At 65.5% G+C, this 115,343-nt stretch carries 93 protein-coding genes and 1 pseudogene (2 of these 94 cut by a window edge); 57 read left to right on the top strand and 37 right to left on the bottom strand.

Annotated elements, in window-relative coordinates:
- Positions 1–333, bottom strand: the 5' portion of a protein-coding gene (gene smpB / locus AC3XQU_RS04610) for an SsrA-binding protein SmpB (protein WP_489872966.1). It extends 117 nt beyond the left edge of the window; only the first 333 of its 450 coding nucleotides appear in the window; it begins with the start codon at positions 331–333; its stop codon lies off the left edge, out of view.
- Between the two features lie 117 nt (positions 334–450).
- On the opposite strand from smpB, the gene AC3XQU_RS04605 reads away from it, so the two are divergent.
- On the top strand, positions 451–882 hold the full coding sequence (locus AC3XQU_RS04605) for a type II toxin-antitoxin system RatA family toxin (protein WP_489872965.1): 432 nt from the start codon (positions 451–453) through the stop codon (positions 880–882).
- Complete coding sequence (locus AC3XQU_RS04600; RefSeq protein WP_489872964.1) at positions 875–1,210, top strand: RnfH family protein; 336 nt, start codon at positions 875–877, stop codon at positions 1,208–1,210. The genes AC3XQU_RS04605 and AC3XQU_RS04600 overlap by 8 nt, the downstream gene beginning before the upstream one ends.
- Here AC3XQU_RS04600 and AC3XQU_RS04595 read toward each other — a convergent pair.
- Positions 1,207–1,746 carry a DUF4124 domain-containing protein gene (locus AC3XQU_RS04595; RefSeq protein WP_489872963.1) on the bottom strand — a complete coding sequence of 180 codons (540 nt, stop codon included), beginning with the start codon at positions 1,744–1,746 and terminating at the stop codon, positions 1,207–1,209. The genes AC3XQU_RS04600 and AC3XQU_RS04595 overlap by 4 nt on opposite strands.
- 149 nt (positions 1,747–1,895) lie before the next feature.
- Here AC3XQU_RS04595 and guaB point away from each other — a divergent pair, with 149 nt between their 5' ends.
- Positions 1,896–3,356, top strand: a complete 1,461-nt coding sequence (gene guaB / locus AC3XQU_RS04590; RefSeq protein ID WP_489872962.1) for an IMP dehydrogenase — start codon at positions 1,896–1,898, stop codon at positions 3,354–3,356.
- A gap of 87 nt (positions 3,357–3,443) precedes the next feature.
- Positions 3,444–5,054, top strand: a complete 1,611-nt coding sequence (guaA, locus tag AC3XQU_RS04585) for a glutamine-hydrolyzing GMP synthase (RefSeq protein WP_489872961.1) — start codon at positions 3,444–3,446, stop codon at positions 5,052–5,054.
- Positions 5,055–5,307: 253 nt separating this feature from the next.
- On the opposite strand, the gene AC3XQU_RS04580 is transcribed toward guaA, so the two are convergent.
- Genes AC3XQU_RS04580 through AC3XQU_RS04570 form a run of 3 tightly spaced genes read right to left on the bottom strand, consistent with a single transcriptional unit; the run spans position 5,308 to position 7,929 of the window.
- The gene (locus AC3XQU_RS04580; RefSeq protein WP_489872960.1) at positions 5,308–5,883 is read right to left on the bottom strand and encodes a TadE family protein; all 576 of its coding nucleotides are present in this window, start codon (positions 5,881–5,883) and stop codon (positions 5,308–5,310) included.
- 19 nt (positions 5,884–5,902) lie between these two features.
- Positions 5,903–6,382 (bottom strand): TadE/TadG family type IV pilus assembly protein, encoded by a 480-nt coding sequence (locus tag AC3XQU_RS04575; RefSeq protein ID WP_489872959.1) that lies wholly within the window; start codon positions 6,380–6,382, stop codon positions 5,903–5,905.
- Entirely contained in the window at positions 6,379–7,929 is a 1,551-nt protein-coding gene (locus AC3XQU_RS04570) for a TadE/TadG family type IV pilus assembly protein (RefSeq protein ID WP_489872958.1), read from the bottom strand. Before AC3XQU_RS04570 ends, AC3XQU_RS04575 begins: the two co-directional genes overlap by 4 nt.
- Before the next feature lie 519 nt (positions 7,930–8,448).
- Between AC3XQU_RS04570 and AC3XQU_RS04565 the strand changes: the two genes are divergently transcribed.
- Both AC3XQU_RS04565 and AC3XQU_RS04560 read left to right on the top strand, forming a co-directional pair.
- Entirely contained in the window at positions 8,449–10,029 is a 1,581-nt protein-coding gene (locus tag AC3XQU_RS04565) for an isocitrate lyase (protein WP_489872957.1), read from the top strand.
- A gap of 64 nt (positions 10,030–10,093) precedes the next feature.
- Positions 10,094–10,759: a 3-hydroxyacyl-CoA dehydrogenase NAD-binding domain-containing protein gene (locus tag AC3XQU_RS04560; protein ID WP_489872956.1), complete on the top strand. Its 666-nt coding sequence runs from the start codon at positions 10,094–10,096 to the stop codon at positions 10,757–10,759.
- 25 nt (positions 10,760–10,784) lie between these two features.
- Here AC3XQU_RS04560 and AC3XQU_RS04555 read toward each other — a convergent pair whose 3' ends face one another.
- On the bottom strand, positions 10,785–11,507 hold the full coding sequence (locus tag AC3XQU_RS04555; RefSeq protein WP_489872955.1) for a 3-keto-disaccharide hydrolase: 723 nt from the start codon (positions 11,505–11,507) through the stop codon (positions 10,785–10,787).
- A 179-nt stretch (positions 11,508–11,686) separates the two neighbouring features.
- Between AC3XQU_RS04555 and AC3XQU_RS04550 the strand changes: the two genes are divergently transcribed.
- The 22 genes from AC3XQU_RS04550 (at position 11,687) to AC3XQU_RS04445 (ending at position 44,107) form a co-directional block, all read left to right on the top strand.
- Positions 11,687–13,012, top strand: a complete 1,326-nt coding sequence (locus AC3XQU_RS04550) for a VWA domain-containing protein (RefSeq protein WP_489872954.1) — start codon at positions 11,687–11,689, stop codon at positions 13,010–13,012.
- A 177-nt stretch (positions 13,013–13,189) separates the two neighbouring features.
- Positions 13,190–15,388 (top strand): OsmC domain/YcaO domain-containing protein, encoded by a 2,199-nt coding sequence (locus tag AC3XQU_RS04545; RefSeq protein ID WP_489872953.1) that lies wholly within the window; start codon positions 13,190–13,192, stop codon positions 15,386–15,388.
- A gap of 361 nt (positions 15,389–15,749) precedes the next feature.
- The gene (locus tag AC3XQU_RS04540; RefSeq protein ID WP_489872952.1) at positions 15,750–16,313 is read left to right on the top strand and encodes a Pvc16 family protein; all 564 of its coding nucleotides are present in this window, start codon (positions 15,750–15,752) and stop codon (positions 16,311–16,313) included.
- Position 16,314: 1 nt separating this feature from the next.
- Complete coding sequence (locus tag AC3XQU_RS04535) at positions 16,315–17,172, top strand: hypothetical protein (protein ID WP_489872951.1); 858 nt, start codon at positions 16,315–16,317, stop codon at positions 17,170–17,172.
- Positions 17,173–17,190: 18 nt separating this feature from the next.
- The gene (locus AC3XQU_RS04530; RefSeq protein WP_489872950.1) at positions 17,191–18,948 is read left to right on the top strand and encodes a phage tail sheath family protein; all 1,758 of its coding nucleotides are present in this window, start codon (positions 17,191–17,193) and stop codon (positions 18,946–18,948) included.
- A gap of 74 nt (positions 18,949–19,022) precedes the next feature.
- On the top strand, positions 19,023–19,481 hold the full coding sequence (locus AC3XQU_RS04525) for a phage tail protein (protein WP_489872949.1): 459 nt from the start codon (positions 19,023–19,025) through the stop codon (positions 19,479–19,481).
- Positions 19,481–19,981: a phage tail protein gene (locus AC3XQU_RS04520; RefSeq protein WP_489872948.1), complete on the top strand. Its 501-nt coding sequence runs from the start codon at positions 19,481–19,483 to the stop codon at positions 19,979–19,981. Before AC3XQU_RS04525 ends, AC3XQU_RS04520 begins: the two co-directional genes overlap by 1 nt.
- Positions 19,982–19,985: 4 nt before the next feature.
- Positions 19,986–20,153: a DUF5908 family protein gene (locus AC3XQU_RS04515; protein WP_489872947.1), complete on the top strand. Its 168-nt coding sequence runs from the start codon at positions 19,986–19,988 to the stop codon at positions 20,151–20,153.
- Complete coding sequence (locus AC3XQU_RS04510) at positions 20,153–20,824, top strand: CIS tube protein (protein WP_489872946.1); 672 nt, start codon at positions 20,153–20,155, stop codon at positions 20,822–20,824. The genes AC3XQU_RS04515 and AC3XQU_RS04510 overlap by 1 nt, the downstream gene beginning before the upstream one ends.
- Positions 20,825–20,826: 2 nt before the next feature.
- Positions 20,827–22,614 carry a type VI secretion system tip protein VgrG gene (vgrG, locus tag AC3XQU_RS04505; protein ID WP_489872945.1) on the top strand — a complete coding sequence of 596 codons (1,788 nt, stop codon included), beginning with the start codon at positions 20,827–20,829 and terminating at the stop codon, positions 22,612–22,614.
- A gap of 18 nt (positions 22,615–22,632) precedes the next feature.
- Positions 22,633–22,932: a PAAR domain-containing protein gene (locus tag AC3XQU_RS04500; RefSeq protein WP_489873201.1), complete on the top strand. Its 300-nt coding sequence runs from the start codon at positions 22,633–22,635 to the stop codon at positions 22,930–22,932.
- 4 nt (positions 22,933–22,936) lie between these two features.
- Positions 22,937–23,368: a GPW/gp25 family protein gene (locus AC3XQU_RS04495; protein WP_489872944.1), complete on the top strand. Its 432-nt coding sequence runs from the start codon at positions 22,937–22,939 to the stop codon at positions 23,366–23,368.
- On the top strand, positions 23,365–25,164 hold the full coding sequence (locus AC3XQU_RS04490; RefSeq protein WP_489872943.1) for a hypothetical protein: 1,800 nt from the start codon (positions 23,365–23,367) through the stop codon (positions 25,162–25,164). The genes AC3XQU_RS04495 and AC3XQU_RS04490 overlap by 4 nt, the downstream gene beginning before the upstream one ends.
- Positions 25,165–25,209: 45 nt before the next feature.
- Positions 25,210–26,997 (top strand): hypothetical protein, encoded by a 1,788-nt coding sequence (locus AC3XQU_RS04485; protein WP_489872942.1) that lies wholly within the window; start codon positions 25,210–25,212, stop codon positions 26,995–26,997.
- Positions 26,987–27,823 carry a hypothetical protein gene (locus tag AC3XQU_RS04480; protein ID WP_489872941.1) on the top strand — a complete coding sequence of 279 codons (837 nt, stop codon included), beginning with the start codon at positions 26,987–26,989 and terminating at the stop codon, positions 27,821–27,823. Before AC3XQU_RS04485 ends, AC3XQU_RS04480 begins: the two co-directional genes overlap by 11 nt.
- An 18-nt stretch (positions 27,824–27,841) precedes the next feature.
- Positions 27,842–30,235 carry a hypothetical protein gene (locus AC3XQU_RS04475; RefSeq protein WP_489872940.1) on the top strand — a complete coding sequence of 798 codons (2,394 nt, stop codon included), beginning with the start codon at positions 27,842–27,844 and terminating at the stop codon, positions 30,233–30,235.
- Positions 30,232–34,869: a contractile injection system tape measure protein gene (locus AC3XQU_RS04470; RefSeq protein WP_489872939.1), complete on the top strand. Its 4,638-nt coding sequence runs from the start codon at positions 30,232–30,234 to the stop codon at positions 34,867–34,869. The genes AC3XQU_RS04475 and AC3XQU_RS04470 overlap by 4 nt, the downstream gene beginning before the upstream one ends.
- Positions 34,870–34,891: 22 nt before the next feature.
- Positions 34,892–36,253, top strand: a complete 1,362-nt coding sequence (locus AC3XQU_RS04465; protein ID WP_489872938.1) for an ATP-binding protein — start codon at positions 34,892–34,894, stop codon at positions 36,251–36,253.
- Position 36,254: 1 nt separating this feature from the next.
- Positions 36,255–38,825 (top strand): hypothetical protein, encoded by a 2,571-nt coding sequence (locus AC3XQU_RS04460; protein ID WP_489872937.1) that lies wholly within the window; start codon positions 36,255–36,257, stop codon positions 38,823–38,825.
- 35 nt (positions 38,826–38,860) lie between these two features.
- Positions 38,861–40,387, top strand: coding sequence for an eCIS core domain-containing protein (locus AC3XQU_RS04455; protein WP_489872936.1), 1,527 nt, complete (start codon positions 38,861–38,863; stop codon positions 40,385–40,387).
- Positions 40,388–40,467: 80 nt separating this feature from the next.
- On the top strand, positions 40,468–42,234 hold the full coding sequence (locus tag AC3XQU_RS04450) for an eCIS core domain-containing protein (protein ID WP_489872935.1): 1,767 nt from the start codon (positions 40,468–40,470) through the stop codon (positions 42,232–42,234).
- A gap of 553 nt (positions 42,235–42,787) precedes the next feature.
- Positions 42,788–44,107: a sigma-54-dependent transcriptional regulator gene (locus tag AC3XQU_RS04445; protein ID WP_489872934.1), complete on the top strand. Its 1,320-nt coding sequence runs from the start codon at positions 42,788–42,790 to the stop codon at positions 44,105–44,107.
- A 7-nt stretch (positions 44,108–44,114) separates the two neighbouring features.
- On the opposite strand, the gene AC3XQU_RS04440 is transcribed toward AC3XQU_RS04445, so the two are convergent.
- Both AC3XQU_RS04440 and AC3XQU_RS04435 read right to left on the bottom strand, forming a co-directional pair.
- Complete coding sequence (locus tag AC3XQU_RS04440; RefSeq protein WP_489872933.1) at positions 44,115–44,477, bottom strand: hypothetical protein; 363 nt, start codon at positions 44,475–44,477, stop codon at positions 44,115–44,117.
- A 55-nt stretch (positions 44,478–44,532) separates the two neighbouring features.
- Entirely contained in the window at positions 44,533–46,695 is a 2,163-nt protein-coding gene (locus AC3XQU_RS04435) for a protein kinase domain-containing protein (RefSeq protein ID WP_489872932.1), read from the bottom strand.
- Between the two features lie 114 nt (positions 46,696–46,809).
- Between AC3XQU_RS04435 and AC3XQU_RS04430 the strand changes: the two genes are divergently transcribed.
- A complete protein-coding gene (locus AC3XQU_RS04430) occupies positions 46,810–47,349 on the top strand; it encodes a hypothetical protein (protein WP_489872931.1) in 540 nt (179 codons plus the stop codon).
- Positions 47,350–47,511: 162 nt separating this feature from the next.
- Entirely contained in the window at positions 47,512–49,800 is a 2,289-nt protein-coding gene (locus tag AC3XQU_RS04425) for a DUF4214 domain-containing protein (protein ID WP_489872930.1), read from the top strand.
- A 42-nt stretch (positions 49,801–49,842) separates the two neighbouring features.
- Here the strand turns inward: AC3XQU_RS04425 and AC3XQU_RS04420 are convergent, their stop codons facing one another.
- Positions 49,843–50,289, bottom strand: a complete 447-nt coding sequence (locus tag AC3XQU_RS04420; RefSeq protein WP_489872929.1) for an FKBP-type peptidyl-prolyl cis-trans isomerase — start codon at positions 50,287–50,289, stop codon at positions 49,843–49,845.
- A gap of 186 nt (positions 50,290–50,475) precedes the next feature.
- On the opposite strand from AC3XQU_RS04420, the gene AC3XQU_RS04415 reads away from it, so the two are divergent.
- The 3 genes from AC3XQU_RS04415 to AC3XQU_RS04405 all read left to right on the top strand — a co-directional run bounded on the left by AC3XQU_RS04415 (position 50,476) and on the right by AC3XQU_RS04405 (position 54,239).
- Complete coding sequence (locus AC3XQU_RS04415) at positions 50,476–51,792, top strand: MFS transporter (protein ID WP_489872928.1); 1,317 nt, start codon at positions 50,476–50,478, stop codon at positions 51,790–51,792.
- 93 nt (positions 51,793–51,885) lie between these two features.
- Positions 51,886–53,505, top strand: a complete 1,620-nt coding sequence (locus AC3XQU_RS04410) for a phytoene desaturase family protein (RefSeq protein WP_489872927.1) — start codon at positions 51,886–51,888, stop codon at positions 53,503–53,505.
- Positions 53,506–53,636: 131 nt separating this feature from the next.
- Positions 53,637–54,239 carry a hypothetical protein gene (locus AC3XQU_RS04405; RefSeq protein ID WP_489872926.1) on the top strand — a complete coding sequence of 201 codons (603 nt, stop codon included), beginning with the start codon at positions 53,637–53,639 and terminating at the stop codon, positions 54,237–54,239.
- Positions 54,240–54,269: 30 nt separating this feature from the next.
- Here AC3XQU_RS04405 and AC3XQU_RS04400 read toward each other — a convergent pair whose 3' ends face one another.
- The 3 genes from AC3XQU_RS04400 to AC3XQU_RS04390 all read right to left on the bottom strand — a co-directional run bounded on the left by AC3XQU_RS04400 (position 54,270) and on the right by AC3XQU_RS04390 (position 58,076).
- Complete coding sequence (locus tag AC3XQU_RS04400; protein WP_489872925.1) at positions 54,270–54,827, bottom strand: PEP-CTERM sorting domain-containing protein; 558 nt, start codon at positions 54,825–54,827, stop codon at positions 54,270–54,272.
- Positions 54,828–54,853: 26 nt separating this feature from the next.
- On the bottom strand, positions 54,854–57,196 hold the full coding sequence (locus tag AC3XQU_RS04395) for a family 43 glycosylhydrolase (protein ID WP_489872924.1): 2,343 nt from the start codon (positions 57,194–57,196) through the stop codon (positions 54,854–54,856).
- Between the two features lie 193 nt (positions 57,197–57,389).
- Positions 57,390–58,076, bottom strand: coding sequence for a trimeric intracellular cation channel family protein (locus AC3XQU_RS04390; protein ID WP_489872923.1), 687 nt, complete (start codon positions 58,074–58,076; stop codon positions 57,390–57,392).
- Between the two features lie 152 nt (positions 58,077–58,228).
- On the opposite strand from AC3XQU_RS04390, the gene AC3XQU_RS04385 reads away from it, so the two are divergent.
- On the top strand, positions 58,229–59,578 hold the full coding sequence (locus AC3XQU_RS04385; protein ID WP_489872922.1) for an MBL fold metallo-hydrolase: 1,350 nt from the start codon (positions 58,229–58,231) through the stop codon (positions 59,576–59,578).
- Positions 59,579–59,588: 10 nt separating this feature from the next.
- Here the strand turns inward: AC3XQU_RS04385 and AC3XQU_RS04380 are convergent, their stop codons facing one another.
- Positions 59,589–60,335, bottom strand: a complete 747-nt coding sequence (locus tag AC3XQU_RS04380; RefSeq protein WP_489872921.1) for a hypothetical protein — start codon at positions 60,333–60,335, stop codon at positions 59,589–59,591.
- Positions 60,336–60,451: 116 nt separating this feature from the next.
- On the opposite strand from AC3XQU_RS04380, the gene AC3XQU_RS04375 reads away from it, so the two are divergent.
- Positions 60,452–60,811, top strand: coding sequence for a DUF2784 domain-containing protein (locus AC3XQU_RS04375; RefSeq protein WP_489872920.1), 360 nt, complete (start codon positions 60,452–60,454; stop codon positions 60,809–60,811).
- Positions 60,812–60,858: 47 nt separating this feature from the next.
- Here AC3XQU_RS04375 and zwf read toward each other — a convergent pair whose 3' ends face one another.
- From zwf to AC3XQU_RS04355, 4 genes are all read right to left on the bottom strand, one after another.
- On the bottom strand, positions 60,859–62,325 hold the full coding sequence (zwf, locus tag AC3XQU_RS04370) for a glucose-6-phosphate dehydrogenase (protein ID WP_489872919.1): 1,467 nt from the start codon (positions 62,323–62,325) through the stop codon (positions 60,859–60,861).
- A 461-nt stretch (positions 62,326–62,786) separates the two neighbouring features.
- Entirely contained in the window at positions 62,787–63,380 is a 594-nt protein-coding gene (locus AC3XQU_RS04365; protein WP_489872918.1) for an SAM-dependent methyltransferase, read from the bottom strand.
- A 17-nt stretch (positions 63,381–63,397) separates the two neighbouring features.
- Positions 63,398–64,795: an APC family permease gene (locus AC3XQU_RS04360; RefSeq protein ID WP_489872917.1), complete on the bottom strand. Its 1,398-nt coding sequence runs from the start codon at positions 64,793–64,795 to the stop codon at positions 63,398–63,400.
- Between the two features lie 370 nt (positions 64,796–65,165).
- Positions 65,166–66,059 (bottom strand): alpha/beta fold hydrolase, encoded by an 894-nt coding sequence (locus tag AC3XQU_RS04355; RefSeq protein WP_489872916.1) that lies wholly within the window; start codon positions 66,057–66,059, stop codon positions 65,166–65,168.
- Positions 66,060–66,264: 205 nt separating this feature from the next.
- Between AC3XQU_RS04355 and AC3XQU_RS04350 the strand changes: the two genes are divergently transcribed.
- Positions 66,265–68,763: a TonB-dependent receptor plug domain-containing protein gene (locus tag AC3XQU_RS04350; RefSeq protein ID WP_489872915.1), complete on the top strand. Its 2,499-nt coding sequence runs from the start codon at positions 66,265–66,267 to the stop codon at positions 68,761–68,763.
- A 15-nt stretch (positions 68,764–68,778) separates the two neighbouring features.
- On the opposite strand, the gene AC3XQU_RS04345 is transcribed toward AC3XQU_RS04350, so the two are convergent.
- From AC3XQU_RS04345 to AC3XQU_RS04330, 4 genes are read right to left on the bottom strand one after another with little or no spacing between them, the layout of a single operon-like run.
- Positions 68,779–70,791 carry an LTA synthase family protein gene (locus AC3XQU_RS04345; RefSeq protein ID WP_489872914.1) on the bottom strand — a complete coding sequence of 671 codons (2,013 nt, stop codon included), beginning with the start codon at positions 70,789–70,791 and terminating at the stop codon, positions 68,779–68,781.
- Positions 70,792–70,837: 46 nt separating this feature from the next.
- Complete coding sequence (locus AC3XQU_RS04340; protein ID WP_489872913.1) at positions 70,838–71,650, bottom strand: hypothetical protein; 813 nt, start codon at positions 71,648–71,650, stop codon at positions 70,838–70,840.
- Between the two features lie 28 nt (positions 71,651–71,678).
- On the bottom strand, positions 71,679–72,365 hold the full coding sequence (locus AC3XQU_RS04335; protein WP_489872912.1) for a hypothetical protein: 687 nt from the start codon (positions 72,363–72,365) through the stop codon (positions 71,679–71,681).
- Positions 72,365–73,471 (bottom strand): exo-alpha-sialidase, encoded by a 1,107-nt coding sequence (locus tag AC3XQU_RS04330; protein WP_489872911.1) that lies wholly within the window; start codon positions 73,469–73,471, stop codon positions 72,365–72,367. Before AC3XQU_RS04330 ends, AC3XQU_RS04335 begins: the two co-directional genes overlap by 1 nt.
- Before the next feature lie 384 nt (positions 73,472–73,855).
- On the opposite strand from AC3XQU_RS04330, the gene AC3XQU_RS04325 reads away from it, so the two are divergent.
- Positions 73,856–74,962 (top strand): sensor histidine kinase, encoded by a 1,107-nt coding sequence (locus AC3XQU_RS04325; protein WP_489872910.1) that lies wholly within the window; start codon positions 73,856–73,858, stop codon positions 74,960–74,962.
- The gene (locus tag AC3XQU_RS04320) at positions 74,959–75,756 is read left to right on the top strand and encodes a LytR/AlgR family response regulator transcription factor (RefSeq protein WP_489872909.1); all 798 of its coding nucleotides are present in this window, start codon (positions 74,959–74,961) and stop codon (positions 75,754–75,756) included. Before AC3XQU_RS04325 ends, AC3XQU_RS04320 begins: the two co-directional genes overlap by 4 nt.
- A gap of 12 nt (positions 75,757–75,768) precedes the next feature.
- Here AC3XQU_RS04320 and AC3XQU_RS04315 read toward each other — a convergent pair whose 3' ends face one another.
- Complete coding sequence (locus AC3XQU_RS04315; RefSeq protein WP_489872908.1) at positions 75,769–76,332, bottom strand: hypothetical protein; 564 nt, start codon at positions 76,330–76,332, stop codon at positions 75,769–75,771.
- A gap of 179 nt (positions 76,333–76,511) precedes the next feature.
- Between AC3XQU_RS04315 and AC3XQU_RS04310 the strand changes: the two genes are divergently transcribed.
- Positions 76,512–77,312, top strand: coding sequence for a ferritin-like domain-containing protein (locus AC3XQU_RS04310; protein WP_489872907.1), 801 nt, complete (start codon positions 76,512–76,514; stop codon positions 77,310–77,312).
- A gap of 13 nt (positions 77,313–77,325) precedes the next feature.
- A complete protein-coding gene (locus AC3XQU_RS04305; protein ID WP_489872906.1) occupies positions 77,326–79,725 on the top strand; it encodes a DNA polymerase II in 2,400 nt (799 codons plus the stop codon).
- A gap of 65 nt (positions 79,726–79,790) precedes the next feature.
- Here AC3XQU_RS04305 and AC3XQU_RS04300 read toward each other — a convergent pair whose 3' ends face one another.
- From AC3XQU_RS04300 to AC3XQU_RS04240, 13 genes are all read right to left on the bottom strand, one after another.
- Complete coding sequence (locus tag AC3XQU_RS04300; protein ID WP_489872905.1) at positions 79,791–81,293, bottom strand: tripartite tricarboxylate transporter permease; 1,503 nt, start codon at positions 81,291–81,293, stop codon at positions 79,791–79,793.
- Positions 81,294–81,297: 4 nt separating this feature from the next.
- On the bottom strand, positions 81,298–81,762 hold the full coding sequence (locus tag AC3XQU_RS04295; RefSeq protein ID WP_489872904.1) for a tripartite tricarboxylate transporter TctB family protein: 465 nt from the start codon (positions 81,760–81,762) through the stop codon (positions 81,298–81,300).
- Between the two features lie 90 nt (positions 81,763–81,852).
- Positions 81,853–82,827: a tripartite tricarboxylate transporter substrate binding protein BugD gene (locus tag AC3XQU_RS04290; RefSeq protein ID WP_489872903.1), complete on the bottom strand. Its 975-nt coding sequence runs from the start codon at positions 82,825–82,827 to the stop codon at positions 81,853–81,855.
- A 424-nt stretch (positions 82,828–83,251) separates the two neighbouring features.
- A complete protein-coding gene (locus tag AC3XQU_RS04285; RefSeq protein WP_489872902.1) occupies positions 83,252–85,564 on the bottom strand; it encodes a xanthine dehydrogenase family protein molybdopterin-binding subunit in 2,313 nt (770 codons plus the stop codon).
- The gene (locus AC3XQU_RS04280) at positions 85,561–86,565 is read right to left on the bottom strand and encodes an FAD binding domain-containing protein (protein WP_489872901.1); all 1,005 of its coding nucleotides are present in this window, start codon (positions 86,563–86,565) and stop codon (positions 85,561–85,563) included. Before AC3XQU_RS04280 ends, AC3XQU_RS04285 begins: the two co-directional genes overlap by 4 nt.
- Entirely contained in the window at positions 86,562–87,095 is a 534-nt protein-coding gene (locus tag AC3XQU_RS04275; protein ID WP_489872900.1) for a (2Fe-2S)-binding protein, read from the bottom strand. The genes AC3XQU_RS04280 and AC3XQU_RS04275 overlap by 4 nt, the downstream gene beginning before the upstream one ends.
- Before the next feature lie 90 nt (positions 87,096–87,185).
- Positions 87,186–87,962, bottom strand: coding sequence for a DUF2145 domain-containing protein (locus AC3XQU_RS04270; RefSeq protein WP_489872899.1), 777 nt, complete (start codon positions 87,960–87,962; stop codon positions 87,186–87,188).
- Positions 87,962–88,357 (bottom strand): hypothetical protein, encoded by a 396-nt coding sequence (locus AC3XQU_RS04265; RefSeq protein ID WP_489872898.1) that lies wholly within the window; start codon positions 88,355–88,357, stop codon positions 87,962–87,964. Before AC3XQU_RS04265 ends, AC3XQU_RS04270 begins: the two co-directional genes overlap by 1 nt.
- A 120-nt stretch (positions 88,358–88,477) precedes the next feature.
- A complete protein-coding gene (locus tag AC3XQU_RS04260) occupies positions 88,478–89,665 on the bottom strand; it encodes a GGDEF domain-containing protein (protein WP_489872897.1) in 1,188 nt (395 codons plus the stop codon).
- A gap of 234 nt (positions 89,666–89,899) precedes the next feature.
- A complete protein-coding gene (gene purU / locus AC3XQU_RS04255) occupies positions 89,900–90,796 on the bottom strand; it encodes a formyltetrahydrofolate deformylase (protein WP_489872896.1) in 897 nt (298 codons plus the stop codon).
- A 132-nt stretch (positions 90,797–90,928) separates the two neighbouring features.
- On the bottom strand, positions 90,929–91,423 hold the full coding sequence (locus tag AC3XQU_RS04250) for a GNAT family N-acetyltransferase (RefSeq protein ID WP_489872895.1): 495 nt from the start codon (positions 91,421–91,423) through the stop codon (positions 90,929–90,931).
- Positions 91,424–91,432: 9 nt separating this feature from the next.
- On the bottom strand, positions 91,433–92,179 hold the full coding sequence (locus AC3XQU_RS04245; protein WP_489872894.1) for a LytR/AlgR family response regulator transcription factor: 747 nt from the start codon (positions 92,177–92,179) through the stop codon (positions 91,433–91,435).
- Positions 92,176–93,402 (bottom strand): sensor histidine kinase, encoded by a 1,227-nt coding sequence (locus AC3XQU_RS04240; RefSeq protein ID WP_489872893.1) that lies wholly within the window; start codon positions 93,400–93,402, stop codon positions 92,176–92,178. The genes AC3XQU_RS04245 and AC3XQU_RS04240 overlap by 4 nt, the downstream gene beginning before the upstream one ends.
- Before the next feature lie 154 nt (positions 93,403–93,556).
- On the opposite strand from AC3XQU_RS04240, the gene AC3XQU_RS04235 reads away from it, so the two are divergent.
- Positions 93,557–94,099, top strand: a complete 543-nt coding sequence (locus AC3XQU_RS04235) for a GNAT family N-acetyltransferase (RefSeq protein WP_489872892.1) — start codon at positions 93,557–93,559, stop codon at positions 94,097–94,099.
- Here AC3XQU_RS04235 and AC3XQU_RS04230 read toward each other — a convergent pair.
- Positions 94,065–94,529 carry a hypothetical protein gene (locus tag AC3XQU_RS04230; protein WP_489872891.1) on the bottom strand — a complete coding sequence of 155 codons (465 nt, stop codon included), beginning with the start codon at positions 94,527–94,529 and terminating at the stop codon, positions 94,065–94,067. The genes AC3XQU_RS04235 and AC3XQU_RS04230 overlap by 35 nt on opposite strands.
- A 237-nt stretch (positions 94,530–94,766) precedes the next feature.
- Here AC3XQU_RS04230 and AC3XQU_RS04225 point away from each other — a divergent pair, with 237 nt between their 5' ends.
- Both AC3XQU_RS04225 and AC3XQU_RS04220 read left to right on the top strand, forming a co-directional pair.
- Positions 94,767–95,384, top strand: coding sequence for a PEP-CTERM sorting domain-containing protein (locus AC3XQU_RS04225; protein ID WP_489872890.1), 618 nt, complete (start codon positions 94,767–94,769; stop codon positions 95,382–95,384).
- A gap of 570 nt (positions 95,385–95,954) precedes the next feature.
- Positions 95,955–96,602, top strand: coding sequence for a LuxR C-terminal-related transcriptional regulator (locus AC3XQU_RS04220; RefSeq protein WP_489872889.1), 648 nt, complete (start codon positions 95,955–95,957; stop codon positions 96,600–96,602).
- 22 nt (positions 96,603–96,624) lie between these two features.
- On the opposite strand, the gene AC3XQU_RS04215 is transcribed toward AC3XQU_RS04220, so the two are convergent.
- Entirely contained in the window at positions 96,625–97,272 is a 648-nt protein-coding gene (locus AC3XQU_RS04215) for a response regulator (protein ID WP_489872888.1), read from the bottom strand.
- A gap of 455 nt (positions 97,273–97,727) precedes the next feature.
- Here AC3XQU_RS04215 and AC3XQU_RS04210 point away from each other — a divergent pair, with 455 nt between their 5' ends.
- From AC3XQU_RS04210 to AC3XQU_RS04145, 14 genes and pseudogenes are all read left to right on the top strand, one after another.
- Entirely contained in the window at positions 97,728–98,717 is a 990-nt protein-coding gene (locus AC3XQU_RS04210; protein WP_489872887.1) for a LysR family transcriptional regulator, read from the top strand.
- 59 nt (positions 98,718–98,776) lie between these two features.
- Positions 98,777–100,222 (top strand): Wzz/FepE/Etk N-terminal domain-containing protein, encoded by a 1,446-nt coding sequence (locus AC3XQU_RS04205; protein ID WP_489872886.1) that lies wholly within the window; start codon positions 98,777–98,779, stop codon positions 100,220–100,222.
- A 340-nt stretch (positions 100,223–100,562) separates the two neighbouring features.
- The gene (locus AC3XQU_RS04200; RefSeq protein WP_489872885.1) at positions 100,563–101,816 is read left to right on the top strand and encodes an MraY family glycosyltransferase; all 1,254 of its coding nucleotides are present in this window, start codon (positions 100,563–100,565) and stop codon (positions 101,814–101,816) included.
- 38 nt (positions 101,817–101,854) lie between these two features.
- Positions 101,855–102,859, top strand: a pseudogene (locus AC3XQU_RS04195) (SDR family oxidoreductase); the annotation flags it as partial.
- Between the two features lie 190 nt (positions 102,860–103,049).
- Positions 103,050–104,375, top strand: a complete 1,326-nt coding sequence (gene murJ / locus AC3XQU_RS04190; protein ID WP_489872884.1) for a murein biosynthesis integral membrane protein MurJ — start codon at positions 103,050–103,052, stop codon at positions 104,373–104,375.
- A gap of 27 nt (positions 104,376–104,402) precedes the next feature.
- Positions 104,403–105,575 carry a glycosyltransferase family 4 protein gene (locus AC3XQU_RS04185; RefSeq protein WP_489872883.1) on the top strand — a complete coding sequence of 391 codons (1,173 nt, stop codon included), beginning with the start codon at positions 104,403–104,405 and terminating at the stop codon, positions 105,573–105,575.
- Complete coding sequence (locus AC3XQU_RS04180) at positions 105,572–106,990, top strand: O-antigen ligase family protein (protein ID WP_489872882.1); 1,419 nt, start codon at positions 105,572–105,574, stop codon at positions 106,988–106,990. Before AC3XQU_RS04185 ends, AC3XQU_RS04180 begins: the two co-directional genes overlap by 4 nt.
- On the top strand, positions 106,987–108,057 hold the full coding sequence (locus tag AC3XQU_RS04175; RefSeq protein ID WP_489872881.1) for a polysaccharide deacetylase family protein: 1,071 nt from the start codon (positions 106,987–106,989) through the stop codon (positions 108,055–108,057). The genes AC3XQU_RS04180 and AC3XQU_RS04175 overlap by 4 nt, the downstream gene beginning before the upstream one ends.
- The gene (locus AC3XQU_RS04170; RefSeq protein WP_489872880.1) at positions 108,054–109,202 is read left to right on the top strand and encodes a glycosyltransferase family 4 protein; all 1,149 of its coding nucleotides are present in this window, start codon (positions 108,054–108,056) and stop codon (positions 109,200–109,202) included. Before AC3XQU_RS04175 ends, AC3XQU_RS04170 begins: the two co-directional genes overlap by 4 nt.
- A complete protein-coding gene (gene asnB, locus AC3XQU_RS04165; RefSeq protein WP_489872879.1) occupies positions 109,190–111,238 on the top strand; it encodes an asparagine synthase (glutamine-hydrolyzing) in 2,049 nt (682 codons plus the stop codon). The genes AC3XQU_RS04170 and asnB overlap by 13 nt, the downstream gene beginning before the upstream one ends.
- Positions 111,239–111,247: 9 nt before the next feature.
- Positions 111,248–112,405, top strand: a complete 1,158-nt coding sequence (locus tag AC3XQU_RS04160) for a glycosyltransferase family 4 protein (protein ID WP_489872878.1) — start codon at positions 111,248–111,250, stop codon at positions 112,403–112,405.
- A gap of 33 nt (positions 112,406–112,438) precedes the next feature.
- Complete coding sequence (locus AC3XQU_RS04155) at positions 112,439–114,082, top strand: GNAT family N-acetyltransferase (RefSeq protein WP_489872877.1); 1,644 nt, start codon at positions 112,439–112,441, stop codon at positions 114,080–114,082.
- Between the two features lie 2 nt (positions 114,083–114,084).
- Positions 114,085–115,161: a GNAT family N-acetyltransferase gene (locus AC3XQU_RS04150; RefSeq protein WP_489872876.1), complete on the top strand. Its 1,077-nt coding sequence runs from the start codon at positions 114,085–114,087 to the stop codon at positions 115,159–115,161.
- A 46-nt stretch (positions 115,162–115,207) separates the two neighbouring features.
- A protein-coding gene (locus AC3XQU_RS04145; protein WP_489872875.1) for a hypothetical protein crosses the window boundary here: on the top strand, positions 115,208–115,343 show its start. The gene runs 1,097 nt beyond the window's last position; the window shows 136 of its 1,233 coding nt (coding positions 1–136); its start codon is at positions 115,208–115,210; its stop codon lies beyond the right edge, outside the window.

The following is a 115,343-nucleotide window of genomic DNA, read 5'->3' as shown; positions in this document are numbered from 1 at the left end:
GCGGCCGCCCTTGAAGTGCAGGTTCAGCGGCACCAGGGTGTAGCCGGCGCGCTCGACCTTGCCGACCAGCTTGTCGAGCTCGTTTCGGTGCAGCAGCAGCTTGCGGGTGCGCAGGGCTTCCGGGTGGCTGAAGCTCGAAGCGCTGGTCAGGGCGCTGATGTGGGCGCCGAACAGGAACAGCTCGTCGCCGCGCACGACCACATAGGCTTCCTTGATCTGGACCTTGCCCTCGCGGATGGCCTTGATTTCCCACCCTTCCAGCACGATGCCGGCCTCGTACCGGTCCTCGATGAAGTAGTCGAAAAATGCTTTTTTATTGTCAACGATGCTCATGAAATAACGAAAATCCGCGTCTCGGTTAAACTACTGCTGTGGCGCTGGAGTGCACACCCCGTGAACACTGCATGCCCAAAATACAACTTGTCCAACATCATAACAAACGGTTGACCAATGGCAGTAGTGCACAAATCAGTTTTTCTTGGCTATAGCGCGGAGCAGATGTTCGACCTGGTCGCCAAGGTCGAAGATTATCCGAAATTCCTCCCCTGGTGCGGCGGCGTGAAGCTCATCGAGCGCACCGAAGACAAGCTGGTCGCCAACCTGCAGATCAATTTCCACGGCGTGAAACAAAGCTTTACGACTTCGAACCACAACAACCGCCCGACCCAGATGAAGATGCACCTGGTCGATGGCCCGTTCAAGATGCTGGAAGGTACCTGGAACTTCAAGGCCTTGCGCGCCGACGCCTGCAAGATCGAGTTCGACATGCATTACGAGTTCTCGAGCATCATCCTGGAACAGATCATCGGCCCCGTGTTCGGCATGATCGCCAATAACATGGTCGACTCCTTCTGCAAGCGCGCCGAGACGATCTATGGATGAGATGTTGCACGTGGTCGTTTGCTACGCCACGGCGCGCGACGAATTCCTGCGTTCCTTGACGGTGGCGCCCGGCACCACGATTGGCCAGGCCATCGAGATGAGCGGCGTGCTGGAAGCCTATCCGGACATTAACCTGGCTACCCAGCCGGTCGGCATCTATGCCAAGAAGCAGACCCTCGACACGGTCTTGCGCGAACGGGACCGCATCGAGATCTACCGGCCCCTGGTGGCCGACCCGAAGGATTCGCGCCGCCGGCGCGCGGCCAAGAAGGATGCCGCCAACGCGCCCCCGGGCGGCGAAGGCGCGGGGCAGGAGTCCCGCCCTTAACGGCAGTCCGCCAAGACCTTGTCCGCACGGGCCGCATTCGCGGCCTTTTCTTCGTCCGTCAGGAAGCCGGGTTCGCCATTGGCTTCGATCTTGCGCACTCGCATGCCGGATTCGGCATACGCCTTGGCCTGGCGCGCGTTCTCGCAGCGCTCGGCAATCTCGCGCTTGCGCTGGGCATCGAGTGCTTCCTTTTTTTCGTCTTCCGCGCGCTGCTTCGCGCGGCCGCGGTAGGCCGCCTCGCGCGCCGCAAGGTTCGGCGTGAGCCGCGCCTTCGATGCGTCCGGAATCGCCACAGGGGCAGGGCCCGCCACGGTGACCACCGGTTGCGGCTCGGGCGCCTCCGCCGTGGGCGCGGCCAGAACGGGCATCGCGTGGCGCGGCGCTTTCAGGATCTTGCTCGGCGGCGTACCGGCCGGCGGCGGGCGATCGGAGAAATGGCGCACGCCGTTCGCGCCGATCCAGGAATACTGGGCGTGGGCAAAGGCGCTGCCCAGGAGCAGGGCGGAAGCGATCAAGAGGCGTGTCAGGCGGGGCATAAAAGTTTTCCTTGAGTAACACATGGATTTCCTCATGCTTCGGCGGCCCTGTCAATCGAGAACGGCTGGGCAAGCCGAATTTTAGGCATGCCTGCGACAGCCCCTGCCAGTTTCTGTATAATTCGCTTTTGCGCCTATAGGAAAATGCTATGCGTCTACTTCAAAAAGCACTCACCTTCGATGATGTGCTGCTCGTCCCCGCCTACTCCAACGTCCTGCCTGCGAACACCTCGCTTCGCACCAAACTGACCCGGAATATTTCGCTGAATATCCCGCTGCTGTCGGCGGCGATGGACACGGTGACCGAGGCGCGCCTGGCGATCGCAATGGCGCAAGAAGGCGGCATCGGCATTATCCACAAGAACCTGCGCCCGGCCGACCAGGCTAGAGAAGTCGCACGCGTCAAGCGCTTCGAAGCCGGCGTGCTGCGCGATCCGATCACGATTCCTCCCACCATGAAGATCCGCGAAGTGCTGGCGCTGTCGCACCAGCACGGCATCAGCGGTTTCCCGGTGGTCGAGGGCAAGCAGGTGGTCGGCATCATCACCAACCGCGACCTGCGTTTCGAGGAAGACCTCGAGGCGGAAGCGCGCGCCAAGATGACCCCGCGCGACAAGCTCGTCTACGTGAAGGACGATGCCGATACCGTCGAAGCCAAGCGCCTGATGAACAAGCACCGCCTCGAGCGCGTGCTGGTCGTGAACGACGAGTTCGAACTGCGCGGCCTGATCACTGTCAAGGACATCCAGAAGTCGCACGAGCACCCGCTGGCGTCAAAAGATTCGCAAGGCAAGCTGCTGGTCGGCGCCGCCGTAGGCGTGGGCCAGCGCGACGAAGAGCGCATCGAACTGCTGGTGGCCGCAGGCGTGGACGTGCTGGTGGTCGATACCGCCCACGGCCATTCCCAGGGCATCCTGGACCGCGTCAAGTGGATCAAGACGCGCTTCCCGCATGTCGACGTCATCGGCGGCAATATCGCCACCGCCGCCGCGGCGCGCGCGCTGGTCGAATACGGCGCCGACGCGGTCAAGGTCGGCATCGGTCCCGGCTCGATCTGCACCACCCGCATCGTCGCCGGCGTGGGCGTGCCGCAGATCACCGCGATCTCGAACGTGGCCAAGGAACTCGAAGGCACGGGCGTGCCCTGCATCGCCGACGGCGGCATCCGCTTCTCGGGCGATATTTCCAAGGCACTCGCAGCGGGCGCGCACACCGTCATGATGGGCAGCATGTTCGCCGGCACCGAAGAAGCGCCGGGCGAAGTCATCCTGTACCAGGGCCGCAGCTACAAGTCCTACCGCGGCATGGGCAGCCTGGGCGCGATGGCCGAAGGCTCGGCCGACCGCTACTTCCAGGAAGCCTCCAGCAAGGCCGACAAGTTCGTACCGGAAGGTATTGAAGGCCGCGTGGCCTACAAGGGCAGCGTGCTGGCGATCATCTTCCAGATGGTCGGCGGCGTGCGCCAGTCGATGGGTTACTGCGGTTGCGCCACCATCGAAGAGCTGCGCGAGAAAGCCGAGTTCGTCGAGATCACCTCGGCGGGCATGCGCGAATCGCACGTGCACGATGTGCAGATCACCAAGGAAGCTCCGAACTACCGTTCCGAGTAAGCAGACAAACGGCGCCGGTGCGCCGTTTTTTGTATCGGGGCTGCGGCTCCGACGACCACCCCGAATTCATCATCACTCTCCGCCTTCATGCACTCTAAAATTCTCATCCTCGATTTCGGTTCCCAGGTTACCCAGCTGATCGCCCGCCGCGTGCGCGACGCCGGCGTGTTCTCCGAAGTCTTCCCCTACGACGTCAGCGACGAGTTCGTCCGCAACTATGGCGCCGCCGGCATCATCCTCTCGGGCAGCCACAACTCGACCCTGGAAGGCGATTCGCCGCGCGCGCCGCAAGCCGTGTTCGAGCTTGGGGTGCCGGTGCTGGGCATCTGCTACGGCATGCAAACCATGGCCGCCCAGCTGGGCGGCAAGGTGGAGAACGGCAAAGTGCGCGAATTCGGCTACGCCGAAGTGCGCGCCCGCGGCCATACGGCCCTGCTCAAGGGCATCAACGACTTCGTCACCGACGAAGGCCACGGCATGCTGCGCGTCTGGATGAGCCACGGCGACAAGGTGCTGGACATGCCGGCAGGCTTCAAGCTGATGGGCTCGACCGACAGCTGCCCGATCGCCGCCATGGCCGACGAAGAGCGCCGCTTCTACGCGCTGCAGTTCCACCCGGAAGTGACCCACACGACGCAAGGCGAAGCCATCATCGGCCGCTTCGTGCACGAGATCTGCGGCTGCAAGTCGGACTGGAACATGCCTGACTATATCGGCGAAGCGGTGCAGAAGATCCGCGAGCAGGTCGGCACGGATGAAGTCATCCTGGGCCTGTCCGGCGGCGTCGATTCGAGCGTGGCCGCAGCCCTGATCCACCGCGCCATCGGCGACCAGCTGACCTGCGTGTTCGTCGACCACGGCTTGCTGCGCAAGGACGAGGGCAAGATGGTGATGGACATGTTCTCGAAGAACCTGGGCGTGAAAGTCATCCGCATCGATGCGGAAGCGCAGTTCATGGGCCACCTGGCCGGCGTCACCGACCCCGAACAGAAGCGCAAGATCATCGGCCGCGAGTTCGTCGAAGTGTTCCAGGTCGAAGCGGGCAAATTGAGCAATGCGCGCTGGCTGGCCCAGGGCACGATCTACCCGGACGTGATCGAGTCGGCCGGTAAAGGCAAGAAAGGCCAGACCATCAAGAGCCACCACAACGTGGGCGGCCTGCCCGAAACCTTAAATCTGAAACTGCTCGAGCCGCTGCGCGAGCTGTTCAAGGACGAAGTGCGCAAGCTCGGCGTCGCGCTGGGCCTGCCGCATGACATGGTGTATCGCCATCCGTTCCCGGGCCCGGGGCTGGGCGTGCGCATCCTCGGCGAAGTCAAGAAGGAGTATGCCGACCTGCTGCGCGAAGCCGATGCGATCTTCATCGAAGAGCTGAGGAATACGCCGTTCGAGCTGCCTGCGGTGGCCGGCATCGATCCGGGCAAGGCGCCGACCAACTGGTACGAGGCGACCAGCCAGGCGTTTGCCGTGTTCCTGCCGGTGAAGTCGGTGGGGGTGATGGGCGATGGGCGCACCTACGAATACGTGGTGGCCCTGCGCGCGGTGCAGACGCTGGACTTCATGACGGCGCAGTGGGCGCACCTGCCGCATTCGCTGCTGGGCAAGGTGTCGAACCGGATCATCAATGAGGTGAGGGGGCTGAACCGGGTCGTGTATGACATTTCGGGGAAGCCGCCGGCGACGATCGAGTGGGAATAATTCGCAGCCCGGCACTTCATTGTGCCGGAGTTGACCAAGCCCCTGATTCAGGGGCTTTTTTCATTGCCGCGGCTGGCAGTGTCGATCCAGCTTGAAGATTTCTTTGCGTTGACTGAACGGCGCCGCTCGTGACACTGACCTGCAAATTCTCGGCCAGCAACACAAGGACTTGCGCAACGGCTTGTTCGTGCCGCGAGGACGGTCGGGATTCGGCCAGGCCGTCTCAGGGGCGAAGTTGATCGCGAGCCCACAATCAACAGCCGCAGGGCGGCGGGGCGGACGGCGGCGTACCAGGAACATATCCCAGCGACTCCGCAGTCGCGATGGTGGTCGCTTTATGGAGCGGCACGCGCAGGTCCAGGAATGGCAACAGCATCCGCGACGTCACGGCAAGGCATTCATCGGCCTCTTCCGGATCGCATACACGGGCCTGGACGAACCGGATACAACGCGATGCACGCGGATTGAGCATGCATAGCTGCCTGTTGGCAGCTGCACTCTCGGGCAATGAGGCAGCAGGGATGACGGACAGGTCAAACCGCAGGTAATCGAGGCGAATGTGTTCGTCGGTGACCGGGGAAGCAAGCAGGAGTTCGCCGGGCGTGGTGCGGAAGATCGCATTGCGTCTGAGTTGCGCAATGCGCGCGGTTTCGCTGGGATAAACGTTCACCCCAGCCGCAGCGGCCCTGCGGGTAACCTCTTGCAACGTATTGAAAACAAATAGCAGGCGTGTCACTTCGATGATCCCGAAGGTCAGGGTAAAAAAGATCATCGCCAGCAGCGCAAACTCGACCGCAGTGGCGCCAATCTGCCGCTTGCGAGGCAACATCAAGCGGCGCCTGGCGAGCTTATTTGCCGACATAGGGCATGGTGTAGCTAGCGGTAATTGGGAGGCCGTACCAGCCGACGTCGACGCTTTCGAACTGGTCGAACATCGAAATCGTGAAGTTGACCCGGACGGTGGAAGGAGTCGTCCCCGGCTGGAGCTCACCGCAGTTCTCCCCATCGCAATAAGTACCTGCCTCACCGATTTCAGAGCCAGGCGCAAGTTCGGCGATTTCTCGCAGGACGATTTCTTTTGCAAGGTCCCCGGCGGCGCGTGCCTGGCTCTGGGTCATCATTTCCGCTGCCGGCACCGTGGACAGGTAGCGCGCGGCGTCCTGTGCTGCTTTCTGCGCGACGCTGTAATGCCAGAACACCCGGGCGAAGAAAAACGGTATCGTCAGAAAGCACAACAGGATCGGCATGATGAGCGCCAGCTCCACCGCCGCCGCACCGGTCTGTCGTCTTGTCGATTTACCCCGCAACCCAAGCGCGATGAGGTTCATGGGAAGAGCTCCACGTGGCCCGACACCCTGGTGGGCGAAAGGAGTCCGGCAAATTCTGCAATCAGGGAGTTGTCGGTGGCTTGTACTGTCATGAAAAACCTTCCAATGGCCAGCACGCTGGCCGAAGCATTCTGGCCGGACGGCGCACTGGGCGAACATTGCAGCAGCGGGATGTTCAAGACCCGCCGGCCAGGAACGGCCATGGGTCGGTTGGCAACGCGCGGAGGCGTGAACAGCCCACTGGAGACGAGCGTGGACTGGTAGGGCACCGCCGGGGCCGCAGGATAATTCGACGCGGTGGGGCCTGATGCGTACAAGGTCGGCCAATCCGTATGGGCGAAAGTCGTGTAGCCGCCGACCGGCTCCGGGCTATCCAAGGGATCCGGGGCCACGACTGCCCTCGAGTAGGCCCACAGGGGACCGTAATCCCCGGGCGAGGAGGGCGCCAAGGGGAGGTCGGCGACCGTTTCGAGCTTGCCGCGGGCCCTGGTCGCAGCAGCAGCGGCGCTACCTCTTGCAGGAGTCATCCACCTCACCGTGTTCATGACGTCGTAGGCAAAGCCCTTGACATTGATATCCGGCGCGGCGCCCCTGGGGGCGCAGGGCGTACCGGTGTAGACGTCGAAACGCGTATTGAGCGCCGCGCGCAGCGCTGCAAGGGGGGCCGAGGACGGCAATTCGGACACACGGACCGTTCCGTCATGTACCCGGTTGGTCCACATCGACCCGCTGCAGACGAACGGTACAACCGCGGCGGCATCCATCGCAGTACTGTTGACGCCTGGTGCGCCGACGGGATTGACCAGGAACCGGAGCGGATCGTGGCCGCCGGGGTTCAGGTTCATCAGGTCGTAACTGACGCCGCGGCGAAATCCGTGCTGGACCAACTCGGACACGGTGGAACCGCCTGGCGTCACGGCCGTGCGCGCCTCGGCCCGTGCCGTCGACATGGCGCAAACGGCGATCGGCACCACGTCCACGGAACTCTTGCCTGCGATGGCACTGTCGCTGATCTGGACATTCGCCAGGTCAGCCGATAGCACCTTGATGAAATACGTTTCTACTGTACCGAGTTCCGCTTCGAGACCGCTGGTGTCCACGCGCGCAAAGAACAGTGGCGCCGCCTGAGCAGTCGAGTTTCCCACCGCCGTGGCGGCGACCCAGGTTCCGCTTCGTGCCGGGGACGTACCGAAGCTGAGCGCGTCGTCGCTCCACGCGAAACTAGTGCCTGCAATGAAGTTGCGATAGCGAAGATTTTCGGCGGCGTCCTTCGCTGCGGCTTTCGCCGCCGTGATGCCTTCGGGAGTGCCGTTGAGTTCGCGCGCCGCAGCCAGGGCGACCGCCTTGGAAATCCCATGCAGATCGACCTTGCGGTTGTAGATCTGCCCCATATCGATGGCAAGGCCGCAGAATCCGATGATCACGACAAGCAAGGGCACGAACATCACCGCAAACGCACCGTGCTGGCGGTGCAGATTGGGCGCTGCAGCGCGTGGGCCATGCCCTGGCGGCAGTTCATGGGAACACTGGTGCGGACGGGATGCCATACCTTGCCTCTTCTTTCTCGCACGGCTCGGCACGCGTGCTTTCCTTAACGAAACAACTCTAGCTGGCATGCCGAAAGATGGATTGACCTTGGCCAGGCCGGAACCTGCCGCCGCTTCGAGGGCTCGACGCCTGGCTGTTGAAGTGTGAGTCAGCCAAATTCTGGCTGCAAGCAATGACGCCAAGGATATTGATGATTATCAGCAGTAGAGGGTCGGCAAGTGCGTACGCGGTGCCGACACACTGGCCGATTTCATCCAGGCGCATGCGTTTTCACATCGTGGAATTTGACTGACGCAGTGCAGCATCTTTTGATCCCACTGCGCAGCATGTCGTTTCACATTGCGCGATAGCGTGGGTAACGTATTGATTATTATCGAAAAATTCTTTTTCCGAGTCTTATATAAGACAGAAGAGTTCAGGGCATTCCCGACGTATGATGTTCCCAAGCGATGTCAGTTAGCCGCGCCCAGAAGCGGCAAACGCAGCAGGTTTCGATTCATCTACCTTGGAGTGTCACCATGTCCCAGTACCAGAACGATATCCAGTCCATCAGCACCCTCAAACAGCAGCAAGGCCAAGGCTGGGATGCCATCAATCCCGAGTCTGCTGCCCGCATGCGCGCGCAAAACCGCTTCCAGACCGGCCTCGACATCGCCCGCTATACCGCCGGCATCATGCGCCGCGACATGGCCAACTACGACGCCGATCCTTCCAAGTACACGCAATCGCTCGGATGCTGGCACGGTTTCATCGGCCAGCAAAAGATGATCTCGATTAAGAAGCACTTCAACAGTACCGACCGCCGCTACCTCTACCTGTCGGGCTGGATGATTGCCGCCCTGCGCTCGGAATTCGGCCCGCTGCCGGACCAGTCGATGCACGAGAAGACCGCCGTGGCCAGCCTGATCCGCGAGCTGTACACCTTCCTGCGCCAGGCCGATGCCCGTGAACTCGGTGGCCTGTTCCGCCAACTCGATGCCGCCGAAGGCCCGGCGCGCGCCGCGATCCAGGACAAGATCGACAACTTCGTCACCCACGTGGTGCCGATCATCGCCGACATCGACGCCGGTTTCGGCAATGCCGAAGCGACCTACCTGATGGCCAAGCAGATGATCGAGGCCGGCGCCTGCTGCATCCAGATCGAAAACCAGGTGTCGGACGAGAAGCAGTGCGGCCACCAGGACGGCAAGGTGACGGTGCCGCACGAAGACTTCCTGGCCAAGATCCGCGCAGTGCGCTACGCCTTCTTGGAGCTGGGCGTGGACGACGGGCTGATTGTGGCGCGCACCGACTCGCTGGGCGCAGGCCTGACCAAGCAGATCGCCTACACCCGCGAGCCGGGCGACCTGGGCGACCAGTACAACAGTTTCCTCGACGCGGAAGAGATCTCGCTCGATGCGATGGCCAATGGCGACGTGGTCATCAAGCAGGGCGGCAAGCTGCTGCGTCCCAAGCGCCTGCCGAGCAACCTGTTCCAGTTCCGCGAAGGCACGGGCGAGGCACGCTGCGTGCTCGACTGCATCACCTCGCTGCAGAACGGCGCCGACCTGCTGTGGATCGAGACCGAAAAGCCGCATATCGCCCAGATCGGCGGCATGGTCAAGGAGATCCGCAAGGTGATCCCGAACGCCAAGCTGGTCTACAACAACAGCCCGTCGTTCAACTGGACCCTGAATTTCCGCCAGCAGGTCTTCGACAGCATGCAGGCCGAGGGCGCCGACATGTCGGCCTATGCCCGCGGGCAGCTCATGAGCGCCGAGTACGACGAGACCGAGCTGGCGCGCCAGGCCGACGAGCGGATTCGCACCTTCCAGGCCGACGCCGCGCGCGAAGCGGGCATCTTCCATCACCTGATCACGCTGCCGACCTACCACACCGCTGCGCTGTCGACCGACAACCTGGCCAAGGAGTATTTCGGGGAGCAGGGCATGCTGGGCTATGTGGCCGGGGTGCAGCGCAAGGAAATCCGCCAGGGCATCGCCTGCGTCAAGCACCAGAACATGTCGGGTTCGGACCTGGGCGACGATCACAAGGAATACTTCAGCGGCGAAGCAGCCTTGAAGGCGTCCGGCAAGCACAACACCATGAACCAGTTCTGACGGCTCGTTCGTCGCGCGGCCCGCAAGTGCGGGCCTGTTTTTCCACTTTTTTGAAGGAAAACGGATGAGCAACTTGCATCACGGGCTGCAACCCGGCTTCGCACCTGCCGCAACCAACCGTACAGCGCCCACGGCCCCGCACGCGATCGGGCGGGTCGGCATCGTCGGCGCCAACGAGACCGGCATGGCCCTCGCATTGAACCTGGCCGATGCCGGCGTTCCGGTCACGGTCTTCGAACTCGAACGCACCTCACTCGACGCGGCGTTCGCCAGGGCGCACGCGGCCTGCGACACTGCGCTCGCGCGCGGCCGGCGCACAGGGCTATTGGCGGGCACCGTCAACTTCCATCACCTCAAGGACTGCGACCTGGTGATCGAATCGGTGTCGACGGACCTTGCCGCCATGGGCGAACTGTTCCGCCGCCTCGACCAGACGGTGAAACAAGGCGCCATGCTGGTCACCTGCTCCGCGCCCTCGAAGGTCGAGCATCTTGCCGCCTGTACGCGGCGCATGGGCGAGGTGCTCGGATTGCATCTGTCGCGGCCTGCGCATGTCGGCGAGACCTGGACGCTCGTCCCCGGCAAGGCAAGCTCAGGGCATTGCCTGGCCACGATGGTGGCGCTGGCCCAGAGCCTGGGCAAGGCATGCGTGGTGTCGGGCAGCTGGAGCGCGGACGTCGATCAAGGCGGCACTACCCGCTCGTGGCGCATCGAACAGGCCCAGGAGTAGGGCACGACTGCGCCAGGGCCCGGCCTCAGAGCGGACGCACCCAGATGTTGCGAAAGCTCACGGCGTCGCCATGGTCCTGCAGCTTGACCGGCGCCGGACCGTGCCTGCGGTAGGACGGTTTGCCCGCGTACACGGTCTCGCCCCGCAGGGCGACATGGTTCTGCACGACGACGCCGTTGTGCAGCGCCGTGATGTACGCGGGCGATAGCAACGCGCCCTCGGCGGAGAAACGCGGCGCGGTCCAGATGACGTCGTAGCGTTGCCATTCGCCTGGCTTGGCACACGCGTTCACCAGGGGGATGTGCTGCTTGTAGATGCTCGCTGCCTGCCCGTTGGCATAGGTGGTGTTGCCGGCGCAATCGAGGATCTGCAGCTCGTAGCCGCTGCCCTGGCCGGTCGAAGCGAGGAACAGGCCGCTGTTGCCTCTGGCCTGGCCGCTACCGGCGAGCGTCGCAGGCACGCGCCATTCGAGGTGGATCTGGTAATCCGTGAACAGGCGCCTGGTCTGGATGTCGCCGCTCCCGCCCCGGACCGTCAACATGCCGCCGCCCACGATCCAGTCGGCCGGTTTGCCGGGCGCGGCGGCGGAAACCCATTCGCGCAGGTCGGCGCCGTCGAACAGCACGATCGCGTCCGACGGGGCGCCAGCTGCTGCGCCGGGCGCGACGAGCCTGGGTTCAGGCGACCATACTTCGGTGTCGGCGGGTTTCGGCCCTGGCTGGTCCTGGGCGGCTGCGGTAGCAACCATCGACAGTCCGGCTATCGCTACCAGCATCGTTCGCATCATCGCTCGCTTTTTCGGTCAACAGCCCAAAAGCATAGCATGCCACCCTTGGCGGACTTGCTCATCGCCGTTTATCATCGCCACAGCTGAGCCAGGGTCGAGCGAAGCCCGGGTTCCCGATGCAAGTCAACTGGAGAAAACAGATGCGACAACTTTCGAGAGGCGAGCGACTTCCCCTCGCAGACTACGCGCCGGCCGGCGTCGTCAACGCCAGCCTGTCGGCCAGCGGACTGGCACTGGACTACGCCTCGTTCGCCGTCGATGCTGACGGCAAGCTGTCCGACGACCGTTACATGACCTTCTTCAACCAGCCGACGACGCCCTGCGGCGGCGTGGAAAGGACTGCACAAGGCAGCGGCAGGGATGGCTTTACCTTCCGCCTGGACCTGCTGCCCGCCTGGGTCCAGCGAGTAGTGATCACCGCCAGCATCGACGGCGGCGGCCTGATGTCGCAGCTGGCGCCCAGCTCGCTGGCGCTGGGCGGACCGGGCGGCGAATTTGCCCGCTTCGATTTTTCAGGCAAGGATTTCGCCAGCGAGCAGGCAGTCATGCTGGGCGAGTTCTATCGCAAGGATGGAGGCTGGCGCTTCATGGCGGTCGGGCAGGGATTCAACGGCGGACTGCCGGCGCTGGTGCAGTATTTCGGCGCCGACGTCGCGCCAGATGCCGCGCCGGCTGCTCCGGCCGCCGCGGCGCAGCCGGCCATCAGCCTGGAAAAGCGCGTCGAAGCCAAGGCGCCGCAGCTGGTCTGCCTGGTGAAGTCGGCCGGCGTCTCGCTGGCCAAGGTCGGGCTGCAGGAGCACCGCGCCAAAGTCTGCCTCGTGCTCGATATTTCCGGCTCGATGGGCAGTCTCTACGGCAAAGGCCTGGTGCAGCGCTTCGCCGAACGCATCCTGGCGCTGGGTTGCCGCTTCGACGACGATGGCGAGATCGATGTCTTCCTGTTCGGTAAAAACGTCCATCAACCCGCGCCGATGGGTTTGTCGAACTGGACGGGTTACGTGGCGCAGGCCATCAAGCGCCATCCGCTGGAGGGCGACACGCGCTACGGCGCCGCCATGGAAGCGGTGCGACGCCACTATTTCCCCGATGGCCGCGGCGGCGAACGCAGTTCGGTGCATGCCGCGCCGCTGCCGGTGTATGTCATGTTCGTCACCGACGGCACCACGTCGGACAAGCCCCTGACCGAGAAGCAGTTGCGCTGGTCCAGCCGCGAGCCGATCTTCTGGCAATTCATGGGGATCGGGAAGGGCAAGAAGTCGAAGAACAAGCGCCTGGCCGACTTTGCCGATTCCGATTTTCCTTTCCTGGAAAAGCTCGATGAACTGGGTGGGCGCCTGGTCGACAACGCGGACTTCTTCTCGGTGGCGAGCCCGGACGAGCATCCGGATGCGGCGCTGTACGACCTCTTGATGACCGAATATCCCGGATGGGTCAGGCAGGCGCGCCGGCTTGGGCTGCTGGTCTAGGATTCAAGCCGGGCGCGCATGTTAAAATACGGGCTGCCGCGATCTGCGTGCAGGCCAATGCCAACGTCCTGTCCAGCCCTGTCCTCACAGGGCTTTATTTTTTTGCACCGACGCTGTTCCCTCATGCATGCGGGATAATCGGCGCACACTTCTCAAGCACCCATTTGGAATTCTATTATGGAAATCAAGGTCAACTTCCTCGACAAGCTGCGCCTGGAAGCCAAGTTCGACGACTTCACCGTGATCGCCGACCAGCCCATCCGCTACAAGGGCGACGGCTCGGCGCCTGGCCCGTTCGACTATTTCCTGGCCTCGTCGGCCCTGTGCGCCGCCTATTTCGTCAAGCTCTACTGCGACACCCGCAGTATCCCGACCGAGAACATCCGCCTGTCGCAGAATAATATCGTCGACCCGGAAAACCGCTACCGGCAGATCTTCAAGATCCAGGTCGAGCTGCCGGCCGACATCTCGGACAAGGACCGCCAGGGCATCCTGCGCTCGATCGACCGCTGCACCGTGAAGAAAGTGGTGCAGGCGGGCCCCGAATTCGTGATCGAGGAAGTGGCGAACCTGGATGCCGACGCGCAGGCGCTGCTGACGCTCCAGCCGGATGCGCATGCCAGCACCTATATCGTCGGCAAGGACCTGCCGCTGGAGCAGACCATCGCCAACATGTCCGGAAAGCTGGCCGACCTGGGGATCAAGATCGAGATCGCGTCCTGGCGCAACATCGTCCCGAACGTATGGTCGCTGCACATCCGCGACGCGCATTCGCCGATGTGCTTTACCAACGGCAAGGGTGCGACCAAGGAAAGCGCCCTGGCCTCGGCCCTGGGCGAATACATCGAACGCCTGAACAACAACCACTTCTATGCCGGCGCCTTCTGGGGCGAAGACATCGCCAAGGCGGACTTCGTTCATTACCCGAACGAACGCTGGTTCAAGCCGGGCAAGAACGACGCCCTCCCGAGCGGCATGCTGGACGAATACAGCCTGGGTATCTACGATCCGGACGGCGAGCTGCGCGGTTCGCACCTGGTCGATACCAACTCCGGCAATGTCGAACGCGGCATCGTGGCGCTGCCTTTCGTGCGCCGGTCCGATGGCGAGACCGTCTATTTCCCGTCCAACCTGGTGGAAAACCTGTACGCCAGCAATGGCATGAGCGCCGGCAATACGCTGGCCGAAGCCCAGGTCCAATGCCTGTCCGAGATTTTCGAGCGGGCGGTCAAGCGCGAGATCATCGAGAGCGAGATGGCCCTGCCGGACGTTCCGCAAGCGGTGCTGGCGAAATACCCGGGCATCGTGGCCGGTATCGCGGCGCTGGAAGAGCAGGGCTTCCCGGTCCTGGTCAAGGACGCTTCGCTGGGCGGCACCTACCCGGTCATGTGCGTGACCCTGATGAATCCCAAAACCGGCGGCGTCTTCGCCTCGTTCGGCGCCCACCCGAGCTTCGAGGTGGCGCTCGAGCGCAGCCTGACCGAACTGCTGCAGGGCCGTAGTTTCGAGGGCCTGAACGATTTGCCGCAGCCGACCTTCGCCAGCCATGCGGTGACCGAGCCGAACAACTTCGTCGAGCATTTCATCGATTCGAGCGGCGTGGTGTCGTGGCGCTTCTTCAGCGCCAAGGCGGACACCGATTTCGTCGAATGGGATTTCACGGCGCAGGGCGGCAAGTCCAATGCCGAAGAAGCCGCGACGCTGCTGGGCATTCTCGAAGAGATGGGCAAGGAAGTCTATACCGCGGTGTACGACCAGCTCGGCTCGGTGGCCTGCCGCATCCTGGTGCCGGGGTATTCCGAGGTCTATCCGGTCGAAGACCTGGTCTGGGACAACACCAACAAGTCGCTGCTGTTCCGTGAAGATATCCTGAACCTGCATCGCCTCGACGACGCGGCTTTGGCGGCGCTGCTCGAACGCCTGGACAACAACGAACTGGACGAGTATTCCGACATCGCGACCCTGATCGGCATCGAGTTCGACGAGAACACCGACTGGGGCCAGCTGACGGTGCTCGAACTCAAGCTCCTGATCCACCTGGCCCTGCAGCAGTTCGAGGAAGCGCATGAACTGGTCGGCGCCTTCCTGCAGTACAACGACAACACGGTCGAGCGCAGGCTGTTCTACCAGGCCCTGAACGTGGTGCTGGAGGTAAGTCTGGATGACGAGCTGGAGCTGGACGATTACGTCGTCAATTTCCGCCGGATGTACGGCAATGCGCGCATAGATGCGGCGCTGGGTTCGGTGGACGGCAGCGTGCGCTTCTTCGGGTTGACGCCGACCAGCATGCAGCTCGAAGGCCTCGACCGTCACCACCGCCTGATCGACAGCTACAAGAAATTGCACAAGGCGCGCGCCAAGGCTGCGGCGAGTTAAGGCCCAGAGAGCCAAGCAGTCGAACAGAGCCCCTGGTTTCAGGGGCTTTTTTTTATCCAAAGCAACGCTGAAAACAAGCCGGAACAGCGCGCGATCGCGATCGGATTCGATCGATTCATTCTCCCCTATTCTAAATAAAAACGTCGATTAATGCGACGTATTTATTATTCATCCGATTATGTAAAACAGTAATTTTACACGTCATTTTACATGTAAAAAAATAGTTCGAATAATATGTTGACGCTTCCGTCTAAAAGTTTCATATTACGTTCCCGAAGCAGGTGGTAACGAAAATAGAAACGATTAATAAAGACCCTTTTTCCTTTAATGGGAACGGTGTCGATTTAAAGCGGCGGCTGCAATGATTGACCTGGCAATAACCCATATTGCATTCGAATTGAACGAGTATCTCCGGCCCTTGGCAATCGACCGCAAGGACATGGCGATCGTGGCCAATCCGGCGGGCGCGGAAGCTGCCGAGAAGCTGACCAATAACATGGTTGCGATGTTCCTGGCTGGCGTCGAGCGCGATACCAATCCGGCCCGCAGCGGCGACAGTCACGCATTGGCACGCACCGCGCCGACCTTCCTCAATCTGTACCTGATGGTAGCGGCCAACTTTACTGGATCAAGTTATCCAGATTCCCTCAAATACCTGTCGCGCGTGATCGCTTTCTTCCAGCAGCGTCCGGTATTCGACCGCAATTCGAGCCCGGCAATGGATGCGGGCATCGAAAAACTGGTATTCGATATGGAGAATCTGGATCGGCGCGAGCTGAATAATATCTGGGGCATGTTTGGCGGCAAGTATATTCCCTCGGTGTTATACCGCGTACGGATGGTCAGCATCGATTCCGATAGCGTCACCGGCCGCCGGCATACCGTTTCGGAACCGAAGGTCGTGGTCTATGCGAAAGGGAATTGACATGCCCTCATCGTACGGATTGCTGTTTCGCCTGTCGTTCGGCCACGCATTCTTTGCCGACGGCGCCCTGCGCGCCTTGCGCATCGTGCCGGTTCCCTCCTGCTTCGAGATGCTGCGCAGGGCAGGCGTGCTCTTGCGCGCCCAGGGCGACGGGGTGGCCGCCTTTGGCGACGCACAGGCAGTCGGGCGCCTGCGCCTGCATATTGCCGAGACCGGCGAGCCGCTGCGGATGGCCTTCCAGGTGTTCTTTACCGACCCGCATTTCTTCGAGTACACCGTGCCCGCCTGGCCAAGAAACACCGTGCTGTTCCTCGATACCGCCCACGCGGTGGCCGATGCTGCCGGCTGCCAGCGCCTGCACGCCGGCCCGTTCGTGCCGGAATCGGCTTTCGTCGGGCGCGACGATGCCAGCCTCGAAGCCATCCTCGGCAAGCGCATCCTGGCGCCGGCGCCGGCCATGGTGGTCCAGGTCGGGGTCTCGACCGGCTTGCTCGATACGGAAAATCCCGCGCAGCGCCATTTCCATGTCCGCTTCGACGCCGCCTCCATCCACTGGAAATACTGCCTGTTCGGAGCCAACGAGGTACAGGCCGGCGTCGTCGACCTGGCGGGCGAGGTGGAATTCGACCATTACGCCGACGTCAACATTGCCGACGACCGGCGCGCCCATGTGTTCCTGTCCAGGCGCGCGATCCCGATGCGGGAAGTGTCGCCCTCGCGTTTCCAGTTGCGCGCCCTGTCGCCGGCCGGGGACAAGGTACTGATCAAAAGAATGCCCAATGCCAGCATGGGCAAGCGTTTCCGTGAAAGCAGGGACGGGAACGAAATTCTGGTCTCGGAAATATTCATCAACCATTAATCCATCGGAGCTGAGAACGTGGCTTACAAAACCCCCGGCGTCTACATCGTCGAAAAAAATGCCTTCCCCAATTCGGTGGTCGAAGTTGCCACTGCCGTTCCCGCCTTTGTCGGCCATACCGAAAAGGCGGATAACCGGGGCAACACGCTGCGCAACAAGCCCTGGCGCATCAGCTCCATGACCGAATTCGTCGAGTATTTCGGCGACGAGCCGGAAACCCGCTTTGCACTCAAGCGCGCGGAAGCGACGCCGGCCTCCGGCGACCAGCCGGCGGTCGACGCCCTGCATGCCGACTTCGCGGTCCCGGCGCCCGGCGCTTCGCCCCCGCGCAAGGAGTATGCGATCGAACGGGCGACAGCCCAGTACTGCCTGTATGCCAGCATGCAGCTGTTCTTCCAGAATGGCGGCGGCCCCTGCTATATCGTGTCGGTCGGCGACTACGCGCAGCCGCTCGATGGCGGCAAGCTCGTGCTCGGCGTCGAACATCTCAAGAAAGAAATGGAGCCCGCGCTGGTGGTCGTGCCGGAGGCGGTGATGCTCGGCAGCGAGGCCGACTGCATCTCGGTGCAGCAAGCCGTGCTCCAGCATTGCGGCGTCGAGATGAAGAACCGGTTTGCCATCCTCGACGTCTATAACGGCTATCTCGAGCGTTCGATGCCCGACCCGATCGACGAGTTCCGCGACCATCTCGGCACCAACAGCCTGAAATTCGCCGCCGCCTATTATCCGTGGCTGGAAACGACGATCGTCAAGGAAAACGAACTCAGCTACAGGAACATCCACGACGACACCCGCTCGCTGCTGCTCGACCTGCTGCGCGCCGACCTGCGCCTGGGCGAGGTGCCGGCCGATCCGATCCCGAAGAAGAACTACGAGGAAAAGAAGCAGGCCCTGGCCCTGATGGACGACAAATGGTATGTGGCCAAGGAGGTCGGTGGCAGGCACGTGCTGCTCGACCCCAAGGAATTCGATGCCGCCCAGGCAGCAGCGGACAAGGCCCCCTACATCAGCTACGACGATGCCAGGACCAGGCTGGGCGAGGCGAGCACCGACGATGCCAGGGCCAAGGCCCTGAGCGCGGAGCAGCTGGCCGACGCGAAGGGAATGGTCGACAAGGCGCGCCTGCAGGTGCACCAGCTGCTGTCCAAGTCCAGCCCCTTGTACAACACCATGCTGCGCACGATGGCGTTCAAGCTCAACCGCCTGCCGCCGAGTGCAGCCATCGCCGGCCTGTACACCAGCGTCGACAACGCACGCGGCGTCTGGAAGGCGCCGGCCAACGTCAGCCTGAACTCGGTGGTCGCGCCGAGCGTGAACATCAGCCACGAAGAGCAGGAAGACCTGAACGTCACCACCGGCGGCAAGTCGATCAACGCGATCCGCTCCTTCATCGGCGCCGGCGTGCTGGTATGGGGTGCCCGCACCCTCGACGGCAACAGCCTGGACTGGCGCTACGTCAACGTGCGCCGCACCATGATCATGATCGAGGAATCGCTGCGCCTGGCGATGGCGGCCTATGTGTTCGAGCCGAACACCGCCAATACCTGGGTCACGGTCAAGGGCATGGCGGACAACTTCCTGACCGGCATCTGGAAACGCGGCGGCCTGGCCGGCGCCAGCGCGGCCGATGCCTTCTCGGTACAGGTGGGCCTGGGCAGCACCATGACGAGCGAAGACATCCTCGAAGGCCGGATGAACGTCAGCATTCTGCTGGCGCTGTCGCGCCCGGCCGAGTTCATCGAGCTCACCTTCCAGCAGCAGATGCAGAAATCCTGACGCAGCGCGGCCGGCGCTGCCATCGGCGGCGCGGCGGCGACACCATCAAGTAACGATAACCGAAGGAGGATGTGATGGCGGAAGACGGAGCAAAACAATCAGCGGCCTTGTGGCCTTTGCCGAAGTTTCACTTCCAGGTGAAATGGGATGCGCAGGTCATGTCGTTCCAGGAAGTGAGCGGACTCGATATCCAGTCCGAGGAAATCAAGTACCGCAGTGGCGACAGCCCGCTGTTCTCGGTGATCAAGATGCCGGGCATGACCAAGTTCGGCAACGTCACCATGAAAAAGGGCATCTTCAAGGGCGACAACAAGTTCTGGGACTGGATCAGCCAGATCAAGATGAACACGGTCAAGCGCCTGCCCATCACGATCAGCCTGCTCGACGAAGAGGGCAAGCCGACCATGGTCTGGACGCTGTCGAATGCCTGGCCGACCAAGGTCAGCGGCACCGACCTGAAGGCCGAGGGCAACGAGGTGGCGATCGAGACCATCGAAATCGCCCACGAAGGCCTGACCGTGGCCAACGCCTGATGATGGAACCGGTCAAGAAGACGGCCGCCGCACACCTGGCCGAGCAGTTCGGCGACGTGTACCCGGCGCCCGCCTTCTACTTCAAGGTCGCGTTTGCGGCCTCGGAGTTGCGCGGCGATTCCTCGTTCCAGGAGGTGTCGGGCCTGGGGTCGGAGCTGGCCTTCGAGGAGTTCCGCGAAGGCGGCGAGAACCGCTACGTGCATCGCCTGCCGACCGGCGTCAAGCACCCGCCTCTGGAACTCAAGCGCGGCATCGACTCGGTCGATTCGCCCTTGGTGCAGTGGTGCCGGGCCACCATGGATGGGGAAGGGCTGGCGCGCATCCGAACGCTGCCGCTGGCCGTGTACCTGATGAACGTCGACAAGGTGCCGATCCGGGCCTGGCAGTTTGCCGACGCCTTCCCGATCAAGTGGGAGTTCGACGCCTTCAATTCGACCAAGAACGAAGTGGCAATCGAAAAAATCGTGCTCAGCTATTCGTATTCAACCAGGATCATTTAGCGCCATGTCCATCGAAATCCGCCAGATGCTGATCAAGTCGCAGGTAGTGCAGCGCGCCGCCGACGGCGAGCCCGCGCGCGAAGCCGCGCCACAGGCACAGGTTCCGCGCGATTGGCGCGCCGAGTGCCGCCGCCTGATCGCCGAAGTGCTCGACGAGCGCAAGGAACGCTGATGTCCGGCGCCAAGCAAAGGCTGAGCATTCGCCAGTTTAATACCCAATCCAACACGGTCGCGTCCAGCCCGGTATTCAAGGCGATGCTCAATCCCGCCAAGTACAGCCGCACGTACAACATGGCCTACACCGACGAGCCGCCGCTGCAGGACGGCACCGTGCCCGAGCGCCGCATCAAGGACGTCGAAGGCGATACCCTGGAATTGGACGAACTCGTGCTGGACGGCACCGGCATCGTCGACGCACCCGCCGGCACGGGCGACGTCGACCGCCAGCTCGCGCTGCTCAGGAGCGTGCTGCACGACCCGGCGGGCGACGGGAATGTGCGTCATGCCGTGGTCGAGATATTGTGGGGCACGATGTCCTTCCAGGGCCGCTTGAGCTCGATGAAGGTGGACTACACGCTGTTCAGTTCATCCGGCACGCCCCTGCGCGCGCGCGTCAAGCTGGCTTTCAAGGCCTACGAAAAGAGCAGCGCCAAGCTGGCCAAGGGATCCGGCGCGCCGCAGACGCGCCAGATCCGCCTGGTCGGCGGCGACAGCCTGCCGCTGCTGTGCTTCAAGGCTTACAACGACCCCGCGCTGTTCCAGGCCGTTGCCCTGTTCAACGGCTTGACCACGATCCGCCGCCTGCATCCGGGCGAAGTCCTGACCTTGCCGAAACGGGGCTGACCATGGCCGTCTCTCCCATCCTCGACAGCGACGGCGATACCCGCGTCAGCATCTACAGCGGCGGACGCGCGATCGACCCGGCCATCGCGGTACTGCACCTGGAGGTGACCCATGCGGTGAACAAGGTGCCCGGCGCGCGCATCGTCGTGGCCGAAGACGACGAAGTGCGGGGGCGCCTGCCGCTGTCGGATTCCGACCTGTTCAAGCCAGGCCAGGAGATCCGCATCGCGGCCGGCTACGGCAGCCGCGAAGCCACGATCTTCGAGGGTGTGGTGGTGTCGCTGGGCATGCGCAGCAGCGCAGGTAGCCCGAGCCTGGTGATCGAATGCCGCGACAAGGCGCTGGCGATGACGCTCGGGCGCAGGTCGGCCAATTACGTCGACGCCAGCGACGGCGAGATCCTGCCCAAGCTGATCGCGGCCTACAGCGGCTTGCGTGCCAGCGTCGAGAGCACCGAGGTGACCCACAAGGAGCTGGTGCAGTACGAGGTAAGCGACTGGGACTTCATGCTGGCGCGCGCCGAGGCCAACGGACTGGTGGTGGTGGTCGAGGCAGGCAAGGTGACGGTTGCGCCGCCAGCGACGGGCGGCGCAGCGCCCTTGCTGCTGACCTTCGGGGTCGACCTGATCGCCTTCGACGCCGACCTCGACGCGCGTACCCAGCTGGGCGTGGTCGACAGCGTGGCCTGGGATCCGGCCACGCAGGAAATCGTCACCCATGCCGAGCGGCCGAAGGCGCTCAACGCCCAGGGCAACCTGGACGGCGCGGCGCTGGCCAAGGTGCTGGACCTGGCCAGTTACCGGATACAGTCGGCGGTGCCGCTCGGCGCCCAGGGCCTGAAGGCCTGGTCGTCGGCGCGCCAGATGCGCGCCGGCCTGGCGCGGGTACGCGGGCGCATGCGCTTCCAGGGCAGTGCGCTGGCCAAGCCCGGCACCCTGGCCAAGCTGGCCGGCGTGGGAAAACGCTTCGAAGGCGATACCTGGCTCAGCGCCGTGACGCATACGCTGTCCGGTGGCGACTGGATCACCGAGGCCGAATTCGGACTGGCACCCGACAGCCTGTCGGAGCGCCACAACCTGGCCGCACCGATGGCCGGCGGCCTCACGGCCGGTGTGTCCGGCCTGCAGATCGGGGTGGTCAAGAAGCTCGACGAAGATCCCAACAAGCAGTTCATGATCCAGGTCGCGGTGCCCGTCATGCAGGCCGAGACCGACGGCGTATGGGCGCGCCTGGCCAGCTGCTACGGCTCCAGCGGCGTGGGCAGCTTCTTCATCCCGGAAATCGGCGACGAAGTGATCCTCGGTTTCCTCAACAACGACCCGTCGCACCCGCTGGTGCTGGGGAGCCTGTACAGCAGCAAGCGCGCGCCGCCCTACCAGCTCGCGGCCGGGAACAACCTGAAGGCGATCGTCACCCGCAGCAAGCTCAAGATCGAGTTCGACGAGGAAAAGAAGGTCGTGACGGTGCTCACCCCGGCCGGCAACAAGGTCGAATTGAGCGACGACGCGAAAACCATCACGCTGCTGGACGAGACCGGGAACAAGCTGACCCTGGCCCCCGGCGGGATCACGCTCGACAGTCCCAAGGACATCGTGCTCTCGGCCAAGGGCAAGCTGAGCATCGATGCGGTCGGCAACGTCGAGATCACCAGCAAGGCCGATCTCAAGGGCACGGCCCTGAACATCAGCAGCCAGGCCAGCATGGGCTTTACGGCCAAGGGCGCCACCAGCGCGGAACTGTCGGCCACCGGCCAGACGACCGTCAAGGGCGCCATGGTCATGATCAACTAGGAAGCACAGGACTTGTCTATGCCACCAGGCGCCCGCATCACCGACCTGCACGTCTGCCCCATGGTCACTCCCGCCTTGCCGCCGATCCCGCACGTGGGCGGTCCGGTCATCGGCCCTGGCGTGCCCACCGTCATGGTGGGCAAGATGGTGGCCGCGGTGGTGGGCGACGCCTGCACCTGCGTCGGGCCGCCCGACACCATCGTCAAGGGCTCGGCTACGGTCATGATCGGCGGCAAGCCGGCGGCGCGCGTGGGCGACACCTGCGCCCACGGCGGCAGCATTGCGCTGGGCTGCCCCACCGTCATGATCGGCGGCTGACGGCATGAGCGCGGACGCCGGCAATTCCTTCCTCGGCAGCGGCTGGGCCTTTCCCCCCCGGTTCCGGCACGACGGCCGGCTGGGCATGGCCAGCGCCGAACAGGACATCCGCGAGAGCCTGCTGATCATCCTGTCGACCAGTCCGGGCGAGCGGGTGATGCATCCGACCTTCGGCTGCGGCCTGCGCGAACTGGTATTCGAGAGCGTCGACGAAAGCCTCAAGACGCGCATCCGCGACCTGGTCGTGCGCGCGGTGGCGCAGTTCGAGCACCGGGTCGAGCTCGAGCTGGTCGCGGTGCACACCGACGCGCTCGACGAGGCGCTGCTCAAGATCGAGCTGGCCTACCGCGTCCGCGCCACCAATACGGCGGCGAACATGGTGTTTCCCTTCTATCTCGCCGATGGGCAGCAGGTTCCGGCCGAGGGCGCGCGATGAGCGGGCGTGGCGGCACGGCCCAGGCCCAGCGCATGCCGGCGGCCCTGGCGCCGCATTACATCGACGTCGACGAATTGAGCCTGTCGCAGTTGCTGGTCATCGCGCTCGACGGCGCGCGCCGGGTCGGCTTCGAAGGGCGGGCGGCCAACGCCAGCTGGGAAGGGTATTTCAGACACGACGAAGTCATGGTGATGGCCGAGATCCTGGCCACCCGCGTGCCGGCCGCCGCGGCCCGCTTCGAAGCAGCACTGGCCCGGCACGGTTCGGGCGCGGCCGGTGCCCCGGCCGCGCAGATGCTGGGCCACTGGGTCGGCCGGCTGCGCCGCTGGTCCGACGTCCTGCTGCGCCATGGCGGCGTGCAGGGCGCCGACCTGGGGTCGGTGCTGGACACCCTGCTGCGCCAGCTCAAGCCCGACCTCGATGCCGTGGACGGCGCCGGCGCCGCGGGAGATGGGCCGCTGCTGCGCATCGCCTTCCACCAGGTAATGAAAGCCCTCGACATGGCGCAGCGGGCGGCCAGCGGGCACCTCCCGGAAGCGCTGCAAAGCGGGCGGCACGATCCCGGCGTGGGCATGCTCATTGCCTTCGCCCAGCTGTACCGGCGCGCACAGGAAAAGCTCAACCGCTTCACCGAACGCCACCTCGATTTCTACTATGACCAGGTGCTGCGGGTGCGGCCGCACGGCGCCGAGCGCGACGCCACCTTCCTGGTGTTCGAGGCCGCGCCGGCCGGGATCGCGATCCCGATCCCGGCCGGCACCCGCTTCCTGGCGCCGTATGACCGCAGCGCCCCGGAACTCGAATACGAGACCGGGCACGACATGGTCGTGACCGACGCCCGGGTGGTGGCGCTGCATACGGTGTACTTCGAGCGCAACCGCCTGAGCAGCCCGGAATCGGGCTTGTACGAGCGGGTCAATGGCCTGGAGCGGCGCTACCCGACCGCCTGCCGGATCAACCCGATCGCCGTGGGCGGCCAGGACGCGCCGCGCAGGGAGGCGGACTGCGTGGCCGCGCCGCTGTTCGGCGCGCCACGCAATGCGACCACGGCGCCGCCGGGCAAGGCGGCGCGGCTCGGCTTTGCGCTGGCCAGCAACGTGCTGCTGATGCGCCATGGCGAGCGCAAGGTCGAGGTCGTCCTGCACCTTGGCCGCGACGCCAGCTGCCCCGACGGCCGGCTGCGCGAGCGGATGGCCAAGGTGCGCGCCGAGGTCGTGGCGGGCATCAAGCGTGCCGATGGCGACGGCCCCGGCGCGCAGGCCGGCAAGTCGATCGAGGACGAGATCACCTACCGGATCCTCAACCGCATGTTCAGGATCGGCATCAGCGGTAGCGCCGGCTGGATCGCGATTCCCGAATACAGCGCGCGCTACGTGCCGGGCGAGGGCGGCGCCACCGATACCCTGGCGCTGAGCTTCCACCTCGGCGCCGAGGCCCCGGCGGTGGTTCCCTACGCACCATCCCTGCATGGCGAACAGTATCCTTGCGACGTGCCGGTGCTGCGCGTCGAACTCAATGCGCTGGCTTACGTTTATCCCTATGGGCTGCTGCGCGGCCTGCCGCTGGTGCGCGCCGACATCGCCGTCGAGGTGAGCGGACACCGGGCACTGGCGCTGCAGAACCAGATCGGACTGCTGTCGGCGGCGTCGCCCTTCCAGCCTTTCGGCCCCCTGCCTGCGGCCGGCGCCTACCTGATCGCGGGCAGCGCCGAAACCGCGTGCAAGGACCTGACCGGCTTCGAGCTGGTGATGGAGTGGGGCGGCCTGCCGCGCACCGTGCACGGCCTGGGCACCTAATACGCGGGCTACGCCGATGCAAGCCGGGGCAACCCGTTTCGCGACGTGCGCGCCAACCTCAGCGTGCTGTCCGACGGCGCCTGGGTGCCGCTCAAGGAGAGCGAACGGCCCATGGTGACCCTGTTCGCCGCCGCCCCCGGGCCAAGCGGCGAGCCGCTGGCGGCGCGCCGGGTGCGCTTCGACCGCCTGCTGCCGCAGGGGCGGCGCGTCAAGCGCGTGGACGATCTGGCGCCCTTCGTCTACACGCCCGGCACGCGTGGCGGCTTCGTCAAGATCACGCTGGCCGGCCCCGACTTCCTGTTCGGCCACCGCGACTACCCCTTCGTCCTGGCCGACGCCCTTGGGCATAACGGCCAGCCGCGCAACCGCGGGCGGCTGCGCGACCTGCCCGAGCCGCCCTATACGCCCCAGCTCGACGCCATCTGGCTCAATTACCGGGCCAAGGCCAGCATCACCGCGGCGCCCGGCGCGGCGGGCGAGGCTTTCCTGCGCCTGTCGCCGCTGGGCTGGGATGCCGCGCGCGCCGGCGGCGAGGGAGGCGACCTGCTGCTGCCGCGCATCGACGACAGCGGCAACCTGTATATCGGCCTGTCGGCCAGCGACCTGCGCGCGCCGCTGACCCTGTTTTTCCACCTGCGCGAAGACGCGCTGCCGATGGTCGAACTGGCCAGCCGCGTGCTGCGCTGGTCCTACCTGGCCGGCAATGTCTGGCGCGCGTTCGCGCCGCATGCCGTGCGCGCCGATTCGACCCACTCCTTCCTGCGCGCGGGCATCGTGACCCTCACGCTGCCGCCCGACATCAGCAGCGACAACACCGACCTGGCGCCGGGGCTGTACTGGCTGCGGGTCTCGTGCGACGTCGACCTCGACCAATTTTGCTCGCTGTATGGGGTCAGCACCCACGCTGCGCAGGTGGTGCGCGACCTCGACGCGGTCGAGGCGCCGCTGGCGCCGGCCTCGATCCCGGCCGGAACCATCACCCGCGCGCGCCAGGTGATCCCCGGGCTGGGGCGGGTGACCCAGGTGAGTCCTTCGTATGGCGGGCGCCTGGCCGAGAGCCGCCACGAGCTGCGCCGGCGTACCGCGGAACGCCTGCGCCACAAAGGCCAGGCCATCACGCCGGAAGACTACGAACGGCTGGTGCTCCAGCAGTTCCCCGAGATCGACCGGGTCAAGTGCTTTGCGAACCTGTCGGTCGCGCGCCGGCCCAAGGGCGATTGCTGCCCTGGGCATGTACTGGTCGTCGGCCTGCCTGCCTGCCGTTCCGATGGCCACCTGAGCGATTTCCCGCGCCTGAACGGCTACCTGGTGGGAAAGGTCAGCGAGTTCCTCAAGGCGCGCATGTCGCCTGCGGTCACGCTCGAAGTGGTCAATCCGGTCTACCAGCACATCCAGGTGCGCTGCACGGTGGTGGTGCGTGTCGGCGCCGACCCGGGCTGGTATGTCAACGAGCTCGATTCCCTGATCTCGGACTTCATTTCGCCCTGGAGCCGGTTCGGCAATACCAGCCATTTCGGCTGGAGCATCCGGCGCCACGACATCGAGTCCTTCATCCTGGCCCAGGACGGCGTGCTGTCGGTCAGCGGTTTCTCGATGCTCAGCGTGAGCGGACGCGACCTCGACCTGTTTTCGCTGAAGGACACGGCCGCGCCAGGATCGACCGGCGAGCCGGTGATCGAGCCGGCCTATCCCTGGAGTATCGCCGTGCCCAGCAGGCGCCACCACATCACGATCCAGCATGCCGGCGCCCTGGCGAGCGCGACACCGGCCGGCATCGGGCAGTTGGAGATCGGCAGCACATTCATTATTGGAGCCAGACGCGATGAAAAATAGACCCCGGACCGAGCTCAAGGCGCGGTTTGCCGAAGGCAGCAGGCCGTCCATGAGCGATTTCGACGTGCTGATCGACTCGACCATGAACATCAACGACGACGGCATCGAACACAGTCCCACGCGCGGCCTGTGCCTGACCCAGACGCAGGGCAAGGAGCGCCGCCTGCTCAGCTTTTCCCGGCAGGGTGCGGACCAGGCCTGGACAATGGGGCTGGACGAGAGCGGACGCACGATGGCGTTCGAGGTGGCGTCCCCCTACGGCGCCGATCACCTGCCCGCCGCCGCGGTCAGGGAAAATGCCGTGCTGACGCTGATGGCGCCCGCCGCCGACGATGCCGCGCCCGGTGCGGCAGCAAGCGAGGTACAGGACGCCCCGGCACGCGTCGGCGTCAATAACCGCAAGCCGGACTACGAGCTCGACGTGCGCGGCACGGTGGCGTCGAGCGCCCGGCGCGGCGTGGAAGGCGCGCCGGTCCTGGCCGATGGCGACTGGCACACGATCCGGGCGGGACTCGACGGCTGCATCGCCCTGGAAGTGGTGGCCGGCACCGGCAGGGAGGGCAGCGGCAAGTACGCGCTGATGCACGCTTTCGCGCTGAAGGTATTCGACGGCAAGGGCGACATCAGCTACCACCGCACCCATTACGGCGCGCGCCGCCATCGCCTCGAACTGCGCTGGCTCGAGCAGGCGGGCGGCCACGGCTTCGACCTGCAAATCAAGGTCCACTGCCATTACGGCGCCGGTGTGGTGATCCGCTACCACATCACCGAGCTGTGGGACGATCCCTTCATGGCCAGGTGCAATCCGGCCGTGGACAAGCGCTGAGCGGCAAGGTAGCCCCTTATGGCCGAACACGATTTCCCGCCAGTGTCCACCAGCCCCATCGGCCTGGACTTCGCCGCCCTCAAGGCCGAAGGCATCGACGCCCTGCAGGGCCTGTGCAGCGCCGTATGGACCGACTACAACCTGCACGATCCGGGCGTCACGGTGCTCGAGCAGCTGGTGTACGGGCTGACCGACCTTGCCTACCGTACCGAGTTCGAGGTCGCCGACTACCTCACCGGTCCCGATGGCAGGATCGACTACGAGGCGCTGGCCCTGTACGCACCCCGGGAGGCGTTCCACGGCCAGGCGCTCACCGTCAACGACTACCGCCGCTTGCTGTACGACGCGATTTCTTCGGTGAGCGAGATCTGGGTGCGCCCGCTCGGCAATGGGCAGCTGGCGATCGATGTCGCTCTTGCGGCCGAGTTCCAGACGCCGAATGGACGCGCCGACGCGGCGCGGCGGGTCAGGAACCACTACGCCAGGCACCGCAACCTCTGCGAAGACCTGCGCGAGGTCACCGTCCTCGAACCGAGCCCCTGGTACCTGGAGGGCGATATCGAATTGCGCGGCGAGCGGGCGCCGGCCGACATCCTGGCCCAGATCCTGTTCGACTGCCGCCAGCACATATCGGCCGGCATGACGGTGCACCGGCTGCGCGACGTGGTGGCACAGGGCATGCCGCCCGAGGTCGTCTACGCGGGACCGCCGACCGCGAACGGCTTTGTCACGATCGGCGCCGACCCGCCCCAGGAATGCATCGTCACGATCAGCGAACTGGTTGGCGTGATCGGCCGCATCGAGGGCGTCGCCCGGGTGCGCAGGCTGGCGTTTCGCGGCATCGACGGGCCCAGCCTGGAAAAAATCAGCTGCGACACCCGGGACGGGCGCTACCCCTGCCTGCCTTTCCCCGAGAACGAAGCGTGCGGCTTCCTGCGGCTGCATGCCGAACACGGCGCGGGCCATGGCGCGGGCGCCGCATCGGCGCGGATGCGCAACCAGTCCTTCCATGAAGATGCCAGGCACGCGCTCAAGAAACTGAGCTTCCACCGCAATGCGTTTCGTTCGGCGCCGGACGACGGCCCCGCCTTTCCCTTGCCGGCGGGCCGTCACCGCCCGCTGGCCGACTACTATTCGGTGCAGCACGATTTTCCGGCGGTGTACGGCATCGGCGAGTACGGCGTGCCGCACTCGGCGGGACCCGAGCGCATGGCCCAGGCCCGCCAATTGAAAGGCTACCTGTTCCCGTTCGAGCAGCTGATGGCGAACTTCCTGGAAAACCTGCAGCAGCTCCCGACCCTGTTCTCGGCGCGCGACGAGGGCGGCGCCAGCTATTTCGAGCAAACGCTGTCGAACCGCCAGATTCCCGGCATCGAGGAGCTGCTGTTCGAGCAGGAACACACCGGACCCGGCGCTCTGCAGGACCAGGACGATTGGTACGGCCGCAAGGGCCGCGTGCTCGACTACCTGCTGGCCATGCATGGCGACGCCTTCCCGCAGGACAGGCTGCGCCGCTTCGACCAGTACCACGCGCACGATACCGAACGCTGGCTGCTGGGCGCCAAGGCGCAACTGGTGCGCAGCCTCGTCGCACTGAGCGCGCGCCGCGGCGCAGCGGCCAACGTCCATGCCGGGGGCGACGGCGAGGATGGCATATCGGTGCTCGAGCAGCGCGTGGCCATCCTGCTGGGACTCGATGCCGGCCAGGCGCCGGCCCGTTCCGGCATGCCGTGGAGCGGCGCCGCGCACGAGATGGTGGGGGCGCAGGCGCGCCCACGCGCGCCCGAATGGGAAGGCGTCGCTGCGCAAGCGCCCTTGCACAGCCTGGACGCGGGCCTGGCGCCGCCGCCGGACGCATTCACGCCGGCCTTCTTCCGGGCCGGCGTAGTGCTGGACAACTACGCGATCGAACCGGGCGAACATGAGGTCGGGCTGTATTGCGGCAGCGGCGAAGCCTGGAGCCTGGTTGGCCGTTATCCTGACCGGCCAGCGGCGATCCGGGGCGCGCATGCCTGCGCCGCCGCGCTGGCGCGCGCCAACGAAGCATGCGAACGCTTGCGCATCGTCGAGCACGTCCTGCTCTGGCCGAGCGGGGCGGTGCCGCTCGAAGCGGATTTCTATGACTCACGCATGAGTGTCGTGCTTCCCAACTGGACGGCGCGCTGCGTCGACGGCGACTTCCGCCGCTTTGTGCAGGACACCGTGCGCCAGCATTGCCCGGCCCACGTGCACCCGGTCTTCCTGTGGCTGTCGCCAAGGCGCATGGCAAGCTTCGACACCCTAAGGCAAGACTGGAGCGGCGCGCTGCGCGCCCTGCACAACGGCCGTGCCGACCCGGCGCTGCAGCAAGCGTACAACCGCGCCGCCAGAGCCCTGGGCGCCTTCCTGGGCAAGCAGGGGCGGGGGCGATGAACCGCCACCTGATCGAGGAACTGGTGTTCGACATTGCGGTCGACGGGGCCAGCATGGCCATGCAGGAGGAAGCGTACTTGCGCCGTCTCTTGAGTTCGACCCTGCTGCCGGTGGTCGAGGACGTGTTCGATGCTCTCGACAGCGGCGACGCGGTGCTGGTATTGCCTTCGCTGGAAATCGACCTGGGGGCGATCGTGCAGGGCGACTATGAAGACACCGCCGCCACGCGCCTGCGCGCCGCGCTCGACGACGCCCTGCAGCGGGCGCTCGCCGAGGCGCGCCAGGCGGGCGGGCCGCAGGTGCCCGCAGGCGCCGCCGCCAGCGAGGGCGCGGCGCGCATCGTCAGCCGCCAGGACGCGGAATTGTCGCAGCTGGCATGCTTTATCGAGACCGGCACCATGCCCAGGCACGCCGATGCCGGGCAGGGGCGCCTGCATGAAGCGCTGCTGGCGCGCCTGCTGGCGCGCGGCGGCCCGGCCCTGCCTGCGATGCTGGTGCAGGCACTGGAAAACCCGTGCGGCGCACGCCGCCTGGCCACCCAATTCCCGGAGCGCCAGCTGCTGGCCGTTCTGCGCCTGCTGGCCGGCCCCGCGGCGCCCACCTTCGAAGCCATGCTGGTTCAGTTGAAACAGGCTTGGCCCGGCGCGGATGTGAAACAGGCTGCGTGGATACAGGTGCTGGCCGCATGCAGCGGCGCAGACATGGCGGATGCGCAGGCAAGCTGCGCCCGTATCCGCGCCGAGCCGGCGCCGGCGCGAGTTGACGTGAACATCGATATTGCCGTGCTGGCGCATTTTCTCGATACCGGGGCGCTTCAGGGGGCGCGCGCCGAAGGGGACCTGCCGGCGCACCAGGCCGTGCTCGCGCGCGTGATGAGGGCCGGCGCCGAAGCGGCTCGCCCCGTGCTGGCGCGCGCGTTGCGCGATCCGCTCGGGGCGCGCCGGCTGATCGAACAGTTCCCCGAGCATCAGCTGATGGCGCTTGTGCGCAGCCTGGCCGGCGCGCACGCCCGCCACTTCGAAGCCCTGCTGGCGCAAGTCGCCCCGGCGGGCAGCCTCGTGCACCGGACCGACGCCATCGCGCAGGTGTGGTTGCGGGTACTTGCGGCGTGCATCGAGCAAGCTGGCACCGGTGCGGAGGCGGCATGTGCAGGCATCCGCGCCGCGCTGGTCAAACCCGCCCCCACATCCGGGGTGCGCGCGGACGCCGAGCTGCTGGCGCATTTCCTCGACACGGGCGTGCTTGCGCCTGCATCGAAGGACGCGCAACAGCCTGCGCACCACGCGGTATTCCAGCGCTTGCTCGCGGGCGGCAGCAATGCGCTACGGGCGGTGGTGGCAGGGGCACTGGTCGAGGCGCACCGCGCGCGACGGCTGTTGGCGCAATTTCCGGAGCACCAGCTGCTGGCGCTGCTGCGCCGCCTGGCAGGCACCGATGCCATCCATTTCGAAGCGGTGCTATCACAGGCAAGGCAGCAGCAGGGCTCGTTCGAGGCAGCTGTGCCGGAACAGGCCTGGCTGCAGGTGCTTGGCGCCTGCACCGGGCCGGGCGCGATCGACATCCCGGCAGCATGCGCACGCATTCGTGCAGAGCTCGGGCTTGCCGACGGCGCGGCGCATGCGCCTTCGCTACCGGACCTGGAGGCGCTGGCGCTCTGGCTCGACGCCGGCGTGCCGCCGCCCGCGTCCGCCGGCAGTGGCCGCCCCGCCCACGAAGCGGTGCTCGGTCGCGTGCTGCGGGACGAGAGCGCCGGCATGTGCGCCCGCCTGGCACGCATGCTTGCCTCGCCGCCGGCGGCATGGCGGTTCGTCGAATCGTTCCCGGAAGCCCTGCTGCGCGCGGCCGTACGGCGCCTGGCGGGGGCGTGCGCGGCGCCTTTCGAATCCCTGCTGGACGAAGCAGGGCAGTGGGCGGCAGATCGAACCGGGAACGTGGCGCCCGCGATCCGGGCGCAGGTGCTTGCCGCCTGCGGTGGCGTTGTCGATCTTGCCTGGGCGGAAGCGGCGTGCGCCCATATCCGGGCAGCCCATGCAGCACCGCACGTCCAGCCACGGGCCGAGCCGGACATTGCCGCCATCGCGCAGTATCTGGTGAGCGGCGAGCTGCCTCCTGGTGCCGGCGGCCCGGCAAGCAGGCACGCGTACAAGACGCTGCTCACCCGATTGCTGGCGAGCCGCTCCGAGTCTTTGTGGCCCGTGTTGTCCGCGGCATTGGCCGACCCGTCCAGTGCCGTCCGATTGGTCGAGCAGTTCCCCGAGCCTGCGCTGGTGGATTTGCTGCGGCGCACCGCGCCGGCCCAGGCTGCGCAGTTCGAGGCATTGCTGGTGCAAGCCGGGCACGCTGTAAGCCAGGAGAGCATGGCGGCATTGTGGCGCCAGGTCTTGGCCGCATGCTGCGCCCGGCCGCTGTCCGCCGCCGGCATCGATGCAGCGGTGGCGGCGATCCGGGCAGCGCTGGAGAAGGCCTCACCTTTTGCAGCCGGCACCGACAAGCGCCACCGGCAAGGGCTGCGTCAGGAAGTGCAAGAGCCGGCCGGCGTCCCTGGCCGCCCGGCGCTTGCGCCCGCGTCAAGCGCGGCGCCCGGCCCTGCGCTGCAAACGGCAGTGGAGCCGCCGGTTCGTCACGCCCCGAACGATGGACAGGAAACGTCTTCCCATGGCACGCGCCTGGCGATGTTGCAGCAGTTCCTGGAAAACGGCCATCTGCCGCATGCCGCTGCCGTCGAAGAAGGGTCGCAAGCACACGAAACGCTGCTCGATCATCTGCTCGAGCACGCGGATGCGGACTTGTTCCGCAGCGTCGCACACGCACTGGCACATCCAGCCAGCGCAGCCAGGCTGCTGACGCAGTTCCCGCGACGCCAGCTCGCCGCCCTGGGCGCGCAGGCCGCGCCGGGCTACGCCCCCGCACTCGAACGCCTGTTGCAGCGCCTGGCCGCGGCGCCGGCAGGCGAAACACCGCGCGAGGCCACGACGCGCAGGCGCCACGTGCTCGCCGCCTGCGCAGCCCGCCCGCCGGTGCAGGCCTGGCCGGGAAGGGTGTACGCCGCCATCGCACTGGAACTGCACGGCCCGGCCGCTTCACCATCGGGCATCGCGTATGCGCATTGCACTGGGGCTGCTTGTACGCAAACACAGCTGCCATGGCGCGCGCATCCGGACGAGCGCGAGGCCAGCCGCGCGCTGCTACGCCTCGCCGGCCTGCTCGGTGCATTCCGCCCCTTGTTTGATGGAAGCGTGGACCTGACGCCGGCGCCCACGGCCTTCCCTTCCGGCCACGGGCTTGTCCTGCGCGAGCGCGCAGACATGGCGCGTCGCCTGCACGGGGCCTGCCATGCGCTCGAAGCCGTCGTGGCGGGCGGCGCGGACAGCCCTGCCCAGCTGCGCTCGTCGATCGAGGCGCGGATCGCCGCCAATCCCGCCATCCCGGCACAGCGGCGCGCAGCCTTGCTGGACGCGATCGACGCCGGACTGGACGAAGCGGCCGAGCCGCGCCGTTTCCTGGGTGGCGTGCTGGAAGCGCTCGCCACAGGCGCGCCGCTCGACCTCGACGCGCTGCTCGCCGCCGGCCCGGCGTCCGACACTCCGGCGCAGATGCTGGCAAGCGCCCTGGCTGCAGCCGACGCCGGCGCCGCCCGCGTGCATTGGCAGGCGCTGCTCGATTCCCATGGCCCTCAGCTCGCCGCCGGCTTGCGCCATTACGCACGGAGGCCGGCGCTGCGGCGCGCCCTGGCAGAGGCTTTGCCGACCGCGTTTCTCATCGACCTCGCCGGCCTGCTCGACGCCGGGGCGCCATCGATCCTGCGCGATGTGCTCACGCCCACGCGGGCCCTGCAGGATGCCGTCGGCCATGGCGCCGCGTGGACCGGCTGGACGGCCCGCTGCCGCCAGCATGCGCTGGCCACGCTGGCCGGCGGAGAGGCAGGAGCGAGCGGGATGGAGCCGGCTGCTTTCCTGCGCGCCGTGCTGCCCCCGCCGGAGGGCGGGCGGCATGCCGCAGCGATGGCTGCGCTGCCGGCGCGCTTCGCGGGCGCGCATCCGGTGGCCCGCCTGGCGGCGCCACGTGCAGCCGCGCTCCGTCGCCATCACGCGTCGGAGCCTTTGCCCGCAGTTGCGGACGCCGTCGACTTGCTGGTGGTGGGCAACGCCGGCATGGTGCTGGCTGCGCCCTACCTGCCGCGCCTGTTCGCAGCGCTCGATCTGACGGTGGACGGCAGGTTCGTCGACGAGGGGGCGGCCGAGCGCGCCGTCCACCTGCTGCAGTACATGGTCACCGGCGAGTCGGAAACGCCTGAATACCACCTGGTGCTGAACAAGATCCTGTGCGGTCTGCCCACGGCGACGCCGGTGTGCGCCGGCATCGACGTCACCCAGGCGGAGCGGGAATGCGTCGAAGGACTGGTCCAGGCCATGGTGGCGCATGCCAAGTCTTTCGGCAGCTGTTCGGTGGGCGCCATGCGCCAGACCTTCCTGGCGCGCCAGGCCGACCTGCAGCTGCTTGAGGATGCATGGCAGTTACGGGTCCATCCCGGCGCCTTCGACATGCTGCTCGACCGCCTGCCCTGGGGCTATTCCATCGTCAAATTCAACTGGATGGCGCGGCCGGTCCATGTGACCTGGCGCCCGGCATCATGAAGACCGAGAAAGGAAGGACCCGATGAACCAGCTCCGTACCCCGATGCATGCCAGCGCGGACAATGCGCGCGCGCTCGAACGCGAAATTGCCTGGTTTTCCCAGCTGCTGGACGCGCGCTTCACGCATTATTTCGGACAGCCCGCTACGTCCTTCGCGCCGCCGCCGGCGCCTAGCCTGGACGCCGACGGCTCCTGGTACGCCGGCGTGGTGCAGGAGCACGCCATGAACGACGACGAGCGGATCGTGCTGATGCTGGCCTTGATGCCGCACCTGCGGCCCCAGGCCCTGGACCTGATGTTCACGCAGAACCAGGTGCAGGCCAAGCGCTTCACCGAATTCGGCGGCTGGAAGGGCAAGACCCATGAAGGCTTCCTGCCTACCTGCGAAACGGCGCTCTTCATCCTGGCCGGTGACGACCTGGCGCGCCGGATCCAGGTGAGCGCGATCTTCGATGACACGCATTTCTTCGCAAGCGCCAGGCTGCTGCGCCTGGAGCACGGCGGCGAAGGCGAGCCCGCGTTCAGCGCGCGCCTGGGCGTGGCTCCCGACTGCCTGCAGCGCATCCTGAGGGGCTGTTCCGACCAGCCGGACTACGGCGCGGCGTTCCCGGCCAAGCGCATCACCACCAAACTGGGCTGGAGCGACCTGGTGGTGTCGCCCGAAGTGCGCAGCGAAATCGACCATATCGGCCTGTGGCTGTCCCGCGCCGGCACGCTGCTGCAGGAGTGGGGACTGGACAAGGCCGTCAAGCCGGGCTACCGCTGCCTGTTCTACGGGCCGCCCGGCACCGGCAAGACGCTCACTGCCACCCTGATGGGCGCGGCCGGCAATGCCGACGTCTACCGCGTCGACCTGTCGATGGTGATCTCGAAATACATCGGCGAGACCGAGAAGAACCTGGCCAACCTGTTCGACCAGGCCCGGGACAAGAACTGGATCCTGTTCTTCGACGAGGCCGACGCCCTGTTCGGCAAGCGCACCCAGGGCAGCAGCGCGAACGACCGCCACGCCAACCAGGAAATCTCCTACCTGCTGCAGCGGGTCGAGGATTTTCCGGGCGTGGTGATCCTGGCGAGCAACCTGCGCGGCAACATCGACGAAGCCTTCGCCCGCCGCTTCCAGAGCGCCATCCATTTCGCCATGCCCGACGCCGACCAGCGCGCCACCCTTTGGCGGCGCGTGTTCCAGGATCCCGCACGGGTGGGAAGCGACGTGTGCTTCGAGGCGCTGGCCGAGCGCTACGAACTATCCGGCGGGGCGATTGCCAACGCGGCGCGCTACGCGGCCGTGCAGGCGGCGCGCGCAGGCCGGAACGCGGTCTGCCAGCACGACCTGTTGAGCGGCATTACCAAAGAATTGATTAAAGAAGGGCGTACGCACTGACATGATGACCACCGCATACCTGATTCGCATCCCGGCCTTGCTCGGCGCCTGCCTGTTGGCGGCAGCCGCCCTCGGCGCATCGCCGCCCGCGGCACCGGAGGCAATGGTCGTTGCCACCGGGCCTGGCTGCGGGGGAGGGAAATATGAAGGCCGGGTCAGGCAGATCCAGGAGGACCTGGGCAGGATCTACGCGCATGATCCAGTCTTCAGGCGCGGAGCCGGTGGGGGCGCCAAGCGGCTACAGGACGGCATATTCGGGGAAGTTACCAGCAAGTGGCTCGCCAAGTTCTGCGAAGAGCACCCGTTCAAGGTGCGCGCGCGCAGTGTCGATGCCGATGTGGCCGCGGAGTTGTCGCGTTATCGCGCCAGCCTTGACCTCGCGGCGCCAGCTGCCGAGGCTGATTTGGAGACGCCGCTGGAAGCGAGCTACCGCTACGATCCGGAGGCATTGCGCAAGCCCAAGAACGTCGACCTGATCGTGGCGCGCCTGCGCACGCTGCTCGATCACTATGTGGGCAAGGAAGAATTCGATGCGGCGGTGCGCCGGGCGCTCAAAGGTTTGAACCCCGACACCGTGACCCTCGACCGGATTGCCGGCTTCTCCGCGGTCGATGGCTTCATGCTGCCGGAACGGAAACTGGCCCAGCTCAAGGGGGCATCCCTCGCACTGCGCGAGAAGCTCAAGCTCAAGACGGACGTCGACTACGCGAGTGCCGACGACTTCCACCTGGACCTGGAAACCGCGGTGGGCGAGGGGCCCGAGAGGGCGGAGCTGGCCCGCTACATGCGGCGGATCGACCAGCTGGCCCAGACCACCCATTACCGGATTCCACCTACCATCGCGGCGGACCTCGCGGGGGCGGCGGAACTGGATCCGCCGATCGCCCAGCTGTACCAGGGTATCGCGAAGATCGCGTACCCGTCCAAGTCGCTGCTCGAGCAGGCCTTGCGCGCGCGGCTCGAATGGGCGCTGGGCATGTGCAGCGCGAATCGCCACCGGCAAGATGGGCGGCTGGCCGATGACGACATCGAGCCGCTCTGGAAGCTGGTTGATGCCGGCCCGGACAAGCTCGGGCGGGTCACGGCGCTGCGGGCCGAGCAGGCCCGCTGCAACGCGGCGCAGATGGCAGAAGCGAAGCAGCTCATCAACGATGGCCACCTTGCCCTGTACCGCAGGCTCGACAAGGCGGCCGACCTGGTCAAGCCGGCTATCGCCCCTCCCTTGGCGGGGCAGGCCGGCGCGCGCGCCATCCCTGGCTGCGGTTGCGCCCACGACGCGCGCGACGGCATGACCTACGGTTTTTATCCGCTCTGGACCGACGCCAGCGCCAAGGCCACCCGCGAAGTCGATTTCGATGTCCTCTCGCGCATCGGCCTGTATGGATTGACCATCGACGACAAGGGGAAACTGCATCTGCCGGCCGGCATCGGCACGCCGCCTTGGATGCTGCTGAAGTCGGCGCACCGCCACATGACCAAGGTCGACTGGGTGATCTACAAGAACGACTGGCCGCCGGCCGGTAAGGGGAATACGGCGGACTTCCTGGACAAGCTGCGCCGTGGCATCGACGAGTGGCTCGGCACGCGCAACCCGGAAACGGACTGGCACGGCACTGCCCTGGCTACCTTCGGCAGGGAGCGCGGTCCGACGATCGGCGACGGCATCGTGCTGCGCTTCCACGGTTTCCCTGCCGATCAGGGATCCCAGGAAGCCCTGGGCGACTTCGTGGCGGCGCTCGCCCTTGACCTGGGGGCGATGAAGCCCTCGCGTCGTCTGTCGATCATGGTGACGGAGCAAGACTTGCTCGGTGCGGCCGACAATGCAGACGAGCCCCGGGCTTTCTCCGCCGCCAACCTGCATGCCCTGATCGAGCGCTCCAATCCCATCGCAACCGAACAGGATCCCGCGACCATCAGGCGCCTTCGCGAAAACGACATGCGCGTGCTGGTGCTGATGCAGGAACCGACCTCCCGCCAGAAACTGCTGCTGCGCGGGGGGATCGAAAATGCGTTGTTCAGCAGCGATCGGGTCCGCACGCTGCGCAATGTGATTCCGGTGGTCGAATATGACGGCGTGCGCGCCGGACAGCTCAACGATGACATCGTCTACTTCCAGGATAACTTCGGCGGGATCGGGTTCTGGCCGATGCCCTTCGCAAACCCCAACGACGAGGTCGAGGGCGCTACCACGGCCAACAGGATCCTGCACTCCCATTTCCACCGCGCGGGCGTGGACGGCGGCATCCTGTCCGAGGCGGTCGACCTGATCTGCCCGAACCGCAGCTGGCTGCGCTGGCTGGCCTGGGTATCCCTGATCGGGGCCGCGGCGGCCATCGTCACCCTGGCCCGCTGCCGCGGATGCGGTACGCGGCTCGACAGCAACCGCTTCTACATGGCCGGCATGGTGGCCATCATCGTCTTGCCGGTGCTGGTGATCGCGGTCCTGATCGTGGGCGATCCGCTGACCCAGCAGGGGTTCGGAGTGCCGTGGTTCGTGGGGGTCCTGCTCAGCATCGCGGTGCTGGTGTTCGGGGCGTACGAGTTGTTGAAGCCGGCGCGCAAATTGCCGTGACCCGGGTTGCACCCTAGCCAAAACAGGAGTACGGCATGCGAAGCAAAACAGAACGCAATGAAAGCGCTTCCCAATCCGAACGCGCTGAGCGCACCGCCCCGACAAAAGTGTCGGCCGACGCGGCCGTCGTCGCGGACATGCGCCCGCAAGAGCTGGTGCAGCGACACAAGGCGGCGCTGGCCAACACCGGTCAGCGGATGGATAGCCAGCGGCTTGCTGCCGGCGCGATCCAGCGCAAGGGCGCAGACGGCCCCGCGGCGCAGAACGGGACCGGCCTGCCGGACCAGCTAAAGGCGGGCATCGAATCGCTTTCCGGGATCGGCATGGACGGCGTCAAGGTTCATTACAACTCGCCCCGGCCGGCGCAGTTGCATGCCCATGCCTTCGCGCAGGGCGGCGATATCCACCTCGCTCCGGGACAGGAGCGCCACTTGCCGCACGAGGCCTGGCACGTGGTGCAGCAGGCGCAGGGCAGGGTGTCGCCAACGATGCAGATGAAGCACCAGACCCTGGTCAACGATGACGCCGGGCTGGAACAGGAGGCGGACACCATGGGCGCGCGCGCGCTCGCCGCTGGCGCCCTTCCGACGCAGACGGACTCGACCTCCCGTGGGCAGACCCAATCCGGGGATGCCGTACAGCGCAAGGTGGCATGGGACCCGATGGACGGCGCGGCGACGCGGGCGCGTTATGCGCCTGAACGTAACGCGGCGATCACGTCGGCCTCCTACAAAAGCCAGTACCTGAAGGTCGATGCTCTCGGCGAGCGCGTGATGGTCCTCGAGCTGGGCAGCGTAGCCAAGTCCGAAGGAAATTTCACCTACGAAGCCGGGAACGTGGGCGGTGTCGTGCGCATCCACCCCCTGGACGGGACCGCCACGGCGGACAATGTTGACTTCAACGACAACATCGCGGTGATTGGCCACGAGTTCCAGCATGCGCTCGACAGGCTGGGCGACAAGAAGGTCGATGCGTTCGACTTGCCGGAGGCCGACCCCCGCCGCAAGAACATCCTGCATACCGAATGGCGCGCATGGGCGGTCGAAGCGGCCATCGCGTTCCAGCAAAGCGCCGGGCGCGTCGACGACCACGCGAGGATGAACGGGCACCAGAAAAAGATGTTGCTCACTTACTTGAATCCGGAGACCCGGACGGTGGACGGCAACCACTTCCTGCGCAAGACCTACACCTATCTGAAGGACAAGGTCGATGCCGGCATCACGATCGAAGGCACAAGGGAGTGGATGCGGACCGAAGAGGCGATCGGGTGGTGGTCTGAAAGCCTGGGCATGTTTCGTGCGCACGCTCTCATTGTGGAGGCCGTGGTCGAACCTGTAGCGGTGGCGGTCGATTCCGCCGTCATCGACGTGAGGCTGACGATCGACAGCGACGCCGATTTCGAGAGGGTCGCGCCTGGGCTCAAGCGGGCCGGGACCGAAGTGGACAAGGTACGCAAGGATGGCGCCTATCGGGTCGTGCGCTTCAAGGGGCGCGAGTATCGCGTTGCGGCAAGCCTGATGGAGCTGGGTTATTTCGATACCGCCAAGGGTGGTTGGGGCTGAGGGTGCTTTCACCGCGATGCAGATGTGAGCGGGTCGGTGTGGAAGTGCGTTGTGCGGATCAAACAAATCAGGGATGAATCATGTACACGGGAACAGAGCAGCGCGAAAACGATGCGGCGTCGGCCGACGCGCAACAGCCGGTGACACAGCGCGCGCCTCCGGTCGGCGCATTTGACGATCAACGGCCGCAGGCGTTGGCACAACGTCAGCACACGGAAATTGCCAACACCAGCGCCCGGCTGCTACAGCAGCGCCATGCCACAGGTGCGATCCAGCGCAAGAGCCAGGCGGATGCTGCGCCGAATCGCACAGGGCTGCCGGACCAGCTGAAGGCAGGAATCGAGTCGCTTTCCGGGATCAGCATGGATGGGGTGAAGGTGCACTACAACTCGTCGCAGCCGGCGCAGTTCAATGCGCATGCGTATGCGCAGGGGAGCGATATCCACATTGGGCCGGGGCAGGAAAGACATTTGCCCCATGAGGCTTGGCACGTTGTTCAGCAGGCTCAGGGACGGGTGCGCCCGACAATTCAAATGAAAGGGGGACTGTTAGTCAATGACAACATTGGGCTGGAGCTGGAAGCAGACATCATGGGTGCCCGTGCATTCTATAGCGGCGCCGTGATGCAACACTTGACTCAAAGTATGGAACACACCGAAATCCTCAAGCAACCACTTGCAGTGAATGGATTCGAGGACATAGCGAAAGACGATCTTACGCCTTTGAAAATTAACGCTAGTTACCCGATTCAACGAAAGATGGGCTTTGAATTTGAAACAGATTATAAATTCAAACTAAAGCATGAAGATGAGTGGAAACCAGTTGGGCGCACCAAGGGGAAGCCTTTTTATCAGGCAAATGGTTTCGCTATCGAAGGAGATACGCATGATAACTGCGAATTTATCCTGGATGCAGTTGAGTCGAAATCTGAAGCAATCACTGCTGTCAGAGCCGCGGTAGATTTGACTGAAGAGTTGGATGGGATTTTCTTGGAAAACTTGGTTGAGAAGAAGCCTGGTAACGGTTGGAAAAGGGAAACTCAGATTCAAAATGCTGGCAACGGTTGGATGGCGGATGCGCAAGTAACTCAAGGAGTGCCGCTCGAAAATCTTCATGAATACATCAGAGATCACCTGGATGAAGACGCGATGACGGAGCATGAAGTCCTTGTTAAAAACGCTTCAATTGGCAGTGCTGTAAGTCCAGCTGTGCAAGGCCTCGTTGAGCTGATTATACAGTTTGTTCATACCTTTAGTAATTGGGACGGGGCGTCTGCAGATGAGGGTCCTAAAAATGCCCAAGTCTGGATGGCGCGCACTAAGTATATTTATATGTTTCAAGCGCTTAGTGGCCAAAAAGAAAAAGCGAGCTTTGCTGCGTTGTTCTTTAGCGACTCAAAGTGGATCAAAGAAAACCCGATTACCCTTGCCACAAAAGTGGAAGGGCACCATCAGGTAATCCCGAAGAAGTTCATGAAAGCCGACGCCGAGGAACATGACGATACTGAGAGCGCAACAACGACGTTGAAACAGTGGATCACTGAGTTATGTGAGGGTACAGACGTCGATTCGATGTCGCCGCCAGGATCGTGGGCTGGAGGAAATTACGGAATGGGTCTGATGGAAATGGATGAGGAAAGTAGCAAGGTCCCATTAGTCTTGATTGAATATCGCTTGGCGGAAAGCCGGAAAGACATGGATAAATGGTTAGGGGTGGGCCTGCCGGCCGCCGCTTGGGAAGAATATGTCGCGGAGCAGTTTGACAAGGCCCTGAAATGGAACGAAACTCTAAAAGAGCAAAAGGTCAACAAGAGCGCGGGCAAAAAGAAAAAAACAAAAGGAAATTGAAGCTCTTGGAGCGGATGAATCGAAATACTGGCAAAAATAATGGACTGTGCCATTCATTTTTAGTGATTTGACAAATTTGTATGCTATAAACTTCAAGTATCTGCCTATCGCTGTTTATGGAGTCGGGCGGAGATTTCAGGTTTGAAAATTGCACTAAAGAGATTCATACAGGGTCGCGAAGGCGAATCCAGCGTAGTTTCCCGCGTGTTTCAGTGGCTAGGGCGGAAGCAAGTTCGGTTTTTGGTCGTAACAACAGCCTGAATGCGATCTCAGCTGTCGTCACGTTCGATTTTCGCGCATCGGGAGCAAGCAAACGAACGGTGGCAGAGTAAAATAGATTTTTTGCACGAGTCTCTGCACCGCGTCATTGCCAAGCCATATGAGCTATTCCGATTACACGCTGACCTCGCCGTTTCCCGAACTGGACAGCGCCTCCGCACCCCTGCTCTCCATTAGCATCCTATGGCACACCGACCACGCTCGCATTGGCGAGCAGTCTGTTGCTGGCATCGGAGGCGACCTTATTGAACTGAGCCGTTATGCTCCCCTATTCATGCACCCAGGGTGCGAGGGACTGGCGCTTGGCCACGGCGGCATTTCACGCCAGCCCCTGCGCCTGGTGCGCGACGTCCAGGACAATATCGCAATAACGCTCCCCGCCAGCCCGATGCTCGTCGAGGTCAACGGCCTGCCGGTCAAGGACATCGTCCACTTCACCGCAGCCCAGATCGCCGACGGCCAGATCCTGACCCTGGGCCGCGCCGTGGTCCTGTGCCTGCACTGGACGAACCGCCTCCCCAAGCTCAACCCCGTGCCCGGCCTGATCGGCGTGGGCAGCGCGAGTATCGGCGTGCGCGAGCAGGTCCGCATGGCGGCGCCGAGCGGCTTGCCGGTGCTGCTGCTGGGCGAAACCGGCACCGGCAAGGAAATCGCCGCGCGCGCGATCCACGCGCTAAGTGACCGCGCCGGCGCGCCGCTGGTGACGGTCAACATGGCGGCGCTCGGCGAATCCTCCGCTGCGCTCGAGCTGTTCGGCGCAGAAGAGGACGCCTTCCAGGGTACGTCGGCACGCCGCGATGGGCTGTTCGCGCAAGCCGACGGTGCCACCCTCTTCCTCGACGAGATCGGCAATGCGCCCGCGGCCGTGCAGCCGATGCTGCTGCGCGTGCTGGAGGGCGGCGACTACCGCCCAAGCGGCGCCGCCCGGGAGCGGCGCGCAACCGCGCGCCTGATCGCCGCCTCCGACCAGGACTTGGACGCGGGCGCCTTCAACCAGGCCTTGCTGCACCGGCTGGAAGGCTTCGTGATCCGGATGCCGCCGCTGCGCACCCGGCGCGAGGACATCGGTGTGCTGATCCTGGATGTGCTGGCGCAGCAGGGCGTCGAGGCGGACTTGCCGGCGGCGTTGGTGGCGGAACTGGCGGCATTCGACTGGCCCGGCAACGTGCGCCAGCTGTCGCATGTACTGCAGCGCGCGGTACTGATGCTGCGCGAAGGCGTGACGCCTACGCTGGCACAATTAGTGCGCACGAGCCGGCCGCACGTCGAGCCGCCCGCGGCGCCGACGCCACGCAGCGAATCCGCCACGCCGCGCCGCAGGCCATCCGCCCTGTCCGACGGCGATGTCCTGGACGCGATGGCCGCGCATGACTGGAACATCCTGGCGGCGGCGCAGGCGCTGGGTATCTCGCGGCCCAGCCTCTACAAGCTCCTGGAAGACCACCCGGACATCCGCCGCGCCGAAACCATCCCCGAAAACGAGATCGCCCACGCAATGCAGGACTGCGAGGGCGACATCGAGCGCTGCGCGGCGTATCTGAAAACGCCGGCGGAAGCCTTGCGGCGCCGCTGGCGGGTGCTGCGTCCGGACTGATACGCGCTTATATCCCGGTCGAACCGACTTCCAGCTCCGGGTCAGGCAGGAAATAGAAGCTGCTGATGCCGTCTTTCTGCGCTTCGATGGCGATCGCGAATCCCCAGTGGCCGTTCGTCTCACCGACATTGAGCTGCTGCTTTTGCATCAGGTCGATCGGGTTGCCGCCGAAGAGCGGCCCGGTGCTGCCTTGCGCGCGCGGTCCGCTCATCAAGGTCGCCTGGACGACTTTTCCAGGGGCGTCGATGGTGAAGCTGACGTTGTCGCCCTTGTTGGTCTTGATGACTTTCGGCGTGTGGCCATTGGTGCTCCAACGTGCGATGTTGCTGTCCTTGTCGCATATGACGGTGATCGAGTGACCCGTTTGCATAGTGGCTTTCAGTGGGTGGATGAATGTGCTTGAAGCACGGGGTACCCGGACCGAATCAGTCCGGGCGATAACGTTCGTCCCGCCGCAAGTCCACCAGGTCCGGTTCGGCATCGATGAACTTGACCGGGTAGCCCAGGCGGCGGGCGCTATTGATGGCAACGAGGGCTGCATCCCGCTGGCCGAGCAATTCATGGGCCAGCCCGGCGCGGAACTGCACCTCCGCGCTCTTGGGCGCCAGTGCGATCGCGCGCGGCAGCAGGGTAGCGGCTTCCGCGGCGGCCCCGACGCGCGCGGCGTACAGGCCCATGCGCGAGACCAGCAGCACGTCGTCCGGCGCGCGGGCCAGGCGTGGCGCCAGTAGCTCGCGTGCCTTGCCGTAGGCGGCGCGTGCCTGGCTTTCGCGGCCCGGTATCCAGTTCAGGGTATCGGCCAGGTTGGCCCAGAGCTGGTATTCGCCGGGCGCGCCGCGCGTGGGCGATACCGCGTTCTCGAAAGCGGTGGCCGCGCCCACGTAGTCCTGGCGCAGGAACAAGGCATTGCCGAGGTTCGTGTACAGCTTGGCGCTGGGCCGGATCTGCAGGCCTTGTTGCAGCACCTGCAGCGCTTCGTCGTCGCGGTTCTGGCGCAGCAGGGCGGCATTCAGGTTGGCGTAGCCGGCGGCGGAATCGGGCTGCAGCGCGATGCTGTGCCGGAAAGCGCGTTCGGCCGCCGCGTAGTCGGCTTGTTCGTAATAGACGGTGCCGAGTTCGTCGGTGAATACGCGCTCTTGCGGGAAGCGGGCGATGGCCTCCTGCAGCCTGGCGCGCGCATCGTCGTAGCGGTGCATCCGGCGCAAGGCCGCGCCCTGGCCGTACCAGGCGAAGAAATTGTTGGGGTCCAGGCGCAGCCCCTCGGCGTGGGCAAGCAGGGCTTCCTCGCGCTTGCCCTGGTTGTCCAGCACCCAGCCGCGCGCGATGTGGCTCAGCGCCAGCTGGTCGTTGAGCTGGGCCGCGCGCTGGGCGCTGGCGTCGGCGCGCTGCAGCCAGGTTTCGTCGCGCTTGTCGGTCTGGTAGCGCTGGGAATACATCAGCGACATGCCGGCCGCGGCCGCCGCGCTGTCCGGACGGCGCGCGAGGATACGGCGGAAATGCTGCTCGGCGCTGTCCAGGCTGCCCGGACGGTCGAACAGCTTCAGCGCGGCCAGTCCCTGCTGCATCTCGACCGATTCGGAGAAGGGTGCGAGCGAAGGGCCAAGCGCCTTCACATAGGGAGTTGCTACCCAGGCGCCGGCGGCCAGCAGCGCCACGGACAAGATGCCCGCCTGCAGACGGCGGGTACGCGCCGGGGTGGGCGCCCTGGCCGGACGTGCCGGCGCCGAAGCGTGCGCCGTAGCAGGCGCCGCCAGCTGCGCCAGTGCGGCCAATACCTCGGCCATGCCGGCCAGCCGCTGGGATGTCCGGCGCGCCGTCATCGCGCGGATCAGGGCAACCAGCTGCGGGCTGGTGTCGAGCGGGTAGTTCCAGCCGTCGGACGAGGTCTGCACCTGGGCCGCCGCAAGCGCCAGGCCATCGAGCGCGGCGAACGGCCTGGCGCCGCAGACCATCTCGTACAGCATCAGCCCCAGTGCATACACATCGGCCTGCGGGGACAAGGGCGCGCCCAGCATGCGTTCCGGCGCCATGTAGGCGATGGTGCCTTGCAACGCCTCGGGCGTGAGTGTCGCGGTGGCCAGCACGTCCAGGTGGTGGGCCAGTCCGAAATCGAGCACACGGACCGTGCCGCCCGGTTCGAGCATCAGGTTCGACGGCTTGAGGTCGCCGTGCACCAGCCCGGACGCGTGGGCGTCGCGCATGGCTTCGCCGATCTGGCGCGTCCAGTCGAGGGCGTCGGCAAGCGCCACGGGCCCCGCCGCCAGGACCTGCTTGAGGGTGCGGCCGGGCACCAGTTCCATGACGATCGACTGGGTGGCGCCGTCGTCTTCGATCGCGTGCACTTTGACGAAGGCAGCATGGCGCAGCGAGGCGCCCAGGCGCGCTTCGCGTACCAGGTCGGCGCCGGCGCGCTCGGCTTCGGTATGCTTGATGCATTTGATGGCAACCGGGCGGCACAGCTTACTGTCCCAGGCCTCGTACACCCGGCCGAAGCCGCCTTCGCCAAGACAGCCACGGACGTCGTAATGGCCGGGCAGCGTCGGCGCTGCCGGCGCCAGGGTGTCGGAGATGAGGGAGGGGGTCGTCATTGTGCGGTGCTTGAGGCGGGTCAATACACATTACAGTAAACGTTACATCTATGCAATGCTGGGCGGGTTCCCCGGCAATGCTACACTCCGCCCTCACACTGACGGCTCAATCCCATGACGAACAAAAAACCAGCCCCTGGCGGCAAACCAGATGGCGCCCCTGGCGGGCGCCCGGAGAATCCCTTCCTCGACGGCGATTTCTATAACCGCGTGCGCGACTACACCGAGCGCGATGCGACCTTCTCGAAGGAACTCAAGGCGATCGCCGACCGCGGCGCCGGCAAGCACGGCACCGATGCGCGCTACGCCCCCTCGCTGGAATTCCTGCGCGGCGTGACCAAGAAGGGCGTCTCGTTCAAGGACATGCTCGACCGCATCGTGCTGGGCCAGGAATCCGGCGCCTGGCAACCATGGCTGGCCGCTTTCGGCATCGAATTGAAGGGCGTCAGCTACGACAAGGCGGGCCCGCGCAACGCCCGGCTGGCCCTGGACATCAGCCTGAACGCCAAGGCCAATCCGCTGTTCTCGAATGCCGGGATCCGCAACTGGCGCAGCCTGGTAGCGGAAGACTGCGCCCAGCTGCAGGTCGAAAAGCCGACCGTCGAAACGCCGGCCAGGGCCTACGCGATTTTCTTCCTGGACGCAGCCGAGTAAGCCGGCGCCAGTCCTGTCACACAAAGCTCGCCCCGGCGGGCTTTTTTTACGGGGCGAGCCATCCTTACCCACCTCTCATATTCTCTAGGCCTGCGGCGCAAAAACCAGCGCAAGGGCCTGCGTTTCGCATAACATCGCGCTTTTCACCTCGTTGGCGGCCCCATGCGTAAATTCATCCAGTCGGCCCTCCTGGCGGCCTGCTTCGTCCTCGCGTCCTGCGGTGGCGAGCAGCAGGCGGAGGGCGTCGGTTCCATGCAGGGATCGCGCGCCGCGGTCAGCATCGATGCCACCTACGAGAAGCTGGTCCAGCAACTGTATATCGGATTTTTCGGCCGGCCCGCCGATCCTGCCGGCCTGGCCTACTACGGCCAAGTCTTCCGGTCTGCCAATGCGCCCGCGACGATTCTCGAACTGGACAAGGCCTACCGGACCAGCGCAACGATCCGCAGCCTGCTCGACGGCTTTGCCGACAGCGCCGAATCGCGCCAGCTCTATCCCTATTGCGACTGGATCGGCTGCGACTATACCTGGGTGTACGCCGTCTACCGCGGCCTGCTGTCGCGCGATCCGGATGTCGCGGGCTCGGAATACTGGGCCAATACCCTGAGCCAGAAGGGGGCGACGCGCGCCGGCGTGCTTTTGTCGATATTGAGCGGGGCACGCGGTGCCGACGCCGAACTCATCGAGCGCAAGACGCGCATCGCGATGCAGTTCACGCGCGGGATCGATGCGGCCGGCCAGGCCGCTGCCTACAGCGGGCATCTCGCGAACGCGGTGGTGCGCGCGATGCTGCACAACACGCCGGGCCTGGCCGACGATGGCGCGCTGCAGCGCCATATCGACGGGGAAGTCGCACGCTTGGCCGCCCTGGCCTCGGGTGCGGTCGAGGAGGTTGCCCCGGGCAGCCGCAAGCTGCTGCTGCTGGCATCGACGCAGCGCATGGGCGACAGCGGCGCACGGCTCGCGGCACTGGCCAATGCCATGCAGGACGACCTGAACCGCCTGCGCAAGAATGGTCCCGTGTGGAACGTGACGGTCATGCAGGCGGGCGCGTCGATCTGGGACATCCGCGCCCAGCTGCGGGGCTACGACGGCGCCATCCTGGTGGGCCAGGTTGCGGTGCCGTCGATGGGCGAAGCGCCTTTCCTCGACCCCTACCGGCTGCCGGATTGCCCGGCCTTCGAGATCGACGCGGCAGGCGTGGTGCTCAACGGGCTGGCGCTGCGCTCGATCGACCCGCGCTGCCGCAATGGGCTGGTCGTCTCGGTCTTGCGCGGCACCAGTGCGCTGGCCGAGCCGGCGGAGATCGCGGCCAAGCTGGACCAGATGGTGGCCTACCACAAGGCCAGCAGTTCCGCGAATGCGACCTGGACGCGGCTTTTCCGTTTTGTCCAGGGGGGCTGGTTCGGTGGGCCCAGCCATCAGTGGGGCGACCTGGCCCACCTGTGGTCGGGGCCGAACCTGTATCCCGCGGCTGCCATCCGTTACGAGAATACGGGCAGCGCGGTACAGCGGCGCGACCAGTTGCTCGACTGCCTGCGGCAGAACAACGAGATGTGCGCCGCGATGGTGCATGGCGATCCCCGCTTCCTGCAGTTCGAAGGACCCGGCACCGTCGGGAATTTCTATTCCAGCGACGCGACCGACTGGTATGCATCCGATCTTCCCGCGCAGTTCGTCAAGGCCAAGTACGTCGAGCTGGTGTCCTGCAGTTCTCAGAATTTCTTCCACGAGCAATCGGTCGGCACCAGCCTGCTGATGCGCGGCGACGCACTGCTCACGCGCGGGATGACGACCGTCGTGCTGGTTGGGAGTCACTATGAGGAAGACGTCGTCAGGAACGAATACGCCATGCTGCAGACCGGCAGCACCTTCGCCGAGGCCTTGTACGGCCGCATGGAAAACACGCCGGACAGCATCCAGGGAGATCCGTATATCACGATGCGGCAGGCGCCCGTGGGACCCCAACCCAAGCTCCTGATCGACGGCAAGCACTACAACGGTGGGGCAGTGTCGGTGCCGGTGGCGATGCCCGATGCGGTGGGCGGCGCCAGCGCGCGGCGCGTCATCACCTTGTCCAACCGTGGCGACGCCGACTTGCACGTGCGGATCGGCTCGACGTTCGCCTTCTACGGCGTCGATGACCTGAGCGGCAAGGCAAGGGCATGGGAATACGGTTTCAATGCGCAGTACGAGTCGGATTACACCCAGGTCTTCTCCGACGGACGGGTGCTCGCCTCGCCGGAAGCCGTCGTCGAGCAGAACGGCGGCGCCATGCCGATCATGCTCAAGCCGGGGCAAAGCGTCGCACTGACCTACAAGCTCAGCGTGCGCACCGGCCCGGACGGCAAGCCCAAATTGCCAGGCCTGTACACCGGCCAGCTGACGGTGACCTCGAACGATCCAGGCAGTGCGCGCATCTACCTGGAAATGGAAGGCCGGGTCCGCTAAACGACGAGCCCCATGGCAGGGGCTGGCCGCTCAGGGTGCGGCTCAGCGTACGTCGAGCAGCTCGACGTCGAAGATCAGGGTGGCGCCCGGCGGGATCGGACCGGCGCCGCCTTCGCCGTAGCCCATGTCGGCCGGCACGATCAGGGTGCGCTTGCCGCCGACCTTCATGCCCTGCACGCCATCGTCCCAGCCCTTGATGACGCGCCCGGCGCCGAGCTCGAAGCTGAAGGGCTCGCGCCCGATCGATGAATCGAACTGGGCGCCATGCTTGGACGGCGCGCCCGGTTCATAGAGCCAGCCCGTGTAGTTGACGACGGCGGTGGCGCCGGCGACCGCTTCCTTGCCGGTGCCGGTGACCGTATCGATCTTCTGGAATGGGACTGCCGCGGCAGCCGCCGCAGGCTGTTGCGGCGCCTTGGCGCGGTCGCAGCCGGTCAGGGCCAACGTGAGGCTCACGCCGAGGACGCAGGTGGAAAGCAGTTGTTTCATGTGATTCTTTCGTTGATGTTGGCGGTGCAGGAAGTTGCCACAGGATACATTGTGGCCGGCCTGCTGCCAACCGCGCGTGCCTGAACGGCTTTTGTCGAGCATCTGTTTCCCATTGCACTGTTCTTGTCGCTCCTTTCCTGCAAACTAAGGCAAAACAGACCCGTCTCAAGCCGAGGAGAGCATACGTTGTCGACATCACCGATCACAGTAGAGCAAGGCATTCGGGCCGCAGGCGTCGGCAAGTTCCAGTATCGCCTCTTCATGATCTTCGGCCTGGTCTGGATGGCCGACGCCATGCAGGTGCTGTCGATCGGCTTCAGCGCGCCCTCCATCGCGAGCACCTTCGGCGTCGCCATGCCGCAGGCGCTCCAGACCGGCACCTTCTTCTTCATCGGCATGCTGGCCGGCGCCTTCGTCTTCGGACGCCTAGCCGACCGGATAGGGCGCCGCCCGGTGTTGATGACGGCGGTGGTGCTCGACGCCTGCTGCGGCGTGGCCTCGGCCTTCGCCCCGGACTTCACCTGGCTGCTGGTGCTGCGCCTGTTGACCGGAATCGGGGTCGGCGGCACCCTGCCGGTGGACTACACGATGATGGCCGAATTCCTGCCCAGCGACCGGCGCGGGCGCTGGCTGGTGCTGCTCGAGTCCTTCTGGGCCGTCGGCACCATCCTGCTGGCGGTGCTGGCCTTGCTCGCCGCCCAGTGGGGCGACGATGCCTGGCGCGTGATCTTCTTCGTGACCGGATTGCCGGCACTGGTCGGCCTCGTGCTGCGCCTGTACGTGCCCGAGTCGCCGATGTACCTCAATCGCAGCGGCAAGCAGGACGAAGCGCGTGCGGTGCTGCAGCGCGTGGCCGACACCAATGGCAGCAGGAAGACGATTCCGGCCTTGACCCCGGACTCGCCCGCCAGGCAGCCGTTGTCCGCGCTGTTTTCGCCGACGCTGCGCCGCCGCAGCCTGGCCCTGCTGGCGGCCTGGGGACTGGTCTCGATTGCCTACTACGGCGTGTTCGTCTACCTGCCGGTCAAGCTGGGTGCGGAAGGCTTCGGCTTCCTGCGCGGCCAGGAGTTCCTGATCGTGCTGGCCCTGGTGCAGTTGCCGGGCTTTGCGCTGGCGGCCTATGGTGTGGAGCGCTGGGGACGCAAGCCGACCCTGGTGGGCTTCCTGTTGCTCAGCGCCCTGGGCTGCATGTTCTACAGCTTCGGCAGCACGACCGCCGTGGTGGTGGGATCGACCCTCCTGATGAGCTTTGCGCTGCTGGGCACCTGGGGCGCGCTGTACGCTTTCACGCCCGAGGTCTACCCGACCGACCTGCGCGCCAGCGGCATGGGCATGGCGGGAGCGGTCGCGCGCTTCGGCGGCCTGCTGGGGCCGACCATCATCGCGCCGGTGATGGCTACCCGCTTCACGCTCGCCCTCGGCCTGCTGGCCGGCTGCCTGGCGCTGGCCGCCGCCGCGATCTTGTGTGTCGACGTGGAGTCGCGCAACCGCGCCCTCGAGTAGCCGGAGATCGGCCACCTCATGCCTGGCCAACTTGGCAGGTGCTTTTTTCTCCTGCTTGGCACAAAATAGCCTTGTCTATCCGGAGGGAAGCAGATGCGCGACGCGATCATCGTAGGTGGCGGCCATAACGGCCTGGTATGCGCCTTTTACCTGGCCGGCGCCGGGCTGAAGGTCACGGTGCTGGAGCAACGCGACGTGGTCGGCGGCGCCGCCGTCACCGAAGAATTCCACCCGGGCTTTCGCAACTCGGTGGCCGCGTACACGGTCTCCCTGCTCAATCCAAAAGTCATCCAGGAGATGAACCTGGCCGCCCACGGGCTGCGCATCGTCGAACGGCCGCTGTCGAACTTCCTGCCCCTGGACGACAACCATTACCTGAAGATCGGCGCCGGCAAGACCGCCCAGGAAGTGGCGCGCTTCTCCGCGCGCGACGCCGCCCGGCTGGACGCCTACAACGCCCACCTCGACACGGCCGCCGACCTGCTGCGCGACCTGGTGCTGCAGACGCCGCCGAACAGGGTTGAGGGCAACTGGCTCGCGGCGCTGCCCGAACTGATCAAGGCCGGCAAGCTCGGCAACCGGATGCGCAAGCTGTCGTTGTCCACCCAGCGCGAACTGCTCGACCTGTTCACCAAGTCCGCCGGCGACTACCTCGATGGCTGGTTCGAGAGCGATCCGATCAAGGCGGTGTACGGCTTCGACAGCGTGGTGGGCAACTACGCCAGTCCCTACACGCCCGGATCGGCCTATGTCCTGCTGCATCACGTATTCGGCGAAGTGAACGGCAAGAAGGGCGCCTGGGGACACGCCATCGGCGGCATGGGCGCCATCACCCAGGCCATGGCCAAGGCGGCCCAGGCGCGCGGGGTCGAGATCCGCACCGGCTGCGGGGTCGAGGAAGTCCTGCTCGAGAAGGGACGCGCGAGCGGCGTCGTCACCAGCAGGGGCGAGCGGCTCGACGCGCGGGTGGTGGTGTCGAACCTGAATCCGCGCCTGCTCTACACCCGGCTGGTCGACCCCGGCGCGCTGCCGCCGGACTTCCTGCGCCGCATGCAGGCCTGGCGCTGCGGCTCCGGGACCTTCCGCATGAACGTGGCGCTGTCCGAGCTGCCCAGTTTTTCCTGCCTGCCGGGATCGGCGCCGGCCGAGCACCACGGCAGCGGCATCATCATCGCGCCCAGCCTGCAGTACATGGAGCGTGCCTACCACGACGCGCGCAGCCTGGGCTGGTCGCGCGAGCCGATCGTCGAGGTCCTGATTCCTTCCACGCTCGATGCGACCCTGGCGCCGCCCGGCCGGCACGTGGCGAGCCTGTTCTGCCAGCACGTGGCGCCCCAGCTGCCCGGCGGCGCCAGCTGGGACGCGCACCGCGAGGAAGTGGCCGACCTCATGATCGACACCGTCACGCGGTACGCGCCCAATTTCCGGCAATCCGTGCTCGGGCGGCAGATCATGAGTCCGCTGGACCTGGAGCGCACCTTCGGCCTGGTCGGGGGCGATATCTTCCACGGCGCGCTGGGGCTGGACCAGCTGTTCGCGGCGCGTCCGATGCTGGGACATGCGGATTACCGCGGGCCGGTGGCAGGGTTGTACACCTGCGGATCGGGTACGCATCCGGGCGGCGGTGTCACGGGTGCGCCGGGGCACAATGCGGCGCGCGAGGTGCTGCGGGATTTTGCGAGTGGCCACAAGGCGCGGGCGGCTGCTGCATAGTCCTGCCAGTCGGCCGCTTCCAGCTAGCCGGGGCCCCTGATAAAATCCCGATCGCCGATCGACCCCGATCGCCGGGCATGTCCGCGTGACGCAATCGTCCAGGGCATCCACGTTCAATGCAGGGAGTGAGTATGACAGGCAGTACCGAAGCGCGGCCACCGTTTACCGTCAACGACATCGAGGTCGGCGCGCGGGTGTATGAAGCGCTCGTGCATTGCGCGCGCTCGCTGCGCGGCATGCCGATCACCTACGGCGACCTGCTCGCGGCGGCGCGCCAGATGCACCCGAAGGATGCGGTGCTCGACCGCGCGGTGCCGGTGGGCATCGGCATGAAGCTGCTGTTCGTCGAGGCCTTTTGCCAGGCCAAGGGCTACCCGAACCTGGCTTGCCTGGCGGTGAACAAGTCCACCATGCGGCCCGGTCCCGGGTACAAGGGCGACTGGGAGACGGACAAGCGCGCGGTCGCAAGCTTCGACTGGTCGGTGGCTAACGCCCAGCTGGACGCGTTCGCCGGCGCTGCCCGCGCCGCGGTGCCGGCCCGGCTCAAGCCGCGCAAGGAGCGTCCGGCGGACGTGTCCTGGTATGCCTATTTCTGCTCGCACCGCGCCGCCTGCGAGAAGGTCACGGCCGAAGACAAGAAGGAAATCATCAACCTGATGATGGCCGGCCTGGATCCGGAAACCTCGCTTCATCGCGTGCTGGCAGCGAAGGCCGACTTCGGCGAGCAGGCTTGAATCGCCCAGGCCTGCTCCGGGCCGGCCCCTTTACAGCTGTGCCTTCCTGCGGCGGCGTGCCGCCATCCATCCGGCCAGCGCCGTGCCGAACAGGCCGATCGAGCCCGGTTCCGGCACGGTGAACTCGTCCATCGCCCATTGCGTGCCGCTGCTGTTGTAGATCACCAGCGTATCGATGCCCGACCAGCCCAGGCCTATCCATTGCGGGGTGACAGTGTCGATCACGAAGGATACGTCGGTCGTATGCACCAGCTCACCGTTGCGCCAGCCGTCGAAGGCCAGCTCCTGGTCCAGCCAGGCCGAGGTGAACCAGGCGCCGACGAAGCTGAAGCCGCCGGCCTTCGATATGGCGGCGACGCCGCCGTCGCGGTTGAAGGCGGTATTGGCGAGCGACACCGCACCGGCGGCATAACCGCTGCCCGGATAGGCATCGGCTCGGATGGCGCCGAGCTTGTCCCAGTCGAAGCCCTGGTAGCCGTTGGCGATCGCCTCGGTTTCGCTGCCTGGCAGGTCGTCGAAGCCGATCACGCCGGCAGAGGCGCCCGCCGATCCGAGCAGCAGCAACAGGGAAAGCATCAATTTGTTCATGGTGGTAGTCCTGAAAAGGTAAGTCATCAGCGGGCCAGCGCCGACACATCGGCGTCGCCCAGCGCGGTGCCGTAGATGCGCAGGTCGTCCATCGAGCCCTTGTACGGCGTATCCCACCAGTTCACGCCCAGTGCGAAGACGCCGGTGGTGGTGGTGTACACGTTGGGGAAGTTGGTGCCGGTGAACCTGCGCACGCCGTCGACATACACGGCAAGGGCGCCGTTCCTGACCGTGAAGGCCAGGTGCGACCAGCGGCCGACCGGGATGTTCATGCCCAGGCCGGCGTCGTACCATGCGGTACCCGACCACAGCATCGAGGCGCCGCCCACGAAGTCGTGGCCCCTGGGCAGCAGGCTGACCCAGGAGTCGGTCGTGCGCGCGCCGAAGAAGGTGGGCGTGAAGGCCGTCAGCTGCGCCGGCTTGAGCCAGAGCGCCACCGTGTAGTTGTTGGACGCGATCAGGCCATTGGGCAGGCGAATGCCCGAAGCGCCGTTGAACACCGCGGCACTGCCCTTCATGCCGGCCTCGTAGCCGATGCTGCCGCCGGCCAGGTCGATGCGGCTGCCAACGACGGAGCCGGCGCCGAACATGCCGTTCGCGTCCAGCAGGTTGCCGTCGAAGGTGTAGTGGGCCAGCAGGCCGGCGGATTTGCGCACCGCGACCGTAAAGGTCTTGAGCACGGCGGCCGTGCCCTTGCTGATGCGCGCGGTGAGCGTGAGCGTGACATCGGTGCTCGCTGGCGTGACGACGCCGCTGTTGCTGACCACGGCGGGATTCGACGAGGTCCAGCCGATCGTCGTGCCTCGGGTGGCCGTGGTCGGCAAGGCCAGGTTGGCGCTGACCGCGGCGGTATTGCCCAGGCTGAGTTCCGCGTACACGCTGTTGACCACCTGCAGGTCGGTGCGCGGGATCAGGCGGCTGCCGAACACCGCCACGCCCTCGCGCGACAGGGCCGACAGGGTCATCACATAGCTCTTCGAGGTTTCGTCCCACTGGTTCAGGAACACGCCCTTGTAGGGCGAGGCTGCGCCGTTGATGCGCAGTTCGAGCCCGTTCGATCCCAGCAGCGTCCAGCTGCCCGCTACCGCGCCCGTGACCAGGCCGTCGCTGCCCAGGGTGATCGATTGCGACTTCTTGATGGCGGCCGAGATGTCCTTGCCGTGGTTGACGAACAGGTAGTCGCCGACCACGAACTCGCGCCGGACGGCGGCTGCCGTTTCCCTGGCGTAGCGGTAGGGCGCGACCACCGGCCAGCCGTCGGCGTTCATGAGCATCTGGTGGGTGCGGATCTCGTGCTGCTCGCCGCGCTCGGGAAAGCGGGTGTGGAAGACCAGGAAGTGCTTGCCCGTCGCGGCGTCGTAGTAGGCCGAGTTGTGCCCGGGCGAGACATAGCCGGTGCCGATGCCGGTGCCGGCCTCGCCCAGCTTGCGCTCGAACAGGAAGTTCCCCATCAGCTTGACGCCGTAGGGGGCGATCGAGGCGTCGTCGAACAGGGGCTTGGACGCGTCCGAGCGCACGTTGGCCATGTCGTTGCCCTGGGCGTCGAGATAGGGGCCGTTGGGATTGAGCGAGCGCGCCACGCGCATGTTGTAGCCGCCGCTGGCGTCCAGGCCGCCGTAGGAGGTGAACATGTAGTAATAGGAGGTGGCCGGGCTGTACATCACGAAGGCGCCTTCGATGCGGCTGTGATTGCCCCCGATCAGGCGCTTGCCGTAGCCTTGTCCGGCGAGCGGCATGCCGTTGGTCGGGTTCATCTGCATGATGAAGATACCGCCCGAATAGGAACCGTAGGCCATCCACAGGCGTCCCGCGTTGTCGTTGAAGACATGCGGGTCGACCGCGTTCGGGTGCGTCAAGGCGTTGTATACCGTGCCGTCATGGCTGGCCTGGCCCCACATGCCCGAGCGCAGGATGATGCCCTTGTCGACATACGGGCCCTCGATGCGGTCGGCCACCGCGATGCCCAGCGCCGAGCGCGGCGAATCGCCCTTGCAGGCGTTGTAGTACATGTAGAACTTGCCGTCGGCAAGCTGGCGTACGTCGGCCGCCCACAGGGTGCTCGATTGGGCCCAGGCGAAGGTTTCGGACAGTTCGGTGAACACGTTGGCCGCGCCGTTGAGGAACAGCGGATTGGTCGCGCTGACGCTGTCGGTGAGCTGGGTCCAGTTCATCAGGTCGGTCGACTTGGCCGAAGCCAGGTGCGAGCCGAACACGTAGTAGGTGTCGCCGGACTTGATCACCGACGGGTCGTGGACCGAGGCGTTCTTGAAGCTGATCGGGGTGAAGCCTGCCTGGGCGGCGGCCTGCGAGGACAGGAGCGAGCAAGCAAATAGCGCCCCCATCCCCAACAGCGAGAGTGTGTTCTTCATTGTATGTCTCCGTTGTCGTTATCGTTCGCTGCGCCCTACCATGGGCAGGGACGCAGGGATCCAGCGGCGCGCGATGCACGGCCGATTCTTGTATGGACGGTGGAGCTAGAGTGAAGAAGTTCTGCGTTTTATACAAATCACTTTAATGCGGCTGGCGATACCGGTATCGGTATCCCAGCCATGCGGCAGCTGCCTAGCGTCCCTGGTCGATCCGGTCGGTCTCGGCCTCGCTCTCCGGCGCGCGCGCCGTCGGCAAGTGCCAGCCGTAGCGGATGGCGGCCAGGCGCAGGCCGAAGCACAGGGCAGCGCCGGCGCAGGCGGTGGCGGTGGTAGGCAGCTGCAGGGCGTCGCCGATCACCACCACCGAGGCGCCGGCCAGCGCGGCCACCGCATAGATATCGGAGCGGAACACGGCCGGCACGTTCGACAGCAGCACGTCGCGGGCCACGCCGCCGCCGATCCCGGTCAGCATGCCGAGCAGGGCCGCCATCACCGGCTCCAGCCCGAATACCAGCGCCTTCTGGGCGCCGGCCACGCAGAACAGCGCCAGGCCCGCGCCGTCGAAAATGAGCACCGGATTGCGCAGGCGGCCGATCACCGGGTACCAGAAGAAGATCACCAGGCCCGCCAGGGTCGAGATCACCAGGTAGCGCCAGTCGCTGATGGCGGCCGGCGGGGTGGCGCCGATCAGGAGGTCGCGCACGATGCCGCCCGAGGTGGCGGCGACAAAAGAGAGCACCAGCACGCCGAAGATGTCGAGCCGGCGGCGCGAAGCCGCCATGGCGCCGCTCAGGGCGAAGACGAAGGTGCCGACCAGGTCGAGCGTCAGCACGAGGGTCTTCATGGCGGCCCCCATGTCGAGGGAAAGGACTGCGAACACGTTGGTTACCTATGGATGGAAGATGGCGGCCGGGATGCCGAGGAAGGCGGCGGCGCGCTTCCCGGCCAACCCGGCATGGTAGCGCAGAACGCCCAGGCGTGTCGGCGCCCCGGGCCCGGCGTTGTAGAATGCGGCCTGACACGGAGGCGATCATGGCGAATGAAGGACTGGTGATATCGAGGATCCTGCATGCAGGCTACCTGTTCGAATGCGAAGGCGTGCGCATCGCCTTCGATCCCGTTTTCGAAAACCCCTTCAGCCATAACTGCCACGCCTTCCCGGACGTGCGCTTCGACCGCGACGCCATCCGCGCCCAGCGCTTCGACGCGGTCTTCATCTCGCATTTCCACGACGACCACTGCTCGCTCGAGAGCCTCGACCTGCTCGACCGGGCCACGCCGCTGTTCATCTACTGCATTTTCGACGAGCTGTTCGAGATGGTGCGCCTGCTGGGCTTTACCGACGTGAACTCGCTGACCCTGAACGTGCCGGAGCATGTCGGGCCCTTCGAAGTGGTGCCGCGCGAAGCCATGGATGCGGACGTGGACTCGATGTTCCAGGTGATGGCGGCCGGGATGAATGTGCTCAACGTGGTCGATTCATGGATCGACGACGCCACGCTGGCCAAGCTGGTGCGCGAGGGGCCGTGGGACATGGTGCTGTGGCCGTTCCAGACCATGCGCGAGCTCGAGGTGCTGGCGCCCTCGCGCGCGGCGGCCGCCCCGCCCACGCTGCCGGAGCACTGGATCGGCCAGCTGCGGGCCTTGAAGCCGCGCTATGTCGTGCCCAGCTCCTGCCAGTTCCGGCTCGAACCGTGGTCCTGGTACAACCGCGCCTTTTTTCCGATCACCTACGCGCAGTTCGCACGCGAGGTCGGCGCCGCCCTGCCGGACGCGCAGGTGGTGCGCCTGAACCCTTCGGTCTCGGTGCGGCTCGATGCCGCCTCCCTGCAGCCGGCCGCGCCCTTGCCCTGGGTGCTGCCGGTGGGCGAGCAGGATGTCGACTACGTGTACGAAGGCCATGCCGCGCCACCCTCCACGGCGCAGATCGCGCGTCATTTTCCGGCCCTGAGCGAAGCCGAGCATGCGCGCGTAATGGATTACTGCCATCACGGCATGTTGGAGAAATACGGCGACGTCGAGGCATCGTCGGATTACTTCGACGCGCCGCGCATCTGGCAGCTGACCTTGTATGGCAGCGCGGGCGAGGTGACGCACGTGCGCTACCGGCTGGATGCCCAGGGCGCCGTGCCGGTCGGCGAGGATGCCGGCCCGCTGGGCTGGACCACCGGGATCCCGGCCGCCAAACTGTATGCGGCGCTGGAAAACGGGGAGTCGCTCACCTCGATGTACATGCGCATCAACGACACGGTGTTCGATCCCGACACCGAGACGGCGCTGGCCGAGGCCGACGTGGTCGACGACCCCCTGATCCGCTGCCTGTTCAGCGCGACCTTCGGCGCCTACCAGGCGGCGCAGCTGCGGCGCCTGCTGGCGCGCTGATCCGACCGCTTCACTTGCCGAGCAGCTGGAGAGAGCGCTCCCAGTTGGCGTCCCAATCGAGCAGGAAGTCGTGGGTCTTGAAGGCGCGCCTGAGGGGGCCGAGCGGCACGCGATAGGCCTCGTGCAGCCCGAGCGCCAGGGTCACCGGGTTCCACACCGCATAGCGCTTGGATTTTTTGGCGCTGGCTTTGACGCGCGCGCCGTCGTCGCCGAAGATGCCGATCGCCTCGTCCAGCGCCTTGCCTAGATCGAGCCGGACGACGGCGCCGAAGGCTTCCAGCACTTCCGCCTTGGCGATGCCGAGCTGCGACTCTTTTGCGGCGGGAGGGGCGCTTGGCGGCGCCGGCTGGGCCGCGTGCTTGAGCTTTCCAGCCAGCCGCTCCAGGTCTTTCTTCTGGAAGCGCAGCTCGTCGAGCCGGCGCGTGAATCCGGGCGCGGGCAGGCGCGCGACGATCTTGTAGGCATCCTTGGTCGTCGTGATCAGGACGTCCTCGCTGCCGCCCGCCAGGCGGGCGATATCCTCTGCGACGAAGATCGGCGCGAGATAGCCGCCGTTGGCCTCGCCGAACAGTTCCGGATGGGCCGCGTCGTAGTCGAGCCAGACATAAGGCGTGAGCTCGTGCTCGAGCAGAAGCGCCAGGGTCCAGGGCGAGCCGGTCTGCGCGGCAAGCCAGCTGCAGGCCTCGAGGATGGTGGCGCGGAAGGGAAGATCGGTGGTGCCCATCGGGCCTGTCGGGTGAAGGGAAGGTCGGGTCATGCCGGCATTCTACCGGGAGTTGGCATCGGCCCCGGTGGGGCGCTTGGCGTATTTCAGGCCGCGGCGCTACACTGGGAGCCCACGTCTTATATCGGGTACCGACCGTGGCCTATCGCTTGCTCGCAGATGCCGTACTGCTGTTGCATCTGGGCTTTATCCTGTTCGTCGTATTCGGCGCGCTGCTGGTGGCGCGCCGGCGGCGCTTGCTGCCCGTCCACCTGGCGGCCGCGGCCTGGGGCGTCGGCATCGAGGTGCTCGGCGGCGTCTGCCCGCTGACCCACGCGGAGATCTGGCTGCGCGCGCGTGCCGGCGGAGCCGGCTACAGCGGCGGCTTCGTCGAGCATTATTTGCTGCCGCTGATCTATCCGGGCGAGCTCACCCGCGCAATGCAGTTCGGGCTGGCCGGCGGGGTGCTGTTGATGAACGCGCTGCTGTACCTGTGGATCTTCCGCCAGCGGCCGCCGCGCCCGGCGTAAAACAAATAAGCCCCCGCGAACGGGGGCGTCGGAATCGAGACCAGGGATTATTCCACCCAAGCAAAGCCGTCGCGCGCCAGCAGGGCGAAGGATTCGGCCGGGCCCCAGGAGCCGGCCGGGTAGGCATGCGGCTTTTCGCCCAGGGTAGTCCAGCCTTCGATGATCGGGTCGGCCCAGGCCCAGGCCGCTTCCAGCTCGTCGCGCCGCATGAAATGGGTCAGGCGCCCGCGCACGACGTCGATCAGCAGGCGCTCGTAGGCTTCGGCGCGGCGCTGCTGGAAGGCCGACTGCAGGTCGAGGTTCAGGGCCACCTGCTGCATCTGCATGCCGCTGCCGGGCTGCTTGGCCATGATCTGCAGCTTGATCGCTTCTTCCGGCTGCAGTTCGATGACGAGGCGGTTGGCGACGCCGCCCGGCATGTCCGGGAACAGCGGGAAGGGCGGATTGGCGAACTCGACCACGATCTTGGAGGAGCGGCGCTGCATGCGCTTGCCGGTGCGCAGGTAGAAGGGCACCTTGGACCAGCGCCAGGTATCGATGTGGGCGCGCAGGGCCACGAAGGTCTCGGTCTTGCTGTCCGGCGGCACATTCGACTCTTCGTGGTAGCCCCGCACTTCCTTGTTGCCGCTGACGCCGTGGGCGTATTGGCCGCGCACGGTGTCGCGCGCGATGTCGGCCAGCTTGAGCCGGCGCAGCGAGCGCAGCACCTTCAGTTTTTCGTCGCGCACGGCGTCCGGCGAGAGCGAGGTGGGCGGCTCCATGGCGACGATGCACAGCAGTTGCAGCAAGTGGTTCTGCACCATGTCGCGCATGGCGCCGGTGCCGTCGTAGAAGCCGGCGCGGCTGCCCACGCCCACTTCCTCGGCCACCGTGATCTGCACGCTCGAGATGTTCGGCGCGCGCCACAGCGGTTCCAGGATGGAATTGCCGAAGCGCAGCACCATCAGGTTCTGCACCGTTTCCTTGCCCAGGTAGTGGTCGATGCGGTAGATCTGCGATTCGGCGAAATGCTTGCCGACCGCTTCGTTGATCTCGATGGCCGAGGCCAGGTCGTGCCCGAGCGGCTTTTCCAGCACCACGCGCGCCTTGTCGTCGACCAGGCCGGCCTGGGCCAGTTTGTCGCAGATGGTGGTGAACAGCGCCGGCGCGGTGGACAGGTAGAACACGCGCTGGGCGCCAGCGGTGGCGGCGCCGGCCAGCGCCCCGAAGTCGGGGGCGGCCTGGACGTCGAGGCGGACGTAATCGAGCAGCTGCAGGAAGCCGTCCCAGGCCTTGTCCTTGAAGTTGTCGCTGGCGATGAAGGGGCGCGACTGCTCCTGGACCTGGGCCAGGTAGGCGGCGCGGTCGAAGTCCTGGCGCCCGGTCGAGATGATGCGGGTCGCGGCCGGCAGGTTGCCGTGCATGTGGGCCATGTAGAGCGCAGGAAGCAACTTCCTCATCGCCAAATCGCCCACGCCGCCGAAGATGATCATGTCGAGGGGGTGACCGGTATCAGTGTCTGTCGAAGGGGTCATGTCAATCGCCAAATAAGTTAAAGAAGAAGCGTCTCCCCGGCACGGAGGGGTTTCCCGTGCGCCGGCCAGGCAGCGTGGTCGCGGCGGGCGGCGGGCATTGCTGGGTCCAGCGCTGGCGCCCTTGCTACGGTATCAGATCAGGAGCCATTGCGCAGGAGACGATCCGGCTTGTGGCCGGCCGGGCGCGACGGGGCGTGGGGTGTGCCGTGGCATTGCCGGGGGCGCGCTGGAAGCCCCTAGCTTACATGCTGGGTGGTCATTATGGAATGACAAATTGGAGGGTGCACCGGCAACGGCTGCCTTGCCGGCCTGGAAGCACATTCGGCTGCGTTACCAAATGTGCAAATTTCCTGTGCATGGGCAGGCGGTTGTGCAAATTTTCTTTGCACGCGTCCAGGCAGGCGCGGTCGAGGTCGCCAGAAGGCCGTGGCGCTTCGCCGCGCCCCGCCGACGCCGTGCGCTCAGGCTTTCGCTTCGCGCTTGTTGGCCTGCGTGATCGTCCAGTAGTAGATGGTGCGGCCACCGACATCCACCTTCTTCTCCGGCGGCCATCCCGGCCCCATGTCGAAGGCGTGCGATACCACGCGGGTGCCGACCTTGAGCTGCTCCCACAGGCGCGGGCGCAACTTCACGTTCACCGAGGGCAGCAGGTAAAGCGTCACCACGGTGGCCGCCGAGACGTCGGTCTCGAACAGGTCGCCCACCTTGAAGGTCGCGCGGTTGGCCACGCCGGCCGCCTTCGCGTTTTCCCTGGCCTCGGCGATGCGCACCGGATTGAGGTCGATGCCGGTGCCGCGCGCCCCGCGCTGCTTGGCGGCGGTGACGACGATGCGCCCGTCGCCGCAGCCGAGGTCGTAGAGCACGTCGTTCTTGCCCACCCGCGCCAGCTCCAGCATGCGGTCGACCACTTCCTGGGGCGTGGGCACGTAGGGCACGTCCAGGTGCGTCGGCTCGGCCAGGTCTTGCGCCAGCGGCGCGCTTGCCGGCAGCAGGGACAGGCCGGCCGTGGTCGCGGCGGACAGCAGCAGGGTACGGCGGCGTGCATCGGTAGTCATCGCATTCTCCTCGTTGGTCAGGGTCGGGCAATCGGTTCCTTGCGGTCCAGGAAGAGCAGCAGCAGGCTGCCGCTGGCGAGCACCAGCACGCCGATCCAGGCCGCGTTGAGCCCGCCAAGCGACTGGCTGGTGACGTACGACAGGCTGGACCAGAGCATCCAGGCGCAGCTGGCGCAGAACAGTAGGGGCAGCAGGGGGTAGAGCGGCACCCGGAACGGGCGCGGCAAATCGGGCTCGCGAAGCCGCAACACGAACAGCGACATGCCGCTGAGCAGGAAGAACAGCCAGAACACGGGCGCCGTGAACTCCACCATGGCCTTGAAGCCGCTGCCGAAGGCCACCCCCAGGCCCACCAGCAGGAGCGCGGCGCCGCACTGGATCGCCATCGCGACGGCCGGCGTGCCGCGCTCGCCGTCCCACTGGCCCAGGCGCGCCAGGCGGCCCCAGTCGCAGCCCATCGCGTAGCCGGTGCGCGCGCCGACGATCATGGTGGCATTGATCGAGGTCAGGGCCGAGATCGCGACCAGCAGCGAAATGACTTTCTCGCCCGGCGCCCCGAAGGCCTGGCCCATGACGTCGGCGGCCAGCGCCTCGGACCTGGCCATGCCCTGCATGCCGAGCGCCTGCAGGCAGGCCCAGGTCACCATCAGGTAGAGCACGGTAATGATCAGGATGGACAGCGTCAGCGCCCGCACCATGCTGGCGGCGCCGCCCTTGAGCTCGGCGCTGATATAGGCCGCCTCGTTCCAGCCGCCATAGGTGAGCAGCACGAAGACCATGGCCATGCCGAAGGACACCGGCACGGTCGCGGCCAGCGGCGCCACCGCGCTCGGCGCCGGGTCGGTGAAGAAGGCGGCGGCCAGGGTCAGGAGCACCAGTCCGCCGATCTCGGCCAGGGTCAGCCACATCTGGGTGCCGGCGCCGAAGCGCAGGCCCTGCAAGTTGACCATCGAGAGCACGAAGATGACGGCGCAGGCATAGGCGGGCGCGCCCCAGCCGCCGGGCAGCGCCGTGAGCGGCACGGCCTGCTGCATGTAGTCGCCGAACACGAAGGCGAGCAGGGCGATCGAGCCGGTGGTGATCACCGCGAAGCGCGCCCAGCCGAACAGGAAGGCGGTCGAGCGCCCGAACGCGCGGTGCAGGAAATGGTAGTCGCCGCCCGGATGCGGATAGGCCGTGGTCAGCTCGGCATAACAGAGCGCGCCCACCAGCGAGATCAGCCCGCCCAGGATCCACATGCCGAACATCCAGTCGGCGCTGCCGCTCAGGCCGGCGACGATGGAGGGCGACTTGAAGATGCCGGCGCCGATCACGACGCCGACGATGAGCGCGATCGCCTGGCGCACGCCCAGCAAACGGCGCGGCCCCTTGCCGGTGTCGGTCGATGCAAACTGCTCCGCCTCGGTGCGATCCATGGTGCCGATCAATCCTGGTGAGGGAACTTTCCTGGCGCGCGTTCAATGCACTGCGTACAGCATCGACAGCGGGCCGGAACACGCGCAGCAGGGCCCGCGGCGACCGATTATAGGCAAGCGTCTTCGCGCGTGGCGCGCGGCTGAACGCGGTGGTGGTCCTGTGTTGAAAGGCTCTGGCCAAGGCACAAAACCCTGATAGAAACAGGCGTGCCTGCGAGCGCCTTATTTGCCGTCGATGTCGACCATGCCCTCGAAATCATAAGGAATCACCACGGTCTTCACCCTGTCTTCCGCGCTGACGGCTTGCGGCGCGTCTCGCACGAACCCGGTTTCAGGAGAACGAACCTCCTCGGGTTCTCACAGCGCAGCCTCATGCCAGCAGGAAGGGCAGCGCGCGTGCGAGCAGTGCGCCCGGTGCTTCTTCCGGGATGTAGTGCCCACAAGGCAGCGCCTCCCCCTCGACCTTGTCGGCCACCTTGCGCCACTCCTGCAGCGGGTCGAAGCAGCGGTGCACGACGCCCTGTTCGCCCCACAGCACCAGCAGCGGCAGCGCGAGCCTGCGCCCGGCCTCGCGGTCAAGCCGGTCGTGTTCCAGGTCGATGCCGGCGCTGGCGCGGTAATCCTCGCAGATGCCGTGGGCGGTGCCCGGCAGGCTCAAACAGCGGCGATATTCGTCGAGCGCACGTGGCTCAAAAGGCGCCAGGCCCGCGCTGCGCCGGCCGATCACGTCGCGCAGGTACGCGCCGGGATCGGCCTCGATCAGCCGCTCCGGCAGGGGCGCGGGCTGGATCAGGAAGAACCAGTGCCAGTAAGCGCGCGCAAAGGCCTCGGTGGTCTGCTCGTACATCGCCAGGGTCGGCGCGATGTCCAGCAGCACCGCGCGTTCCACGGCGTCGGGATGGTCGGCCATGAGGCGGTGCGCCACGCGCGCGCCGCGGTCGTGCGCCATCACGCGAAGGCGGCTGAAGCCATGGTGGCGCATCACCGCCAGCATGTCGGCGGCCATAGCGCGCTTGCTGTAGTTCGCGTGGTCCGGCGCGCCCGCGGGCTTGGACGAGTCGCCGTAGCCGCGCAGGTCGCAGGCGACGACCGTGAAGTGCTCGCACAGCTTCGGCGCCACCTTGTGCCAGATGGCGTGGGTTTGCGGATGGCCGTGCAGCAGCAGGAGCGGCGGCCCGGAGCCGCCGATCGAACCGGCGATGTCCACGCCGTCGTCGGTCGTGACCCGGAAAGCCTGGCAGCCGGGGAAAAGGAGATCTGTCATGGCGCAGCAGCGAAGTAGGGAAGCGAAAAGTGTAGCAGGCAAGGCCCGCGAAGCCTTACATGGGCCTGACGTGCCCTGTTTGTTGTAAATATACCCATCCGAACTTTTGCGAATTGACATCTTTACGCTTGCCCAGCAGTATCAGATGGCGCCTGTTGCGTTTCATCCCAGTCTGGCGCGCTCCAACAACAAGAGGAAATCCAAGATGCAGAAACACGTAACGGAAAAGACGGTCCTTGCCCTGGCCATTGCTTCGCTGTTCTCCGGCGTCTCCTACGCACAGGACGCCGCGGCGACCGACCCCGCCGCAGCTCCCGCCGCCACCGTGGTGGTCACCGGCACCCGGGTGGCCAACCGCACGGCGCTCGACACCGCGGCCCCGGTCGACATCATTTCCGCCGACTCCCTCAAGAACGTCGGCAGCACCGAGATGAACCAGGCCCTGTCGATGGCGCTGCCTTCGCTGAATTTCCCGAAACCGGCCATCACCGACGGCACCGACACGATCCGTCCGGCCACCCTGCGCGGCATGGCCCCCGACCAGACCCTGGTGCTGGTCAATTCCAAGCGCCGCCATGCTTCGTCGCTGGTCAATGTCAACGGCTCGATCGGCCGCGGCTCGGCGGCGGTGGACATGAACACCATCCCGACTGCGATCGTGCAAAGCGTCGAGGTGCTGCGCGACGGCGCCGCCGCCCAATACGGCTCGGACGCGATTTCCGGCGTGGTCAACCTGCGCCTGCGCACCAACCGCACGGGCGGCGAAGCCAGCGTCACCTACGGCCAGCGCGAAACCGAATACGAACTGTGGAACAGCCCGGCCCCGGCCGGCGGCACCTGGACCGCGCCGGACAAGCGCAAGCGCAGCGACGGCGAGACCACCACGGTCAGCCTGTGGAAGGGCCTGGCCCTGGGCGAAGACGGTTATCTCACCATCGCCGCCGAGTACCGCGACCAGAAGCGCACCGAGCGCAGCGGCTACGACATGCGCCAGCAATACCCGCTGGTGAACGGCGCATTCGATCCGCGCGAGAACACCATCAACCGCTTCAACGCCTGGTATGGCGACCCGGAGATGGAGCAGGCGACCGTGTTCGCCAACGCCGGCATGAACCTGGGCGGCGGCGTCAAGGTCTATGGCTGGGCGAGCTACCAGGACCGCGACGCCCGTTCGGGCGGCTTCTTCCGCCCGGCCCAGGACGCGCGCAACATCCTGTCGATCTACCCGAACGGCTTCCTGCCGATCATCGCGCCGACCGTGACCGACCTGTCGGCCACCGGCGGCGTCACCTGGACCCTGGGCGACTGGGACATGGATGCCTCGCTCGGCTTCGGCAGGAACAAGATGACCTACGACATCCAGAACACGCTGAACCGGTCGATCGGCCCGACCAGCAAGACCGAGTTCTACGCCGGCGGCTACGCCTACGACCAGCTGGTGGCGAACCTGACCGGCGTGCGCAGCGTGCCGGTGGCCGCCTTCACCTCGCCGCTGAACGTGGCGGTGGGCATGGAAGCGCGGCGCGAAGGCTATGAGCTGTTCGCCGGCGAGCCGGACTCCTACCGCTACGGCGGCGTGGTGCTTCCGAACGGCACCCCGGCCGCGCCGGGCGCGCAAGTCTTCCCGGGCTTCCGTCCGGCCAACGAAGTCGACGCCCACCGCAACGCCATCGGCGCGTTCGTCGACCTGGAAGCGAACGTCACGCCCGAGCTGCTGGCCTCGGTCGCCCTGCGCGGCGAGCGCTATTCCGACTTCGGCAACAGCCTGGCCGGCAAGTTCTCGGCGCGCTACGATTTTTCCAAGGCCTTCGCCCTGCGCGGCGCCGTGCAGAACGGCTTCCGCGCGCCGTCGCCGCAGCAGCAGAACTTCACCGCCACCTCGACCAACTTCATCAACGGCGTGCCCTTCGAGATCACCACCTTCAAGCCGAGCGATCCGGTGGCCGTGGCCCTCGGCGCTAAGCCGCTGGAAGCGGAGAAATCGGTGAATGCCTCGCTCGGCGCGGTGTTGCGCTTCGATCCATTTTCCATCACCATCGACGCCTACCGCATCGATATCGAAGACCGCATCATCCTGTCCGAGAACCTGACCCAGACCAACGTGCGCAACTACATCGCGCAGCAGGGCTTCATCGGCGTGGGCGGCGGACGCTTCTTCATCAATGGCGTGGATACCACGACCAAGGGCGTGGACGTGGTGGTGAGCTGGCCGATGTCGCTGGACGGCGCGGGCAAGCTCGATTTCACGGTCGCAGGTAACTTCACCGACACCAAGGTTACCAAGACCCCGGTCACGGCCCAGCTGGCCTCGCTGCCGGCGCCGGCGCCGGTGCTGTTCGACCGCCTGAACGTGCTGTCGCTGGAAAAAGGCCAGCCCTCGAGCAAGATCAGCGCCAACGTCAACTGGAAGCTGGGCCAGTGGGGCGCAACCTTCCGCGCCACCCGCTACGGCAAGGTGCTCTCGCCTGGCACCACCGCGGCGCTGGACTTCGAGATGGGCTCCAAGACCGTGGTCGACCTGGAAGGGCGCTTCGCGGTGACGCCGAAACTGAGCCTGGCACTGGGCGCGGACAACGTGTTCGACCAGTATCCGGAGACCCAGCCGCCGGCGCTGAACACCACGGGCAACACGCCGTTCGCCAACTACGCGCCGTTCGGCCGTTCGGGACGCTACATCTACCTGCGCGCCAACTACGGCTTCTGAAGCAGCAAGGCGGCTTTACCGCGCAAGGCGGTAGAGCTGCTCGCGGTACATCAGCGATGGCGCCATCACATGGGCCATCGCTTTTTTTACGTGCGCCTCGTCGGGTGCGCCGGGCAGCACGCCGAAGCGGCCGCTGGCCGCATCGTAGCTGCCGCGCAGCGGGCTCTGCCCGGGGCGCAGCACGGTGGCGCCCGCGTCATCCAGCCAGGCGAAATAATTCTCGAACTGGATCAGCGCGCGGCCCGGTGCGCTACGCTCGCGCGCCAGGTCGCGGCCGATCATCGGGTGCTCGCTCGACACGCCCAGCAGCGACAGCAAGGTCGGCGCCAGGTCGATCTGGCTGGCGATGGTCTGGATGCGCTCCGGCTTGATGTCGGCGCCCAGGATCAGGCCCGGGATGTGGAATTTCTTGATCGGCACCAGGCTGTTGCCGTACACGCGGTTGTCGTGATCGGCCACGATCAGGAACACCGTGTCCTTCCAGTAGTCCTGGCGCCTTGCTTCGCGGATGAACTTGCCCAGCGCGTAGTCGGCATACTTCACCGCATTGTTGACGGTCTGCTTCGGTTGCTCGTGCAGGGTGATTTTCCCGTCCGGGAACTGGAAGGGCTCGTGGTTGGACGAGGAAAAGATCAGGCTGAAGAAAGGCTTGCCCTGCGCGTGCAGGTGCTTGAGCCGCTCGAGCGATTTGTCGAACAGGTCTTCGTCGGAAGCGCCCCAGCTGCCCTCGAACTTCGGCTGCATCTGGTCGCGGTCGACGATGTTCTGGAAGCCGTTCCCGGTGAAGAAGCTGCGCATGTTGTCGAAGTGGGCTTCGCCGCCGTAGACGAATTCGGTGTGGTAGCCCTGGCGGCCCAGGCCTTCGGCCAGCGTATAGAAATTGCGCTGGGCCAGCGAGAGCTTGACCACGCTGCGCGCCGGCGTCGGCGCATAACCGGCCACCACCGCCTCGATGCCGCGCACCGAGCGGGTGCCGGTCGCATACAGCTGCTCGAACCACCAGCCTTCGTGCCTGAGCTTTTCCAGTTCCGGCGTGACCGGCAGGCCGCCGAGCGACTCGACAAAGGTCGCGCCCAGGCTTTCCTCGAGCACGATCACCAGGTTCAGCGGGCGCGCACGCGCCACCGCAGCCGGCTGGTGGTGCAGGGTCGGCAGGTCCGGATGGGTGTAGCGGTAGCCGGCCAGCCAGGGCGCTGCCTTCACCTGCGCGAACACCTCGGCATGCGGGAACTTGCCGTAGATCTCGGACGAGCGCGCTTCCTTGCGCAGCGACAGCATCGCATCGAGCACCGACCACGACGAATTGATGACCAGCGAATTGACCAGCGCGTCCTGGGTGATCGCGAACAGCGCCGGGTTGGCCGGGCGATGCGCCGTGGTCGAGCGCACCTGCATGGCCACGACCAGCACCACCAGCGGCCAGCTGAGCAGCAGCTTCTTCGCGGGCCAGGCCACCGTGTCGCGCGAAGCGGCCTGCAGCAGCCGCACCAGGGCCAGGCCCAGCGCGACGGTGGCGGCCACCCCCAGCAGGAGCACGGTGCGAAAACCGTTCCACAGCGTCGCCATGACTTCCTTCGGGTGCCCGAGGTATTCGATGAACAGGCGGTTGGGGCGCACGTCGTACTGCATGATGAACTGGGGCGATGCCAGCTCCAGGAAGACGATCAGCAGCAGTGCCAGCGCCGCCCAGGCCACCGTGAACGGGCGCCACCAGCGCATGGCGTGGGGCGCGAAGCGCCGCGGCAGCGCCAGCAGGGGCGCCAGCAGCAGCGGCGGCAGCAGCCAGTAGCCGAGCAGCACCAGGTCGGCGCGTACGCCCTGCGCCAGCACGCTGGCCGCGGCGCCGGTGCCGGCCACGCGCGGCCACTGCCAGCACACCAGCGCTACGCGCGATAGCGACAGGAGCAGCAGCCCCAGCAGCACCATCTGCAGCAGGGTGGCATACGGACCGGCGCGCCGGGTCAGGCGCCCGAGCAGGGAAGGTCCCCCGGCGCCGGCCTGCGGCAGCGGTGAGGCAATGGCGGTCATGGCGGGTCCTGGTGAATGAGGGGCAGGGCGGGGCTGCTACGGCGAATCAGCCGCCGGGCGCGCCGACAGCCCCGGCGCCGGCGCTGAGCAGCCAGCCCACCAGCAGCAGGAAGGCCATCGACAGCGCGAACAGGGCCGACATGCGGCGCGCATCGCGTGCGTTCTCGAAGATCGGCGCTCGCGCATAGGCCACGCCGGCGAAATAGGCGGCGAAGACGGTGGCCAGGTAGTGCACCGCGCCGAACATCTCGCCCAGCTCGCCCTTGCGCGGGTGCTCGATCAAGAGGTGCGACAGCGCCACCAGCACCAGGTAGACGATCGAGGCCGACAGCGGCGGCAGGTACAGGCCGAGCGACTCGACCCAGCGCTGGACGCCCGGCTTGACGCGCGCCACCAGCGGCAGGATCAGGTTGTGGGTAATGCCGGCGATGAAGATCAGCTTGAGCAGCACGTTCTTGTGCAGGCTGCCGCTGCCCACCGCCAGGTTGTGCAGGTTGGTTTCGCCCTGGCGGTTGTTCGCCACGAAAAATTCCGAGGACTGCACGTTCAGGATGCGCTGGAACCAGCTGATTTCCTCGAGCGCGGCCAGCGCGCACAGGGCGGACAGGCCGCCAAGCGCCAGCAGTTCGAGGGTGGAACGCTTGGGCGCCTTGAGGCGCTCCATGAAGGCAAAGCCGAGCAGGCCGGCGATCACCGTAAAGCAGAGGAACTGCATCCATTCGACGATCCCGTCTTCGCCCAGCAGGCGCCATAGCGCCGTGGTGTCGCCCGACCAGAAGATGGCCAGCGCCAGCACGAACACATTGATCGCAATCCCGGTGGCGATTGCCGGATGAGTAAGCCACTTCCTGTTTGCCACACACTACTCCTTCATTGGTAAAAACGGTTCAATGCCTGGCGCGCGCGGCGGCGGGCGCCGAACGGGCGCCGGCGTCCACCGCGCCCGGGGCCTTGCGCGCAGCCAGGCGGCGCAGCGCGCGACCGGCGCCGGCGCCGAGCGCGCCCAGCGCCCAGATCCACAGCAGCGGGTCGAGCAGGGCGTCCCACAGGTTCCCGGTCGGCAGGCGCGCCAGCGAAAACAGCAGCACGGCGGCGAGCAGGGCGCAGGCTTGCGGGCGGGCGCGCCCGCGCACGATGGCCAGGGCGCAGCCTCCCGCCAGCAGCAGCGCCAGCACCGGCGCGGCAACGGCGCCGAAGCCGGCATAGTAATAGCCGCCCGCGAGCAGGCCGGCGGCATCGAGGTAAAGGACGGCGCCGACCACGGCCAGGACGGCGGCGGCCGGCAAGGGCATCAGGGGCGCCGCCGGGGCGCCGGTCCAGCGCGCATGCAGCTTGACCAGGCACAGCCCCACCAGCAGGCCGCTCGGATACTGGAAGGCCAGGCCCAGATGCCAGGCGGGCGAGGCTTCGCCGGGCAGGGCCATCAGCGCGACCGCGGCCCCGAAGATGGCCGCGAGCATGCGGCGCGATGGGCGCCAGGCAGCCGGCCAGGCGCCGGCCACCACGCAGGCCAGCAACAGCGCCCAGGCCAGGCGCGCGTAGACGAATTGCGAAGACAGTTCGGGCAGGACCATCAGATCGTCCCTCCTATGCTGATCCGGTAGCGGTGATGGGCGATGGCCTGGCGCTGGTGGGTGTAGGTCAGGTGCAGTTCGCTGCCGACCAGCTGCATGGTCGGATAGGAAAACTCGTCGCCGGCGCGGCCACTGGCCACGTCGGCCACCTTGCGCCAGGCGTGGCCGTCTTTCGAGAGCGACAGGCGCAGCGTGCTGCGCGAGGAGCCGCCTGCTACCAGGTCGTTGTGCAGCATCAGGAATTCTCCGTTGGCCAGGCGCAGCGTGGCCATCGACGTGTTTTCGTTGTGCAGGTCGAGCGCCGGCAGGTCCTGCCAGCTGGCGCCGCCGTCGCGGCTCAGCGCGTGCTGGATGCGGCGCTCGTCGCTGGCGTCGCGCATCCAGGCCCGAACCTCGTTGCCGGAGACCGGCACGATGGCCGGCTGCAGCGTGGTGGTGCGCGCGCCGATGCGGCCCAGGCCGGTGGGCTCGCCTTCTGCATCGAAGGACATCAGCATCGGGTACTTGATCCCCAGCTCGAAGTACACCGGCAGCCACCAGCCGCCGTTGCTCAGGCCGACCGCCGAGGTGCGCACCAGCACGCTGGTGTTGAACAGGGGCGACATCGGCAGCACGCGCCGCACCTCGAAGCTGGCGCCCTGCGTGCTTGACACCAGGTGCACCACGCGCGACGCGGCCCAGCCGCCCAGGCCGGTGGCGACCACGTAGAGGTGGATCTTGCCGTCGCGGCTGGTCCAGGCGACCGGATTGCCGACCCGGCGCACCCCGAAGCCGAGGGCCTGGCCGAGCGTGGCGCGGCTGGCCACTTCCCACGGCGCGCTCCAGCCGTCGCCATCCCAGCGCGAGGCGTAGACCTTGACGTCCGGTCCGCTCTCGCGGCTGCCGGCCCACCAGAAGGTCACCATGCGGTCCCCGGGCAGCGTGGCCAGCGCGCTGGCGTGGGCCGAGGGCGTATTGCGCGGCATCGGCACCAGGGAGCGGGACAGTTCGGACAGGACGGCCTGGCCCGGCACGATGGCCTGGGCAGGGGCCGGCGCGGCGGCGGCGCGTGCGCCGCGCGTCCAGCGCACGGTTTCCGCGGCGGCCACCATCAGTACCACAGCCATGCACGCGCACGCGGCGCGGCTGAGGGCAGCACCGTGCGATTGCAGGGAACGCTCCATAAGCTCCAAGGAGGGACTCCGGCCGGGCCGGTTCCATCATTCTGTTTCGGGTGTAAGGGCAGCAGGGTAGGCGGCGCCGGCAGGTGGAAAACTGCTTCCACTGGTTCTTCGGAAGGAGCTGGGCGCTTACCAAGCAAAGGCATTATCCTACAGGAAAGGGCCTCAAATTACACCAGCCTTATGCAATGTCAAGGAGCCCATAGCATTTTCGGTTTATTGAACAGCCGGTTCACGGTGCGGAAACGCGAGTTCATCGCAGCCGGCTTGCCCGGGCGGCAGCGGCTGGGCAAAATGCCACCACCTTTGCAACGAGATACAGCGAACCGCATGAGCAGCCTGGTCCAACCTTTGTCCCCTGCGCCATCCCTCGGCGCCACCTTGCGCCGGCTGCTGGGCGACCTGCGCCTGGCCTTCGTCATGAGCGCCGTCGTGGCGCTGGTGATCACCCTGGTAGTGGGCAAGCCCGAGAAGCTCTACGAGCAGCTGGTGTATTCCGGCTTCATCGCGGTGCTGGGCTATGCGGTGGTCGACGCCGCCCGCCTGTTCGTATGGACCGACCCGGGCGCCCACCCGCGCCAGTGGCTGCCGCTGCTGCTGGTGGCCGCGGTGGCCGCGCCGATCGCCCATTTCTCGGGCATGCACCTGGGCGCCGCGCTGCTCGGGCACGATGTGCCCAGCCTGGAGGACTACCCGTCGCTGCCGCGGGTGAGCATGATCGGCCTGACCTTCCTGGTGCTGTGCGCCGGCACCTTCCTGGAAGTGCAGCGCGAGCGCCTGCACCGCATCGAACAGGAGCACCGCGACGCCAGGCTGCGCGCCGAGACCATCGAGCGCCAGGCCCTGCAGGCGCAATTGCGGCTGCTGCAGGCCCAGATCGAGCCGCACATGCTGTTCAACACCCTGGCCAACCTGCAGGGCCTGATCGCGCTCGACCCGGAGCGCGCCAACACCATGCTCGACCAGCTGATCCAGTACCTGCGCGCCACCCTGGGCGCCTCGCGCGCCGAGCGCACCACGCTGGGCGAGGAATTCGCCGCGATGGAAGCCTACCTCGGCCTGATGGGCGTGCGCATGGGCGAGCGCCTGGCCTATCGGCTCGAACTGCCGCCCGCGCTGCGCGCCGCCAGCATGCCGCCGATGCTGCTGCAGCCGCTGGTCGAGAACGCGATCGTGCACGGCCTGGAGCCGAAGATCGAGGGCGGCCAGGTGACGATCTCGGCCCAGGCGAAAGACGGCATGCTCGAGATCTGCGTGGCCGACACCGGCCTGGGCCTCGATCCCGCGCCGCGCGCGGCCAGCGGCGGCGGGGTCGGCGTGTCCACCACCCGCGAGCGCCTGCGCGTGCTGTATGGCGAGCGCGCATCCATCCTGTTGGCGCCCGGCGAGCCGCAAGGCATGCGCGTGCGCCTGACACTTCCCCTGGAGACCCCATGAGCATCCGCGCCCTGATTGCAGAAGACGAACCGATCCTCGCCGCCACGCTGGCGCGCAGCCTGCAGCGCCTGTGGCCCGAACTGGAGATCGTGGCGACCGCGCCCAACGGCGTGGCGGCGGTGGAGCAGGCGCTCGCGCTGCGGCCCGACCTGCTGTTCCTGGACATCAAGATGCCTGGCCAGACCGGGATCGAGGCGGCCGAGGAACTGGCCGAGCGCTGGGAAGGACCGGCGCCGTTCCCGCACGTGGTGTTCGTCACGGCCTACGACGACTACGCGGTGCAGGCCTTCGAGCAGGCCGCGGCCGACTACGTGCTCAAGCCGGTCAACGACACCCGGCTGGCGCGCACGGTCGAACGGCTGCAGGGGCTGCTGGCGAGCCGGCCGCCGGGCGCCATGGAAGCGGACGACCCGCTGGCGCAGCTGGTCGCCAAACTGCAGTCGCTGGTGCCGGCCAGCGCCGCCCCCGAGCGTCTGGACTTCGTGCGCGCGGCCGTGGGCAGCACGGTGCGCATGATCCCGGTGGCCGACGTCGTGTTCTTCCAGGCCACCGACAAGTATGTGAACGTGGCGACTGCCGACAGCGAAGCCCTGATCCGGGTGCCGCTGCGCGAGCTGCTGCCCCAGCTCGACCCGGCGCGCTTTCGCCAGGTCAACCGCAGCACCGTGGTGAACCTGGCCTGCGTTGCCAGCGCCGGGCGCGACGCCATGGGCAAGGTGATGCTCACCCTGCGCCAGCGGCCGGAGAAGCCGCGCGTCAGCCCGGTGTATGCGCACCTGTTCCGGCAGATGTGAGCAGCAGGCGGTTCAAGGCAGGCCGGCGCCTCTAGCCCGGTTGCCGCGCCCCAACCGCAGCAAGGCGCCGATCATCAGGTGCACCAGGAAGGACCAGCCCGCGATGACGGAAGCGATCAGCACCGGCAGCACCGCCCCGAACGTGAAGGTCAGGCCCAGTACGAAACCGAGCACGTATTCCGCGCGGTAAACGTGGAAGACCAGGCCGGCGGCGAAGGCGCTGAAGAACAGGACGCCGACGGCCGGGTGGCCCCAGGCAAAGGCCAGCGCCAGGGCCGCGCCCCACAGCAGGGCGGCGATGAAGCGGCCCAGCGCCAGCGTGCGGAAACGCTCGCGGCTACCGGCCTGCACCAGGGTGGCGCCGCGGCGCTGGATCCGGCCCACCAGGAACCACACCAGCAGCGGCACCACCAGCAAGCCCCACCAGTTGGAGATCGCCGGCATGTCGGGCTGGTTCAACAGGTGGTGCGACAGCACCCCGCCATGGGTGAGCTCCCAGCCCAGGTGGAGCAGTTCGGCCGCCAGGGCGCAGGCGGCAAGGGCAAGGCGGGAATGCAGGTCGTTGCGGGAGAACATGGCGTGCTTCCTTCGCGGTGTGGGGGAGCGGACGATCGCATCCGCAGCAACCAATAGTAGCAAGCTTGGCTGCCCGGCCACAATCCGCAAAGGGTAGAGTGTTGCGACGGCGCCTGATTTCGGCAGGCCGGCCGCTTTGGTATACTGGCGCTTTCGTTTCCACCCCTGAAGGCATCACCATGGCGCCACCGCTGGAGCTTCGCGCTTGCGCTCTGCAATTCCTGCTTGAATCCGACCCGGGCGCCAAGACCGCCGGCGTCGCCGCCTTGGCGGCCGCCCACGCCACCGGCGACTGGTGCGTGGACACTGCGGCAGAGCTGACTGCCCCGGATGGCGTTCCCGGGCGCCCGGCCCGGCCCGAGCTGGTGCCGCCGCGCCTGGTCGGCCAGCGCTCGATGGCGACCGTCGAAGGGCGCGCGATGCTGGTGCATGCGCTGACCCATATCGAGTTCAATGCCGTCAACCTGGCGCTGGACGCGTTGTGGCGCTTCCCCGGCATGCCGCAGGATTACTACACCGACTGGCTGCGCGTGGCGAGCGAGGAAGCCCTGCATTTCACCATGCTGTCGGCCCACCTGGCGACGCTCGGCTTTGCCTACGGCGACTTTGCCGCCCACGACAGCCTGTGGGAGATGGTCGAGAAGACCCGCGGCGACGTGCTGGCACGCATGGCGCTGGTGCCGCGCACGCTGGAGGCGCGTGGCCTGGATGCCATCCCGCCGCTGCGAACCAAGCTGGCCCACGCCGGCGATCGTGCCGCCGCCGCCATCCTCGACGTGGTGCTGCGCGACGAGGTCGGGCATGTCGAGATCGGCAACCGCTGGTACCTCTACCTGTGCGAAGGGCGCGGGCTGGAACCCGTGTCCACCTACGACGAGCTGACCGTGCGCTACAAGGCCCCGGTGCTCAAGGGGCCGTTCAACCTCGATGCGCGGCGCGAGGCGGGCTTTACCGAAGCGGAACTGGCGCGCCTCGCATAAGGTACGCACGGCGATGCACACCTCCGACCAGCCAGGGGCCGCGGCGCTGCAGGGCTTCCTGCTGACCCGCCACTGGCAGGACCTCGACACCGGGACCGCAGTCAGCTTCTGGCTGGCTACGCCCGAGGGACCGCGCCAGGTCTGCCTGCCGCCGCAAACCTCGGTCGCCTTTCTCCCGCTCGAGCAGCGCGCCGCCGCCGAACAGGTGCTGCGCCTTGAACGCGGCTGGGAGCTGCGCGCGCTGGCGCTGTGCGATTTCCAGCATCGGCCGGTGGTGGGCCTGTACTGCCGCCAGTACCGCCAGCTGCTGCGCCTGGAAAAGCGCCTGCGCGAATACGGCATCGCCGTCTACGAAGCCGATATCCGTCCGCCCGAGCGCTACCTTATGGAGCGCTTCATCACCGCGCCCGTGCTGGTGCACGGCACGCCCGATCCGCGCGACGCGCAGCGCATCGAGGGCGGCCAGCTCAAGCCCGATGGCGCCTACCGCCCGGTGCTGCGCCTGGCCTCGCTCGACATCGAGACCAACCAGCATGGCGAGCTGTATTGCATCGGGCTGGAAGGCTGCGGGCAGCGCCAGGTCTACATGCTGGGCGAACCCACGCAGGGCCCGGGCGCCGCCACGGTGCCGCGCGACTTCGCGCTGGACTACTGCGCCAGCCGCCTGGAGCTGCTCGAGCGCCTGGAAGCATGGGTGGCTCGCCACGATCCGGACGCGTTCATCGGCTGGAACGTGATCCAGTTCGATTTCCGCATGCTGGTCAAGGCCTGCGAGCGCCTGGGACGCCCGCTGCGCCTGGGCCGCGGCGGCGCGGAGGTCGAGGCGCGCGAGCATTCGCGCCGCGAGCATTTCTTCTTCTGCATTCCGGGACGCCTGGTGATCGACGGGATCGAGGCCCTGCGCTCGGCGACCTGGAGCTTCCCGTCCTTCAGCCTGGAATCGGTCTCGCAAACCCTGCTCGGCGAAGGCAAGGCGATCGACAATCCCTACAGCCGCATGGACGAGATCAACCGCATGTTCGTCCAGGACAAGCCGGCGCTGGCCTACTACAACCTGAAGGACTGCGAGCTGGTCACCCGCATCTTCGAGAAGACCGACTTGATGCGCTTTTTGCTCGAGCGCGCCAGCGTCACCGGCCTGGCGGTGGACCGCAGCGGCGGTTCGGTGGCCGCGTTCGAGCACCGCTACATGCCGCTGATGCACCGCCAGGGTTTCGTCGCGCCGAATATCGGCGACGTGGCGGCCGGCGACAGCCCGGGCGGCCTCGTGATGGATTCGGTCTCGGGCCTGTACGACTCGGTGGTGGTGCTGGACTATAAAAGCCTGTACCCCTCGATCATCCGCAGCTTCCTGATCGACCCGGTGGGCCTGGTGGCCGGCCTGCGGGAGGACGAAACCGCCACCGTGCCCGGTTTTCGCGGCGGGCGCTTCTCGCGCACGCGCCACTGCCTGCCCGGGATCGTGAGCGAGGTCTGGGAAGGGCGCGAGGCGGCCAAGCGCGAGCGCAACGGCCCGCTGTCGCAGTCGCTCAAGATCATCATGAATGCCTTCTACGGCGTGCTCGGCACCACCGGCTGCCGCTTCTTCGATCCGCGCCTGGCGTCCTCGATCACGATGCGCGGCCATGAGATCATGCACCGCACCCGCGCCCTGATCGAGGGCCAAGGCTACCAGGTCATCTATGGCGACACCGACTCCACCTTCGTGTGGCTGGGCGGTCCGCACGGCGAGGACGACGCGCAGCGCATCGGGCGCGCCCTGGTGGAGCAGGTCAATGCCTGGTGGCGCGCGCACCTGCAGCAGGAGTACGGCGTCGACAGCGCGCTCGAACTCGAATTCGACACCCATTACCGGCGCTTCCTGATGCCGACCGTGCGCGGTTCGGACGAAGGCAGCAAGAAGCGCTACGCCGGGCTGGTGACGAACCCCGGCGGCGTTGATGCGATGGTGTACCGGGGCCTGGAGAGCGTACGCTCGGACTGGTCGCCGCTGGCCCAGGAATTCCAGCAGCAGCTCTACCTGCGCATCTTCAAGCGCGAGCCCTACGAAGCCTGGATGGCCGAGTATGTCGCGCGCACACTGCGCGGCGAACTCGATGCGTTGCTGGTCTACCGCAAGCGCCTGCGCCGCCCGCTCGCCGACTACGAGCGCAACGTGCCGCCGCACGTGCGCGCGGCGCGCATGGCCGACGACTTCCACACCGCGCAGGGGCGTCCGCCGCAATACCGCAACGGCGGCTGGATCCGCTACGTGATGACGACCGCCGGTCCGGAGCCGATCGAACTGCGGCGCGCGCCGATCGACTACGAGCATTACCTGAGCAAGCAGCTCGAGCCGATCGCGGACGCGATCCTGCCGTTTTTGGGCGACAGCTTTGCGCGGCTGACAAGCCCGCAAGGTGCGTTGTTCTAAAAGGGGAGGGTGGGGCGGGAAAGCTGCGCGCCGCCGGCCTGGCCGGGGCGCGCAGTCAGGCGGGCTTACTCTTCCTGGAAGGCTTCTTCGCGCTTCTTGCGCAGTGAAGGCAGCATCACGACGATCAGTGCGATGGCAGCCATGGCCAGCATGACGGCGCTGATCGGGCGGGTGACGAAGACCATCGGGTCGCTCTGCGACAGCAGCAGGGCGCGGCGCAGGTATTCTTCCATCATCGGGCCGATGATATACCCGAGCAGCATCGGCGCCGGTTCGGCACCGAGCTTCGCGCAGATGTAGCCGAACAGGCCGAACAGCGCCATCAGGTAGACGTCGAACTCGTTGTTGTTCAGGCTGAACACGCCGATGGCGCAGAACATCAGGATCGCCGGGAACAGGTTGTGGTACGGGACCATGATCATCTTGACCCACAGGCCGATCATCGGCAGGTTCAGCACGACCAGGAACAGGTTGCCGAACCACATCGACACGATCAGGCCCCAGAACAACGCAGGCTGCTCGGTCATGACGGCCGGACCCGGCTGGATGCCCTGGATGATCATGGCGCCGATCATCAGCGCCATCACCGGGTTCGACGGGATGCCCAGGGTCAGCATCGGGATGAACGAGGTCTGCGCGCCGGCGTTGTTGGCCGCTTCCGGGGCCGCCACGCCTTCGATCGCACCCTTGCCGAAGTTGGCCGAGTTCTTCGAGACCTTCTTTTCGATCGAGTAGGCGGAGAACGAGGCCAGCATCGCGCCGCCGCCCGGCAGGATGCCCAGCGCCGAGCCCAGGGCCGTGCCGCGCAATACCGGCGCAATGATGCGCTTGAAGTCGTCGCGGGTCAGCATCAGGCCCTTGACCTTCTTCATGATCAGGCTGCGGTCTTCGTCGTGCTCGAGGTTGCGGATGATCTCGCCGATGCCGAACATGCCCATCGCGACGATCACGAAGTTGATGCCGTCGGCCAGCTCGGGCATGTCGAAGGTGTAGCGCTGGGCGCCCGAGTTGACGTCGGTGCCGATCAGGCCGAGCAGCAGGCCGAGCAGCACCATGCCGATCGCGTTGAGCAGCGAACCGGAGGCCAGCACCACCGAAGCGACCAGGCCGAGCACCATCAGCGAGAAGTATTCGGCCGGGCCGAACTTGAGCGCGAGGTCGGCCAGCGGCGGCGCGAACAGGGCCAGCAGCACGGTGGCGACGGTGCCGGCGAAGAACGAGGACAGCGCCGCCGTGGCGAGCGCCTTGCCGGCATTGCCCTGGCGCGCCATCTGGTAGCCGTCGAGCGCGGTCACGACCGAGGACGATTCGCCCGGCAGGTTGACCAGGATGGCCGTGGTCGAGCCGCCGTACTGCGCGCCGTAGTAAATACCGGAGAGCATGATCAGCGCCGAGATCGGCGGCAGGCCGAAGGTGGCCGGCAGCAGCATCGCGATGGTGGCGATCGGGCCCAGGCCCGGCAGCACGCCGACGGCGGTGCCGACAAAGACGCCGACCAGGCAGTAGAACAGGTTGGTGAGGGTGAAGGCCGTTTCCAGGCCCAGTCCGAGGTTGGCAAAGATTTCCATGTGCTTAGCCTCCCGAGAGCAGTGGGCCGATGATCGGCATCGGCAGGCCGAGCAGCTTCACGAACAGCACCACCGCGAAGATCGTCAGGCCGACCGCGAGCAGCAGCGTGTTCTTGAGACGGAACTTGGGGCTGGCCCAGGCGCTGAGCATCACCAGCACGAAGGCGGCGATGGCCAGGCCCGCGGTGCGCATCAGGGCACCGAACAGCAGCACGGCGGCCAGGATGATGACGATGTTCTTGACGTGGAACCTGCCGATGGTTTCGCCGTGGCCGATGAAGGAGCGCACCACGCTGGCCAGGCCGACGACGGCGAGCAGCGTGCCAAGTACGGACGGGAAATAGGCCGGGCCCATGCGGCCGGCGGTGCCCATGTCGTGCTCCCAGCCGAAATACACGGCGGCGAGACCGAAGAACAGGAAGATGATGCCGATCCAGAAATTCTGTGGATGGCGGACGATGGAAGCCACTGCGAACCCCTTGTTGCTTATTGTTTATACGGGAGTGCCGCGCAGGCCAGGGGCGCTGCGCGGCAATGCTGCCTTGCTACAGGCTGGTGCTTAGTCGGCGTACTGGCCGGCCTTGGTGATGATCGGGCCCCAGCGGTCGATCTCGGCCTTCAGGTGCGCCTTCAGGGCTTCCGGACGCGCGCGGGCTTCGGCCACCGGCTCGGTGCCGAGGTCGGCGAAGCGCTGCTTGACGGTCGGGTCTTTCAGCGCGGTGCGCAGGGCGCTCGCCAGGGTATCGACGACCGGCTTCGGGGTGCCCTTCGGCGCATACATGCCGTGCCACACCGCCACTTCGAAGCCCGGCAGGCCGGCTTCGTTCATGGTCGGCACGTCGGGCATCGAGGCCAGGCGCGACTTGGTGGTGACGCCGTAGACCTTGATCTTGCCGCCCTTGATCTGGCTGGTGGTGTTGGTGGTCTGGTCGCACATGATGTCCACCTGGCCGCCCAGCAGGTCGTTCATGGCCGGGCCGGTGCCCTTGTACGGCACGGTGGTCAGGTCGACGCCGATGGCGGTCTGGAACAGCATGCCGCACAGGTGCGAGGCCGAACCCAGGCCCGCGTTGGCATAGGTGACCTTGGTCTTGTTGGCCTTCACGTAGGCCAGCAGTTCCTTGAAGTCCTTGGCCGGGAAGTCCTTGCGCGCCACCAGGGTCATCGGCACGTCGGTGATCAGGCCGATCGGCTCGAAGCTGTCCATCGCGTTGTAGCTCAGCTTGCGGTACAGGCCTGGGGCGGTCGACTGGCCGATGTGGTGCAGGAACAGCGTGTAGCCGTCCGGCGTCGCCTTGGCCACGCGCGCCGCGCCGATGGTGCCGCCGGCGCCGCCGACGTTCTCGATGATGATCTGCTGCTTGAGCGTGGTGCCCATCGACTGGGCGACCAGGCGCGCCACGGTGTCGGTCGGTCCGCCGGCGGCGAACGGCACGATCATCGTGATGGTCTTGGTCGGGTAGGTCTGGGCGTAGGCCATCGTGCTGCCGAGCAGGGCAATGGCTGCGGCGGTGCGCAAGAATGTGGTTTTCATCGGTGTCTTCCTCTAACCTCGGTTATCAGTATGGGCGGTGCTGGGTACGCTGCTAGTCCGATGCTGTCGATGGCGATACGGGCCTGCTGGATTTGATTAATGTGCGTACACAGGAGTTGTTGTACCAGCAAATAGTTGGATTTGCAACTAAGTGGAAATGCGTATGGCATACCCCCAACGATACGGTGTAGCGCACGAAAACTGAGCTAAATCATGCAGTGTCGATGACCTGAATCAGATGCGTTTTCCTTGTTGGAAAAACGGCGTACGGGCAGCGGCGCAACCGACATCACAACCGGGGTCAGGTCTGACATTGAGACACGGACTCAGCTGGAATACGGCTGTGCTCGTGTCCGAATGTCAGACCTGACCCCGACGTTGCAGTTGGCATCCGCGGTACGGGTCGGGCGGCCAACGGGTCGGGTCAGGCCGGATCGGGAACCGGAATCGCTTGGTCGCCCAGCAGGATCTTGTCGGGTGTGATCGGCGTGCTGCGCAGGCGCTTGCCGGTGGCGTGGAAGATGGCATTGCTGATGGCCGCCGACACCCCGACGATGCCGATCTCGCCGACCCCCTTGGCGCCGAGCTGCTTGCTGACGACGCGGTCGTCCTCCTCGGCGAAGATCACCTCGATGTCGTGGACGTCGGCGTTCACCGCCACGTGGTATTCGGCGAAGTTGTGGTTCATGAAGCGCCCGGAGCGGTGGTCGGTAAAGCTTTCTTCGTGCAGCGCGTGGCTGATGCCCCAGACCACCGCGCCGCTGACCTGGCTGGCGGCGGTCTTGGCGCTGATGATGCGCCCGGCCGCCACCGCGCTGACCACGCGTGTCACCCGTACCATGCCCAGCTGTTCGTTGACGCGCACCTCGCAGAACACGGCCGAATGCACGGCGCGCGTGAAGTTGCGCTGCTTGAGCAGCTGCGGCGTCATCAGGTATTTCTCCTCGAGCCGCTCCAGCTGGTTCGACGCCAGCACCTCGCTCAGCTGCAGCGCGGTCTCGGGCCGGTTGCGCAGCATGATGGCGCCATCCTGGAACGCGATGTCCTTCCGGCGCACCCCCTTGAAGCGGGAACCGGGCATCTCCTGCGCCAGCTTGAACAGGCGCTTTTGCAGCTTCTCGCAGGCGCCATGCACGCCGCTGCCGACCGTGGCAACGTGCGAGGAGCCGCCCTCGACCGGCGCCATCGGCAGGGTCGAGTCGCCCAGCTGGAAGGTGACCCGTTCCATCGGCAGGCCCATGGCTTCGGCCGCGATCATCGACATCACGGTATAGGTGCCGGTGCCGATGTCCGACGCCGCGCTGCTCACCACCAGGCGCCCGTCCGCATGCAGCACGGCGCTCACGCGCGCCACCATCACCAGCGAATCCCAGAAGCCGGTCGCCATGCCCCAGCCCACCAGCTCCTCGCCGTCGCGCATCGAGCGCGGCGCGAGCGGGCGATCGGCCCAGCCGAAACGCTGCGCGCCCTTGTCGTAGCACTGGCTGAGCTCCTTGCTGGAGTAGGGCTTGCCGTCGAGCGGATTGCGCGCGGCATGGTTGATGCGCCGTAGCGCCAGCGGGTCCATGTCGAGCTTGTAGGCCAGTTCGTCCATCGCCACTTCGAGCGCATGCATGCCGTGGGCCGCGCCCGGCGCGCGCATGTCGAGCGGCGAATGGCGGTCGTGGGCCACGATCTTGTAGCCCAGTTTGATGTTGTCGCAGGCGTAGAGCTGCCCGGACCAGTTCACCACCACTTCCACGTAGTCTTCCAGGCGCGAGGTCTCCTGGATCGCCTCGTGCATGATGGCCTGCAGCTTGCCGTCCGGGTTGGCCGCGAGCCGCACCTTCTGCCAGGTCTCGGGCCGATGCCCGAAGCTGAACATCTGCTGGCGCGTGAGCACCACCCGCACCGAACACTTGAGCTGGAGCGCGGCCATCACCGCCAGGGTCAGCTGGTATTGCGGGCGCAGGCCCGAGCCGAAGGCGCCGCCCACGTACGGATTGCGGACCGTGACCTTGCTCTTGGGCAGGCCAAAGGCGCGCGACACATACCAGCGGTTGTTCTGGGAACTCTGGGTCTTGTCGTAGATGGTCAGGTGGCCGTCGTCGGCGCGGATGACGGTGGTGGCGAACATCTCCATCGGGTTGTGGTGTTCGACGCCATGGTAGAACTGCGCTTCGACCTTGACCGGGGCCGCCTCGAAGGCCCGGTCGGCGTCGCCGGTGGAGCTGGGCGGCGAGAAGCCCGCTTTCCTGGCGCGCGGCTCGTAGGCCTGGTCGAGGGTGGCCATCAGGTCGGTCTCGTGCTCTTCTTCTTCGTAGCGCACTTTCACCAGCTGCGCCGCATGGCGCGCGGCTTCGAAGCTGCTGGCCACGACCAGCGCCACCGGCTGGCCGCTGTAGAAGATCCGGTCGCTGAACAGCGGCCGGAAGGGGGAGCCGCCGGGTGCGGTCATATCCTTGTAGGCGATGTCGTAGGCGCGCACCTTGGGCCGGTTCAGGTGGGTGATCACGGCCACGACACCGTGCGCGGTGAGCGCGTCCACCGTGTCGATGGCAGTGATGCGTCCCTTGGCGATGGTGCTGCTCACCACCACGCCATACACCAGGTTGGGCGCGCTTTCTTCGGCGGCATATTTGGCCGCGCCGGTGACCTTGGCGCGGCCGTCGACGCGCGAGACTGCCATGCCGCTGCGCACCCGGCCCGTGCCTTCCGGGGCCACGGGCGTGCGCAGTTCGGGGATCAGGTCGGTCATCGTTGTGCTCCTGTTGCGAATTGGGTGCCGCGGGCGGCAGCGGACAAGGCCTGCACGATGGTGTTGCGCGCAAGAAGGAGCTTGAAATCGTTCTGGCCAAAGCCCTGCGCGCCGCGCAGGACGATGTCGGCGGCCGCCCCGAAGGCTTCCTCGCCGGCCTGCTTGCCGGCGAGCGCGTTTTCCGCTTCTTCCACCCGCCATGGCTTGTGGGCCACGCCGCCCAGCGCGATGCGCGCCGCGCGGACCGTGCCGCCATCGAGGTCGAGGGCAGCGGCCACCGACACCAAGGCAAATGCGTAGGACAGACGGTCGCGCACCTTGATATAGGCCGAATGTCCGGCGAAGCGGCTGGCGTCGGGCAGGGCGATATGGGTGACGAGCTCGCCGGGCGCCAGGGTGTTGTCGACCTCGGGCCGCTCGCCCGGCAGGCGGTGAAAATCGGCAAACGCGATCTCGCGCTGGCCCCCGATGGAGCGCACATGCACCACGGCGTCCAGCGCGCGCAGGGCTACGCACATGTCGGACGGGTGGGTGGCGATGCAGTCCTCGCTGGTGCCGAGGATGGCCAGCTGGCGGTTCAGGCCATCTTTCGCGGGACAGCCGCTACCGGGCTCGCGCTTGTTGCAGGGCGTGCCGACATCGTAGAAGTAATAGCAGCGGGTACGCTGCAGCAGGTTGCCGCCGTTGGTGGCCATGTTGCGCAGCTGGGGCGAGGCGCCGGCCAGGATCGCGGCGCTGAGCAGCGGGTAGCGGCTGCGCACCAGCGGGTGGTAGGCGGTATCGGCATTGCGCGCCAGCGCGCCCAGGCGCAGGCCGCCGGCCGCTTCCTCGACCTGGTCCAGGCCCAGCGCATTGATATCGACCAGCTGGCCGGGCCGCATCACCCCTTCCTTCATCAGGTCCAGCAAGTTGGTGCCGCCCGCGATCGGGCGCGCGCCGGCGCCAATTGCTGCCAGCGCGGCGTCGATGTCCGCCGCTTGGGTAAAGGTGAACGGGTTCATGCGAGCACCGGACCGGTCGTGAAGGGCTTGCCGGTTTCGCCCGGCTGATCCTTGCTGTCGATTCCCATGACCTGCATGACCGCTTCCCGGATCTGCGGGTAGGCGCCGCAGCGGCACAGGTTGCCGCTCATCAGTTCGCGCACGTCGTCGACGTTCTTCGCCTGGCCTTCGGCGATCAGGCCCGCGGCGGAGCACAGCTGGCCGGGCGTGCAGTAGCCGCACTGGAAGGCGTCGCAGTCGATGAAGGCCTGCTGCAGCGGGTGCAGCTCGTCGCCGCTGGCCAGGCCTTCGACCGTGGTCACCTCGTGGCCATTGTGCATGACGGCCAGGGTCAGGCAGGAGTTGATGCGCTTGCCCTCCACCAGCACGGTGCAGGCGCCGCACTGCCCGTGGTCGCAGCCCTTCTTGGTGCCGGTGAGCTCCGCACGCTCGCGCAGCAGGTCCAGCAGCGTCACCCAGGACTGGACCTCGAACTGCCGGTCCTGTCCGTTGATGCGCAGCCGGATCGGGTATTCCTGATGAAGGTCCATGGCCGTCCTCTTTGTCAGCGAAGGTCGAGCTTACTGCCGCCACGGGCGCGCTTCGGTTAGTTCACACACGTACCAACTGCATTCGCCGGCTCAATCGAGGCTCAAGACCCTGGCCTGCGGGTCGGCCATGCGCAGCATCTGCAGCACGGCCTCGGTACTCACGGTGTCGATCTGGCCGGCCATGCGGCGCTCGAACGGATGGTCGTCGAAGGCCACGTTGGCGCGCAGCAGGCGCGCCCCCAGGCGTACCGCGGCCGGGACCTCGATGGTAGGCGGGCGGTAGCCGATGGCGCGCAGCCAGTCCTGGGCCGCGGCGCGGCTCTCGACCTGGCCCGGCGGGGCGGCCGCCGCGGCGAGCGTCTCCAGCACCCAGCCGTTGGAGTTCTGGTAGCGGGTCGAGTACACGTAGGCCAGCATGTTGTATTTCGGCTCGTGCAGCCGCAGGGGCGTGCGCGCGCCAAACAGCGCGGCCAGCCTGGCCTGCAGCGCAGGGCCCGGAATGACCAGCTGCGCCTCGTGCCGGTACAGGTCGGTGAGGAAGAAGTTGCCCATGCCTTCGTTGTACAGGGTGGAAGCGGCGCTGCCGCAGTCGTTGAGCGCATGCACCACGGTCCAGCGACCGGCCGGGTGCTCGCGCAGCGCGATCCCCATGTGCGAATAGCGCAAGCGGTAGCGCGACAGGTCCTGGCCGGCGCGCGATACCAGCGCGACCTGTGCGCCGCTGGCATCGAGCATGGCCACGGTGCGCCGGGCCAGGTCCATCGACGCGATCACTTCCCGTGGGCTCAGCGGTGTTTCTTCGCAGGGCTGGCCGGCCGATGCCGGCAGCGCGGTGGCCAGCAAGACCGCCAGGATTAGGCGGCGCATCACAGCGCCCGTCCGTGGTGCAGCAGGGCCTTGCCCGCTTCGTTGGGCAGGAAGGCGATCGCCTTGCCGGCCATGACCAGCACCTGGCCGGTCGATGCGGCGACCACTTCGACGCTGGCGCCCGCCACCAGCGACAGGCCGCCAAGACCGCGCCCCGACAGGCGCACGGTGGCGCGGCTGCCGTCGGCCAGGCTCTCGAGTACGAGGTCGATGCCGCCGGCGACCTGATGGACGCTGGCCACGATCATGCTGCCGGCAGCAGCCACGGCATCCACGGCGCCGCCGACGACCGTCGCCGACAAATTCGCGCTGGCCTGCGAGGGCGTGGATTGGCCGGCGGCCTGGGCGTTTGCCGCGGCCATGGCCAGCAGGCAGGCAAGGACGAAGGGTTTCATGACGGACTCCGTGGTAGGGATGTCCTCATGATCGAGCCGGCCGGCCGCCGGTTCAAGCGCTGCAGGCGAAGTCGCACCCGGCTGGCGTCCCGGTATCGCGCGCCGATACCGCGGCGTGATTCAGGCCGCCGCCGCCAGCGCTGCCGGCAGGGCGAGGGACTCCACCCGATTGCGGCCATTGCGCTTGGCTGCGTACATCAGCTTGTCGGCCGCATCGATCAGCGCTGCGAGCGCGCCCGGGACGCTCGAGCCCTGCTCGAGCGAGGCGACGCCGAAACTGGCGGTGGCATGGATAGGCTGGCCTTCGGCGCCGGCGGCCGGCGTGGCGCCGAAGCGTGCGCGCAGGCTTTCGGCCAGGTGCACGCCCGCCTCGCGGCCGGTGCCCGGCAGCACCAGCAGGAATTCCTCGCCGCCGTAGCGCACCACGCTGTCGATGCCCTCGCGCGCGCGCGACTGCAGCAGGGCGGCAAAGCCGGCCAGCACCGCGTCGCCCCCTGCGTGGCCATAGGTATCGTTGACCTGCTTGAAGCTGTCGATGTCGCACAGGATCACGCTCAGCGGCTCGCCCGCGGACGGCAGCGTGGCTGCTCCCATCAGATGCTCGTGCAGGTAGCGGCGGTTGTAGCAGCCGGTCAGGTGGTCGCGCTCGGCCGCGTGCTGGAGCACGACCTGGGCGCGGAATTCTTCCCGGGCCACCTGCCCGTAGCGCCGCGCCGCCAGCGCGCCGAAGGTATTGACCAGGACCAGCAGCATGCCCAGGGTCAGCATGTCGGCAAAACCCAGCGCCGCGACGCGCAAGGTGAGCGCCAGGAAGACGGCGGTCGCCGCTGCCGCCAGGCCCAGGGCATAGGCCAGGCGGTTCGGGATATACAGGTAGATCACCAGCAGCATGATCGCCAGCGACATGGCATGCCAGTGGAATTCGCCCGGACGGTGAACGGCAATCACCATGAAGCAGGCCAGCGCCACGGCTTCGGCAATGCTGGCCGCGAGCCGGGTGGCCCTGACCGAAAGGGGCCGGCGCACGGCCAGCCAGGCGCAGGCGCCGGCGGTGACGGCCACGACCAGCCTTGCCGCCAGCAAGGTCGCCGTGTCCGCCACCAGGCCGAGCGCCGCGACATCGGTGGCGAAGAAACACAGGAAGAACAGGGTGCAGAACAGCAGCGTGAAAGCCAGTTGCGCCCGGGTGCGCGGCTGCTGGTGGGCGAGATACGCGGCTTCGGTGCGGCCCTCGGCGAACTCGGCGCGCAGCGGGTCGATCGCGAGTGTGTCTGGGCTCTGGGGGCGGGGCACGAGGTGGCTGTTCAAGGATACGGCTAGGCTACGAGAGATACGAAAGGCGGGGCAAGGCAAGGTGCCCTGGGCGCGGCGTCATTGTGATATCAAGGTGCTGGCTGGAGTCTCACGCAATGTAACTTCATGGCAACTATTCGTTCCGCCAAATCCATCCGTCTGACCGTGCCGGCCGGCGACCGTTACAGCAATTATAGCGATATTTCTTTGCCGAATTGCAATTGATTTTTACTATGGCTGAGCAGGAGATCAGCTGCCGCGGAACACGATGGTCTTGTTTCCATGGACGAAAACCCGGCGCTCGATATGGAATTTGACGGCCGCCGCCAGCGCCATGCATTCATTGTCGCGCCCCACCCGCACCAGCTGCTCGGGCTTGAAGTTATGGTCGACCCGGGTCAGCACCTGCTCGATGATCGGGCCTTCGTCGAGGTCGGGCGTGACGTAATGCGCGGTCGCGCCGATCAGCTTGACGCCGCGGTCGAAGGCCTGGTGGTAGGGCTTGGCGCCCTTGAAACCGGGCAGGAAGGAGTGGTGGATGTTGATGCAGCGGCCGGCAAGGCGGCTGGCCAGCTCGTCCGACAGGATCTGCATGTATCGCGCCAGGATCACCAGCTCCGCGCCGGTCTCCTCGACCACCTCGAGCAGCCGCGCTTCCTGCAGCCCCTTGTTCTCTTTCGTGACGGGCAGGAAGATGAAACGGATGCCTTCGCGCTCGACCATCGGGCGCAGGTCGAGGTGGTTCGACACCACGGCCGTGACCGACATGTTCAGTTCCCCATTGCGGCGCCGGTAGAGCAGGTCGTCGAGGCAGTGGTCGTCTTTCGAGACCATGATCACGGTCTTGACCGGATCGGCCGGGTCGTGGATCTTCCAGCCCATCTGCAGGCGCCCGGCCGCCAGCACGCCGAACTGCTCGCGGATATCGCCGATGGCGGGCGAGGCGCCCTGGCGCCGGAACACCGCGCGCATGAAGAAGCGCTCGGTGGAGTCGTCGTCGAACTGCTCGAGCGCGCAGATGTAGCAGTCGCGCTCGGCCAGGAAGGTGGCGACGGCGGCCACGATACCGATGCCGGCGCGGCAGCTGGCATTGAGGATGTAGTCGATCGGGGCGTGCGGCGGCTTGGCGGTTTCGTTCGGGGTCATGCGGTCGTCCTGTTGATGGCAAGGTCAATGGACGCCTGCGCAATTGCCGGAAGGGCGCAGGGCAGGGCAGTGGGTGACTGCACGCCGGGCGCACTCCCGTGCAAGCCTCGTGGACGAGGCAGACGTTGTTAGTTAAATAGCATGGGGGATGAGGCCGGCGGCGTCAAGGCGTGCACGATTCGCGGCCGGGCTGCCCTGTTCCAGCATGTATTCGGCTTCCGTGGCGCCCAGCGCCCTGCGTTGCCATCCCTGGCGCGCGTAGAAGCGGTCGGCACGGGTGCCGGCGCCCGTGCTCAAGGTCACGCGCGGGTGGCCCAGTGCGAACAGCCAGGCGGCTGCGGCGGCCAGAAGCGGCCGGGCCAATCCCCGTCCCTCGTGCTCCGGACTGACGAACAGCGCCCAGATCGAGCCCTGCTCCCGGTCGGCGTAGGAAAAAGCGGCGACGGCGCCATCGATCTCGGCCACCCATCCCCGTCCTGCCGCGTCGAGGTAATCCTCGTACATCGCGAGCGTGACCCGGCTCGGGTCGGACAGCACGTTTTCGATCACTGCCAGGCGGATGGCCGACATGGCCGGGATGTCGGCGCTGGTCGCTCGCCTGAAGGCGGGAAAGGGCGTATTCCTCATGTGCATCGTTCAGTCGCGGAACAGGTGGGTGAAGGTGCGGCTCACCGGCAGCTTCTCGCTGCAGCCGCGCAGCAGCACCTGCATGCGTTCGGCATCGAGCTTTTCCACGGCCTCGATGGCGCCGACGTTGACCAGGGTGCCGCGGTGGATCTGCCAGAAGCGGTCGCGATCGAGCCCGCCGAGCAGGTCCTTCAGCGGCGTGCGCACCAGCGCCTCGAGGCCGGGCAGCACCACCCGCGTGTACTTGGTGTCGGACTGGAAGAACAGCACCTCGTCAACGTCGATCAGCCGGATCTGGCGGCCCACGGTCGCCTTGATCCACTTCATCTTCTCGGGCGCGGCGCCGGGCAGGGCGCTCTTCAGGTGGCGCAGCAGGTCGCCCAGGTCGGCGGGCGGCTTGCTCAGCTTCGCGCGGATGCGGCCCACTGCCCGTTCCAGCCGGTCGGCCTGCACGGGTTTGAGCAGGTAGTCGACCGCACCGGCATCGAAGGCGTCGACCGCATACTGGTCGTAGGCCGTGACGAACACCACGTGGGCGCTGCCGCCGATGCGTTCGGCCACTTCCAGGCCGGACAGGCCGGGCATGCGGATGTCCAGGAAGACCACTTCCGGCTCGTGCTCCAGGAAACCGTCCCAGGCGTCGTTGCCGTTCTCGGCCTGCACTACCACCTGGGCCTGGGGCCAGTGCGCGGCCAGCATGCCGGCCAGGCGCTCGCGCATCAGGGGTTCGTCTTCGGCGATCAGGACGCGGGTCATGCCGGCTCCTCGATCGTGCGCGGCGCCATCGCGGGCAGCCTCAGTTCGGCCACGACGCCCGGGTCGGCGTCGCGCAGCTGCAGCCGGGCGGCCGAGCCGTAGGCCAGCTGCAGGCGGCGGCGCACATTGTCCAGGCCTGCGCCCTCGCCAGGCGTGCCGCCCATCCCGACCCCGCTGTCCTCGACCCGGATATGGATGCCGTCGGCGCTGGCTTCGGCGCTGATGCGGATCTCGCCGCCGCGCAGCGAAGGCTCGATGCCGTGCTTGATCGCGTTCTCGGCCAGCGTCAGCACGATCATGCTCGGCACCTCGATGCCGGCCAGGGACTCCGGCAGGGCGCAGTCGATGCGCAGCCGGGCGCCCATGCGGGCCTGCATCACGCGCAGGTAGGCCGCGGTGGTGGCGAATTCGGTGGCCAGGCTGACCTGCTCGCAGCGCATGTCGCTGAAGCTGGCGCGCAGGAAGGCGATCAGGTCGGCCGTGAGCGCCGCGGCGCGCGGCGCGCCGTCGGCCGCGAGCTGCTGCACCGCGCCCAGGGTGTTGAACAGGAAGTGCGGCTCGATCTGGGCGCGCAGCATGCGCAGCTGCGAGTCGCTCAGTTCGCGGGCCAGCTTTTCGGCTTCCGCATCGCGCTGGAGCCGGGCCATGAGCGCTTCCTGCTGGCGGCGGCGAAAGGCCCCGATGCTCAGGATGGGAAGCGCGAACACGGCCCCGGCAAGCAGGGTGGTCACGAACAGTTGCGGCAGGCGCGACACCATCTGGTCGATGGGCCGCGGATGCGTGAGCATCAGGAGGCCGTAGCAGATTCCCGCGCCGAGCAGGGCTCCGCCGACGGCCTGGAACAGCATCTTGCGCTTGGCCTGCAGCAGGCGGCGTGCGTCGAACCAGGCAGCGATGCCGCCGGCGGCGACGGAAAACCCCAGCAGGTTGAACAGGATGATGTGGCCGACCCAGCCGCCCTTTCCGGTCATGTAGTGCACCAGGGCCCCGGCCACGGTAAATGCGGCCGCCATCTTGGCAATCGCCATCCACAGGCGGCGGCCCTGGTAGGTGACGCAAAAATCGCGTAGTTGCTGGCGCTCGATGGGCGTCATCGTCGCCAGCTTGTCGACCATGTAGCGGCGAAAGCCCGGGCGGACCTGCGCCGCCAGTTCGGGGCGTTCCAGCACCGCGATCTGTTCGCGCTCGATGTCGTCGTACCAGTTAGCTATCCTGCGCCACATGTCGTCCTCCGGGGTCGTTAATAATATAAGGCAATGTCAGGAGTGTAGGAAGGGCAAGCCGGGGAGGGAACCCCTGCGCGACGAACGACGAAGGCGAGGCGACCAGCGACGAGCGCAGGCATGCGAGAATGTCGGGCATTGTTGGAACCAGCCCATGCAAGACGACGCCACCTTCCATCTGCGCGCAATGCGCCTTGAAGATTTGCCCGCGGTGCTCGCCGTGCAGGCGGCCTGCTATCCGCCCTCGATGCAGGAGCCGGCGGCGGCCGTCCTGGCGCGCCTGGAGACTGCCGCCGGCAGCTGCCTGGTCGCCCTCGACGGCGAAGGCGTGTGCGCCTACCTGTTTGCCTACCGCAGCCGCCTGGGCGTGGTCACGCCGCTGGGCGCGCGCTTCGATCCTGCTCCGGACGCCGACACGCTGTACCTGCACGACCTGGCCGTCGCACCGCGCGGCAAGGGACGTGGACTGGCGCGGGCGCTGGTCGGCAAGGTGCTGGATTGGGCGTGCGCACAGGGGCTCGGCGCCTCCGCGCTGGTGTCGGTGCAGGACACGCGCGGGTTCTGGACGGCGCTGGGCTACCGCGCGGCGCTACTCGATTGCCTGCTCGCGCGCGCAGCGCTGGCCGGCTACCCCGGCGCGGCCTGCTACATGCAGCGCAGCCTCACTGGACCCGGCGCACCTTCGCCGAACTGTTAGAGCCGTCCACCTTCAGGAAGAGCGTACCGAACATGTTGCGCTCGATCGTCACCTTCGCATCGCGCTTGCGCGGCAGGATCGCTTCGCTGCCGTCGATGATGCGCCATACCTGGCCGTTCGCCAGGCGGATCTGCGAACCCGGACCCCAGCCTTCGAAGTCGCCCACGACCGTGCTCGTCACCGAAGCCGGTTCGGCTTCGCGCCGCTTGACCGCTTCCATGCCGAAATCAGCTTCCTTGCTGCGCGCGGGCGCGGCTGCCGGCTCGCTTGCGGCCTGCGCTGCAGGCTTGGCGCCCAGCTGGATCGCGTCGTAGCAGGCCAGGCGCGCGCCGGTCTCGCCCAGCGCGCGGCACTTCAGGATGGCGGCATCGTCCGCCAGCGCGGCGCCGGACAGGAAGACCAGGGGGAGAAACAGGGGCAGCACTTTCATCGGTGTCATTCCTTGGTGGTTGCACAACACACTGATTATATCGGCACGGCTTGCGTTACTGCCATTTCCGGCCAGAACTAAATCGTGGCGGGTAGTGTCGGAAAATTTAACAATGCTTTTTCGTTGTCATTTAACTCATTGCAAAACAAGTGCAAAATCAATGGCTTATGCGAAGTTCATGAACAAGGCGCGAATATTGCTTCAATTAAATAACGCAGATACTTTTTGGAGCTCATCGTGACCGTAAAACACCTCTTCGCCATGCTGGCCTGTGCATTTTCCGCGCATGCGGCGCAAGCCGACGTCATCTACAGCTGGCATGAGACCCAGAGCAGCCCGAATATGCCGTCGGACATCCGCCTGGAACTGGTGTTCTCCGACGCCGCGGTCGCCGCCGGAACGCTGGCACTGGGCATCAACAACCTGTGCCGCGACCCGGGCTGCATCGATCCGCAAACCAGCCTGCTGTCGCTGCGCTACTCGGTCGAGGACGACAACGGGAGCCGCAACATCATCGACTTCCAGGCCGGCGCCGCACCGAAGATGTTCGGCGACCGCATCTGGCTGTGGGTGGACTTCCTCCCGGGCGGCTTCCTGAGCGGCGAGATCCGCGCCAACAACGGCGAGTCCGATTTCCACATGGCCAGCGAAGGGCGCACCTTCACCCTGCTGGCCGCGCGCAGCGACCAGGGCCCATGCGGCATGTCGCTCGAGTGCTATGGCACCCAGGGCATGCTGATGCAGGCGGTGCCGGCGAACGTGCCGGAACCGGCCTCCTGGCTGGTCTTCGGCGCCGGTGCACTGGCAGCGCTGTCGGCCCGCGCCGCGCGCCTGCGCGCGAGCCGCCGCAAATAGGCCGCGCTGCCATCGGCAAGGCCGCGCCATGATTCTTAGCCATGCAAGCGGCCAGGGCGATACTCATCAGGACTTCGGCTAGTTTCAAAGCCCGCTTGCCGTGTATCGTTGGCGCCGCCACAGGACTTTGCTCCAGCATTGCAACGGTGTCCGCCATCCGGGGCGGAGCAGGCCGCGCATGCAGTGTGTGTTTCGTCCGTAAGGTACATGCTTGCGCTCGCTTTCTGTTTTAGTATGCTTGCAGCATAGTTCTGGTTTTTGAAGTGCGAGACGGGCGAAGCGACCTGAGCATCCCGTGCCTTCTCTTCTTGAAAGAATGCCGAACGCCGGCAAACTGACGATTTCATTTCAATACGTACATTGCGTAATGCAAGCCAGCGGCGATCCTGCTGGGCGACAGAACGCAGTATTTGTTAGAGGAAACATGTCGAGCCAAGGTCCCGCCGTGGCGAGCATCGTCAACGTTGACGGCTAGCGCACACCAGGACTTCGAACGCACAAGGTACCCGCTCATCGGCGGGACGTGGTGGCATGGATGCGCGACGTTGCAATGCGCAGGAAGGACGCTTCATGATTGATGTTGTGCTGGCCAGTAATCTGACAGTTCTGCGCGAAGGGATGAAACGCATCCTGCACCCGCACGACGACATGCAGGTGATCGCGGAGGTCAGCTACGGGTTGGAGATCCTCTCCGACCAGCGACTGGAGACGGCTGACGTGCTGGTCGCTGTCTGTCATCCCGCCGATACAGGCGATATTGAATGCGTGTATCAACTCCGGCAAGCGTATCCCTCTCTGCAATTGATCATTATTTCCCGTTCGCTCAGTTCGCAACAGGTGCTCGCCTTCCTTCGCGCTGGGGCCAGTGGCTTGCTGGATGCCGGCTGCGGAGCCAGTCAATTGCCTGTTGCTATTAAAGCCGTCTCGTCAGGGCGGCGCTACCTGCATGAGGAGCTAGGCAGGCTGGTAGCAGCGGACATCAATGAGCTGGGAAAAGACCACACGCACCGGTCTCTGACCCAACGCGAGTTCGAGATCTTCAAGCATTTGGCGGCCGGTCACAAAGTGTCGGAAATCGCGATCGAACTCGGCATCAGTGTCAAGACCGTCAGCACACACAAGGCCCGCCTGATGGATAAGATGGGCATCCATTCCAACGTGCAGATCGTCCAGTATGCTGTCGCCAACCGGCTGTCCGACATGTCTCGGCCGCGCTAGCCGGCCTGACTGCGTCCAGCCATCAGAGCACCGGGTATGATTGACCGATCAGCTTGCGCTTAATCGCATACTCTACCAGTTCGGCATCGCTACGTAGAGCCATGCGCTCCAATATGCGGGCCCTGCGGCCCCGGACCACTGCGACACTAAGCCTGCAGATGTCGGCGATCCTTGCGGTCGGAACTCCTTCCGCAATCAGGCAGAGGATCTCGAAGTCGGTATCGGACAAATTGTCATGGGACCTTCTTGGTCGTCCTTCGACAAGGCTTTCGACGATCAGGTCGCAAACGATATCGCTGACATAGGGGCGCCGATCGGCGGCGATCCTGAGGGCGTAGGCAAGTTGATCGGCCGAGCAATCCTTCGGCAGGTATCCCGAGACCCCGGCCCTGATCGCCCGCAACGCAAAATCGCGCTCATGACAATGACTCATCAATAGTAGCGGGACGCTGACGCGATTTTTCAATGTACGGACGAGCCCGAGACCAGAATGGCGCGCAATGGCGAGCTCGAGTACACAGACATCGGGACAGGCTTCTTCCAGGCCCTGGAAGGTTTCCCCTATATTGCTGGCCTCGTAGATAACGTGAAAGTCAGGGTGCGCCGCGAGCATTTCCTTTATCCCTTCCCGCGCAATCAGGTCAGGATCGCTAATCATCACTTTAATCATAAGTATGCGAAGCTTTACAGTTATAAATTCCGTAACACCGAATGTTACACGGTCTTGGTAACTGATGACACTGGCATGTTGTAAATACGCGATTTATTTTTATTGCAAGACTAATCTAAGCGTTTTTAGATGCTACTAAACAATTTTATAAATCAGCCATGTTCCATTTTGCAATTTTGCTGTTTCATACGGAGGAAAATTATTATCTAGCAATATATTGATTGTAATCAAAAATTTAGTATCGATCTTGCTATAGAATATTCTCCCTTCCCAAGTTTGATATTTCGCAAACTCCCAAAGCAGGCCGATGAATAGAATCATATCCTCTGCTTGCAAACAAGATTGTGTTTAAAAGAATTTTTTTGCTTGAACAGGACAGCACGTTTTCCGTGAATGGTCGAGCGCGGGAGCGTTAAGACAAGCAACGCGCCTTTGCATTGATCAAGAGAGCGAACATGAAATTAACTGATCCATTCTGCGGCCCATTCGAGGCGTTGGGCAACGAAGAGCACCAAATGCCGGCAAGAACCGGCACGCCAATGAAAATCAGGAGCATGCGGATCAGCCTGAAACAATGGCGGATGTTCCACGCGGTGGTCGATTTCGACGGCTTTGCGGGTGCCGCCGAAAGCTTGCATGTCAGCCAGTCGTCGATCAGCCACGCACTGGCCAAGTTGCAGGAACAGATAGGCCTGCCTCTACTGGTATTGAAAGGACGCAAGGCGCAACTAACGGAGGAGGGCAGGATCCTGTTGTCACGTTCTCGTGAACTCGTGCGCTGTGCCACGGAACTGGAGGAATTTGCCGAGCAACTCCGTCAAGGATGGGGGCATGAGATTCGCCTTGCAGTGGATCCGGACTTTCCGCCCGATCTGCTGATGCATGCCTTGCGCGAACAGGAGTCGTCCACATGCGGACTGCGTTTGAGCATTCAGGAAGCGACGGCGGAACATGCCAGCCGGGCGCTCCAGGAAAATAAGGTCGACTTCGTCATCAGCGCGGCAATCGTGCCGGGTTTCGTCAGCAGGGAACTGATCGGTATCGAATACGTGGCCGTCGCTCATCCGGACAATCCCTTGTTCGCACTGAAGCGCGACGTGTTTCCAGGCGATCTCGAGGGCCATTGTCAGGTTTCAGTATCAGGCGGCAACGACTATCTGCTCGCGGAAAAGAGCAGGGGTGGACAGCATCCCTTGCGCTCCTGGAAAGTGCAAAGCCTGGAGCGCGCGATTGCGACGCTGGCCCAGGGGCTGGCCTATGCCTGGCTGCCAAAGTACAGGTTGCAGCGATGGCTGGAGGCTGGTCTTCTGCGGGTGCTATCGATCCAAGGAGGAGCAAGCCGGATCGTTACGCTGTATCTCAATCGTGGAAGAACAGTGGCCGCAAATCCGCAAGCGGAGGGGTTTGCCGCATGCTTGCATACGCTAGGGGCGCGCATTTACTAGCGGCATGCCAGATCTCTCGGCAAGGATCGCGCAGAAGTCAACACTAGAGGTAAAGTGGTATGAATACATATCTGCAACAACTCGTGCAGCAAGATCCGGAGCATCGCCGCCATGCGGGCACCACGATTCCTCAGGAAGGCCTGCTTGTATACTGGCGTCTGATCCTTGGCGTCGCTATGACGATCGCCTTGCTCGGCACTCTCCATGCGCTGAGCGTGACGCCGGTCTACCAGGCCAACATGCTCATCCAGATCAAGCGCAATATGCCGGTGGCCAGCGATCTGCAGGCGGATATCCCCGCAACCACTGAAGTCGAGATCCTGCGTTCGCGCTCGATCCTGGCTGGAGTCATCGAGCCGCTCCGTCTCGACATCAGCGCCGAACCGAAGCGTTTTCCGCTAGTCGGCGCTTTCTTGTCGCGCGGAGAAGCGAAACTCTCGCAACCCGGACTATTCGGCCGCGGCGGGTTTGCATGGGGTGGCGAGCACGCCACTGTCGCCAGGTTCGATGTCCCGGACGCCTTGCTCGGCAAACCTTTTACGCTGCATGTTACTGGGAACGACGGGTTCCAGCTGACACAGGAGGAAACGGGAATTGCCTTGTCTGGAAGGACGGGCGCATTTTCCAGCATGCCCACGCCGTTGGGAGACATTGGGATCCTGGTGACGGAATTGCGTGCCCGGCCGGGTGCGCAATTCATCGTCAGCCGTACCCCGCGATTCAAGGTGATCGATCGGTTGCAACGCTCGCTGATCATTTCCGAAAACGGCAAGCAGTCCAATGTCATCGCGCTGTCGCTCAAAGGTTCCAATCCCGTGCAGATCGCCGGTATTCTGAATGCGATCGGCGCTGAATACCTGCGCCAGCATGCCAGCCAAAAATCCCGGGAAACAGAGGAGGTGCTGGCTTTGTACGATCGCCAGTTAGCGGAATCAAGGGAAAAGCTGCAAAATCTGGACGCCAGGTTCGCCCGCTTCAATGGCAAGCTTGGCACGTCCGATCCCGGTGAAGAATCGCGCATTCTGTCGCAACAATCAGTGGCGCTGCAGGATAAACTTGCGGATGCCGAATACAGCAGGTCCGAACTATCGAGCCGTTACTTATCCGAACACCCGGCAATGGTCGTGGCCAACGAACGAGTCAGGAAACTCCAGCGTGAATTAAGCCAGGTCCAGGGAAAACGCCGGGGCTTGGCGGCGGCAGAGCAGCAGATGGCCAGCCTCACGCGGGACAAGCAGTTGACTGCCGAACTCAATGCGAGCCTGGCAAGCATGCGCCAAAAACTGGACGGCTTGCGTTCACCGGACAGGACCGACGTGCGACTTGTGGACCGTGCTGAAATCCCCTATCAATCGGTGAACCTCGGGTTGTGGACCAGGATCGCCTTGGCATGCGTGGCGGGCCTGGCGATCGGCCTGGCTGCAGCTGTCCTGAAGAACGCGCGCGCCAGCGCGCGCAGGCGACCAAATCTGCCTCGTTATGATGGTCATTTCCGGCTGGTATAAACAGCGCTATCGGCGCTGATTAGCCTTGAATTACCCCGGCAAATAAGCCGGATTGGTCATTCACCGACTTCCGCAATGTTTTTTTTGCCCCATTCTTTTGGGGGCTATCTGCTGTCGTCTCAATGTTTATGCCGGCGTTATTCCCGATTATTCTGCTTTGTTATTTACAGGAGGAATCCTTCGAAAAATGCCATCTAGTGCGTTGTAAAAAGCCGGGCATCATCGATTTTTGCCATCAATATCGCAGGTGAAGTTTGTTAGAGTGAGGCCTGGGATGTTTTAAATAGATTAACGGATCGATTATTCAATCCAGTGCATGGCATGCTTTCGGCGCTGGTTGATGGAAATCCGGAAGGTCAAAAGGCGATTGAAAGGGACTACCATGATGGCTGCTCAGGAATTGCTCCGTGATGTGGTGTCGTTGGTATACGTTATGCCTGAATCGGCCTATGTACAAACGATCCTGATAGCGTTTTTTGTGAGCCTCGTGGTTTGCGCGCTGAATGTAGCGACGGAACGCTGGCATGGTAATTATTCCTTTGACCTCGACCTGAAGGGAATTCAAAAGGTTCATACCCGCAGTGTCCCGCGAACCGGGGGAGTTGCGCTGGTAACAGGCGTGATTGCGGTGCCGCTGTTCGCAGCCTTCAACCCTGACGCCCAGCTACATGCAGACGGAGCCCGTGTCACCCTGACTGCCCTGTGGCTGGCCGCGATGCCCGCCTTCCTTGGGGGGATCGTCGAAGATCTCACGAAGAAAGTGTCGGTGCTGATGCGTCTTTGCTGCATCGTCGCCAGTGCCCTCCTTGCAGCGTGGATGCTGGGGGCGCGCCTGCCGCGCGTGGACATCGTGGGCATCGACGCGTTGATGACGCTGCTTCCGGTCTCGATCGCGCTCACGGTGTTCGCGGTGGCCGGCGTCAGCAATGCCATCAATATCATTGACGGTTTCAACGGCGTGGCCGGATTGACAGTCGTCATTCTTCTTTCCGGCATGGCCTGCCTGGGCTGGCGCGAGGGAGACATGCTGCTGATGCAGCTGGCCCTGGCCGGCGTAGGCGCGACCCTTGGATTCCTGCTGCTGAACTACCCCACCGGGCGTTTGTTCATGGGCGATGGCGGCGCTTATTTCCTCGGCTTCTGGACCGCCGAAATTGCCGTCCTGGCAATCGTACGCAATCCCGGCGTTAATGCATGGCAGGTACTGGCCATGTACGCCTATCCCGTAATCGAAGTGCTGTTCAGCATCTATCGGCGGAAGATCCTGCGCGACAGCCGGGCCGGTGCGCCAGACCGCCTGCACCTGCATTCCCTGTTCTACCGCCGGGTGGCGCGCCACCGGCTCAGCGCCAAGCGACACTCATGGATGTGCAATGCAGGCGTGGCCTGCTTGGTGACTTCCTGGCTGACCGTTGCGACGCTGAGCGCCCTGCTGTTCGGCAGCACCGTGCTCGGGGCCATGGTGCTGGTCGCCCTGCAGGTGCTTGCCTATCTCGCCACATACATGCGCCTCGTACGGGGGCACTGGGGCCATTGCCGTCATCCGGCAGTCATCCTCGGTTTGCGTCCCCAGCATCGCGCCGCACTGGCCTGAGTTTTTCCAACCCCACAAATCAGTCAAGGGAATGATTCATGAACGGGTTTAATAAATCGCAAGACCTACTTCGAAACGACCCACGCACCTGGATGGTGACGGGTTGTGCCGGTTTCATCGGTTCCAATCTGATCGAGTTCCTGCTCAGGCTCGACCAGCAAGTTGTCGGGCTCGACAATTTTTCGACGGGCCACCAGCGCAACCTTGACGATGTGCGGGCCCACGTGACTCCGGCCCAGTGGCAGCGGTTCCGCTTTCTCGAAGCCGATATCCGCGATCCCGGCGCCTGCAGCGCCGCAGTTGGGGGGGCAGACTTCGTGCTGCACCAGGCTGCGCTGGGCTCGGTTCCGCGGTCGATCGACGACCCAGCTGCCAGCAACGACACCAATGTCTCCGGCTTCCTGAACATGCTGATCGCGGCGCGCGATGCGGGTGTTAAGTCCTTTGTTTACGCGGCTTCGAGCGCAGCTTACGGCGACCATCCTGCCTTGCCCAAGGTCGAGGAGTGCATTGGCAAGCCGCTGTCGCCTTATGCGGTGAGCAAGTACGTGAACGAACTCTATGCGGAAGCATTCGCGCGCTGCTACGGCTTCGACACGGTAGGCTTGCGTTACTTCAACGTGTTCGGCAAGCGCCAGGATCCGGATGGTGCCTATGCCGCCGTGATTCCGAAATGGATAGGGGCGATGAGTTCTGGACAGGACGTGGTGATCAATGGTGATGGCAGCACCAGCCGCGACTTCTGCTATATCGCCAATGCGATCCAGGCCAACATCCTGGCCGCGCTGGCGCAGTCGCCCGGCACGAGCGCGGTCTACAACGTCGCGGTCAACGATTCGACCAGCCTGGCCCAGCTGTACGTTTACTTGAAAGCGATCCTGCGCACCTACGGGATCGATGTGGCCGGCAGTCCTTCGCGTGCCCCGGCGCGTAAAGGCGACATCCGGCATTCGCAAGCGGACATCGGCAAGGCAGTCCGTGAGCTGGGGTACGCCCCCGAGTATCGTATTTTCGCCGGCCTGGAAGCGACTGTCCCGTGGTACCTGAGGCGGGAAGCGGACAGGCGCCGGGTTGCAACGCCCAAGCCGGCGCTGGCGTCCGCGGAATCAGGCGACATTCTGCGCTCCTTGGCCTACGCCAGCGGTCCGTCGCTCCACGCCGCTATCGGTCGGGCCTAGGCCGGCCCGCAGCCAGCCGCGCCAGGCGGAATGGGATCAGGACAAGGGACAGCGGATGAACTTGCTGAGTACTCTGGGCTCGCGGATACGCCAGTCCGACCCGCGCCATGGCGCGATTTTGCGCGGCATGGCCACCGTGGCCGTATTTGCGCTGCTCAGCAAGCTGATGAGTGCGGCGAAAGAGATGGCCGTGGCCTACCGCTATGGACTATCGATCGACGTCGATGCCTATCAGTTCGTCTACACCCTGCTTTCCTGGCCGCTCGGGATCTGGGCCAGTGTGCTGACAGCCGTGCTGGTGCCCCTTGCGGCCCGCATGCGCCAGTCCCGTGCGCGGGAGCAGCAGCGCTTCCGCGCCGAGCTGCTGGGAGTTGCGCTGGTTGCCGGGCTGGCGCTGGCGCTGCTCGCCTGGATCGGTATCCGGGGTGTGCTGGTGGCTGGCAACGTCGGACTTCCGCCTGCCACCGCCCGGCTCGTGCAGGAGTCGCTTCCCGCAATGATCCTCATTCTGCCTCTGGGTGTCGTGATCGCATTGCAGTCGGCATGGATGCTGTCCGCAGGGCGGCATGTCAACACTCTGTACGACTCTATCCCGCCAGTGTTCATCGGCGCCGCCGTGCTTGCCTGGCCCGGCGGGGGCAGCGGGCCCCTGGTATGGGGGACGGTGGCCGGCGCCGGCGCGCACCTCGCTGTACTGCTGGCACCGTTTGCGCGCGGTGCGATGTCTGCGCCGCGGTTTTCCCTATCTTCGACGCACTGGCCGCTGTTTTGGGAAGGTTTTGGCACCATGCTGGCGGGACAGGTGTTCATCAGCCTGACCACCGTCATCGATCAGTTCTATGCAGTCTCGCTCGGAACGGGAGCCGTTGCGACGCTTGGGTTTGCCAACCGCATCCTTTCCCTCGTGCTGACGCTGGCGGCGATGGCCGTGTCGCGTGCCACGCTGCCAGTATTTTCCAGCATCGGCATTGAAGGCGGAGCCCGGCTGCAAGCCTTGGCACTCTCGTGGATGCGCGTGATGTTCCTGGCGGGCGTCGCCGCCATGCTGGTCTGCCATACGCTGGCCCCGGCGGCTGTCGGTCTGCTGTTCGAGCGCGGGCAATTCAGCGCCGACGACACCCGGCGGGTGGCCGAGGTCCTGCGATTCAGCCTGCCGCAACTTCCCTTCTATTTCTGCGTAATGGTGCTCGTCAGCTACGCTTTGAGCCAAGGACGCTATCGCCTGGTGTTCTGGTCCGGCCTGATCGGCTGCGCGGGAAAGGTACTCGGTAACGTGCTACTGGTTCCCTCGCTCGGGCTGAACGGTGTCGCATTGGCGACGACGCTCACGTATGCGCTCAATGCGCTCTTCTTTAGAGTGACCATGACGCGGCAGCATTGACGCTGGGTCTTTTCGACAGGTGGCTTGATGAAGATTCTGCTATTTACGCATAGTTTGGCCGGCGGTGGCACCGAGCGGGTAGCCGCGACACTGGCGAACTACTGGAATCAGCGGGGGTGGGAGGTAACGGTCGTGACGCTGGCGCGGGCGAGCGAAGATTTCTACGTCCTCGATGCGCAGGTGCGGCGTATCGCCCTGGACATGTCTGGAGCCAGTACCGGTACGCTCGACGCGCTGCGCCAGAACGTGCGGCGCATCGGGGCGCTGCGAAGAATACTCGTCGAGCAGCGTCCGGCGGTCGCCTTGGCGATGATGAGTACTCCCAACGTGCTGCTCGCATTTGCCAGTCTTCGCATCGAAGGATTGTCGGCGATTGGATCGGAGCATTGCTACCCGCCGCATGCTCCGCTGAGCCGCCTGTGGACCGTGTTGTGCCGACGCATGTATGGAAGGCTCGACGCCGTGGTCGCGCTGACACAAGAATGTGCAAGCTGGATCCGACTCCATTCGGACGCGCCGCGGGTGCCAGTCATACCGAACGCCTTTTCGTGGCCACTGCCGCGACAGTCGCCGCGGCTCGACCCCACGTCAGTATGCTTGCCGGGGCGTAGGGTACTACTGGCAGTCGGACGGCTCGAGACGGTTAAGAATTACGGAATGCTGATCGGTGTGTTCGCGCAACTCTCCGCCCGGCACCCGGACTGGGACTTGGTGATCCTGGGAGAAGGACCGCAACGTGCTGGCCTGGAAGCGGCGATCCAAGCGGGGGCTGCCGCAGGCAGAATACATTTGCCGGGCATAGCGGGCAATGTCGGCGAATGGTATGAACGCGCGCAAGTGTACGTGATGAGCTCGCATTCGGAAGGTTTTCCCAATTCGCTGGCCGAGGCGCTGGTGCATGGACTACCAGCCGTGAGTGTCGACTGTGACACCGGTCCGCGCGACATCATCCGCCATGGCCTGGATGGGCTCCTGGTTCCGCCGGAGGACGCGGATGCGCTGGGCCGCGCCCTGGAACGCCTGATGAGAGACGCCGGACTGCGCAGCCAGTTCGCAGCGCGTGCACTCGAGGCCCGCAAGCGCTTCTCGCTCGAGCGCATTACCGGCATGTGGGAAACGCTGTTCAAGGAAGTGGCCGGTACCGGCCTGCCGCGCCGGGGTAGGGACACCAGGCCGCTGTATGAAGGGGGCCAGGCATGAGTGTCCGTACTCCGGTTCCTGCAGCCTATTACTCCTGGGGAGTCCCCACGCGGACCGCGGACCACGGCGCACTTTGGCTGGCAGCCGGCTACCACAGCCTGGCCCTCGCCCTTGTCGGGCTTGTCATCTTCGCCAACCTGCCAATCTACGGCTATGTACTACAGCCCGGCTTGTTGCCGAAGTTTGCCTACTTTGCTGCTTTTCTGCTTCTACTTCCGCTGCTGTTTATAAAGCAACTGAGCCTACCTGCCTACCTGCACTCTCCCTTTGCGCTGTGGACCGGGTTGTTCCTGGCATTGAACCTCGTCCACCTGGCTGCGTTTCCCGAAGGCGGCCATGTTTCCGGCACCTGGCTGGTCGACACCGGGATGCAGGCTCGCCGCGACGTCATTACGATCCGTGTACAGTACGCGGCGTTCGTCTGGGTGCTGGGGTTTGCCGTGCACACCGTCGCCAGTGCTTCGTGGCTGCGAGCGCTGGTGCTGTTGGCGCTGGCCATGCCATGCGCGGTCCTGATCGATTTCCTGTCACCAGGCATGTTGTATCCGCTGGAAACCGGCGGCGCGGTGCTAGGACGCGCCGCAGCCGTGTACATCAATCCGACCATGGCGGGCGAAGCCATCCTCCTCGTATTCCTCCTCGCCTGCGCGGCGACGCCCGCGCGCTGGCGCGGAGCACTGTTGTTGCTGGCCGGCGCGGCAGTCCTGACAACCTTTTCACGGGCCGCTATCCTGGCCTGGCTGCTGGTCTACATCATTCTTGCATATTGCAGGAGCTTGCCGCGCTCGTCCTGCGTCGTGACGGCGCTGGCTGTCTGCGCCGCAGTCCTGGGCGCCGGCGCGTTCGAGAACTACCTGCTCTCACGCAGCGATTTCGACGTCGCAGCAGGCAATATCCTGGCCCGCCTCGATTTTTTCTCGAATTTCAGCCTGGGCGATGACAGCGCGGGCGAGCGCGCCGACGTGCTCGCAGCCGGCTGGGAGATGTTCCTCCAACATCCCGTGTTCGGCGCTGGCGCCGGCGCCACGCAGTTCTGGTCTCACCGCGGCAGCACCCATAACCAGCTGCTTCTGCTGGCAGCCGAATACGGCCTCCTCGGCGTCGGCATGTGGCTCTGGATGGCGTCGATCGTCTTGCGCGGGCGCTTTTTCGAAGATCGCGGGCTGCAGGCTGCGATGGCATTCCTGTTCGTGTTCATGTCGATGTTCACCCACCAGATGTTCGATTCCGCCACCTACTGGTTCGCCGCGTTCGCGTGCGCATCGGCCGGGCAGGCGCCCGGACGGGACAGGAAGCTACCCGTCGCTTCGTCGCCCTGGCGGCGCGAATTCAGTCCCTCAGGCGGCTATGTGGCGCTGGCCTGGGCGTACAGGGCGCCCGCCGCTCGGGGACACCAGGAGGCGACCCACGTATGAGCCAAGATCCCGTTCTCCAGCAGGATGCCATGGGCAACTCGACATTCGTGATTTCACTCGACTTCGAGCTTTTCTGGGGCGTGGCCGACAAGCGCACGGTTGCCGAGTATGGGCGTAATGTACTCGGTGAATGGCAGGCCGTTCCCCGAATGTTATCCGCGTTCCGCAGTTCCGGGCTGCGGGTAACCTGGGCGACAGTCGGGATGATTATGTGCCGTGACTACAGACACTGGCGCGAAATCAGGCCACAGGCTCTTCCTTCCTATGACAGGGCTGGCCTCAATCCCTATCACCTGGATTCGCTCGTCAAGGAGCATCCGGGTCTGTTCTTCGCACGGCGCCTGGTACAACAGATTGCCGACACTCCCGGCCAGGAGATTGCGACGCATACCTACAGCCATTTCTATTGCGGCGAACCAGGTGCGACCACCGAACAGTTCGCTACTGACCTGCACTGCGCCACCGAGATCGCCGCAGAGATGGGCCTGCGCTTTCGCAGTATCGTCCTTCCGCGCAACCAGATAGCCGAGCCCTTTCTTGCGGTCCTCCCGGAGGCGGGAATACAGGTTTACCGCGGCAATCTCCAGCACTGGCTGTACCGGGACGGCGACGCGGTCGCGGGGGGCCTGGCCGGACGGGCAGCGCGCTTCGCCGATGCCTTGCTCCCGCTCAGCGGCCATCCCGTAGTACGTCAACAGGAGCGTGGACGCCTGCTAAACCTTCCTGCGAGCATGTTCCTGTATCCCTGCACCGCGGGATACCGCAGCCTGATGCCCCTGCGCCTGGCGCGGCTGAAGGCGGCGATGACCGCCGCCGCGCGCAGCGGCGGTGTATTTCACCTCTGGTGGCACCCCCATAACTTCGGCCTTGATCTGGAGAAAAACATGATGCTGCTGGACGAAGTGCTGCGCCACTACCGCCTGTTGGCCGACCGCTACGGCATGCAAAGCCGCTCCATGGGCGACTTCGGCAAATTCAGGGGCACGGACGCACTCGACCCTGACGACCAGTTCCGCGAAGCGCCGCACTCGCGCCACGCTGGCGAGCCCACTTGGAGTCAGCCATGAGGAGACATGTCCTGCACATTATTACCTGCCTGGACGTCGGCGGCGCCGAGATGGCGCTCTATCGGCTGGTCCGGGAATCCCGGGATAGCGACTATGCGCATACCGTGGTGTCCCTCATTCCCGGTGGCGGAATGTACACGCGCTTCGTCGAGGCAGGGATCGGCCTGGTGCTGCTCGACGTGCGGCGTTCGCCACTGTCGCACTTGCTGCGCCTGGTGCAGCTGATCCGCATTCTGCGGCCCGACATCGTCCAGACCTGGATGTATCACGCGGATTTCGTGGGCGGCCTTGCGGCGCGGCTGGCTGGCAACAGAAATGTGATCTGGGGCGTGCGCACGACCGACGTGGACATCGGATGTGCGCGCACCACAGCAATCCTGCGCCGCGTCTGCGCCGCGCTGTCGCGCTGGGTGCCGCGTTCGATCGTCTGCGTGGCCGAAGCCGCCCGGCGCTCGCATGCGGTGATCGGCTACGACAGTCGGCGGATGGTCGTGGTGGCAAATGGTTTCGATATGGCGGCGCTGCGCGCCACCGAGGACCAGCGCGACGGCCTGCGCTCCCAATGCGGTTTCGCTGCGGACGATATCGTCCTGGGAACACTGGGCCGTTTCAACCTCGACAAGGACCATGCCAACTTCGTCCAGGCAGCCGGTCGTCTTGCGGGTCGCTACCCGAGGCTGCGTTTCCTGATGGTCGGCAAAGACCTGGTGCCTGACAATCCGGCGCTGATGCGCTGGATCCATGCTACCGGGTATCAGGAGCGCTTTGTGCTGCTGGGCGAGCGCAGCGACGTCGCGGTGTGTTTGTCGGCCATGGACATGTTCTGCCTGTCTTCTCGCACCGAAGCATTTCCCAACGTCGTCGGCGAGGCGATGGCGATGGGATTGCCTTGCGTTGCGACTGACGTTGGCGACGTCAACGTCCTGATGGCCGATACCGGCGTCATTGTCCCCAGAGCCGACCCGGATGCACTGGCATGCGGCATCGCTGCCTTGGTGCAAGGGGGGCCCGAGTACTGCCAACAGATGGGCCGCCGGGCGCGTGAGCGAATTCACACAGTATTCACGATGGATTGCGCGCGCAGGCGCTTTGAATCGATTTATGACGACGTCATCGCGGGGAGGGAATTTTCATGTGCGGAATAGCTGGATTTCTAGGGGGCGCACCTTTCCACGCGGAGGATGGGTACGGCGCCGTGCTCAAGCACATGACCGACAGCCTTGCCCATCGGGGACCGGACGATGCCGGTTACTGGAGCGACCCGGATAAGGGATTGGCGCTCGGCCACAGAAGACTGGCGATCGTCGACCTGTCGCCGGCCGGCCACCAGCCGATGCACTCGGCCTCGCGTCGGCATGTGCTGGTTTTCAACGGCGAGATCTACAATCACCTCCAGTTGCGCGAGGAGCTCGCCAGTGCCGGCGCGGCGCCGGCATGGCGCGGCCATTCCGATACCGAGACCCTGCTGGCGGGCCTCGAAGCCTGGGGCGTTCGGGCTACGGTCGAACGGGCCGTCGGGATGTTCGCATTCGCCTTATGGGACCGCTGGTCATGCACGCTGACGCTTGGCCGGGACCGGATCGGCGAGAAACCGCTGTACTACGGCTGGCAGGGGCAGGGCAGTAATGCAGTTTTCCTGTTCGGGTCCGAGTTGGGAGCGCTGCGCGCGCATCCGTGCTTCGAACACCTGGTTGATCGCGACGCTCTTTGCCTGCAACTGCGTCTGAACTGCGTGCCGTCGCCATATTCGATCTACCAGGGCATCGCCAAGCTCCCTCCGGGTTGTCTGCTGTCGGTGTCGTCGCGGCAGCCCACACCGCAGGTCGTGCGCTATTGGTCGGCCACGGCCGCAGCAGTGGCGGGCGTGGCGCGACCGTTCACCGGCAGTCCGGAAGAAGCGGTCGAGCGCCTTGATGCACTGTTGCGCGAGGCGGTACGTTTGCAGATGGTTGCTGATGTTCCACTCGGCGCCTTTCTTTCCGGCGGGGTCGACTCGTCTACCGTTGTCGCGCTGATGCAGGCGCAGTCGGCGCGGGCGGTCAAGACCTTTTCCATCGGTTTCGATGAAGAAGGCTACAACGAAGCGGAATACGCGAAGGCCGTCGCGCGCCACCTGGGAACCGAGCATACCGAGCTGTATGTCGGCGGCGCGCAAGCCATGGAGCTGGTACCCCGGCTCCACGAGATGTACGACGAACCCTTTTCGGATTCTTCTCAGCTGCCGACTGCGCTGGTGTCGGGACTGGCCAGGCGGCATGTCACCATTTCGCTTTCGGGTGATGCTGGCGACGAGCTGTTCTGCGGCTATAACCGTTATCAGCTCACAGCAAGGTTGTGGCGTTCGCTGAGCACCGTTCCGCGCCCGTTGCGCCGATTAGCGGCAAGGGCGATTGCCGGCATACCGGTAAGGTCGTGGAACAGCGCGCTGCGTGGTCTGGGCCGCTGGGCGCCTGGTCCACTGCGCTGCCAGAATCCCGGAGACAAACTGCACAAGGGCGCAGCAGTGCTCTCCTGCGCGACCCTGGACCAGCTCTATCTCGGGCTGGTGTCGCATTGGGACGACCCCGCCGCGGTGGTCCTGGGTGCCCACGAGCCGCCGACCAGGCTGACGGGCGATGCTCCGGCATTGCCGGGTCTGGATGGAATCGAGCGCATGATGGCCCTCGACCTGTTGACCTACCTGCCCGACGACATCCTGGTCAAGGTCGACCGCGCGGCAATGCGGGTCTCGCTCGAGACCCGCGTTCCTTTCCTCGACCACCGGGTGGTGGAGTTCGCATGGAAGCTGCCGCAGGAAATGAAACTGCGCGAGGGCTGCAGCAAATGGGCGCTGCGCCAGGTGCTGTACCGCTATGTGCCGAAAGCCCTGATCGAACGTCCAAAGATGGGTTTCGGTGTGCCGGTCGGCGACTGGCTGCGCGGTCCGCTGCGCGACTGGGCAGAGGACTTGCTCGACGAAGCCCGGCTTCGCCGCGAGGGCTACTTCCATCCTGCCCGAATCAGGTCGCGCTGGGACGAGCACCTGTCCGGCCGGCGCAATTGGCAGTACCACCTGTGGGACGTCCTGATGTTTCAATCCTGGCTGGAAGGGACCCATGCACGACACAACGCGGCCTTCACCGCGTCGGCCGCCGGCGCACGCGCGGGCCGTGCGTGGCGCCCGGCCGCCAACCTCCACTGAGGAGTCGACATGAACAAGAAGATCGTTATTTCGGTGAACACAGCCTGGAACATCTGCAATTTCCGCGCCGGCCTGGTCCGGGCTCTCGTGCAGCATGGCTACGACGTGATGGTCATGGCGCGCAGCGACGATTACGCTTCGCGCCTGGCAGCGCTGGGATGCCGGTTCAAGGTGCTGTCGATGGATACCAACGGCACCAACCCGAGCCGCGACCTGGCGCTTCTGGTCAAGTACCGGCGCGTCCTGCAATCGGTGCGCCCGTTGGCATACCTGGGTTATACGATCAAGCCGAACGTGTACGGCTCGATCGCAGCCAACGGTCTGGCCATTCCGGTCATTAATAACATCGCCGGGCTCGGCGCGACCTTTATCAACAGTTCACTCCTGACCTGCCTCGTCAAGCGCCTGTACCGATATTCGTTGCGCCGTTCGAGCAGGGTGTTCTTCCAGAACGCTGACGACCGCCAACTGTTTCTGGAAGCTGGCCTGGCACGGGAGCAGGTCGCGGACGTTTTGCCAGGCTCCGGCATCGACTTGCACCACTTCGTGCCAGCGCCGCCTCCTCCTGCCGCGCCCGGTTTTCGCTTCCTTCTGGTAGGCAGGATGCTGAGAGACAAGGGCCTGGAGGAGTATGCGGCCGCCGCGGACCTTGTACATCGCCGGATTCCAGGCGTCCGCTTCCAGCTGCTGGGCGCGGTCGATGGAGACAACCCGAATGCGGTCCCGCTGGACCGTATCCGGGAATGGGAGAAACGCGGCACGCTGGAGTACCTGGCCTGTGCGGACGACGTGCGGCCTTACATGGCGCAGGCCGACTGCATCGTGCTGCCTTCCTACCGCGAAGGAGTGCCGCACTCCCTGCTCGAGGCTGCTGCGATGGCGCGTCCAATCATTGCCACCGATGTGGCCGGGTGCCGGGATGTGGTCGACAATGGCGGAAACGGTTTCCTGTGCCAGGCAAAAAACGCCATCGACCTGGCCGAGAAGATGGTCTGCATGGCAGGCTTGCCACGTGAACGGCTGATAGAGATGGGGGAGCACGGCCGCGAGAAAATGGCGGCGCAATTCGACGAGAAGATCGTCATTGCGAAGTACCTTTCGGCGATCGAGCAGATCGAGTCGGTTCAGCGCGACCTGACCTGGCGGACCATGTCGCCCGCGACCTGAGCGTCGACGACGGCGGCTATTGGAGCTTAGCGCATGGATCTTATACTGTTGACCGGAAGGGAAGCTGTTCGAGCGGTTCAGTCGCCGGCGTTCCGCGACGATTGGCTCGCGCTGTACGGGCGCTGCCCCTGGGCGACCGCCTGCCAGCATCCGGACTTCGTCTTGCCCTGGTATGTGGCCTACGACATGGCTTTCCTTCCAATAATCGTACTCGCCCGGTCCGCAAGCGGCCAGCTGCTGGGCCTGCTGACCCTGGCCAGGCGGCATGCCGGTGGTTCCATCACCGGGGCAGGCGCATGCCAGGCCGAATACCAGTCCTGGCTCGCCAGACCGAGCGATGGCGACGCCTTCATCTGCGCGGCGATGTCGAGCCTGCAGGCTGACTTCTGCGGCGTCGACGTATGCTTGCGGTACCTGCCGCCTGGGGTTCCCCTCGACTGGACGGTTGGGGCAGGACCCTGTACGCGCCACACTGTCCTGCGTCCTCACCGCCGACCCCTGATGCACGGTGACGCCGCCGCGATGGCACGCCAGCGCAACAAGAAGAACCATCGCCAGAACTACAATCGGCTGAGCAGGATCGGCGAAGTGGCTTTCGAGCAGGTGCACTCCGAGACGCGATTTGCTTCTCTTTTCGAGGACATCTGCCTGCAATACGACTTCAGGCAAGCCGCACTGTATCGCCAGACTCCTTTTCTGAGCGACCCGGCGAAGAAGCGTTTCTTCCTGGAGCTGCACAGGCGCGGGCTGCTGCATACGACGATCCTGACCGTCGGGGGCAAACTGGCGGCATCGCACCTGGGGCTGCTCACCCGCGGACACGCTCTGCACCTCGGCGTCAATACCCACGCGCCTGACTTCGCGGCCCACTCGCCCGGCAAGCTGTTGCTGGCGATGCTGGGGGAGCACCTGGCGCAGGAAGGTGTGCCGCTGTTCGACCTGACGGCCGGCGGGGACACGTACAAGGAACTGTTCGCGACTGGCCACGACCTGGTCTTCGAGCTGGCCGTGTACGGCAACGCTCGCCAGAAGATGGCATCGGAAACGCGCATGCGCGCTGCAGCGTGGGCGAAGGCCGGGTTGCGCGCCGCCGGCTACCGCAGCACGGACGTGCTGGCGGCCTTGGCTGCGCTCAAGCGCGGCGGCCGTGGCGGCGGCATGCGCGGACCTGCTGCGGTCCTGCACGCGCCGCGGGGCCCTGCGGCAGGCGGTCTGCGATGTCGCATCGATGGGTCGATACGCCAACCGCGCCACGTGCCAGTGGCGAAGAACCGGCTGGCGGACCTGCTGTGCTGCGACGCCACTGCCCCATATGCCTATTGGGGATTTCTGCGCCAAGCCATGCAACACATGGAACGCTCGCAGGACCTTTATACCCTTGTGCTGGAAGGCAAGCTTGTGCTGGCTTGCTCGTTAACGCCAGGACCGGGAGGGCACATGCAGTTGTCCTACCTGTATGTGCAACGCCAGGCGGCCGAATGCGGCTGCGTACGCGGCTTCCTCGAGCAGTTGCTGTACGATCTGCAGCGACAGGGCATGAAGGGATTTCTCTATTGCAGCTGCGACCTGACCCCGGCCCTGCTTCAGGCCTTCGTGGACAGCGGTTTCGCGGACACGGACGAACCGGCCGCCGGGCTGCCGAATCCTTTCCCGACATCCCAACTGTGGGAGCCGTGATCATGAAACAGAGCACTCCATGCAACGACCCGTTTGGCGCTTTCGGCTCCTGCTACGTGGACGAGATCCCCGCATTCGTCGGCCCCGAGCTCACCAGGTTATACGAGACCCTGCATTCGTCTCTGCCGTTCTTCGAACTGTTCCGATCCACGCAAGGGGCGCATTGCTACGTTTCCTGGCGAGACGCGCTGCCGGCGCATATCTTTCTGTTCGTCGTCCGCGACAATTGCCTGGAGATGCTGAACGAAATGATCGAGGTGGACCAGCAAGAAATCACGCGGTTCACGCGACTGGTGTTCGCCCGCTTCGGGCAGATCGACCTTATCCGCTTTCGGGCATTGAAGACCGAGCTTCGCCAACTTGAATTCCCCGCACAGCAATGTGCCGCGAAATACACCTACTGCATTTCGTTGCCGGAGACGGCTGACGCCTACACAGCGAGCCTTGGCCCCACCACACGCAGTAGCGTCAAGCGCAAGTGCAATCGGATCAGGAAGACCTTCCCCAGCTTCCGCATGGAGTTCAGCCCTGCCAGCGAAGTCGACGAGGCATGGATGCGGGAGATCATGCGCCTGAGCGAGGAGGGCATTGCAGCGCGCGGACTCAAGATGCATCATGACAGCGATAAAATCGTGGTAATGGCCAAGCGCTGTGGTTTCGTCAGCGTGCTCCTGGTCAATGAACGCATTGCCGCGGGCATGATCGGGTACCAGTGCGGATCGAATTTTTTCATCGAACTGCTCGGCTATGACAAGCAGTTCCAGAAATACAGTATGGGCACGGTTTGTGTCTACCAGACGGTTCGCGAAATTGCTTCTCGCGGCGGCAGGCGCTGCTATCTGGGCGGCGGACACTTCGAGTACAAGCAGCATTTGGGAGGAAAGCTCATGTGTATGGATGAGCTGACGATCTACCGCTCGCACTCGCGGATGCTGGCAAACCTGCCCAGGGCAGTCGGCATGATGCTTGCCGCGCGCATTCGCGCGGCGAAGGAAATATTGCATCGGAATCGGAGCCACGTGCTGGCCAGACTCGTCTTCCACTACTTTTATCTTTTCAAGAGCAGGAGAGTGCATTGATCCTTGACGTCCGCGCGACGACGACGGCGCCGGAAAGCGGACCGCCATGATGCCGCCAGCGCCGCTGCCCTTGGTGACGCGCCGCCGTTTCCTGCTCGGCGGGCTCGGTGCGGGCATCGCAGGCATTCTCCCGGCCGGGACAGTGGAGGCACCTGCCAGGCCGCAGGATATGGATAAGGTCG

The sequence above is a fragment of the Telluria sp. AZSoR62 genome, from assembly GCF_058111565.1.
Note: the sequence above shows the minus strand (reverse complement) of the source record. Positions and strands in the feature narration are given on the sequence as shown.

Bases quoted from the DNA above. Each gene is read 5' to 3' on its own strand.
- AC3XQU_RS04605 (WP_489872965.1), top strand. From the start codon at position 451: ATGGCAGTAGTGCACAAATCAGTTTTTCTTGGCTATAGCGCGGAGCAG.
- AC3XQU_RS04600 (WP_489872964.1), top strand. From the start codon at position 875: ATGGATGAGATGTTGCACGTGGTCGTTTGCTACGCCACGGCGCGCGAC.
- AC3XQU_RS04595 (WP_489872963.1), bottom strand. From the start codon at position 1,746: ATGCCCCGCCTGACACGCCTCTTGATCGCTTCCGCCCTGCTCCTGGGC.
- guaB (WP_489872962.1), top strand. From the start codon at position 1,896: ATGCGTCTACTTCAAAAAGCACTCACCTTCGATGATGTGCTGCTCGTC.
- guaA (WP_489872961.1), top strand. From the start codon at position 3,444: ATGCACTCTAAAATTCTCATCCTCGATTTCGGTTCCCAGGTTACCCAG.
- AC3XQU_RS04580 (WP_489872960.1), bottom strand. From the start codon at position 5,883: ATGTTGCCTCGCAAGCGGCAGATTGGCGCCACTGCGGTCGAGTTTGCG.
- AC3XQU_RS04575 (WP_489872959.1), bottom strand. From the start codon at position 6,382: ATGAACCTCATCGCGCTTGGGTTGCGGGGTAAATCGACAAGACGACAG.
- AC3XQU_RS04570 (WP_489872958.1), bottom strand. From the start codon at position 7,929: ATGGCATCCCGTCCGCACCAGTGTTCCCATGAACTGCCGCCAGGGCAT.
- AC3XQU_RS04565 (WP_489872957.1), top strand. From the start codon at position 8,449: ATGTCCCAGTACCAGAACGATATCCAGTCCATCAGCACCCTCAAACAG.
- AC3XQU_RS04560 (WP_489872956.1), top strand. From the start codon at position 10,094: ATGAGCAACTTGCATCACGGGCTGCAACCCGGCTTCGCACCTGCCGCA.
- AC3XQU_RS04555 (WP_489872955.1), bottom strand. From the start codon at position 11,507: ATGGTTGCTACCGCAGCCGCCCAGGACCAGCCAGGGCCGAAACCCGCC.
- AC3XQU_RS04550 (WP_489872954.1), top strand. From the start codon at position 11,687: ATGCGACAACTTTCGAGAGGCGAGCGACTTCCCCTCGCAGACTACGCG.
- AC3XQU_RS04545 (WP_489872953.1), top strand. From the start codon at position 13,190: ATGGAAATCAAGGTCAACTTCCTCGACAAGCTGCGCCTGGAAGCCAAG.
- AC3XQU_RS04540 (WP_489872952.1), top strand. From the start codon at position 15,750: ATGATTGACCTGGCAATAACCCATATTGCATTCGAATTGAACGAGTAT.
- AC3XQU_RS04535 (WP_489872951.1), top strand. From the start codon at position 16,315: ATGCCCTCATCGTACGGATTGCTGTTTCGCCTGTCGTTCGGCCACGCA.
- AC3XQU_RS04525 (WP_489872949.1), top strand. From the start codon at position 19,023: ATGGCGGAAGACGGAGCAAAACAATCAGCGGCCTTGTGGCCTTTGCCG.
- AC3XQU_RS04520 (WP_489872948.1), top strand. From the start codon at position 19,481: ATGATGGAACCGGTCAAGAAGACGGCCGCCGCACACCTGGCCGAGCAG.
- AC3XQU_RS04515 (WP_489872947.1), top strand. From the start codon at position 19,986: ATGTCCATCGAAATCCGCCAGATGCTGATCAAGTCGCAGGTAGTGCAG.
- AC3XQU_RS04510 (WP_489872946.1), top strand. From the start codon at position 20,153: ATGTCCGGCGCCAAGCAAAGGCTGAGCATTCGCCAGTTTAATACCCAA.
- vgrG (WP_489872945.1), top strand. From the start codon at position 20,827: ATGGCCGTCTCTCCCATCCTCGACAGCGACGGCGATACCCGCGTCAGC.
- AC3XQU_RS04500 (WP_489873201.1), top strand. From the start codon at position 22,633: ATGCCACCAGGCGCCCGCATCACCGACCTGCACGTCTGCCCCATGGTC.
- AC3XQU_RS04495 (WP_489872944.1), top strand. From the start codon at position 22,937: ATGAGCGCGGACGCCGGCAATTCCTTCCTCGGCAGCGGCTGGGCCTTT.
- AC3XQU_RS04490 (WP_489872943.1), top strand. From the start codon at position 23,365: ATGAGCGGGCGTGGCGGCACGGCCCAGGCCCAGCGCATGCCGGCGGCC.
- AC3XQU_RS04480 (WP_489872941.1), top strand. From the start codon at position 26,987: ATGAAAAATAGACCCCGGACCGAGCTCAAGGCGCGGTTTGCCGAAGGC.
- AC3XQU_RS04475 (WP_489872940.1), top strand. From the start codon at position 27,842: ATGGCCGAACACGATTTCCCGCCAGTGTCCACCAGCCCCATCGGCCTG.
- AC3XQU_RS04470 (WP_489872939.1), top strand. From the start codon at position 30,232: ATGAACCGCCACCTGATCGAGGAACTGGTGTTCGACATTGCGGTCGAC.
- AC3XQU_RS04465 (WP_489872938.1), top strand. From the start codon at position 34,892: ATGAACCAGCTCCGTACCCCGATGCATGCCAGCGCGGACAATGCGCGC.
- AC3XQU_RS04460 (WP_489872937.1), top strand. From the start codon at position 36,255: ATGATGACCACCGCATACCTGATTCGCATCCCGGCCTTGCTCGGCGCC.
- AC3XQU_RS04455 (WP_489872936.1), top strand. From the start codon at position 38,861: ATGCGAAGCAAAACAGAACGCAATGAAAGCGCTTCCCAATCCGAACGC.
- AC3XQU_RS04450 (WP_489872935.1), top strand. From the start codon at position 40,468: ATGTACACGGGAACAGAGCAGCGCGAAAACGATGCGGCGTCGGCCGAC.
- AC3XQU_RS04445 (WP_489872934.1), top strand. From the start codon at position 42,788: ATGCACCCAGGGTGCGAGGGACTGGCGCTTGGCCACGGCGGCATTTCA.
- AC3XQU_RS04440 (WP_489872933.1), bottom strand. From the start codon at position 44,477: ATGCAAACGGGTCACTCGATCACCGTCATATGCGACAAGGACAGCAAC.
- AC3XQU_RS04435 (WP_489872932.1), bottom strand. From the start codon at position 46,695: ATGACGACCCCCTCCCTCATCTCCGACACCCTGGCGCCGGCAGCGCCG.
- AC3XQU_RS04430 (WP_489872931.1), top strand. From the start codon at position 46,810: ATGACGAACAAAAAACCAGCCCCTGGCGGCAAACCAGATGGCGCCCCT.
- AC3XQU_RS04425 (WP_489872930.1), top strand. From the start codon at position 47,512: ATGCGTAAATTCATCCAGTCGGCCCTCCTGGCGGCCTGCTTCGTCCTC.
- AC3XQU_RS04420 (WP_489872929.1), bottom strand. From the start codon at position 50,289: ATGAAACAACTGCTTTCCACCTGCGTCCTCGGCGTGAGCCTCACGTTG.
- AC3XQU_RS04410 (WP_489872927.1), top strand. From the start codon at position 51,886: ATGCGCGACGCGATCATCGTAGGTGGCGGCCATAACGGCCTGGTATGC.
- AC3XQU_RS04405 (WP_489872926.1), top strand. From the start codon at position 53,637: ATGACAGGCAGTACCGAAGCGCGGCCACCGTTTACCGTCAACGACATC.
- AC3XQU_RS04400 (WP_489872925.1), bottom strand. From the start codon at position 54,827: ATGAACAAATTGATGCTTTCCCTGTTGCTGCTGCTCGGATCGGCGGGC.
- AC3XQU_RS04395 (WP_489872924.1), bottom strand. From the start codon at position 57,196: ATGAAGAACACACTCTCGCTGTTGGGGATGGGGGCGCTATTTGCTTGC.
- AC3XQU_RS04385 (WP_489872922.1), top strand. From the start codon at position 58,229: ATGGCGAATGAAGGACTGGTGATATCGAGGATCCTGCATGCAGGCTAC.
- AC3XQU_RS04380 (WP_489872921.1), bottom strand. From the start codon at position 60,335: ATGACCCGACCTTCCCTTCACCCGACAGGCCCGATGGGCACCACCGAT.
- zwf (WP_489872919.1), bottom strand. From the start codon at position 62,325: ATGACCCCTTCGACAGACACTGATACCGGTCACCCCCTCGACATGATC.
- AC3XQU_RS04365 (WP_489872918.1), bottom strand. From the start codon at position 63,380: ATGACTACCGATGCACGCCGCCGTACCCTGCTGCTGTCCGCCGCGACC.
- AC3XQU_RS04360 (WP_489872917.1), bottom strand. From the start codon at position 64,795: ATGGATCGCACCGAGGCGGAGCAGTTTGCATCGACCGACACCGGCAAG.
- AC3XQU_RS04355 (WP_489872916.1), bottom strand. From the start codon at position 66,059: ATGACAGATCTCCTTTTCCCCGGCTGCCAGGCTTTCCGGGTCACGACC.
- AC3XQU_RS04350 (WP_489872915.1), top strand. From the start codon at position 66,265: ATGCAGAAACACGTAACGGAAAAGACGGTCCTTGCCCTGGCCATTGCT.
- AC3XQU_RS04345 (WP_489872914.1), bottom strand. From the start codon at position 70,791: ATGACCGCCATTGCCTCACCGCTGCCGCAGGCCGGCGCCGGGGGACCT.
- AC3XQU_RS04335 (WP_489872912.1), bottom strand. From the start codon at position 72,365: ATGGTCCTGCCCGAACTGTCTTCGCAATTCGTCTACGCGCGCCTGGCC.
- AC3XQU_RS04330 (WP_489872911.1), bottom strand. From the start codon at position 73,471: ATGGCTGTGGTACTGATGGTGGCCGCCGCGGAAACCGTGCGCTGGACG.
- AC3XQU_RS04325 (WP_489872910.1), top strand. From the start codon at position 73,856: ATGAGCAGCCTGGTCCAACCTTTGTCCCCTGCGCCATCCCTCGGCGCC.
- AC3XQU_RS04320 (WP_489872909.1), top strand. From the start codon at position 74,959: ATGAGCATCCGCGCCCTGATTGCAGAAGACGAACCGATCCTCGCCGCC.
- AC3XQU_RS04315 (WP_489872908.1), bottom strand. From the start codon at position 76,332: ATGTTCTCCCGCAACGACCTGCATTCCCGCCTTGCCCTTGCCGCCTGC.
- AC3XQU_RS04310 (WP_489872907.1), top strand. From the start codon at position 76,512: ATGGCGCCACCGCTGGAGCTTCGCGCTTGCGCTCTGCAATTCCTGCTT.
- AC3XQU_RS04305 (WP_489872906.1), top strand. From the start codon at position 77,326: ATGCACACCTCCGACCAGCCAGGGGCCGCGGCGCTGCAGGGCTTCCTG.
- AC3XQU_RS04300 (WP_489872905.1), bottom strand. From the start codon at position 81,293: ATGGAAATCTTTGCCAACCTCGGACTGGGCCTGGAAACGGCCTTCACC.
- AC3XQU_RS04290 (WP_489872903.1), bottom strand. From the start codon at position 82,827: ATGAAAACCACATTCTTGCGCACCGCCGCAGCCATTGCCCTGCTCGGC.
- AC3XQU_RS04285 (WP_489872902.1), bottom strand. From the start codon at position 85,564: ATGACCGACCTGATCCCCGAACTGCGCACGCCCGTGGCCCCGGAAGGC.
- AC3XQU_RS04280 (WP_489872901.1), bottom strand. From the start codon at position 86,565: ATGAACCCGTTCACCTTTACCCAAGCGGCGGACATCGACGCCGCGCTG.
- AC3XQU_RS04275 (WP_489872900.1), bottom strand. From the start codon at position 87,095: ATGGACCTTCATCAGGAATACCCGATCCGGCTGCGCATCAACGGACAG.
- AC3XQU_RS04270 (WP_489872899.1), bottom strand. From the start codon at position 87,962: ATGCGCCGCCTAATCCTGGCGGTCTTGCTGGCCACCGCGCTGCCGGCA.
- AC3XQU_RS04265 (WP_489872898.1), bottom strand. From the start codon at position 88,357: ATGAAACCCTTCGTCCTTGCCTGCCTGCTGGCCATGGCCGCGGCAAAC.
- purU (WP_489872896.1), bottom strand. From the start codon at position 90,796: ATGACCCCGAACGAAACCGCCAAGCCGCCGCACGCCCCGATCGACTAC.
- AC3XQU_RS04250 (WP_489872895.1), bottom strand. From the start codon at position 91,423: ATGAGGAATACGCCCTTTCCCGCCTTCAGGCGAGCGACCAGCGCCGAC.
- AC3XQU_RS04245 (WP_489872894.1), bottom strand. From the start codon at position 92,179: ATGACCCGCGTCCTGATCGCCGAAGACGAACCCCTGATGCGCGAGCGC.
- AC3XQU_RS04240 (WP_489872893.1), bottom strand. From the start codon at position 93,402: ATGTGGCGCAGGATAGCTAACTGGTACGACGACATCGAGCGCGAACAG.
- AC3XQU_RS04235 (WP_489872892.1), top strand. From the start codon at position 93,557: ATGCAAGACGACGCCACCTTCCATCTGCGCGCAATGCGCCTTGAAGAT.
- AC3XQU_RS04230 (WP_489872891.1), bottom strand. From the start codon at position 94,529: ATGAAAGTGCTGCCCCTGTTTCTCCCCCTGGTCTTCCTGTCCGGCGCC.
- AC3XQU_RS04220 (WP_489872889.1), top strand. From the start codon at position 95,955: ATGATTGATGTTGTGCTGGCCAGTAATCTGACAGTTCTGCGCGAAGGG.
- AC3XQU_RS04215 (WP_489872888.1), bottom strand. From the start codon at position 97,272: ATGATTAAAGTGATGATTAGCGATCCTGACCTGATTGCGCGGGAAGGG.
- AC3XQU_RS04210 (WP_489872887.1), top strand. From the start codon at position 97,728: ATGAAATTAACTGATCCATTCTGCGGCCCATTCGAGGCGTTGGGCAAC.
- AC3XQU_RS04205 (WP_489872886.1), top strand. From the start codon at position 98,777: ATGAATACATATCTGCAACAACTCGTGCAGCAAGATCCGGAGCATCGC.
- AC3XQU_RS04200 (WP_489872885.1), top strand. From the start codon at position 100,563: ATGGAAATCCGGAAGGTCAAAAGGCGATTGAAAGGGACTACCATGATG.
- murJ (WP_489872884.1), top strand. From the start codon at position 103,050: ATGAACTTGCTGAGTACTCTGGGCTCGCGGATACGCCAGTCCGACCCG.
- AC3XQU_RS04185 (WP_489872883.1), top strand. From the start codon at position 104,403: ATGAAGATTCTGCTATTTACGCATAGTTTGGCCGGCGGTGGCACCGAG.
- AC3XQU_RS04180 (WP_489872882.1), top strand. From the start codon at position 105,572: ATGAGTGTCCGTACTCCGGTTCCTGCAGCCTATTACTCCTGGGGAGTC.
- AC3XQU_RS04175 (WP_489872881.1), top strand. From the start codon at position 106,987: ATGAGCCAAGATCCCGTTCTCCAGCAGGATGCCATGGGCAACTCGACA.
- AC3XQU_RS04170 (WP_489872880.1), top strand. From the start codon at position 108,054: ATGAGGAGACATGTCCTGCACATTATTACCTGCCTGGACGTCGGCGGC.
- asnB (WP_489872879.1), top strand. From the start codon at position 109,190: ATGTGCGGAATAGCTGGATTTCTAGGGGGCGCACCTTTCCACGCGGAG.
- AC3XQU_RS04160 (WP_489872878.1), top strand. From the start codon at position 111,248: ATGAACAAGAAGATCGTTATTTCGGTGAACACAGCCTGGAACATCTGC.
- AC3XQU_RS04155 (WP_489872877.1), top strand. From the start codon at position 112,439: ATGGATCTTATACTGTTGACCGGAAGGGAAGCTGTTCGAGCGGTTCAG.
- AC3XQU_RS04150 (WP_489872876.1), top strand. From the start codon at position 114,085: ATGAAACAGAGCACTCCATGCAACGACCCGTTTGGCGCTTTCGGCTCC.